This window comes from Microbacterium sp. 1.5R (assembly GCF_001889265.1).
GTDB lineage: Bacteria > Actinomycetota > Actinomycetes > Actinomycetales > Microbacteriaceae > Microbacterium.
Window position 1 is genome coordinate 3,510,456 of the sequence record NZ_CP018151.1, and the last position, 109,862, is coordinate 3,620,317.

The following is a 109,862-nucleotide window of genomic DNA, read 5'->3' on the forward strand; positions in this document are numbered from 1 at the left end:
GACTGGCTCGCCGAGAAGGAAGCCGTCACGCAGCACGACGTGAAGGCGATCGAGTACCTCGTGCGCGACCGCCTGTCGGCCCTCGGCCTCGACGCGATCGCCGAGCTCACCCACTTCGCCTGCACAAGCGAGGACATCAACTCCGCGTCCTACGCCCTGACCGTCAAGCGCGCGGTCGAGGAGGTCTGGCTGCCGGGTCTCGACGTCGTGATCGCGAAGCTCCGCGAGCTGGCCGCCGAGCACGCCGACGCCGCGATGCTCTCCCGCACCCACGGTCAGCCGGCCACTCCGTCGACCATGGGCAAGGAGCTCGCCGTCTTCGCGTGGCGTCTCGAGCGCGTGCGCGCGCAGATCGCAGCATCCGACTACCTCGCCAAGTTCTCGGGCGCGACCGGCACCTGGTCGGCGCACATCGCCGCCGACCCCGACGCCGACTGGCCCACCATCTCGCGCGAGTACATCGAGGGCCTGGGTCTGGGCTTCAACCTGCTGACCACGCAGATCGAGTCGCACGACTGGCAGGTCGAGCTCTACGATCGCGTGCGTCACGCCGGCGGGATCCTGCACAATCTCGCCACCGACATCTGGACGTACATCTCGCTCGGCTACTTCGCGCAGATCCCCGTCGCGGGCGCGACCGGATCGTCGACGATGCCGCACAAGATCAACCCGATCCGGTTCGAGAACGCCGAGGCCAACCTCGAGATCTCCGGCGCCCTGCTGGCATCCCTCGGACAGACCCTCGTCACCAGCCGACTGCAGCGCGACCTCACCGACTCGACGACGCAGCGCAACATCGGCGTCGCGTTCGGCCACTCGCTGCTCGCGATCGACAACCTGCGTCGCGGTCTGAACGCCATCTCGCTCTCGCGCGACGTGCTGCTCGCCGACCTCGACGTGAACTGGGAAGTCCTCGCCGAAGCAATCCAGACCGTCATCCGCGCGGAGGTCGTCGCCGGCCGCTCGTCGATCACCGACCCCTACGCACTGCTGAAGGAGCTCACCCGCGGTCACCGCGTGGGCGCCGCGGACCTGGCGGAGTTCGTCGAGGGACTCGAGATCGGGGATGCCGCGAAGCAGCGTCTGCTCGCCCTGACCCCCGCCTCGTACACCGGCATCGCCGAGCAGCTCGCGAAGTAGCGCGAACGCGCGGGTGCCGCTGAGGCATCCGCGCGTTCGGTGCGGGGCCAGAAACGCACCGCGCGCGCGATGCGGGGCCAGAAACGCACCGCAATCGGCCGAATCGGATGCGAAAGTGACCCCGCAGCGAAGCGACCCGCAGCCAAGCGACCCGCAGCCAAGCGACCCGCAGCGAAGCGACCCGCAGCGAAGCGACCCCGCACGAATCTGACCCGGCGCCGGGTCACCAACGCCGTGCGGGCTAGGGGCGGGGTTCTCCGGAGTGCGCGCCCGCCGGGTCCCGCGGCATGAACGCCGCGGCGATCAAGGTGAGCACGGCCACGACGGCGGCAGCGATGAACACCCAGACGGATGCCGAGATGATGGTCGCCGGGTCCTCGGGTCCCGCGCCCTGCGCGATCACCGAGTTCGAGATCGCGCCGAACACGGCCACCCCGAGCGCGCTGCCCGCCGAGCGGGCGAAGGCGTTCATGCCGGTCACGGCACCCCGCTCGCCCCAGCCGACCGAGGCCTGAGCCGCGATCAGCGTCGGGGCGGCGCTCCAGCCGAGGCCGAAGCCCAGGACGAATGCCACGGCGGCGATCGAGAACGGATTGGGCCAGGGAGAGACCACCGCCAGAGCGATCGCCGCGACCGCGGTGATCGACATGCCGGTGAGCGCTGTGCGTCGGAAACCGATCCGCATGTACAGCCGGCCCGCGTTCGCGGCGGCGAGCGGCCAGCCGAGGGTGACCGCCGCGACGGCCAACCCCGACAGCAGCGGCGCGATGCCGATGGACCCTTCCAGATATGCGGGTGCGAAGCTCGTCACGCCGGTCATCAGGGCGCCGATGCCCAGGGAGACGATCGTGGTCGTGAGGATCAGCGGCCGCGCCGCCAGGCGCAGGTCCACGATCGGCTCGGCTGCGCGACGCTCGACGAGGCCGAAGGCCACGAGCGCCGCGGCGCCGAGTCCGAAGCAGACGGCACTGGGGATCGACAGCCACGCCCAGGCGTTGCCGCCCTCCAGCATCCCGAGGATCAAGCCCGTGAGTCCGACCGTGAGCAGCACGGCACCGGCGTAGTCGATGCGATGACGCTGCGTCTGCTTCTCTTCGTGATACCGCCGCAGCAGCATCCATCCCGCGATCAGACACAGCGGGATGTTGACCCAGAAGATCCACCGCCAGGCGTCGAGCTGGGCGAAGATGCCGCCGAGCGCCGGCCCGACGACAGAGGAGATCGCCCACACCGAGGCGATGTACCCCTGCACCTTGGCGCGCTCGGCGACCGTGTAGATGTCGCCGACGATCGTCATCGACATCGGCGCGACGGCACCGGCGCCGAGGCCCTGGATGATGCGGAACACGATCAGGGCGGTCATGCTCCAGGCGAAGCCGGAGAGGACCGACCCGAGCAGGAACAGGGCGATGCCGAGCAGGATGATCGGCTTGCGGCCGACGGTATCGGCGAAGCGCGAGTAGATCGGCACGCTGACCGCCTGTGCGAGCAGATAGACCGAGAAGAGCCAGGGGAACTGCTGGTAGCTGCCCAGATCGCGCACGATGCTGGGCACCGCGGTCGCGAGGATCGTCGCGTCGATCGCGATCAGCCCCGTGGCGAGCATGAGGGCCCCGAGCACCGGGCCTCGTTCCGACCTGAGTCCGATGGAGGCGCGGTCGATCGAGGCAGTCACTACAGGGACAAGCCGTCGCAGCCCGGGACTATTCCGGTCGCGATGGCGAACCTTGCGATCCGGTCAGGAGGAGCTTGCGATCCGGTCAGGAGGAGGACGTGCGGCCCGGCTTGTCGGCGCCCGGCTCGTCGGGAGTCTCGGGGTCGAACAGCACGGGGCGGTCGACCTTCTTGGTGACCTCGGCCGGGTCGACCACGAGGATCAGCATCGCGAGGAACAGCAGCGTGACGATGAATGCACCGCCGCCGACCACCAGGCCGAGCGCGATCGGCGTGAGGCCGTCGTAGGTGCCGTTCGCGATGGCGTTGTTCACCCGGGCGGTGAAGGCGCCGGTCGACACGAGCGTCACCACCGCGGCGAAGACACCGCAGCCGAGAGCGATGCCCAGCAGGTGCAGCGGGCGCAGAATGTCGCGTCGGGTGGGCTTCTCGTCGCTCATCGCTCTCCTCCGTGCCCGGCGGGGGCGGGGTCGTTCTCGATCGTGGTCCCGGCGGCGACAGCATCCGCTCGCTTCGGGGTCAGACCGGCGATGCCGAGGAAGACCGCGACGATGGCCGCGTATCCGCCGAACATCCCGACGCCGAGGATGATGCCGGTGAGCTCGAACGCACCGGCTCCCTCGATGGCGTACGGCTGCACGAAGCCCGCCGGGATCGCGATCAGGAGCACGGCCAGCAGCAGGCCGAAGGCGCCGAGGGTGATCGAGTCCCGTGCGGTCGCATCGCCGGCTTTGCGAGCACGGAGTCCGACGACGAGCTCGAGGATGCCGGTCGAGACCGCCCAGGCGATCACGACGACGAAGAAGAGGTCTTCGGTACGCCATGCGGGCACACCGGCAGTCATCCCGGCGACGAAGCTCAGCAGGGCGAACACGACGGACGGCCAGCGCTGACCGGCCGGGTAGACGAGCCACGCGGCGACGATCATCACGAGGCCGGTGGTGAGCACGAAGCCGCTGAAGACGGAGAGACCGACGGCCGCCGAGTGATCGGGCGAGAAGGTGATCATCACTGCAGCGGCGGCGGCGAAGAGCGCGCGCAGCAGCTGAAGATGACGCACGGTGAACGCGCGGGCGGTGGCAGACATGAAGATCGAGGGTCCTCCGGGGGTGTTCCCCCCAGTCTACGCGGGGGCGCTGAGTGAGCGCCGACACCGGAGAGGTGTTCGCGGGGCCCGATGGATCTCCCCAGATCGATCATCAGGCCCCGCGACAGAACGCAGCGACGGGGGCGACACTGCGTCAGGCCGAGTGGTCGCGAGGTCGGGCACCCTGCTCACGACTGCTCAGCCGATAGACCCCAGAAATAGCACCTCGTCCCCTACGCGATGCTGGTGTGGTCGTATGCTCACTCTAGGGCTCGATTCTTCACATACCGGAGGGGGTGCTGTGATGAGCATGGAAAGTGGTCTGCGCCGATATGCCGATGTGTTCGCAGCGTCCTTCCGCGACGCGATCAATGCGCGTGGATTGACTCTGGCGCGGCTGCACGAGCAGCTGCGCGCCCGCGGCAACAGCGTGTCCATGGCGACGCTCAGCTACTGGCGGTCCGGAGCTCGGCGCCCCGAGGGCGCCCAGTCGATGGCCGCGCTCGGCGACATCGAGCAGCTGCTGCACCTCGAGCCCGGCTCTCTCACCGCCCTGCTCGGCACCACGAACCGCACCGGTCCGCTCGGACCCAACCTCTTCCCGCTCGACGAGCAGGAGCTCGAGGATGCCGTCAAAGAGGCGTTCGCCGCTCTCGGCGCGGAGTACCCCGACACGTCGCGCGAACTCACGACCCACTCGGTGACGGACGTGGATGCCGCGGGCAACGTCTCGTACTCGATCACGCGCAGCATCGTGCAGTCGACCGTCGGCACCGTCGCGTCGATCCCGTTCCTCGAGATGACACCGGGCATCAGCACTCCCGCGCCGTTCATCGAGGCGGTGGCGGGAGGACGCATCGCTGCCCGGTACTCGCACCCGAACGGCGAGGTGCACGGCGTCCTGTTCGAACTCGACGTTCCTCTGACCGCTCCGAGCACCGCGATGGTCGAGTGGTCGGTCGCCTACCCCCCGGACTATCCGCCCCAGCGCGAGACGGGTCATGCCGTCGCCCGGCAGACCAGGGAGCTGCTGGTGTGGACGCGATTCCACCCCGACGCGCTGCCCGACCGGATCGAAGAGCGCGTCGAGACGCCGGACGGCTCGAAGATCACCGAGCTGTCGCTCGAGGGCCGCAATTCGGTGCACCAGGTGCGACGCGCATTCGGACCCGGACTGCTCGGCGTCGCCTGGAGCTACGCCGACGGGCGCTGACCGCGCCCGTTCGCGGGCTCGGAGCCGACCGACTCACCCGGGCTGATCGCCGACCGCGACCGGACGCCCCGGAGTGTTCGACCACTGGCTCCACGAGCCGGGGAAGACCTTCGCCTCGATGCCGATCTCATCCAGCACCAGCGCGGTGTGCGCCGCCGTGATGCCCGAGCCGCAGTAGGCCGCGACGGGCGTCCCCTCGGTCACCCCGAGGGCGGCGAAGGTCGCCTGAAGGGTATGAGTGTCGAGGATCCGGCCCTCGGCATCCAGATGGGCGGCCATCGGGACGTTGAGCGCGCCCGGAATGTGCCCGGCGATCGGATCGAAAGGCTCGTGCTCTCCCCGATAGCGATCCGGCGCGCGCGCGTCGAGCAGCACACCGGTGTCGACGAACGAGGCGGCCTCGTCGATCGAGATCGCATCGCCGCCGATCTCGTCGAGGACGACGTCGCCGGGCTCGGCCTGCACGTCATCGTCGGCGACCGGAAGGCCGGCGGCCGTCCACGCGCGGATGCCGCCGTCGAGGACGCGCACGTCGACACCGCCCTGACGCAGCAGCCACCATGCTCGTGACGCGCTGACTCCCTTGGCGTCGTCATAGGCGACGACGACGTCACCCCGGTTCACACCCCACCGCCGGGCGGCATCCTGGAGCGTCGCCGTGGAGGGCAGGGGGTGCCGGCCGTCCGAGGGTTCGCCGTGGGTGGCGAGCTCGGTCGCGAGCGGCACGAAGACCGCCCCCGGGATGTGGCCCGCGAGGTAGTCCTCTCGGCCGTCGGGCCGGTCGAGTCGCCAGCGCACGTCGATCACACGCACGGGGGTCTCGGACGTCAGCAGATCGTGCAGTTCGGTGGCGCTCACGAAGTTGCTCATGATCCGAGGCTAGCGAGACGCCGTCCGGATCGCGCACCCGGCCGTATTCCGTCGACATATCGGGCCGATCGGCGATTCGAGACGGCGGTCGGCGCGGCGCTAGGCTCGTCCCGGCCGCGTCGAGAAAGGACAGCATGTCCACTCGATTCCGCTTCATGAGCCTGCGCCGACAGGAGGTCGCCCTCATCGCCGTGACGGCGGTCTGGGGCAGCACATTCCTCCTGGTGCACTGGGCGATGCAGCACTCGGGGCCGTGGTTCTTCGTCGGCATCCGGTTCCTGGTCGCCGGCGCGATCAGCATCGTCATCTTCCGCCGGGCGCTGCGCGGCATCCGCTGGCGCGACATCGGCGCCGGGGTCGCGATCGGCGTGATGATCTATCTCGGATACGGATTGCAGACCGTCGGGCTGCAGACCATCGATTCGAGCACCTCGGCGTTCATCACCGCGATGTACATCCCTCTCGTGCCGCTCGCGCAGTGGGCCGTCTTCCGCAAGCGCCCACCGGCCATGGCGTTCGTGGGCGCCGCGCTCGCGTTCCTCGGACTGCTGCTCATCGCGGGACCCGATGCGTTCGCCCTGACCCTCGGGGCGGGCGAGATCCTGACGCTCATCAGCACCCTGCCCATCGCGGCCGAGATCATCCTGATCAGCGTGTTCGCCGGCCGGATCGACCTCGGCAGGATCACGATCATCCAGCTCCTCACCGCCGGAGTGCTCGGCATCCTCACCATGCCGATCGTCGGCGAGGGCCTGCCCGAGTTCTCGTGGATCTGGGTCGGCTGCGCAGTCGGACTCGGAGTGGCGAGCTGCGTCATCCAGCTCACGATGAACTGGGCCCAGAAGTCCGTGTCCCCGACCCGCGCGACGATCATCTATGCGGGCGAACCGGTCTGGGCGGCCGTGATCGGGCGCATCGCCGGTGAACGCCTGCCCGTCGCCGCGCTGATCGGCGGAGCGCTCGTGGTGCTCGGCATCCTCGCCAGCGAGCTCAAGCCCGTGCGTCGTCGTTCCGCGGAGTAGTGCGCCAGCGGGAATATCGGGGGCGTCGGCGCGTTGCACCCGACATGATTGAAACTTCAACCGTCGTTCCGGTCGCCACAGAGCGGACGCGGGTGCGCGTGCCGATGCGCTTCGCCGACGGGTTCTCGACCACGGCGGATGTCGTCACATTCGACGGACTGATCGACGGCCGCGAGCACCTGCTGCTCGGGCTCGGCGACTGGAGGACCGCCATGGAGCGCGCGGCCGACGGCGGCGACGCACCCCTCGTGCGTCCGCACAGCGAATGCCTGACCGGTGACGTGTTCGGTTCTGAGCGCTGCGACTGCGGCCCGCAGCTGCGTGAAGCCGTCGAGCGCATCGCCGAAGACGGCGGGTTCCTGCTCTACCTGCGCCAGGAGGGTCGGGGCATCGGCCTCTACGCCAAGCTCGACGCGTACGCGCTGCAGGATGCCGGCCTCGACACGTACGAGGCGAACGTCGCACTCGGCCGCGGAGAAGACGAACGCGACTACACGATCGCCGCGCAGATGCTGCAGGCGGTGGGCGTCGACAGCATCCGTCTGCTGAGCAACAATCCCGACAAGGCGGCACAGCTCGACGCCCTCGGCATCCGCGTCACCGAGCAGGTGGCCACCGGCGTGCACCTGTCGGACGCGAACCACCGCTACCTCGAGGCCAAGCGCGACCACACCTCGCACACGCTCGACCTGTCAGCCGCCTGATGAACGCGCAGCTGGCGAGCGAGCGGAGGCTCGACGATGCGGAGATGCAGACGTGGCTGCCGACCATCCGGTTCGTGCAGCTGCTGCCGCAGGTGCTCGATCGCACGCTCAAGGCCGAGACCGGGCTCAAGCACTCGCACTACGCGATCCTGGTGACCCTCGCAGGTCAGGGTGATCGTGCGATCCCGATGACCGAGCTCGCGCAGATCGCCGGGCTCAGCCGCTCACGACTCAGCCACGCGATCGACTCGCTCGAAGACCGCGGCTGGGTGACGCGCACCTCGTGCAGCAGCGACAAGCGCACGCTGACCGCTGCGCTGACGGATGCCGGTCGTGACCTGTTGCGGGCGGCGGCGCCCGTTCATGTGGCACAGATCCGCGAACTGATCCTCGACCCTCTGACCGCAGAGGAGAGGGAGCAGCTCGGCACGATCTCGGCCAAGCTGCTCCCCGGCGTCGCCGCCGCTCTCTAGGTCACGCCTCGGGGATCTCGCGGCCGAAGGTCTCGAGCGTGACGTCCTCGGGCTCGGGGCCACGGCGCACACCGGTGTCGAGCGCATCGATCGCGTCGAGCTGGTCGGCGGTGAGCTCGAAGTCGAAGACGTCGAAGTTCTCGGCGATGCGGGCGGGACGCACCGACTTCGGCAGCGCGGAGCGACCCTGCTGCAGGTGCCAGCGCAGCATCACCTGTGCCGGCGACTTGCCGTGCTCTGCGGCGATGGCCGTGAGCGTCTCGTCGTCGAAGACGGATGCGCCGTTGGGGCGGTAGGCCGTGATGCCGCCGATGGGCGACCACGCCTGGGTGACGATGCCGGCCGCGGCATCCGCCTGCTGCACCTCGCGCTGCTGGAAGTAGGGGTGCACCTCGATCTGGTTGAGCGCGGGGACGATGCTCGTCTCCGCCGCCAGCTTGTCGAGGTGCTCCACCATGAAGTTGCTGACGCCGATGGCGCGCACCCGACCGTCGGCGAGCAGGGTCTCGAGCGCCTTATAGGCACCCAGGGTGAGGTCGAAGCGGGTCGGCAGAGCCTGGTGCAGGATCAGCAGGTCGAGCTGATCGACCCCGAGCTTGCCCGTCGACTTCTCGAACGCGTGCAGGGTCTCGTCGTAGCCGAAATCGCTGATCCAGACCTTGGTCTCGATGAAGACCTCGTCGCGCGCGATGCCGGTGCGGCGGATCGCCTCGCCCACCTCGCGCTCGTTGCCGTACGCAGCGGCGGTGTCGATCAGGCGGTAGCCGGTCTCGAGAGCGGTGCTGACGGCATCGACCGTCTCGTCCGGAGCGGCCTGGAACACTCCGAAGCCGAGGGCAGGCATCTCGATGCCGGTGTTGAGCGTGATGTTCATCGTCATACCTCCAGTGTGCGCGTCCGCTCACACGCGAGGGAGAGTCCACCAGTACCTCCCTTCGTCGCGACAGGGGGCGTACCGTCGCATACATGGACACCCGCAGCGAGGTGCGCGAATTCCTCTCGTCGAGGCGCGACCGCATCACCCCCGACCAGGCCGGCCTCCCCGCATTCGGCGGCAACCGGCGTGTGCCGGGGCTGCGCCGTGAAGAGGTGTCGCTGCTCGCCGGCGTCAGCGTCGACTATTACACCCGACTCGAACGGGGCGATCTGTCCGGCGTCTCCGACAGCGTGCTCGATGCGCTCGCCCGTGCTCTTCAGCTCGACGAGGCCGAGACCGCGCATCTGTTCGATCTCGCCCGCACCGCGAACGCCTCACCCGTCGCCCGCAAGCCGCGCAAGAAGGTCGAGACGCTGCGCCCCAGCATCCTGCGCCTGCTCGACGCGATGACCGAGGCGCCGGCGATCGTGCGCAACAACTACTTCGACTACCTCGCGGCGAACGCGCTCGGCCGCGCGCTCTATGCGCCGCTCTTCACGACCCCGGTGCCGAACAGCGCCCGCTTCGCCTTCCTCGACCCGGCCGCACAGACGTTCTACCCCGAATGGGAGCGAAACACCCAGGAGCTCGTGGCCGCGATGCGCGGCGAAGCGGGGCGCAACCCGTTCGACCGCAAGCTCACCGATCTCGTCGGCGAGCTGTCGACGCGCAGTGAGCGGTTCCGCACCCTGTGGGCGGCGCACAACGTGCGCTTTCACCGCAGCGGTGTCAAGCGCATCAACCACCCGGTCGTCGGCGAGATGGAACTCACCTACGAGGCGTTCGAGCTGCCGGCTGACCCGGGCCTGCAGATGTCGACGTACACGGCGGAGCCGGGAACGGCATCCGCCGACAAACTGCGGATGCTCGCGAGCTGGGCGGCGACCGACGCTGCCGATGGGACCATCGATGCGCCTTCAGAGCGCACCGAGGCCTGATTTCTGCTCTGAGCAGAACCGCTCGAATCGTGCGCTGACGGCGGATTATCGTGAGGCATGGCCGACCTCGTCCCGTTCCCTCGCGCACCTCGCTCTGCCCGCCCTCGTCCCAGTGAGCCCGAGCCCCTATGGCGCCAGATGGTCGGCGATCAGCTGCGCCGTCGACGACACGACCGGGACGAGACCCTGACCGAGACGGCAGGGAACGCCGGAGTCTCGCCGCAATACCTCTCCGAGGTCGAACGGGGACTCAAGGAGCCGTCGAGCGAGATGATCGCGGCGATCGCCGGGGCCCTCGACACCTCGCTGATCGAACTGACGAGCGCCGTGGCCGACGAGCTGCGCCAGGCGACGATGGCGCCGGCATCCGCTGCGGTGTCCGCCACCCGCGGGGCCTTCGCCCTCGCCGCCTGACGGCTCGTCTCGTCTGCCCGCCCGTCTGAAGGTCCGTCTGCAGGTCCGTCCGTCTGCAGGTCCGCCCGTCTGACGGTCCGTCCGTCTGCAGGTCCGTCCGTCTGCAGGTCCGTCCGTCTGCAGGACTTCGGCACGGATGCAGGACCAGAACGGCAGAATCATCCTGCATCCGTGCCCCGATCCTGCAGACGAACGCCGTGGCCCCTCAGTCCGCCCGCTCCCCCAGCACGGTGTCGACCAGACCGTAGTCCCGGGCGGCGGATGCCGTGAAGACGCGATCCCGGTCGGTGTCGGCGCGCAGCTCGCTCAGCGAGCGTCCGCTGTGCCTGGCGAGGATCGACTCCATGTCGGAACGCACCCGCACGACCTCGTCCGCCGCGAGGATGAGGTCGGGGATCGCTCCCCGCGACTGGCCCGCCGGCTGATGCAGCACGATGCGGGCGTGCGCGAGAGCTGCCCGCTGTCCCGGAGCCCCTGCCGCGACCAGCAGCGCCGCCGGCCCGATCGCCTGACCCACACACGTCGTCGCGATCGCCGGACGCACGTGCTGCATGGTGTCGTAGATCGCGAGCGCCGCCCCCGGGTCGCCACCTTCGCTGTTGATGTAGAACTGGATGCCGGAATCCTGGCTGTCGGCATCGAGGTGCAGCAGCTGCGCGATCAACGCGTTGGCGACTCCGGCGTCGATGCCGGTGCCGAGATAGATGACCCGCTCGGCGAGCAGGTGCGAGTAGACGTCCATGACGCGTTCACCGCGCGGATGCTGCGCGATGACGTTGGGGATCGTGTAACCGCTCATGCGCCCGCACCCAGCCCGACCCGGGCCCGACGACGCGGCATGAGATCCGCGAGCGAGGCGACGATCTCGTCGATGAACCCATAGTCCTTCGCCTGCTCCGCCGTGTACCAGCGGTCGTGCAGCGAGTCCTCGAAGATGCGCTCCACGGGCTGTCCGGTGTCGGCCGCGATCAGCCCGAGCACGGTGTCGCGCATGTGCCTCAGGTCGTCGGCCTGCGTCTCGAGCTCGCCCGCCGAGCCGCCGATCCCCGCCGAGCCCTGATGCATGAGGATGCGCGCGTGCGGGAGCGCCCTGCGCTTGCCCCTCGCCCCGGCTGAGAGGAGGAACTGCCCGGCGCTGCACGCGAGCCCGAGTGCGAGGGTCGACACGTCGTTCGGCACGAGGGTCATGAGGTCGCGGATCGCGAGCATCGCCGGCACGGAACCACCGGGCGAATGGATCCACAGGGCGATGTCGGTCGTCGGATCCTCCGCCGAGAGGGTGAGCAGCTGCGTCATGAGCAGCGTGCCGTTGTCGTCGTCGAGGGCGCCGTCGAGCACGAGCACTCGTTCGTGGAACAGTGCCCGGCGGGCCTCGGGGCCGAACTGCGGGATGGGGTTGTCTTCGCTCATGGCCCCAGCATCCGCCGCCGTGTCGGAGTGCGGGCGAGTATCCGCTCGCGGCAGATCGGCCCAGAGCAGATAGGCCCAGAAAAGATCGGCCCCAGCAGATCCACCCGTGCAGATCGGTTCGGCATCCTCGCGTAACACCCCCGACTCACGCGACTCCTACCCTCGAAGCATGGCGAAGCAGAAGACACCCGAGTGGCAGTGGTCCGAAGACGGCATCAACTTCCGCACCCGCAAATGGGTGAAGCCGGAAGACCTCAACGCGAACGGATCGCTGTTCGGCGGCAGCCTGCTGAAGTGGATCGACGAAGAGGCCGCGATCTACGCGATCGTGCAGCTGGGCAATTATCGGGCCGTGACGAAGCACATCTCCGAGATCAACTTCGAGGCCTCAGCCGTGCAGGGCGACCTGATCGAGATCGGCCTGCAGGCCACGCACTTCGGCACCACGTCTCTGACCATGCGCGCCGTCGCCCGCAACATGATCACGCGCAAGCGCATCCTCACGATCGAGAAGATCGTTTTCGTGAGCCTGGACGACGACGGGATGCCGACGCCGCACGGATACGACGAGATCACGTACAACCGCGATCGGATGCCGACCGAGCGCATCGCCACGGGGACGATCCGTCTGCCCTAGCCGCGGCTCCCGCCCGCTCGTCCGCCCGTGTTCGGGCCTCCGTTCAGGAGGAGATCCCTCGCACCGAAGGACCAGGCAGTGGATTCGGTCCTTCTGAGCGAGGGATCTCCTTCCGCACGTGCGGGGGTCAGAGGCCGGCGTCTGCGCTCGGTGCGAGGATGGAACACGTCTGCCGAGCAAAGGAGCCCAGAATGAGCCGCAGCGCCACCGCAGCCACGACCGCGATCAGAGAGATGCGCGACTTCCTGTTCGCGAACGCGACGGACTACGCCGCGGCACGCGAGGGGTTCGCCTGGCCTGCGCCCGCTGAGTTCAACTTCGCGCTCGAATGGTTCGATGTGATCGCCGGCGAGTCGCCCGACCGCCCGGCGGTGCAGATCGTGTCAGCCGACCTCAGCCTCGAGTCGTGGACCTACGGCGAGCTGTCGAACCGCTCCGACCAGGTCGCCGCCTGGCTCACAGGACTCGGCATCGGGCGCGGCGACCACGTCATCGTGATGCTCGGCAACGCCATCGAACTCTGGGAGGTGATGCTCGCCATCACCAAGGTCGGCGCGGTGTCGATCCCCACCTCGACGCTGCTCTCGGCATCCGACCTGGCCTACCGCGTCGACCACGGACACGCCCGCGCCATCGTGACGCTCGGCGGCCTGGCCGAGCGCATCGCCGACATCGACGGCGACGTCCTGCGCATCGGGGTGGGCGAGGGCATTCCGGCCGGGTGGACGCGCTTCGACGATTCCGCCGACGCTCCGACGACCTTCGAGCCCGACGCCGCGACCCCCGCCGATGACACGGCTCTGCTCTACTTCACGAGCGGCACGACCAACCGTCCGAAGCTCGTGCAGCACACCCACGTGTCGTACCCGATCGGGCATCTGTCGACCATGTGGTGGCTCGGTGTGCGCCCCGACGACGTGCACCTGAACATCTCGTCGCCGGGTTGGGCGAAGCATGCGTGGTCGAGCTTCTACTCGCCCTTCCTCGCCGAGGCGACCGTGTTCGTCTACAACTACGACCGCTTCGACGCGAACACCCTCATGCAGGTCATGGACACGCATCATGTCTCGACGTTCTGCGCGCCGCCCACCGTGTGGCGGATGCTGATCCAGGCCGACCTCGGGCGCTTGACCCACCCGCCGCGCGAGCTCGTCGGAGCCGGCGAACCGCTGAACCCCGAGGTCATCGACCGGGTGCAGGAGGCGTGGAGAGGCACGATCCGCGACGGCTTCGGCCAGACCGAGATGACGGCCTGCGTAGGCAACTCCCCTGGTCAGGTCGTCAAGATCGGATCGATGGGACGACCCCTGCCCGGATACCCCGTCGTGCTGCTCGACCCCGCGACCGGTGAGCTCGCCGAGCACGAGGGCGAGATCGCGCTCGACCTGGCGCATCCTCCGGTGGGGCTCATGGCCGGGTACTACGACGACCCCGAGAAGACGGCCGAGTCGCGCGTCGGCGGATACCACCACACGGGCGACATCGCCCAGCGGGATGCCGACGGCTATCTGACCTACATCGGCCGGGCGGACGACGTATTCAAGGCGTCCGACTACAAGATCTCGCCGTTCGAGCTCGAGTCGGTGCTGCTGGAGCACGACCTCGTGATCGAGGCGGCGGTGATCCCGAGCCCCGATCCGACGCGGCTCGCAGTCCCGAAGGCTTACGTGTGCCTGCGCCCCGACGCGGTCGGATCCGACGCCGAGGCCGCGCGATCGATCTTCGCGTACGCCCACGACCGGCTGTCCTCGCACCTCTGGGTGCGGATCATCGAGTTCGTGCCCGAGCTGCCCAAGACGATCTCCGGCAAGATCCGCCGGGTCGAACTGCGCGCGCGAGAGGCCCAGCGCGTGGCCTCAGGAGACGAGGCCGCGCAGCACCGGGATCGCGACTACCGCTGAGTGCGGCTCAGCCTGCGAGCGCAGGCTGACTGCCGGTGCTCGGCGCTTTCGTGGAGCGCGGCGGGACCGTCGGCTCGGGCGCGTCGACCACAGCCTGGATCCGCGCGGCGCGGGCGACCTCACGGGCAGGCTCGCCCGCGTTGACGATCCCGCGTGCGACGGCTCCGATCACCAGCATCGCGACGAGCACGATGCCGGACACGAGCAGCGGCGTCCACTGATTCGCGAACGATGCCGTGGTGCTGAGCATCGCGCTCGGGATCCACAGTCCTACCGCTCCGCCGGCGAGACCCGCCGCTCCGCGCATGATCGCGACTCCCGCCACGATCGCGCACAGCGCCGCGAGCACGGCCCCCACCACTCCGATCGGCACCAGTATCGATGCCAGTTCGCTTGCCACCCTTGACGATGTCATCACGACCCCCCGGTCCGCGGACCCTCCGCATCACCAACATTACGAAGTGTCGGCATTCTGGGCATCCATCTGAAGGATGATGTTCCTCAACCGTGACGCGTTGTTCAGCGGCGCTTCAACCGTGCGAACCGGGACCTCTTGACCACTCGCACCGGCTGGGTGACGACCGCGTCGACGACCATCGAGCCGTCGGTCGGACCGATGATCGCCATCGCCGACGTCTCGGTGGACTCGATCGGGTCGACCGGCATGCGGGCGAGCGACCGGTGAGCGCGCACGTACGCGGGCACCAGCAGCACGATCGCGCCGAGCCAGGCGAGAGGGTTGCTGAGCGCGACGCCCTCGAATCCGATGAGCGCGCCGAGCACGACGGCCGCTCCCACGCGCATCACCAGCTCGATCACGCCCGTGACGGTGGGGATGAGGGTGTGGCCGAGGCCCTGCAGCGCCCCGCGGAGCACGAACAGCACACCGAGGGCCCAGTACCCGCATCCGTTGATGATCAGCATGAGGTGCGCGAGTCGCACGACCTCGTCGGACCCCTCACCGACGAACAGGCGCACCATCGGCGTGCCGAACGCGATGATGATGACGCCGAGTGCGATGCCGGCGGCGATCGCCATCCAGGTGCCCTCGACGACCCCTCGACGGATGCGGTCGGGGCGGCGCCCGCCCAGGTTCTGCGCCGTGTACATCGACGACGCGAGGCCCAGCGACGAGAGGAAGGCGACCGCGAGGCCGTCGACGCGGGATGCCGTCGTGTAGGCCGCGACGGCATCCGAGCCGAGCGTGTTCAGCGCCACCTGCACGGTGAGCGTGCCGATCGCGATGATCGATGCCTGGAATCCCATCGGCAGACCGAGGCGCAGGTGCTCCCTGAAGTCGTCGCGGGTGACTCGCCAGTCGGCGCGACGCAGGTGCAGCATCGGCAGGCGACGGCGCACGAACTCGAGGCACAGTGCGACGGAGACGGCCTGGGCCACGACGGTCGCGAGGGCTGCGCCGCCGACTCCCCACTCGAGCGGACCGACCATCAGGATCACGAGGCCGACGTTGAGCGCGCACGAGACGGTCAGGAAGATGAGCGGCGTGCGCGAGTCGCCGATCGCCCGGATGATCGCCGAGAGGTAGTTGAAGAACATCGTCGCGCTCGCGCCGATGAAGCTGATCTGGGTGAAGACCGTCGCCTCGGGCATGAGCTCGGCCGGCGTCTGCAGCAGCTCGAGCACGGGTCGGGCGATCAGGGGCGCGACGATCGTGAGCACCACGCTCGTGATTCCGGTCAGGATCACGCCGGTCGCGACCGAGCGGCGCACGGCGGCACCGTCACCCGCTCCGAACGCCTGCGCGATGGGGATCGCGAAACCGCTGGTCAGACCCCAGGCGAAGCCGATGAGCAGGAACAGCAGGCTGCCGGTGGCGCCGACGGCTGCGAGGGACTCGACGCCGAGGTGCCGGCCGACGACGACGGCGTCGGCGAACTGGTACATCTGCTGCACGACGTTTCCGAGCAGCAGGGGAATGGAGAACGACAGGATGACACGCCACGGACGGCCCGTGGTCAGAGAGGTGGCCATGAGAGAAGAGGCTCGCAGAACTGGGGGATGATCGGGGGTCGTACCAGGATATCGAATCGATTCGGTTGGATGCCATCCCCGATCGCCAAGTACGGTCGGAAGGATGCCGCAGCGGGACGCGGCACGGAACACCGGAGGTTCGAGCGATGACGACAGAGAAGACAGGCGGATCCGGCGGGGTGGACGGGTCGGCCGACGGCGACGAGCAGCACCTGAAGCGGGCACTGAGCAACCGGCACATCCAGCTGCTCGCGATCGGCGGCGCGATCGGCACCGGCCTGTTCATGGGCAGCGGCAAGACCATCTCGGTCGCGGGCCCCTCGGTCATCTTCGTCTACATGATCATCGGCTTCATGCTGTTCTTCGTCATGCGGGCGATGGGCGAGCTGCTGCTCTCGAACCTCAAGTACAAGTCGTTCAGCGACTTCGCCAGCGACCTGCTCGGCCCGTGGGCGGGGTTCTTCACCGGATGGACGTACTGGTTCTGCTGGGTCGTCACCGGAGTCGCCGACGTGATCGCGATCGCCGGCTACACGGATGCGCTGTTCCCCGGCATCCCGTTGTGGATCCCCGGCGTGCTGGTGATCGTCATCCTGCTCGCGCTGAACCTGCCCACCGTCGCCGCCTTCGGCGAGATGGAGTTCTGGTTCGCGCTCATCAAGATCGTGGCGATCGTGGCGCTCATCATCACAGGTCTCGTGATGATCTTCACCGGCTTCCAGCACGATGCGGGCACGGCGAGCTTCGCGAACCTGTGGGATCACGGCGGCATGTTCCCGCACGGGTTCATGGGCTTCGTCGCCGGGTTCCAGATCGCTGTCTTCGCGTTCGTCGGCGTCGAGCTCGTCGGCACCGCCGCGGCCGAGACGAAGGACCCCGAGAAGAATCTGCCGAAGGCGATCAACGCGATCCCGATCCGCATCCTGCTCTTCTACGTCGGCGCCCTCGTCATCCTGATGGCCGTCACGCCCTGGACCGAGTACGTCGCGGGCGAGAGCCCCTTCATCGCGATGTTCGCTCTCGCGGGCCTCGGCATCGCCGCCACCGTCGTGAACCTCGTCGTGCTGACCTCGGCCATGTCGAGCGCCAACTCTGGCATCTACTCGACCTCGCGCATGGTGTTCGGGCTCGCACAGGACGGCGATGCGCCCCGGCTGTTCGGGCGCCTGTCGAAGCGCCGCGTGCCGCAGAACGCGCTGTTCCTGTCGTGCATCCTGCTGCTGTCCGGTGTCGTGCTGCTCTACGCCGGCAAGGACATCGGCACCGCGTTCGACATGGTCACCACGGTCTCGGCGGTGTGCTTCATGTTCGTCTGGACGATCTTCCTGTGCAGCTACCTGGTCTACCGGCGCCGGCGGCCCGAGAAGGTCGCCGCATCGAGGTTCCGGATGCCGGGCGGCATCTTCATGGTCTACGTCGTGCTCGCGTTCTTCGTGTTCATCCTGTGGGCGTTGACGACACAGCCCGATACGCTGACCGCGCTGCTCGTGACCCCGATCTGGTTCGTGCTGCTGCTCGTCGCGTGGCTGTTCGTGCGGAAGTCGCAGAACCACCTGACCCGGCACGCCGCGCACATCGCCTACCTGCGCGACGACTCGGCGGAGTAGTCGCGACGGCTCGGCGTTCACAATTCAGCATGAGCCGGCCGATTCCTGACGAAACGGCCGGTTCTGCGGTGTCCGGGACTGCTCGTGCTGAATCGTGAACGGCGGCTGCCTGTGGGAGGTTCCGACAGGCCCTCCCTCGGGGCCGTCAGCGCGCGTAGCGTCGGGCCTGACGAAAGGACACGGCATGCACACTCGCACACTCGGACAGGGCCTCGAGGTCTCGGCAGTCGGACTCGGCTGCATGGGGATGTCGCAGAGCTACGGACCCAATCCCGGCAGCCGCGACGAGATGATCGGCGTGCTGCGGTCGGCTCTCGACCTCGGCGTCACGTTCTTCGACACCGCGGAGGTGTACGGGCCCTATGTCAACGAAGAGCTCGTCGGCGAGGCGCTCGAGCCGATCCGCGACCAGGTCGTCATCGCGACGAAGTTCGGGTGGCGCATCGAAGACGGCAAGAGCGTCGGGCTCGACAGCCGCCCCGAGCAGATCCGCCGCGTCGCGGAGGCATCGCTGCGGCGCCTGCGCACCGATGTGATCGACCTCTTCTACCAGCACCGCGTCGACCCGGACGTGCCGATCGAAGACGTCGCGGGCACGGTGTCGGAGCTGATCGCCGAAGGCAAGGTGCGTCATTTCGGGCTCTCCGAGGCCTCGGCATCCACCATCCGACGCGCGCATGCCGTGCAGCCGGTCACCGCGCTGCAGAGCGAGTACTCGCTGTGGACCCGCGATCCCGAAGCGACGGAGACATCCGCGGCACGATCCCCCGCTTCAGCGAGGAGAACCGGGCGGCGAACCAGGCCCTCGTGAGTCACGTCACGGCACTCGCCGAGGCGAAGGACGCATCGTCCGGCCAGATCGCGCTGGCCTGGCTGCTCGCCCGCGAACCGTGGATCGTGCCGATCCCCGGCACCCGCCGCACCTCGCGCATCGCCGAGAACGCGGGAGCGGCGGCCGTGGCGCTCTCGGCAGACGAGATGGCGGATCTCGACCAGCTCGCCGCTCGCGTCGGGGTGCAGGGCGACCGCTACAACCCGCAGCAGATGTCGTTCGTCGACCGGTGAGCCCGCGCCGGCGCTGGGTAGTCTGAGGCGGATGACTCCGCCCCGCAGCTACCCGGCGACGATCGCCGCGCCTGTGGAGCATGAGCTCGTCATCAAGAAGTCGCGATTCATCGCGACTGTCGAGCCGGTCGCCTCAGTCGACGAGGCGGATGCCGTGATCGCACGGCTGCGGAAGCGGTGGTGGGATGCCCGGCACAACTGCAGCGCGATGGTCACCGGACTCCTCGGAGACCAGGCACGTTCGTCGGACGACGGCGAGCCGTCGGGCACCGCGGGCGTGCCGATGCTCGAGGTGCTTCGCAGGCGAGAGCTGACCGATGTGGTGGCCGTGGTGACGCGGTACTTCGGCGGGGTCAAGCTCGGCGCCGGCGGCCTCGTGCGGGCATACTCCTCAGCGGTCTCGGAGGCCCTCGACCTCGCGTGGCCGGTGCACCGGCAGTCGCTCACGCAGGTGATGTTCGACGTCTCGCACGCGGATGCCGGGCGCTACGACAACCTCCTGCGCGACTGGGTGCTGCACCACGGAGCGACGCTCGGCGACGCCCGCTATGCAGCGCTGGCGACGTTCGAGGTGTGGGCGCCGGCGGACGAGGTCGACCGTCTCGTCGAGGACATCGCGGCGGCGTCCGCCGGTTCCGTCGTGCCGGTGACCGGCGTGGAGCGCATCGTCGACGTCCCCGGCTGATCCACAACAGCGCCCGGATATTCTGGATGACGCGATCTCGGAAGGAGAGCGATGTTCGACAGCCCGCTCTCGGCTTCCGCCTACGAGATCCTCGGGGTGGACCCCACCGTCGACGACGGCGAGCTGCGGCGCGCCTATCGTCTGCGACTGCGCCAGACCCACCCCGACACCGGAGGGGACGCGGCCGTGTTCATCCAGGTGCAGCGCGCGTGGGAACTCGTCGGCACGCCCGAGGGCCGCGCCGCCTATGACCGTCGCTCCGGCGCCCACCCCGGCATCCCCGCCGAACCGGAGTGGAACGGCTGGCGGCCGCAGTCGGCGACCCGCACCGACACGCGTCCCCGGGCGCGGTCGTACGGCCACCCCGGCGGATGGCGTCGAGAGCGCTACCTCTCACTCATCCGCGAGTGGGCCGGCCGTGGCGTCGAGGTGCCCGATCCCTACGACCCGGCGCTCGTGCGATCAGCACCGCGAGACCTGCGACGGCTGCTCGCCGATGCCCTCGCGGAAGAGGCGACGGCCCGCACCGTCAGCGCCCTCGGAATGGGATTCACGGTCTGGCACGACGTCGCGACCGGCGCCGACCCCGACGACAAGCTCGACCACGTCGTGCTCAGTCCGTCGGGTCTCTACGGCGTGATGTCGGAGGACTTCGGCGGCGTCGTCGGATTCCGCCGCGGCGAGATCACCGGCCCGAGCCTCGGCACACGCGCGCCCGTCACCGCGGCGCTCGGCCGCATGCGCACCGTCGCGAAGGCCGCCAAGGTGAAGTTCGGCGGTCTGATCATGGTGCTCCCCGACGACGACCTGGCACAGGCCGTCACGCCTCTGGGCAGCAGTCGCGGGGTGCCCGTCGTGGTCGTGCGGCGCAGCGCCCTGGCGATGGTGCTGCGCCAGGGAGTGCCCGGCGCACGAGCGATCGGCGGCAACGAACTGTTCGACGTCCGCACCCGACTGCAGCAGACCGTCACCTTCGTCTGACCCTGGTCGCGCCCTGTCGGCATCCGTCCGGCCCTCTTGACGGGCGTCGTCAAACCGGTTTACACTCGCTGCACCCGCACTGTCAAACCGGTTAAACCGACGCCTGGCGAAGATGCGGACGATCAGCCCGATGTTCCACGAGGAGGTGGCATGAGCCGCACGACGATCGCCGACGTCGCCCGCGAGGCGGGAGTCACCAAGGCCACCGTCTCTCACGCGATGAGCGGCAAGCGCCCCATCTCCGACGACACCAGGGCGAAAGTGCTCGCCGCCGCGGAGAAGCTGAACTGGGTGCCGAGCCAGAGCGCCCGCGCGCTGGCCACCCAGAAGGCCAACGCCCTCGCCGTCGTGCTGGCCCGCGACCCCGAGGTCATCGCGAACGACTCGTTCTTCCCCGCGTTCATCGCCGGCGTCGAGTCCGTGCTGGCCGAGACCGAGACCGCCCTGATCCTGCAGGTGGTTCCCGATCGGGCGGCAGAGGAACGCGCCTATCGCTCGCTCAGCCACGGGCGGGCCGACGGCGCCCTGCTCCTCGATCTTCGGAACGACGACTGGCGCGTGCCGCTGCTCGAAGAACTCGGCCTGCCGGCCGTGCTGGTCGGCGCCTACGAGCAGCCGACCCGCTTCTCGTGCGTACGCACCGATGACGACGCCCCGGTGCGCGAGATCATCGCCCACCTGCGCGCCGAGGGGCATGAGCGCATCGCGCACGTGGCCGGCCCTCTCGACTACGTGCACTCGCGGGTGCGGGCGGATGCCTACATCGACGCCGTGGGCGGAGACGCACTGCTGCGCGAGGGCGACTTCACGGCATCCAGCGGTCGTGAGCGCACCACCGAGCTGCTCGCGCTTCCCGAGCGACCGACCGCGATCCTCTACTCCAACGACACGATGGCGATCGCCGGGTTGTCGTACGCCCGCTCGAGCGGACTCAGCATCCCCCGCGATCTCGCGATCGCCGGCTTCGATGACGACCACCTCTCGGCCCACCTCTCCCCTGCGCTCACGAGCGTCTCGTCGGGTCCTGCCGCACGTGGCCGCGCGGCAGCCCGCCTGCTGCAGGCCGACATCCTCGGCGCCGAACCGCGCACCGAGGTCGTCGACTGCAACGTCGTGCACTTCCGGGAGAGCACCACCCGCTAGACGATCACCCGAACCATCGCGTCAAGGAGGACAACATGAAGAAGAAGATCCGCGCAGCAGCGCTCTTGGGAGCCGTCGCACTGGTCGCCACCGGATGCTCGTCAGGAGGCGGGGGCGGCGACGCCTCGGCCGACGGCACCGGCTCCATCGACATCTGGCTGTCGAACAACGAGCAGGAGGTCGCCTGGGGCACCGCCGTCGTCGACGCCTGGAACGCCGAGCACCCCGACGAGAAGGTCAACGCCCAGGAGATCCCCGCGGGCTCGTCGTCGGAAGAGGCCATCACCGCCGCGATCACCGCCGGCACCGCACCCTGCCTCGTCTACAACGTGGCCCCGGCCGCCGTCTCGGGCTGGGTCAAGCAGGGCGGACTCGTCGACCTCAGCACCATGGAGGGCGGCAGCGACTACATCACCGAGCGCGGAGGAGAGGTCGACTCGTATGCGACCGACGGCAGCTTCTACCAGCTGCCCTGGAAGTCGAACCCCGTCATGGTCATGTACAACAAGGCGCTGTTCCAGGCCGCGGGCATCGATCCCGAGGACCCGCAGATGAACACGTACGACGCGTTCCTCGAGGGGTCCAAGGCGATCGTCGCCTCCGGTGTGCAGAGCGCCATCTGGCCGGCTCCGACGAGCGAGTTCTACCAGCCCTGGTTCGACTTCTACCCGCTCTACCTCGCCGAGACCGACGGCACCATGCTCGTCGAAGACGGCAAGGCGACGGTCGACTCGGATGCCGGCCGCGAGGTCGCCGAATTCTGGAAGACGTTCTATGACGAGAAGCTCTCGCCGAACGAGGCGTCGACCGACGATGCGATGTCCGCCGGCACCACCGCCATGCAGCTCGCCGGTCCGTGGGCGATCCCCTCGTACGCCGAGACCGTCGACGTCGGGTTCATGCCGGTCCCGACCAGCGACGGCCGCGAGAACCCGACGACCTTCGCCGACTCGAAGAGCGTCTCCATGTTCACCGCGTGCGAGAACCAGGGCACCGCGTGGGAGTTCCTGAAGTTCTCGACGAGCGTCGACAGCGACGGACAGCTGCTCGAGGCCACCGGTCAGATGCCGATGCGCACCGACCTCACGGAGACCTACGCCGACTACTTCGATGCGAACCCGAACTACGTCGCGTTCGCCGAGCAGGCCGAGGCGACGGCCGATGTGCCCAGCATCCCGAACTCCGTGGAGGCCTGGCAGGCGTTCCGCGACGAGTACTCCGCCGCCGTGATCTTCGGCAAGGAGTCGATCGACGACTTCCTGAAGAACGCCACGACGAAGATCGACGACCTCGTCGCCGAGTGATGAGTCTGCGATGACGCTCCGAGACGACGCCGTCGCGGACGTGGCCGGGGGCACTGCAGCCCCGGCCCAGTCCGCGGGCCGGCCACCGAGGGCACGGTTGCGCACCCGACTGCTGGGTGCGCAGCCGATCGGCGGCCTGTTCGCGCTGCCGTATCTGGTCTTCGTGCTGGCGATCTTCGCGTTCCCGCTGGGATTCGCGGTCTACATCGCCTTCCACGACTACTTCTTCACCGCCCCCAACGTCGAGGTCGAGCGACCGTTCGTGGGCTTCGACAACTTCGTGACCGTGCTCACCGACCCGAGAGTGCTCGGTTCGTTCCGCAACACCCTGATCTTCCTCGTCATCAACGTGCCGCTCACCGCCGTGCTCTCGCTCGTGCTGGCCGCGGCGCTGAACACCGGCATCCGCTGGGTCGCCGCCTACCGCGTGGCGTTCTACGTGCCGTATCTGACGGCCAGTGTCTCGCTCGTCGGCGTGTGGATGCTGCTCTTCTCGGGCAACGGTCTGATCAACACGATCCTCGGCCCGCTCGCCCCCGATCCGTCGTGGCTCGTGAACAGCGGGCTGGCGATGCCGATGATCGCGCTCTACGTCACGTGGAAGCAGCTGGGCTTCTACATCCTGCTGTATCTCGCGGCGCTGCAGAACGTGCCGAAGGAGCTCTACGAATCGGCCGAGACCGACGGCGCGGGAGCATTCTCCCGATTCTGGAACGTCACGGTTCCCGGCGTCCGTAGCGCCACCACGCTCGTGCTGATCCTGTCGATCATCACCGGAGCCAACCTCTTCACCGAGCCCTACCTGTTGACCAACGGCGGTGGCCCCGACGGCGCCTCGTCGACCCCCGTGCTGCTGATCTACCAGCTGGGCATCCAGCAGCAGAACCCCGACACCGCGGCAGCGATCGGCATGATCCTCGTGATCCTGGTCGGGATGCTGTCACTCGCCGCCAACCGCGCGACCAGGGAGCGATGACCATGAGACGCACGCGTTCGCTGCCCCGCATCCTGAGCCTGATCCTGCTCACGGTCGCGGCCATCGGCTTCGCCTTCCCGTTCTACTTCATGCTGGTCGGGGCCTTCCAGGAGAATCCGACGAACTCGCCCAGCGAGCTCTTCCCGACGAGCGGGTGGACGGTCGACAACTTCCTCGCGATCGACTCCCGCATCGACCTCGCGGGCTCCCTGCTCAACTCGCTGATCTTCACGGCGGGTGTGCTGCTGGGCACCGTGGTGTTCGGGCTGCTCGCCGGATATGCGATCGCGAGGCTCGACTTCCGCGGCCGTGGCGTCATCTGGGTGCTCATGCTGCTCGTGCAGATGGTGCCGTTCCAGCTGCTGATGATCCCGCTCTACGTGCAGATCACCCGCAATTACGGGCTCGGCGATTCATACATGGGCATGATCCTGCCGTTCCTCATCAACACGACCGCGGTGTTCATCTTCGTGCAGTTCTTCAAGGCGCTGCCCGTCGAGATCTTCGAGGCGGCGCGCATCGACGGAGCCGGCGAGATCCGGCTGCTGACGTCCGTCGCGATCCCGCTGATCAAGCCGGTACTCGTCACGGTGGTGCTGGTCACGTTCATCGGCCCCTGGAACGAGTTCCTCTGGCCGTTCCTCATCACGAAGGACGCGTCGCTGCAGCCGCTCGCCGTATCGCTCGCCAACTACATTTCCAACGTCGCGCAGTCGACGGCGAATCCCAACGGGGCCATCCTCGCCGGCGCCACGGCGCTCGCGTTCCCCGTCGTCATCCTGTTCATCGTCTTCCAGCGGTTCTTCCGAGCCACCGACCTCGGCGCCGCCGTCAAAGGCTAGCCAGAAAGGCACCCCATGTTCACCGGAGCAACCTTCCCCCTGGGCCCCTTCGTCCCCTACGAGGCCAATCCCATCCTTCGACCGAAAGGCGACAGCTGGGAGTCGGCCAATCTCTACAACCCGGCCGCGATCGTCGACGGCGACGAGGTCGTGCTGCTCTATCGGGCGCACGCCGACGACATCGTCTCGCACATCGGCATCGCGCGATCGAGCGACGGCGTGAACTTCACCCGCGAGGACGCGCCGATCCTCTCCCCCTCAGAGGACTACGAGCGCTTCGGATGCGAGGACCCGCGCATCGCGCTGATCGACGGCACCTACTATCTGACCTACACGGGATGGGACCGACGCAGCGCCCAGCTCTGCCTCGCCACCTCGACCGACCTGCGCACCTGGACCAAGCACGGCCCGCTGTTCGACGACTTCGACACGTTCAAGACCATGGATCCGCGTGGGTTCAACTGGTCGAAGGCCGGCGTGATCGTGCCGCAGAAGATGCACGGCAAATGGTGGATGTACTTCGGCGAGGGGGCGATCTACTGGGCGACCAGCGACGACCTCATCCACTGGACGCCGGGCACGGCCGACACCGACCCGATGTACTCGCCGACCCCGGGCACCTGGGACGAAGCGCTCGTCGAGATCGGCACCTCGCCCGTGCTCGCCGACAACGGACTGCTGGTGTTCCTCACGAACGGCGCGACGAGGGTCGTGCATGACGACGGATCGGTCGACGTCGACTACCGGTGCGGGCAGATCGCGATCGACCCCGACGAGCCGACGAAGGTGATCGCCCGCCTGCAGGAGCCATGGCTGAGGCCGCAGACATTCGAGGACATGAACGGCCTGGTGTCGAACGTCACGTTCGTCGAAGGACTCGTGAAGTTCCGAGGCAAGTGGTTCGCCTACTACGGGCAGTCCGACACGACGCTGGCCGTCGCCATCCACGATCCCGCGCAGCCGTGGGGCCGGGCACTGAGAGACGCGAACGAGGAATGAGAGCATGTCCATCTCCCGACGCACGTTCCTGACCGCCGCAGCCGCGACCTCTGCACTCGCGCTGCTTCCGCTCGACCCTGCCGGAGCGCACGCCTCGGCGCCCGCCGCACTGCCGCTCGGATATCGACCGATCGGCGCGGGTGGAGGCGCGCGGCTCACGAACCTCGCACACCTGCGCTTCCTGCTCGCCGAGGTTCCCGTGGTGGCGAGTACCACGCACACCACGTTCGGCATCGACGCCTCACCCCGCGTGCTCGCACCGTGGACCTATGCCGACACCGACGGTGCGGGCGGATTCCGTCCGGTGGGTGGCGGCACTCGCGACGCCGTGACCGGGTACTGGACGCAGGGCGCCTACAACGCGGATGACATCGCGCGAGCGGCGATCGTGTTCCTGCGCGCGTGGAAGGCGACCGGCGACGCGCAGGCCCGCGACGAGGCACGCGATGTGCTGAGGTCGCTGGCGTTCCTGCAGACGACGAGCGGGCCGAATGCCGGCCGGGTGGTGCTGTGGCAGCAGGAGGACGGCACCCTGAACCCCAGTGCGATCCCCGTCGAACTGCCCGACCCGTCGGACTCCGCCGAGTCCTACTGGCTCGCTCGTTCGGTCTGGGCATTCGGCGAGGGCTATGCGGCGTTCCGGCGGGAGGATTCCGAGTTCGCGGCGTTCCTGCTCGCACGGCTGCATCTCGCTCTCGACGCGCTCGGTCGCGAGTCTCTGTCGCGTGCCGGTCACTGGGTGCGCAGCGACGGACGGGATCTGCCCGCCTGGCTGATCGCCGGCGGCGCGGATGCGACGGCCGAGGCCATGCTCGGGCTCGCTGCGGCGACCGAGGCCGGAGATCCGCGCAGCCGTCAGGCTCTGCAGACCTACGGAGAAGGGGTGGCCGCGATGGCCACCGACCCGGCGAAGGGATGGCCGTTCGGCGCCGTTCTGCCGTGGACCGGATCTCTCGGTTTCTGGCATGCCTGGGGCGCTGCCGCACCGGAGGCACTGGCTCGCGCGGGTGCGCTGCTGCGCCGCCGAGAGTGGACCGCCACGGCTGTGGCGGACGCGGGGACGTTCACCCCGCAGGTGCTCGCCTCGGGCGGACCGCACAACGCCTGGGCGCCACTGCCCGCGGAGGCGCAGATCGCGTACGGCGCACACGGCCGCGTCGCGGGCGCAGTGCAGGCGGCGTCCGTCGGTGGTGAGGGGCTGCGGGTGCTCGCAGGGCTCGCCGCCGGGTGGTTCTTCGGGGCGAACACCGCAGGCGTCCCGGTGTACGACCCGGCCACCGGCGTGACGTTCGACGGCGTGGAGACCGACGGGCGCGTGAATCGCAACTCGGGGGCTGAGTCCACGATCCACGGGCTGCTCACGATGCTGCTGCTCGACGCGAACCGCGACATCGCACGCATCGCGACATCGATCACCGGCCTGTCCTCGTTCTCGGGACTTCGGGTGATCGATGCCGAGGGTGCTCGGCTCTCGGCGGGCTGCGAGGTCGTGCGGCCAGAGGGCGGCGCGTGGATCGGCGAGGGCAACCTCTCGGGAGCCGCGTATGTGCGGGTTCCCGCGGGCGAGTCGGTCGAGTTCGATGTGACAGAGGCCGGCGGCATCCTGCACGGTCTCGTCTGGAGACAGAAGGCGGATGCCGGAGAGGCGGTGTGGGAGGTGTTCCGCGGTGGCAGGCGGCTCTGGAGCACGCGAACCCCTGCCGGAGGAACGGGCGATCGCGGCCTCACGGAGGCCGACGGGATGCTCGTTCCTCAGCTGCTCGGTGGCGATCTTCCCGCCGATGCGGTGACCGTCCGGTGCACGAGCACCGACGATCTGCGGCTCGACGCTCTCGTCATCCAGCCGGCGGTGTCCACGGCCGTGTATGCCATGGCATCCGGTTCCGCGGTGCTGTACGCGAACGGCGCTCGGCGCGATCAGCGGGTCTCGCCCCTCGCTGCGGGATCGGGCCGAGCCTACGAGGCCGACGGGTCGCAGCGTGGCCAGGCTGTGCAGGGCGGCAGGGTTCGCGTGCGCGGCGGAGGTTTCACCATCACGCGGTGAGGGTGCGGGGCTGTGCCGTCGGCACGCGTGCGGACTACGGTTGCGGTGTGCCTGCGCTTCCCGAGTACGACCCGCTGCCCGATCGCCCCGCCCCCGACAATCCCTCGGGAAAGCTCGTCCTCCTGCGCCACGGCGAGACGGAGTGGTCGAAGGCCGGCCGCCACACCGGCCTCACCGACATCCCGCTCACGGCGCGGGGTGAAGACCTCGCTCGCGCTGCCGGGAGGCTGGTCGCCGACTACGACTTCTCGCTCGTCCTGTCGTCACCCCTCGAGCGCTCTCGGCGCACGGCCGAGCTCGCGGGGCTTCACGCCGAGGTCGATCCGCTGCTCGTCGAGTGGGACTACGGCGGATACGAGGGTCGCACGACGAAGGACATCCGCGAGGAGCTCGGCTACGACTGGAGCGCCTTCACCCACGGTGTGATCCGGGGCGCGACGCCGGGCGAGACCGTGGAGGAGGTCGCCGCCCGCGCGTCCCGCGTGCTCACACGGGTGCTGCCGGCGCTGACCGAGGGCGATGTGGCACTCGTCGCGCACGGCCACTTCCTCCGCATCCTCACCGCCGTCTACCTGCGCCTCGCTCCGCGCTTCGGCGCGCAGATCACGCTGGATGCCGGATCGGTGTCGGTGCTGAGCTTCTATCGCGAGCAGCCGGCGATCCTGACGTGGAACTACGGCCTCGAGTTGCCCCTCGCCCCGTCGGAGTCCTGACCCCGGCAGCGGAACGAGAGCGCTGGAAACTCACGGCACGGTGACGAGCGAGATCGCATTGATCGTGGGAGCGCCGTCGAGAGCGAGCTCGAACCTCACCCCGGTCCGGGCATTCGTGACGTCGAACGCGATCGTCTCGTTCGTGCACGCGATCGGCTCCGACGGCGATCCCTCATCGAGTTCACTGACGGTGAGCACGATCGTCCCCTCGCCTCGGCATGCGAACTGCGCCTGATAGGTCCCCGGTTCGAGCGATGTGAAGCTGGTGACGTCGTTGGCCGAGCTGTTCTCGCTCATCCATCCGGAGAAGCCGAAGACGTATCCGGGCGAGTCCGACCCCGGTACCGCCGTCTGCGCCCACTCGGCGATCTCGTCCACGGGCAGCGGAAGCTGCGCCTCGTCGGAGTCGGCATCCGGAGTCGCCGTCGACGCGGAGCCGCTCGGAGATGGCGAGGGAGACGTCGATCCGGTCGCCGACCCCGACGGCTCTCCCGTGCATCCGGCGAGCGCGATGCCCGCCATCAGGACCAGTCCGATCGTCGCCGCTCGTTTCCTGAACATGCCTCCACGCTACGGATGAGCCAGGATGATGCAACCGCCGCGCCCGACACGCCATTCTTTTGAGTTACTCAAAATAAACGGTAGAGTCGGGGCCATGGAGACAGAACTCGACTCGGCACTTCGCGGTGCCGGGCTGCGTGCGACCGCGGGCCGCGTCGCCGTGCTCGAGGCACTGGAATCCATGGCCCACACGGATGCGGAGCGGATCTTCCGCACCGTGTCCGACGTGCTTCCGACGACGTCGATCCAGTCGGTGCACAACATCCTCGCGGACCTGACGACGGCGGGCCTCATCCGCCGGATCGAACCGGCAGGCTCCGCGGCGCTCTACGAGCGGCGCATCGACGACAACCATCACCACATCGTGTGCACCCAGTGCGGTGCGATCGGCGATGTGGACTGCGTCGTCGGCGAAGCGCCGTGCCTCACCCCGTCTTCGGCGGGGGGATTCACCGTCCAGACAGCCGAAGTGACCTTCTGGGGCCTGTGCCCCAGTTGCCAGAACGCCGCGCAGTAGCATCCGACGCCGATCCCGGGCACCCGGGATGATCGTCGTGTCTGCGTGCAGAAGGAGAAGAACATGACCGATCCATCGACCACCACCCAGACGGGCACACCCGTCGCGAGCGACGCGCACTCGCTCACCGTCGGAGCTGACGGCCCCACCGTTCTGCACGATCGCTACCTCGTCGAGAAGCTCGCGTCGTTCAACCGCGAGCGCGTGCCGGAGCGCAACCCCCACGCCAAGGGCGGCGGAGCCTTCGGAACGTTCACCGTCACCGAGGACGTGTCGGCCTACACCCGTGCCGCGGCCTTCCAGCCGGGTGCTCAGAGCGAGACGCTGCTGCGTTTCTCGTCGGTCGCCGGCGAGCAGGGTTCGCCCGACACCTGGCGCGACGTGCGCGGTTTCGCGCTGCGTTTCTACACGCCCGAGGGCAACCTCGACATCGTCGGCAACAACACTCCGACCTTCTTCCTGCGCGACGCCATGAAGTTCCCCGACTTCATCCACTCGCAGAAGCGTCTCGGCGACTCGGGTCTGCGCGACGCCGACATGCAGTGGGACTTCTGGACCCTCTCCCCCGAGTCCGCCCACCAGGTCACCTACCTCATGGGCGACCGCGGCCTGCCGCGCAGCTGGCGCCACATGAACGGCTACGGATCGCACACCTACCAGTGGGTCAACGCCGCCGGCGAGCGCTTCTGGGTGCAGTACCACTTCCTGTCGAAGCAGGGCGTCGAGGCGATGAGCGCCGAAGAGGCCGAGAAGCTCGCCGGATCGGATGCCGACTACTACCGTCGCGACCTGTTCGACGCGATCGCTCGCGGCGACGCCCCCTCGTGGGACGTCTACGTGCAGGTCATGCCCTACGAAGAGGGCAAGACCTATCGCTTCAACCCGTTCGACCTGACGAAGACCTGGTCGAAGAAGGACTACCCGCGCATCAAGGTCGGCACGTTCACGCTCGACCGCAACCCGCAGAACTTCTTCGCCGAGATCGAGCAGGCCGCCTTCTCGCCCGGCAACCAGGTTCCCGGCACGGGCATTTCGCCCGACAAGATGCTCATGGCTCGCGTGTTCGCATACTCGGATGCTCAGCGCTACCGCATCGGTGCGAACTACAACCAGCTGCCGGTCAACCAGCCGCACGCGGCCGAGGTGCGCAACTACATGCACGAAGGCCAGATGCAGTACAAGTTCAACCCGGCCGAGCACCGCGTCTACACGCCGAACTCCTACGGCCCCGCCGGCGGACCCACGGCTGACCCCGCTGCCGGTGTCGAGGCGAGCTGGGAGTCGGACGGCGAGCTGATCCGCGCCGCCGCGACCCTGCACCTCGACGACGACGACTTCGGTCAGGCGGGCACGCTCTACCGCACGGTCTTCGACGACGAGCAGCGCGCGCGCTTCCTCGACACGCTGACCGGCCAGGGACAGGGCATCACGATCGACGCGATCCGCGAGCGGTTCTTCCAGTACTGGACGAACGTCGACGCCTCGCTGGGCGACGCTCTGCGCGCTCGCTTCTGAGCCGCCTCCGCTGAGGACCGAGACCCACCGTCCGTTCGGGGCCGGTGGGTCTCGGCGTCTCCGGGCATCGCAGGGGAGCACAATGGATGCCGTGGCTGTTCCTCTCTCCGACCTGACCCAGATGCCCGAACCCCAGCAGGTGCACGCCGCCGATGGCACTCGCCTCGCGACCTACACCTGGGGTGATGTGGATGCTCCCGTGGCGGTGATCGTGCACGGGTTCGCGTCGAGCGCCCGCGACACCTGGGTGCTCACGGGGTGGGTGCGCGAGCTCACGAAGGCGGGGTATCGGGTGCTCGCGCTCGATCAGCGGGGCCATGGGCTCAGCGAGAAGCCGCACCAGGCCGACGCCTACGGCATCCGCACTCTCGCGACCGACGTCGAGACGGTCATGGACATGTATCTCGTCGACGAGGCCGTCTACGTCGGATACTCGCTCGGGGCCCGGGTCGGCTGGGAGGTCGTGCGCGATCTGCCCCACCGGATCGGCCGCGCCGTGCTCGGAGGGGTGCCGGACGGCATCCCTCTCGCGCGGCTCGATCTCGACCAGGTGCGCGCGTATCTCGCCGACGGGACGCCCGTCGCGGATCCGACGACGCAGAACTACATCGCGCTGACCGAGCGCGTGCCCGGCAACGACCTCGGCGCACTCGTGGCGCTGGCCGAGGGGATGCGGTCGTCTCGGACGATCGATCCCGACCCGTCGAACGCGCCGGCGAGCCCGATCCTGTTCGCGACGGGGTCGAAGGATGCCATCATCGAGGGCTCTCGCGCCCTGGCGTCAGCTGCCCCGCAGGGACAGTTCTTCGAGATCCCCGATCGCAACCACTTCAACGCACCGGGATCGCGCGCTTTCAAGGAAGCCGCGCTCGCTTTCCTGTCGGAGAGCTGACCGCGGGGCGCCACGCCTGCCCACTCGTAGCGGAGGAGATCTCAGGCAACGAAGGATGCTTCTCCGCATCCGCTCCATCGATCCGCGAGATCTCCTTCATTGCCGGAGCGGCAGCCGTCTGCCCGAGCACTGACCGCGGGCACGAGAAGAGCCCTCCGTCTCGGGGAGACGAAGGGCTCTCGGGGTGACGGTCAGACCGTCGCGTTCTCTTCGCGCTTCGGCAGCACCCATCCCGCACGCGGGAAGTGGCAGGTGTAGCCGTTGGGGTACTTGATCAGGTAGTCCTGGTGCTCCTCTTCGGCCTGCCAGAACGGGCCGACGGGCTCGATCGTGGTCACGGCCTTGCCCGGCCACAGACCCGAGGCGTCGACGTCGGCGATGGTGTCGCGCGCGACGGCCTCCTGCTCGGGGCTGAGCGGGAAGATCGCCGAGCGGTAGCTCGAGCCGATGTCGTTGCCCTGGCGATCCTTGGTCGACGGGTCGTGGATCTGGAAGAAGAAAGCGAGGATGTCGCGGTACGTCGTCTTCGTGGGATCGAAGACGATCTCCACAGCCTCGGCATGACCCGGGTGGTTGCGGTAGGTCGCGTGGTCGTTGCTGCCGCCGGTGTAGCCGACACGGGTGTCGAGCACGCCGGGCTGGCGGCGGATGAGGTCTTCCATGCCCCAGAAGCAGCCACCGGCGAGCACGGCGGTCTCGGTCCCGGGGGTGCGGGTGATTGTTCCGGTGTCGGTCATGAGTTCTCCTCGGAGTTGGGGGTGGGGAAGAGGTGACGGTAGCGACCGTACCCCTCATCTTCCAGGCTGTCAGCCGGGATGAAGCGCAGGGCGGCGGAGTTCATGCAGTACCGGAGTCCTCCTGCGTCTCGGGGTCCATCGTCGAAGACGTGCCCGAGATGGCTGTCCGCGCCGCTGGAACGCGCCTCGGTGCGCTTCATCCACAGCGTGCGGTCGGTGCGCGTGGTCACGGCGTCGGCCTCGATGGGCTTGGTGAAGCTCGGCCATCCGGTGCCGCTGTCGAACTTGTCGGTCGACGCGAAGAGCGGCTGACCCGAGACGACGTCGACGTAGATGCCGTCGTCGTGAGTGTTCCAGTACGCGTTGCGGAAGGGCGGCTCGGTCGCATCCTCCTGCGTGACCTCATACTGCAGGTGCGTGAGGTCGCTGACGGCCTCGGGGGTCTTGCTGTACTCGTTCGACATGGTCTGTCTCCTTGTCCGACGCGGCTGGCTGCAGCGTCATAGAAGAGAACCAGGAGGATGCCGGTTTTGGTCCCGCGGGACTGTGAGCGCGCTGTGAGTTTGTGCGCAGTCGATAGAGTTGCTCCGCTACATACACACCAGGGAGACACACATGTCGGTAGGACTGCTCGCCGTCGTCGATGACATTCTCAGCGCGGCGATGAAGGCTTCGGCCAAGGCCGCCGGCGTCGTGATCGATGACGCCGCCGTGACCCCGCAGTACGTGCAGGGCATCACGCCCGCGCGCGAGCTGCCGGTCGTGGCGAAGATCGCCCTCGGATCTCTCGCGAACAAGTTCGTCATCATCATCCCCATCGCACTGCTGCTCACTGCCTTCGCGCCGTGGGTGCTGCCGTATCTGCTGATCCTCGGTGGCGCCTACCTCTGCTTCGAGGGGGCCGAGAAGGTGCTCGAATGGTTCGGCGTGCAGCACGGCCATGCCGATGAGAGCGCCCGCAACGAGAACAAGCTCGTGTGGGGCGCGGTGCGCACCGACCTGATCCTGTCGACGGAGATCATGCTGATCTCGCTCGCCAACCTCGAGGCCGGCCTCGACATCTGGACGACCCTCGCGATCCTCGCCGTGATCGCGCTGCTCATGACCGGCGTCGTCTACGGTGCAGTCGCCCTGCTCGTGAAGATCGACGACATCGGTCTGAAGATGGCGAAGAACCCGTCCCAGCGAGTTCGCCACACGGGCACGCGCATCGTGCGCTCGATGCCGGCGGTCTTCCGCTTCATCAGCATCCTCGGCACCGTCGCGATGCTGTGGGTCGGCGGGCACCTGCTGCTCGTGAACCTCGGCGAGGTCGGCGTGCACTTCGGCGCCGACATCCTGCACGGCATCGAGCACTTCCTCGAGCCGGCCGGCGGTGTCATCGTCTGGATCGGCGACACGCTGTTCTCGGCCATCGCGGGTCTGATCGCGGGTCTGATCATCGTGGGGATCATCCTCGGGATCGGTCGCCTGATCGGCAAGAAGCCGAGCTTCCACGAGGGTGAGGAATCGCCCGCCGACGTGCACGTCTGACACCGACGCCGCTGTTCGAATCTCGGTCGGTAACTTCACACCTGAACCGACGTGGCGAGCCCTCCGAGACTCCGTGGACCCGGACCGTCTGCAGGGCCGCCGCATGGATGCAGGAGGATCTGAGGGATCTCGCCCTGCAGACGTGCCCCGGTCCTGCACGCGGCACAGGAGGGAAGCCGCGGCGAGCCCTCGGAGACCGACCCCACCCCGGCATCCTGCTACCGTCGTCCCGTGCGCACCCGAGCGCAGATGCAGGAGACCCGATGAGCGACCACCAGATCCGGGATGCCGAGACCGCCGACGTCGAGGCGATCACCGCCATCTACAACGACGCGGTGCTGACCACGACCGCCATCTGGAACGAAGAGGCCGTCACGGTCGATGACCGCACCGCCTGGCTCGCCGATCGCACCGAGCGCGGCTACCCCGTGATCGTCGCCGTAGACGACACCGGCGTCCTCGGCTACGCGACATTCGGCGACTGGCGCCCGCACAGCGGCTACCGCCATACGGTCGAGCACTCCGTCTATGTGCGCGAGGGGCAGCGCGGGCGCGGCATCGGCAAGGCGCTCATGATCGAGCTCATCGACCGCGCGCGACGCCTCGGCAAGCACGTCATGGTCGCGGCGATCGAGAGCAGCAACACGGGGTCGATCATCATGCACAAGCGCCTCGACTTCATGCAGGTCGGACGGATGCCGCAGGTCGGCGCCAAGTTCGATCGCTGGCTCGATCTCACCTTCCTGCAGCTGGTGCTCGATGAGCGCCCGTTCCCGGACGAGCGCCCGTGAACCCGCTGCTCTGGCTCGCTGACGCCTTCAACTCGCAGTGGGTGCTCCCCGGCGGTCAGGTGCTGCTGATCCGCGAAGTGGTCGGCAACGCGTTCGGCCTGGCGAGCGCCCTCGGCGGCATGCAGCGCAAGATCTGGGCGTGGCCGGTCGGCATCGTCGGCAATCTGCTGCTGCTCACGGTCTTCCTCGGGTCGATCCTGAATCCCGACCACGAGCTGCCGCATCTGCTCGGCCAGGCCGGGCGTCAGATCATGTTCATCATCGTCGCGATCTACGGCTGGGTGCGCTGGCGCCAGGCCGCCTCGAACGGTGGGCGCGTGACCCCGCGATGGGCGCCCAACAGCGCCCGCATCGGCCTGGTGCTCGTGATGGTGATCGGCACGATCGCCCTCACTCCCCTGTTCCGCGCGCTCGGCTCGTGGGAGCCCGTGTGGGCGGATGCCTGGACGTTCGTCGGCTCGCTGCTCGCCACCTATGGCATGGCCAAGGGCTGGACCGAGTTCTGGCTCATCTGGATAGCCGTCGACATCGTGGGCGTGCCGCTGCTGTTCAGCTCCGGCTTCTACGCCACGGGCCTGATGTACGTGTTCTACGGCGTCTTCACCGCGGTCGGATTCGTCGTGTGGTGCCGCGCACAGGCGAATGCCAAACCGCAGGTCGACACGATCATGCCGGATCCCCGACCCATCACCTCCACCATGAAGACCGTCGACCGCGACCGCGACTGACCCGCCCCGACCACTCGGCGAATGTGTCGGCGCATGTCACCGGGGTGGCCGGGAGGTCGATCGACGGGTTTGCTGGTCCCCATGACCCGTCAGATCCGTTTCAACGCCTTCGACATGAACTGCGTCGCCCACCAGTCGTCCGGCCTGTGGCGGCATCCTGACGATCGATCGCGCCAGTACAACACCATCTCGTACTGGACCGACCTCGCGAAGCTGCTCGAGAGCGCGACCTTCGACGGCATCTTCATCGCCGACGTCCTCGGCACCTACGACGTCTACGGCGGGACGAACGAGGCGGCGATCCGCAACGGCGCCCAGGTTCCGGTCAACGATCCGATCCTGCTCGTCAGCGCGATGGCCGCCGTCACCGAGCACCTCGGATTCGGCATCACCGCCGGCACCGCCTTCGAGCACCCGTACCCGTTCGCACGACGTCTGAGCACGCTCGACCACCTGACCAACGGACGCGTCGGCTGGAACGTCGTCACCGGTTACCTGCCCAGCGCCGCGCGCAACATGGGCCAGGAGGACCAGCTCGCGCACGACGACCGCTACGACCATGCCGATGAATACGTCGAGGTGCTCTACAAGCTCTGGGAGGGGTCGTGGGAAGACGACGCGGTCGTCGAGGACCGTGAGCGCGGCATCTTCACCGACCCGTCGAAGGTGCACCCCATCGGCCACGAGGGCAAGCACTTCAGCGTTCCCGGCATCCATATCTCCGAGCCGTCACCGCAGCGCACGCCGGTCATCTACCAGGCCGGAGCGAGCCCCCGCGGCGTGCGCTTCGCGTCGGAGAACGCCGAGGCGATCTTCGTCGCCGCCCCGTCGAAGGAGGTGCTCGCCGGCACCGTGAAGCGCATCCGCGACGCACTCGAAGAGGCGGGCCGCGACCGATACGACGCGAAGATCTACACGCTGCTCACGGTCATCACCGGGGCGACGAGCGAGGATGCCGCGGCGAAGCACGCCGAGTACCTCTCGTATGCGAGCCCCGAGGGCGCGCTGACGTTCATGTCGGGCTGGATGGGCGTCGACCTCTCGCAGTACGCCGAGGACGAGCCCGTCGGCAACGTCGAGTCGAACGCCATCCAGTCGGTGCTGCAGCACCTGAAGGAGGAGGCCGACCTCGGACGCGAGTGGACCGTCGGCGACTTCGGACGCCACAACGCGATCGGCGGCCTCGGCCCGACCATCGTCGGCTCGGGCGTCGAGATCGCCGACGAGCTGCAGTCGTGGGTGGAGGAGACCGACATCGATGGCTTCAACCTCGCCTACGCGGTCACTCCCGGCACCTGGCAGGACGTCATCGAGCACGTCATCCCGGTGTTGCGCGAACGCGGCGTCTACCCCGAGGAGTACACGCCGGGCACCCTCCGCAACAAGCTGCAGGGCAAGGGCGACCGCGTGCAGGACACGCACCGCGCCGCGAGGTATCGGATCGGGGCGAACGTCCCGGTCGCCTGACCCTCAGCGACCTTCGGTCGGGCGCGGTCAGTCGGCCTTCGAGGTGAAGAGCCCGCGCAGCACGAGGAACACCACGACCGCGACGACGAGCACGATCGCCAGCTTGGCGATGAACCACAGGATCGAGAACAGCGCGCTGACGATCCACCAGGCGATCACCACGGCGAGGACGACGCCGACGATGGTCCAGAGCGAGTTCTTGTTCATGGTTCCAGCCTAGGCGGCGCGGCGACGTCACAGATCCGAACGCTGCGGCATCCGCCCTTCCGCATCCGATGCGTCGCCGTCAATCCCCTTCCCGTGCGCTGATCACCGGGGTGAGACTGCAAGCATCCGACTCTTGGGAGCATCTCCATGTCTGCGCCAGCACTCACTTCGTCCGCCGTTCACGGCATCACCGCGAGAGGTCCCCTCAGCGACGCCGTCATCCGCCGACTGACCGGCGAAGACGCCGACGATCTCGGTGCCAGGGCCGAGGCTGCGCTCGCTTCGACCGATGACGTCGTGCGCGACGACGACATCCAGCTCGCGCTCTTCGTGCTCTACGCCTCGTCGTACGGGTCTCTTCCCGAGCTCGACCCCGCCCTCGAGTGGGATCCGGCGTTGATCGCGACACGGGGAATCCTCGAGCACGCGTTCGAGCGGGCACTGCGGGCGACTGTCCCGATGCCCGAACTCCCCGAGCCGACCGTCGATGCCGTCGGGCGGGCCCTCTTCGCCCTCGCCGAGGCCGACACGGGTCCCAGCCTGTCGCGCTACGTCGCGAAGAAGGCGACGGAAGAGCAGATGCACGAGTTCTTCATGCAGCGCTCGATCTACACGCTGCGCGAGGCCGACCCGCACTCGTGGGCGATCCCGCGCCTGCACGGGCGTGCGAAGGCGGCGCTCGTCGAGATCCAGTCCGACGAGTACGGCGGCGGGCGGCCCGACCGCGTGCACGCGACGATCTTCGCTCGCGCCATGCGCGGCGCCGGACTCGACGACACCTACGGCGGATACGTCGACGACGTGCCGGCCATCACGCTCGCCTCGCTGAACTCGATGTCGATGTTCGGCGTCAACCGGCGCCTCCTCGGCGCCATCGTCGGACACCTCGCCGCGTTCGAGATGACCTCGTCGATCCCGAACCGCCTGTACGCCGACGGCCTGCGGCGCCTCGGGTTCGGTGAGGACGTGACCGACTACTTCGATGAGCACGTCGAAGCGGATGCCGTGCATGAGCAGATCGCGGCGCGTGACCTCGCCGGCGGGTTGGCGGAGGATCACCCCGAGCTGCTGCCCGACATCATGTTCGGCGCGGCCGCCTGCCTGACCGTGGACGGCTGGGCAGCGGGTCACATGCTCGACTCGTGGACGCGTGGAGAATCCTCGCTGCGGCCGAGGGACGCACGATGAGCGCGCGCGAGGATGCCGTCACCATCACCGCCTACCCCGACGGACCGCTGCTCGTGCGGGGCGCGGCGGTGCTGGAGTCATCCGACGGCGAGCCGATCGAGGTCACGCGCCGCACCGTGGCGCTGTGCCGCTGCGGCCTCTCGACGATCAAGCCGTTCTGCGACGGCACCCACAAGGCCGCAGGGTTCCGCACCGACGCCTGATCTCAACCCGTCGGTCAGTGCCCGACTGCCGGCAGGCATCCGCCGTCCATGATGACGCCGCCGATCTCGACCGTGAGCACGTCGGCCGAGACCTCGCCGAAGATGCATCCCCCTTCGGGAGCAGCTGCACCGAAGGCCACGGCCCGCTCGTCGCCCAGCGTCTGGACGTAGGCGAGGCCGGCGTCGGCGAAGACCTCCTCCACAGCCGCGACCGACAGGCCGCCGGAAGTGCGGAGCGACTCGAGGCCGGCGCGGATGTCGTTCGCCGGTTTCTCGGCGGCGGCTCGGCTCTCCTCCGAGAGGTCGACGCGATCGCGGTAGCGCTCGTTCTGCGCCATCGCGTCGTCGGGGTCGTAGGGCGCGCAGTCCGGAGGCAGATCGACGCCTTCGATCTGCGGGCACGCTGCCGTGGGAGTGGGACTCGGAGATGCAGATGGCGATGCGCCAGGCGGGCCGGCGGTGGCCGTCGCGCACCCTGCGAGCATCATGGTCGTCGCAACGACGAGAAGCAGCCGTGCACCTCTCGACCTGTCCCCCCGGAGTCCGGTCATTCCCTCATGCAACCACACGGGAGCTCAGTGGCCAATGGTCATTCCGTGTGCGCCTCCGCTCACCGCGACAACGCCCCCGGGTGCAGGCCGGATGCGGCGATGAGGCGCGACGACCCCGCTTCAGCCCGGATTCAGCGTGCGCCCGCCACACTGGAGGAATGCGGATCCTGGTGGTTGACGACGAGGTGCGGTTGGCCGACGCCGTCCGCCGGGGACTCGAGGCCGAGGGCTTCGCGGTCGACGTGGCGAACAACGGCGTCGACGGGCTCTGGCGTGCGCGCGAGACCCGATACGACGCGATCGTGCTCGACCTCATGATGCCCGGCATGAGCGGCTGGAAGGTGTGCGAGGCCCTGCGCGCCGAGGAGAACTGGACGCCCGTGCTGATGCTCACCGCCAAGGACGGCGAGTGGGATCAGGTGGAGGCCCTCGAGACCGGCGCCGACGACTATGTGACGAAGCCGTTCTCCTTCGCGATCCTCGTCGCCCGCATCCGCGCCCTCGTGCGCCGGGGAGCCGTGGCCCGCCCGGCCGTCCTCGAAGCCGGAGACCTGAAGCTCGACCCCTCGTCGCACCATGTCTGGCGGGGCGAGACTCCGGTCACGCTGACCGCCCGCGAATTCGCCGTGCTCGAGCACCTGATGCGTCATCGAGGTCAGGTGCTCTCGAAGCGCGAGCTGATCGACGGTGTATGGGACGACGACTTCGACGGCGACCCCAACATCGTCGAGGTCTACGTCGGACACCTGCGCCGCAAGCTCGACAAGCCCTTCGGACGCGAGGCGATCGAGACGATCCGCGGTGCCGGCTACCGATTGGCGGCCGACGGTGGCTAGGCGCTCATTCCGATCGGTGCGCGCCCGGACGACCCTCGGCGCGACGCTCGTCGTGGCCGTCGCCCTGCTCATCGGGGCGTTCTCGTTCTACGGCATCCTGAGCTCCAGCATCCACGCGAGCGCGGAGCGTGCCGCCGAGCAGCGCCTCGACGAACTCGCCGATCGCTTCGACGGCCCCGGCGGCGGACCGGGCGGCGAACGCGGCATCGACACCCTCGACGACGAGATCGTGCAGATCATCGGCGGCGACGGATCGGTGCGCGCCGCCAGTGAGGATGCGCGCGACGAACTGGGGTCGACCGCTCTGCCGATCTCCGACGGCGCGCAGACCCTGACGATCGCCGGCGAGCCCATGCTCGTGGTCTCCGACGGCATCGAGGACGACGACACCCTCGTGCTGGCGGTGTCGATCGAAGACGGGGTCGAGACGCTGTCGACGGTCGCGCTGCTGCTCGCGGTGGCCGTGCCGCTGCTGCTGCTGCTCGTCGCCGTGACCACGTGGCTGGTCGTCGGACGGGCCCTCCGACCGGTCACGCGCATCCGCGAAGAGGTCGACGGGATCACCGCCGAGCACCTGCATCGGCGCGTCGAGGTGCCGCCGTCATCGGACGAGATCGCGGCGCTCGCGACCACCATGAACCGGATGCTGGATCGCCTCGACGCCTCGGCGACGGCGCAGCGCCGTTTCGTCTCCGATGCGTCGCACGAGCTGCGCTCCCCGCTCGCGACGATCCGACAGCACGCCGAGCTCGCGCAGGCCCACCCGGCCACCACGAGCATCGGCGAGCTCGCGGAGGTCGTGTCCGATGAAGGACTCCGGCTCCAGGGCATCGTCGAATCGCTGCTGCTGCTCGCCCGGCTCGACGAGGGCGGCGGCACGCACGACGAGGCGATCGATCTCGACGACCTCGCGCTCGCTGAGGTGAGGCGGCTGAGGTCTCGCGGCGTCGAGGTCGACGGCTCCGGCATCCGTGCGGCCCGTGTCACCGGAGACCCCCGCCTGCTCGGTCAGCTGCTGCGCAACCTCGCCGACAACGCCGTCCGGCACAGCGCGGCTCGCGTGGCCATCAGCGTGATCCCGCAGGATTCGTGGGTGTTCGTGACCGTCGAGGACGACGGCTCCGGCGTGCCGCCCGACGAGCGCGAGCGCATCTTCGAACGGTTCGTGCGGCTCGACGAGGCGCGCAGCCGGGATGCCGGAGGCAGCGGTCTCGGCCTCGCGATCGTGCAGGGCATCGCCGTGGCCGGCGGCGGCACCGTCTCGGTCGACGCCTCCCGTTGGGGCGGCGCGCGCTTCGTCGTGGCCCTGCCCCTCTCGGACTGACACTCTCTCGGCGTCCGGGCCGTCCGCAGGACCTGACGCCTCAGTATCCGGGCCGTCTGCAGGACCTGGCACCTCAGTATCCGGGCCGTCTGCAGCACCTGGCACCTCAGTATCCGGGCCGTCTGCAGGACCCGCCACCTCAGCATCCGGGCCGTCTGCAGGACCTGCCACCTCAGCATCCGGGCCGTCTGCAGGACCCGCCACCTCAGCATCCGGGCCGTCTGCAGGACCTGCCACCTCAGCATCCGGGCCGTCTGCAGGACCTGGCACCTCAGTATCCGGGCCGTCTGCAGGACCCGAGCACGGATGCGGGAACAGGATCCATGTCTCGTCCTGCATCCGTGCCCTGATCCTGCAGGTGGTGCGTGTCACTGCGGCCGAGACGCCCCTGCTTCCTGAAGACGCCTTCAGGACGCTTCAGGGTGGCTTCAGCACTGCCGCGAGAGCATCGAGACATGAACGACAAGAACCCGACCCCCGACCAGACGCCCGAGAACCTCCCGACGAACGCGACTCCCCCAGCACCGCCCGCACCCCCCGCGCCCACCGCGACGCCGTCCCACGATGGTGAGACCGTTCCCGTCGCGCCGCTCGCGGCTGATAACGCCGCCCCGGCATCCGCGTCCGCAGCTCCCGCGAAGCGCGGTCGCAAGCGCGCTCTGCTGATCGGCGGCGGAGTCGCCGCTGCCCTGATCCTCGCCGGTGGAGGCGTGGCCGTCGGAGCAGCCATCGGGGACGACATCGGCGACGACGATGACCGCCCCTCGGTCTCGGACGGACCCCACGACGACGACGGAGACCGCGGTGGACAGCCCGGCGACGACCGTGACGACAGCGACAGCGACGATCAGGGCGCTCCGCAGGGCGGCGGCCCCGTGACCGGGATCGGCACGGACTCGGCCGACGAGCTCGTGGACATCGCGGATGCCGCCCGCGGAGCCGCCGAGGGCGACGTCACCTCGATCGACGCGAAGCGCGACGGCACCTGGGAGGTCCAGCTGACCGCCGCGAACGGCAGCGAGACCGAGGTGCGAGTGGATGCCGACCGCGCCGCCACCGTGATCTCGACCGAGCAGGAGGACGACGACACGGCTCCCACCCACACCCTCGACGAGGCCGCGATCCGTGCCCTCGTGGATGCCGCATTGGCCGAGGCCGACGGGATGATCACCGACCTCGACGCCGACAACGACGAGGTCAGCCCCTACGACGCGTCGGTGCTCACCAGCGACCGCCGCTCGATCGACATCGACTTCAGCGCCGACTACGCGGTCGTCGGCACCGACATCGACGACTGATCACCCTCGTCGTTCTTCGAGCCGCCGGCCCCATGGGGTCGGCGGCTCGACGCGGTTTCGGCCAGACGTGCCGGCAGCGGAACCCGGTTCCCGCAGGCGATTCCCGCGCGTAGCGTCATGATCCGTCGCTCGTCGGGTCTCTCTCAGTGAGTTCGGTCGCCGTCGCGCGCCGACGATGCGGACACCGGGGGGATCCATGCCAGTCACGGCGCACACCTACTTCTACACACCCGCTCGAGCGGACTCCGTCGTGCAGGCACTGCAGCACCTCGTGACCGACCTGAAGCACGTCGAGCGGCGATACTTCGACAGCCGTTCGGTCGCGTTCAGCACCCGCGGGTCGCTGTTCGAGGCACCGGCCGACGTGACGATCGTGACGACTCCCCTTACGACCGGCGGATCGGATGTGAGGATCGCGCTGCAGACGACGGCCCGGCGGACGGCGAGCCGCCGGTCGCTGACCACCAGGGCCGCCGACCGCCTCAGCGTGCGGATTCAGAAGGCGCTGGGCTGACCGCGAGCCAGACGTATCCGAAGGGTGGGATGCGAAGCCCCTCGTGACGCGTGCCGGTGAGCAGATCCGTGCCGCTCACCGACGGCAGATCGACCATCGCGTCGCTGACGTTCACGACCGCCGTCACCTCATCCGGGGTGCCGGCCGCCCGACGGATCACGAGCACGCGGTCGTCGAGCGACTCGATGTGCTGCGACGCGAACGGAGAGAACGCGGCGATCTCGCGTCGTACCGCCAGCATCGCCCGCACGCCGTCGAGCATGCCCGCTCGACGGTCCGAGACCTGCAGCTCCTCGCGCAGACGGTCGGCGTCGAGCACCTCGCGGTTGATGCGACGCGCGATGTCGCTCTCCTGCACTCCCGCGTGGTCCTGCTCGGACCCGAAGAGCGAGTGATGGTAGATCGCGGGCACTCCGACCAGCGACAGCAGGATCGCGTGCGCCGCGAGGCCGCGGGTCACAGCCGATGCGTCGGGGTCGGGGTCCTGCGGATCGACGAGTGCCTCGAGGTAGTTCGTGTTCAGCTCGTAGACCCCCTCGCTCCCGTCGGGGCGACGTGCCATCGAGACCCGGCCACCGCGGGCCAGGGTGCGCTCCACGAGCAGGGCGCGATCGTCGTCGGTCAGCAGTCCTTCTGTGGGGCGCAGCCCGATGCCGTCGTGACTGGCCAGGAAGTTGAACCAGGTCGCGGTGTCGCTCACCGGTCCCACCCTGCTCGCCCAGGCGGCGAGCGCCGTCGCCCGTCCGGTCACGAACGCGTGCAGCACCAGAGGCGGCAGAGCGAACTGGTAGACCATGTTCGCCTCGTCACCACCGTCGCCGAAGTAGGTGATGTTGTCGGCGTGGGGGACGTTGGTCTCGGTGAGCAGCATCGTGCCCGGTGCGAGCTCGTCGACCAGTGCGCGCCAGATGCGGATGATCGCGTGAGTCTGCGGCAGGTGGATGCAGGTGGTGCCCGACTCCTTCCAGAGGTAGCCGATCGCGTCGAGGCGCACGGTCGTCGCCCCATGAGCGAGGTAGCCGAGCAGGATGTCGGTGAGGTCGAGCAGCACCGCGGGCGTGCTCGGGTCGACGTCGATCTGGTCGTCCCCGAAGGTCGTCCAGGCACGGGCCGTCGAGCCGTCGGGCCGCGTGTACTCGTGGACGAGCGGGGTGGTGCGCGGACGCACGACGTGCGAGACGTCGAAGTCGGGAGAGGGATCGAGGAAGTACCCGGCGAACCGCTCGTCCCGCTCGAGCCAGCGGCGGAACCAGTGCGACGAGCTCGAGATGTGGTTGGCGACGAAGTCGAGGGCGAGGGCGTACTCCTCACGCAGGTCGGCGACGTCATCCCACGTGCCCAGCGCCGGGTTCACCTCACGGTGATCCAGCACGCCGAAGCCGTCGTCCGAGGTCCAGGGGTAGATGGGCAGCAGGTGGACATCGCTGATGACGTCGCCGATGTGCTCCCGCAGCACTCCCGCGAGGGTGTGCAGCGGCGCCTCGCCGGCCCGCCGGAACGAGTCGCCGTAGGTGATCAGGTAGGCGGTGCTCTGATCCGGACGCGCCTTCGCGGCCGGCGACAGGCGGTCACGCCAGGTCTCAGCGAGCTCGAGCAGCGCCGCGAGCACCTCGGGCGCGGCATCCGGATAGAGCTGCGCGATCAGGGGGGCCAGGCGCTGCTCGAGCTGGATCTTGGTCTTCATGCCACCGACTCCTTCAGAAGCTCGCGGACGAGGTGCATGCCGCGTGCATCGAGACCGTCGATGCGATCGGAGAACCCTCGGATCCCGGGCGCCGCGAGAACCACCTCAGCCCACTCGTCTCGGAGGGCGAATTCCGGTCGCGCGACGAGGCAGTCGGGGTCGTTGACCCAGAACCGGCCGTGCTGCCACGACCTGGCCTCGAGCGACATCCGCCCGCGGAGTCCCTGCGAGCCGTCCTCGCCACCCTCGTGGAAGGTGTCTCCCGAGACCCGCATCGCGTCGACGAGTCCGACGCTCGGGAGGATCGGAGCACCGCACCCGAGCATGAAGGCGTCGTCGCCGAGCACCTCGCGGATGAGCTCGAGCCCTGAGCGGTAGGCCGAGATCGGCGTGGCGTCGGCATCCCACCGTGCCCCCGGGATCGCCCCGGAGTAGAGGAAGTCGAGCTTGACGTAGTCGATCCCGAGATCGCGGATGTCGCCGAACACGGTGGCCAGGTATTCGCGCACTCCCGGATGCGTCAGGTCGAGCCCACGGAGGTCGTCGCCCCAGTTGCGCCCCGCGTCGCCGACGAGCCACTCGGGGTGCTCCCGGGCGACGGTCGAGCCGGCGCCGACCGAGAAAGGCGCGGCCCAGATCCCCGCGCGGCGCCCGGTCTCGCGGATCGCATCGACCGCGGAGGCGAGTGACCCGAATCGGGGGTGCGGCGCGGTCCACTCGCCGGTGCCGAGGCTCCAGCCGTCATCGATCTGCACCACGTCGACGTCGAGCCCTCGATCGTCGATCGCCCGAAGGTTCTCGATCACGTCAGCAGCCCGCACGTCTTCGAAGTACTGGTACCAGGTGCACCACACGCGAGGTGACCGAGCGGCGGTCCGGGCACCGGCGGCTGCGCCGAAGCGGTCACCGAACGCGGCGAGCGCAGAGGGGCCCGTGTCGTCGCCACCGGCATCCGGAGTCCACGACGAGACGTCGGCGACATCGCCGATCGCGTCCACGATCACCCGGTCGCCGTGCCAGCGGGCGCGCAGTGTGGGCACCTCGCGGCGGGCGTCGAGCGTGCCGAAGACCCGAGCGGGAGCACCGTCGCCCGGATCGACGACGAGCAGCCCTTCGCCCTGAACCGCATCCGTCGCCACCTCGGTTCCCGGCCGGAAGCGCATGGCGTGCTGCCACGGCTCGGCCGGCCGGAGGATCGGGTCGCCCTGGCCGTGCCACGTGGTCGGGCTCCAGCTCTGCCAGCCCTCCGCGTACACCCGGGCGTCGGGCCCGACGGGGATCTCATCGAGGACGGTCACGCTGCTCCACTCCGCCCGGCGAGGGCTGTCGTCAGTTCGAGGTCGTGGGGGCGCACGGGTGCGCCGTCGAGTTCAGCGGATTCGACGGCGGCGAACGTCGCGCGCACCGTGGCGAGGACGTGCTCGGCCGAGTTCTCGGGTTCGCGCTCCTCGTCGATCGCGCACTGCAGCTCGCCCATCGCGCCGGCGAATCCGTCGGAGAACCACTGGCCGTCGAGGTCGAACTCGGTGCTCTCTCCGTCGCGCTCGAGCACCAGCCGGTCGGAGCCGAGCAGGATGCTGCCGCGGAGGGTCCCTTCGGTCCCGTGGATCCAGAACGGGCACCCGCCGGCGTCTGTCCGCGCGTTGCCCACGATGCGGATCGATGCGCTCGCCCCCGTCGACGTCTGCATCCGCAGGTCTGCCCCCCACGGGTTCCGGGCGGCGGCGGGCTGGCCGGGAACGCGGTGGTCGCGGGCCGCGATCTCGACCACCCGGGATCCTTCGAGCCAGCAGCGGGTGATGTCGACCCAGTGCACGAGGTAGTCGTTCAGGAGCATGTGCGGCACGTCGTCGAACGGCGTGCCCACGAGTGGCGGCAGCGGCTTGTCGTGCAGATGCGTGACCCCCACCACTTCTCCGATCCGGGCGTCACGGATCAGCAGAGACGCGAGGCGCCAGGCCGGAGCCCACCGCGCATTCTGATTCACCGCCACGCGGATCCCCCGTTCACGCGCATCAGCGAGCACCTCGCGCAGACGCGGCAGATCAGCGGGGTCGCTGATGAGAGGCTTCTGGGCGAGGACGTGCTTGCCCGCTGCCACTGCCGCGGCGATCAGCTCGACGCGACCGGTCGGCCCGGTCGCCAGATCGACGATGTCGACACGGGGATCCGCGAGCAGCGCCTCGACGGACTCGTGGACGGTCTCGATGCCGAAGTCCGCGGCGAGCGCTTCGGCGTCACCGCGAGTCCGCGACGTCACGGCCACGACAGGGAGGCCCCACGCGCCGTATGCCGGAAGGTGGGCGCTGCGGGCGATCGCCCCCGCGCCGACGATGCCGATCGCGCGACGCCGGTCCGGGACGAGCGGGCGATGGTCGGGGATGCCGCTCACCGGAGACGCTCGGGGGCGGCGTCGAAGCGGAGCAGGGCTTGCATGATGTCGGGGTCGCCTGCGTCGAGCCTGTCGAAGACCGCGGCGACATCGGCCGACGGCACGATGTCGGACACGAGCGCCCCGGCATCCACCGATCCGTCGAAGATGAGCGCCATGACGGTGCGCACGAGACGAGCCTGGTCCCATCGGCCGCCGAGCGCGACAGGCACTCCAGAGATCTGGCTGGCGACGATCCGCACGCGGTTGTGGTGGAACTCCTCCCCCAGGCGCAGGTGGGCAGCTCCACCCTGATAGAAGCCGGAAGCGGCGACGAGCCCCTCGGGCCTCACCGCTCGGATCGCCTCGTGCAGGGCGCGATCCGTGCCGGACAGCTCGATCGCACTGTCGGCCCCGCCGCCCGTGATCTCGCGGATCGACTCTCCGGCGCCACCCTCCCGCAACGCGTCGACCGTGTGGCGTGCGCCGAAGACCTCGGCCATCGCCAGCCGGGTCGCGAGGGTGTCGACAGCCGTGACCCGACCGCCGGCGAGGGTGGCGAGGCGAGTCGCGAGCAGGCCGATCACGCCCTGTCCGAACACCGCGACCTGCTCGCCGAGCCGCACGTCGGCGGCGAGCACGGCATTCAGAGCGATCGCTCCCACCCGCGCGAAAGTCCCCAGCACGGGATCGGCGCCGTCGGGCACGAGCCGCCCCACGACCGCGGATGCCGGCACGACGGCGTCACTGCGGTGTCCCCAGATGCCGTGCACCACGTCTCCGACCCGCACTCCGCTCACGTCGTCCGCGACCTCGGTCACCTCGCCGACCTCGGAGTAGCCCCAGCCCGAGACCGGGTAGCCGAAGCTGGGCTCACCCGGCACGAAGAGCCGTCGGTCGGCGTCCCACGTGGAGGTGAGATACGGGTTGGTGCCGCGGTAGGCGGTGAGCTCGGTGCCGGCTGAGATGCCCGAGTACCAGGTGGAGATCCGCACGCTTCCGGATGTCAGCGGCTGCGGCGCGATCTCGACAAGCTCGACCTCTCGGACGGCGGAGAACTGCACGACGTGGGGCACGGGGGGCCTTCTTTCCAGCGGGGACTCAGCCCTTCTCCGCACCGGCGGTGAGGCCTCCGACGAGGAGCCGCTCGGAGGCGAAGAAGAGGATGATGATGGGCAGGGTCAGGATCACGGAACCGGCCATGAGGACCGTGGTGGGAACCTCGATGCTGCCGGAGAGCTGGGAGAGGCCCAGCGAGACGGTCCATGAATCGCGCTTCTCGACGAGGAACAGCAGAGCGAAGAGGAACTCGTTCCAGGCGATCATGAAGATGAACAGTCCGTTCGACACGATCGCGGGCATGGCGAGCGGGATGCTGACCCGGCGCATGATCTGGAACCGGGTGCACCCGTCGAGTGCCGCAGCCTCCTCGAGCGAGACCGGGATCGTGGCGAAGTAGTTGCGCAGCGTGTAGATCGACACCGCCGCGACCTGTGACACGTAGACGATGAGCAGTCCGACGAGCGAGCCGCGCAGCCCGATCTGCGTGAAGAACACGAACAGCGGCACCGCCAGCAGGATCGCAGGGAAGAAGTACACCGCGAGGAACAGGCCGGACACCTGACGGCGACCGAAGAAGGCCAGTCGGCTGACGGCATACGAACCGGGAATCGACACCAGGAGCGTGAGCACGACCGTCGCGAGAGCGACCAGCAGTGAGTTGCGCATGAAGACGATGAAGCCCTGCCCGCCGGCGTCCACGGGCGCCAGCACGTCGAGGTAGGTCGAGAAGTCGAGCTCCTCGATCGTGATCCACAGCGCGCCCGGGTTCTGCAGCAGCGAGTCGAGCGAGCGGAAGCTGAGCAGCACCATGTAGTAGAACGGCACGACGGCGGCGAGCACCAGCAGCAGGATGACGATCGGGCGGAGGATGCGGAAGAGGGCGTTCTCGAAGCCGTCGCGGTCGAATCCGCGTCTGGCGGGCCGGGCCTCGGTGACGGCGTCGGTCGTCGCACTCATGCCTGCTCCTCCTGTCGGCCGAAGATCTTCAGATAGACGCCGACGAGCACGGCGAGAATGGCCGCGAGCACCAGGGCCTGAGCGGCGGCGGCGCCGATGTCACCGCGAGCGGTGAGCAGGTCGAACACCCGCACCGAGACGACCTCGGTGCCGGCTCCGCCACCCGTCAGCAGGTAGATGTCGTCGAAGTTGTTGAACGTCCAGATGAAGCGCAGCACGCAGAGCACTGCGATCGTCGGCAGCAGCTGCGGAAGAAGAATGTGCCGGAAGCGCTGCGTGGGGGTCGCGCCGTCGACCCTGGCCGCCTCGTCGAGCACGGCCGGGACCGCCTCGAGTCGGGCCGTGAGGAAGAGGAAGGCGAACGGGAAGGATCGCCAGGCTTCGAACAGGATGACGGTGATCAGCGCCATCGGCAGCTCGACCTCCCACCCGAAGATGCTCACGGGCAGGGCGCGGTCCGAGAGGAACGCGATCGGCTCCTCCCATCCGAGCACGGTGGTGCCGAACCAGTTCACGATGCCGAACTGCGGGTTGAGCATCGTCGACCACACGAACGTCGCGGCCACGACCGGGGCGACGTACGGCAACAGCAGCGAGGCGCGCACGAGGCCGCGCCCGCGGAACGGCTTGCGCAGGGCGAGGGCGGCGGCGAGGCCGATGCCGATCGCGAGCGCCGTGCCGCACACGGCGTAGACGACCGTGGTCCACAGCGCGCTGAAGAAGCCGGGCGACGTCAGCACGTCGATGAAGTTGTCGAGGGTGTAGTCGCCGATGATCCCGGTGCCGCGGATGTTGATCAGGCGGACGTCCTGGAACGCGAGGGAGATCGCCCAGATGATCGGCAGGACGACGGCGACCAGGATGATGATGAAGGTCGGCGAGATGAGCAGCAGCCCCGCCCGGTTCTCCTCCCGACTGTGCCTCGACCCGCGCCGCGGCTTCATCGCGCCGGTCGGTCTCGGCGGCGTGGTGCCGGGCTCGGGGCGCTGTGCCCCGAGCCCGGACCCCTCGACGACTCTGCTCACTTCAGCGACTCTGCGATCGAGCGCACGGTCTCGGCGGCGGTCGACGCGGCGTCAGCCGGGTCACCGCCCTGGGCGACATCACTCACCGCCGTCGCGACCGGAAGCTCGCCCTGCAGCGCGCCGAGCAGCGAGCCCTGGCCCTGGGTGATGCCCCAGCGGGCGAGATCCTCCGGCCCTGCGGCCACAGCATCGAGGACCTCGGGTGCGTAGAAGTCGGACAGAGGAGCCTTGGTGTCGACTCCGGCGGGAAGCGTCGCCCACATGTCGGAGAACATCGTCGGATCCTCGGGGGTGCCGGTGCGGACGGGAACCTTGCCCTCGGGCGCGATCGCGATCCAGGGCTCGTAGCCATCGCTCATCATGTACTCGACGAACGACTGCGACGCGTCGGTGTTCGCTCCCTCGGTGATGGTCCACGAGGTGATCTCGCCGAACTGCGCCGCGGCATCGGAGTCGGGTCCGGCGATCGACGTGACCACGCCGGTGTTCGCCGCGAGGAAGGCCGGGTCGGCGAGGCACTCGGGGCACGAGGGCTTCGCATCCTCACGCAGGCCTGCCAGCTCGTCGAGCACGAAGCTCGACCAGATGAACATGGCCGCGTCGCCCGCGAAGTACGTGGCGCGGGTCGTGTCGACGTCCTGCGCACCCGGCACCGAGTAGTCGCCGGTCAGCTCGCCATAGAACTCGAACGCGCTGACACAGGCATCCGAGTCGAGCTCGACGTCACCGTCTTCGTTGACGAGCTCGCATCCGTTACCTAGCGCGATCTGCTCGAAGGTCTGCTCGGTGAAGGCGTCGCCCGGGGCGGTGGCGCCGACGAAACCGGCGACCTCGGGCGAGTCGAGGGTCTTCGCGGCCTCGAGGATCGATTCGTACGAGTCGGGGACGTCCAGGCCCGCGGCCTCGAAGAGGTCGGTGCGGTAGAAGAGCATCTGGGTCCACGACTCACTCGGGATCGCCAGGCTGGTGTCGCCGTCGGAGGTCAGGGCGAGCGCGTTCTCGGAGAACGTCGACGCGTCGAGCGCGTCGATCGTCGCCGCGACGGCATCCGTGTCGACGAACTCGTTGGCCGAGAGCGTGCGCACCTGAGGCAGCGAGATCCCGCCGATCACGTCGGGCAGGTCGCCGGCCGCGGCAGACGAGGTGATGAGCTGGGCGAACTGGTCTTCCGCGACCGAGACGACCTCGACCTCGATGCCGGTCTCGTCGGTGAACGCGTCGACGATCTCCTGTGTGGCGGCCACCCGATCGGGAAGGTCCTCCTGCAGCCAGAAGGTGATGCCGGTATCGCCGCCGTCGTCGTCGCCGGAGCTCGTGCATCCGGTGAGGGCGAGCGCCGTCACGCACACCGCGGCCATTGCTGCTGCTGTCGCACGGGTATTCACTATGCGCCTCCTTGCGCTGGAAATGCAGGACTGAGCCGTCGGGTCGACTCCCATTAAGACTAAAAGCTAGACATAAGTCGCCTAGCTGTCAAGCATTAAGCTGATCTCGTCGTCAGGAGGTTCGATGTCCGGTCCCGGGGAAGTCCTCGATCTCATCAGAGAGCGCCGCGCCTTCACGCGCGGCGATGTGCTCGACGTCACCGGGATGTCGCGGATGACCGTCGCCACGCGCATCGACGCGCTTCTCGAGGCGGGACTCATCATCGAGTCGGGAACCGAGAAGGTCACCTCGGGTCGACCGTCACGGCGCCTCGAGTTCAACACCGCTCACGCGCACGTCATCGCCGCCAACGTCGACACCACGCACACCACCGTCGCCCTGACCGATCTCGCCGGACGCGTGACCGCCGAGGAGCGCATCGAGGTCGCCGTCGCCGACGGACCCGACGCGACCCTCAACGCGATCGCCGAGCACGCCGAGCGCCTGCTGTCGCAGGCCGGCATCCGCCGCGAGGATGTGGCTGCGATCGCGCTCAGCATCCCCGGTCCTGTCGACCCCGACACCGAGCGCCCCTCGCAGCCGCCGATCATGCCCGGCTGGGACGCCTACCCGATCCCCGATCACCTGCACGACGCCCTCGGCGTCCCCGTGCTGGTCTCGAACGACGCCGACGCCGCCGCACTGGGTGAGCAGCGCGCAGCGCATCCCGATTCACGCTCCCTGTGCTTCATCAAGGTCTCGTCGGGCATCGGCACCGGCATCGTGCTGGGTGGCCGGGCATACCGCGGCACCGACGGAGGGGCGGGTGACATCGGCCATGTGAAGATCGCCGGGCACGACGACCTGCTGTGCCAGTGCGGAGCGCACGGATGTCTGGCGGCCGCGGCATCAGGCCGAGCAGTGGCCAGGGCGCTCACCCAGCTCGGCAAGCCCGCCTCGTCAGCCTCGGATGTCGGCACCTACCTCGCTGACGGCGACCCCGATGCCGCGCGACTCACTCAAGAGGCGGGTCGGGTGATCGGCGAGGTCGTCGCGACGGTCGTCTCGCTCCTCAACCCCTCGGAGGTGGTGCTCGGCGGGATGCTGGCATCGCCGCCGCTGCTGGCCGGAGTCCGCGAGACCCTCTATCCCCGATCCCTGCCCCGCGCGACCCGGCACCTGAGCATCAGCCAATCGACACTGGGCGAGAAGGCGACAGCCGTGGGGCTCGCGGCGATGGTGGTGGAGCGCGAGTACTCGGCATCCGCGGTGAACGCGGCGCTCGCTCGCAGCTGAGCACCGCCGGATACCATCGGAGTCATGACGAATTCCGGTCCGATCGACGATGTCTCCATCGGCGGAGAGATGATCCGCCTCGGCCAGTTCCTGAAGTACTCGGGACTGCTCGACTCGGGCGGTGACGCCAAGGAGGTCGTGATCGACGGATTCGTGAAGGTCAACGGCGAGGTCGATCGACGGCGCGGACGCCAGCTGCATGACGGCGATCTGGTCACCTTCGAGGGCCGTACCGTTCGCGTACGCCCCTGATCACGCGGGCCGCTTCCGGTCACACCCGCGTCGTGTAGCGGAGGAACATCACGCCGCTGTCGAAGCGCCGATCCTCGGCGAGCTCCAGGTCGACGTGCACCCCGTCGGGGAAGAACAGCTTGCCACCACCGACGATCGCCGGTCCGATGAAGAGACCGAACTCGTCGACCAGTCCCGCGCGGATCGCCTCGGCGGCGAGAGTGGGGCCGTCGACGGAGAAGTCGCTGTCGGACTCAGCCTTCCACCGCGCGATCACCTCCGGATCGAACGTGCGCTCGAGCCGGGTGCGCTCGCTCGACACCTCGGCGAGGGTCTTCGAGAAGACGACCTTCTGCGCGGCCTGCCACACCCGCGCGTAGTCGATGCCGACCTGCGGCTGATCGGGTTCGAGATGAGCGGTCTCCCAATAAACCATGGTCTCGTACATGCGCCGCCCGTAGAGGTAGGTGCCGACGTCTGCGAACTGCTTGTTGATGAAGTCGTGCAGGTCGTCGTCGAGCGCCCAGTCGAACCCGCCGTCCGGCCCGCTGACGTATCCGTCGAGCGACGTGATCATGGAGTAGATGAGTCGGGCCATGCGGCGAGGCTACTCCCGGCGTCCGCACGGGTCGACCCCTTCTCGGCGTCCTCTCTAGCGACCCTCGGCGTGAGACGCAAGGTGCTGGCCGACATTCCGACGTCGGCGCACGCTGGAGACATACCCCCAGACCAGCGATCGAGAGGAACCCCCATGTCTCGCGACCAGTACACCTTCACCAACCCGGCCGAGCTCTACTCCGACATCGAACCCGAGAAGCAGCACATGCCGGAGCCCGGCCTCGATGCCGACCTCGGTCCGAAGGCCGACCTCGGTGAGGAGAGCTACCGCGGCACCGGCCGACTGACCGGGCGCAAGGCGCTCATCACCGGCGGCGACTCCGGCATCGGCGCGGCGACTGCGATCGCCTTCGCACGCGAGGGCGCGGACGTCGCGCTCTCGTACCTGCCCGAAGAGGAAGAGGATGCGGCGCGCATCGCCGGCATCCTCCGCGACGCCGGCGCGACCGTGGCGCAGATCCCCGGTGATCTCCGTGACCCCGAGTACTGCCGCACGCTCGTCTCGGAGGCGGTCGGTGCGCTCGGCGGCCTCGACATCCTCGTCAACAACGGCGGCAAGCAGATCTACAAGGAGTCGCTGACCGACATCACCGACGAGCAGTTCGACGACACCTTCAAGACCAACGTCTACGCGATGTTCTGGATCACGAAGGCCGCGCTGCCGCACCTCCCGGCAGGCTCGACCATCATCAACACCACGTCGATCCAGGCCTACTCGCCGTCGGGAATCCTCGTCGACTACGCATCGACCAAGGCCACGATCAACGCGTTCACGAAGGGCCTCGCCGAGCAGCTCGCGCCGAAGGGCATCCGTGTGAACGCCGTGGCACCGGGACCGATCTGGACGCCGCTGCAGCCGAGCGACGGACAGCCGCAGGAGAAGCTCCCGGAGTTCGGGGAGGACACCCCGCTCGGCCGCATGGGCCAGCCCGCAGAACTCGCCCCCGCCTACGTCTTCCTCGCCTCCGCGGAGTCGAGCTACGTCGCCGGCGAGACGCTCAACGTCAACGGCGGCATGCCCACGCCGTGAGTCGCTGACCGCGGACGCCCCCTCCCGAGCTCGCTTCGGAGGGGGCGTTCGCGTGTGCGGCGGGGCCGGGGCGATGTCGGTGGAACCAGGCAGTATGTCGGTATGGCAGACGGATACGACCTCGACTTCCTTCCGACGCGAGTGCCCCTGCCCGGGCCGGCCCGCGATGCGACGGAGCTGACCTACCCCCACTTCAGCGTGCTGCTCGACCGCGAGCGCCGCCTGGCCGCCGTGACGGGCGTGAACATCGACGGGGCGCTGCTGCGCGAGCTGCCCCGCACCGGGGACTGGCAGCTCGACCCCCGAGTCGATGCAGCACTGCAGACCGGACCCGAGGTGTATGCGCGCAACGACCTCGATCGCGGCCACCTCGTGCGCCGACGCGACCCCGGCTGGGGTGATGTCGACGACGCTCGGGCGGCGACCGAGGCGACGTTCTTCTATCCGAACGCCGCCCCGCAGGCCGCCGGTTTCAATCAGTCCGCAGAGCTCTGGCTCGGTCTGGAAGACCACGTGCTCGAGTATGCCGAGACGACGGATCAGCGGATCTCGGTGTTCACGGCCCCTGTGCTGGGAGACGACGATCCGCCGTACCGCGGCATCCGCATCCCTCTTCTGTTCTGGAAGATCGCGGCGTGGCAGGGCCCCGACGGTCTGTCAGCGGCCGGGTTCGTGCTCGATCAGTCAGAGCTCGTCGAGTCACCGGACGGTCTCTTCGCGGTTCCGCCGCTCGGCGCATTCCGCACCTTCCAGGTTCCGATCACCGAGATCATCCGGGTGACGGGGCTGGATGTCGGCCCGCTGCTCGATGCCGATGTGCTCGACCGGCGCAGCGCCCGATCGACCGAGTGGCGGGCGCTCGCCTCGGCATCCGACATCACGCTCTAGCCGTCGCGGCGTCGGTTCCAGTGGGTGAGCTTGTCGGGGTTGCAGACGACCCAGATGCGCGAGAGCAGCCCTGATCTGCTCTCGACCGACACCGCCGCGACGACTGCGCCGTCTCGTTCCAGCACGAGTCCAGCGGAGCCGTTGATCGACGCGATCGAGACCGTGGGGCCGGTCGCCACCAGTGCCGCCAGCTCCGCGGATGCCGTGTGGGTCCCGTCGACGGCGGTCGACGACTGCGGCATGCGACCTCCGCTGTCGATGATCATCACCACGTCAGGGTGCAGCATCGAGCGGATGCCGGCGCGGTCGCCCGCGGCGAGCGCCAGCCGGAGTTCTTCCACAGCGATCGGTTCGGAGGCATCCCGAGGTCGCCGGCCCAGACGAGCCGGATGCCGCCCGCGAGTCATGTCGCGACCGCGGTGATGTGTCCGAGCTTCTGGGGACTCATCACCCAGAGCAACTGCTCGATCCCTTCGTCGGACGCCGTGACGGTGACCATCGTGGTGACTTCACCGTTCTCGACGAGCGTCGCGGCGGGCTGACCGTTGACCTCCACCCACCCGATCGACTTGCCCGTCCAGAAGTGGTGCGCGAAGGCAGCCACGAACTGCGCCACGCGGCCACGACCGATCACCGGGATCCGCGCCGCCAGCTTCACCCCGTTGCCGTCGGTGTAGCTGACCACGTCGGCGGCGAAGAGCTTCTCGAGCTCCCGGGCATCGCCCTTCCGCGCGGCGGCGAGGAAGGCCTCGAGCAGGTGACGTTGATGCGAGGGCTCGACGGTGATCTGCTTCGCCGAGGCCAGGTGCGCGCGAGCCCTGCTCACCAGCTGTCGAGCGCTCACCGCACTCGACGAGATGATCTCGGCGATGCGGGGATACGGATAGTCGAACGCCTCGCGGAGGATGTACGCCGCACGCTCGGTCGGGGTGAGCTTCTCGAGCGTCAGCAGGATCGCGAACTGCAGCGCCTCGGCGCGCTCGGCGCCGAGCGAGGGATCGTCGTCGGTGTTGACCGGTTCAGGCAGCCACGGCCCGATGTAGGTCTCCCGCTTCACGCGAGCCGACTGGAGAACGTTGATCGACAGACGCGTCGTGATGGTCGTGAGGAAAGCGGCGGGTTCCTGCACCTGGGTCCGGTCGGTGTTCTGCCAGCGGATCCAAGTCTCCTGCACGATGTCCTCGGCGTCGGCCACGGTGCCCAGCATCCGGTAGGCGATGCCGAACAGTCGGCGGCGCTGGGCGGCGAACACCGAGACTGCGGTGCCGAGGTCTCGGATCGACCCGCTGTGCTCGTCACGTGTCGCGGTCACGTCTTCACTCTGCACCAGAGGTCGCCGCATGCGCACTCCCCTTTCCGCGCCGTCGGCGCTCCCACTCACAGCTCTGACCGGAGAGCGACGCGATCTGTGACGAATCCTGGCGATTCCGTCACAGCCGGGTCCGCCGGCCGGTCAACCAGGTACATGCGGGCTCGTCCGCATCACTCGATCGGAGGAGCGACATGAGGATCACAGTCATCGGCGGCACGGGGTTGATCGGCACCCGCGTCACGCGCGTCCTGAAGGGCGCGGGACACGACGTCGTCGTCGCGTCTCGCGCCACGGGGGTGAACTCATTCACCGGCGAGGGGCTCGACGAGGCTCTCGCCGGCGCATCCGCGGTGATCGATGTGTCGAACTCGTCGTACACCGACGAGGCCGGTGCGCAGGAGTTCTTCTCCACCTCGACGATGAACCTGCTCGCCTACGGCGAAGCCGCGGGCGTCTCCCATCACGTCGCCCTGTCGGTCGTGGGCACCGACCGCCTCGCACGCGCGCAGGGCGGATACTTCATCGCCAAGCATCAGCAGGAACGCCTCATCGCGGCATCCGGTCGCCCGTACACCCTCGTGCATGCGACGCAGTTCTTCGAGTTCATCCGCAGCATCACCGACCACGCCCTGCGCGAGGGAGCCGCGCACATCGCCGATGTGCTCGTGCAGCCGATGGCGGCCGACGACGTCGCGAACGCGGTCGCAACGGCAGCGCTCGGAGAACCCCGTGTCGGGATGATCGAGTTCGGCGGCCCCGAGGTGTTCAGCCTGACGGAACTCGCGGCACTCGACCTGCGGGCGAGACAGGACGATCGGGAGGTCGTCCCGGATCCGCTCGGAACGTACTTCGGCGCGCATCTCGCCGCCCGCGACCTGCTGCCGGAGATGACCGCGACGATCGCTCCGACGAGGTATCACGACTGGAGGGTGAAGACGCCCGCCAGCATCTGAGAACCCGAGGCGTCACATCTTCGGGCACTCAGCGGTCATACCTGGCAGACGCCACCCGGGCGTCGTCACCGAAGAAAGGTTTGAACATGGCAGAGATCGTCGTCATCGGAGGCACCGGCCTCATCGGCTCGAAGGTCGTCGCGAAGCTGACGGAGCACGGCCACGACGCCGTCGCCGCATCGCCGAACACCGGCGTGAACTCGCTCACCGGCGAGGGCCTCGCGGAGGTTCTCGTCGGAGCCCACACCGTGGTCGACGTGTCGAACTCCCCCTCGTTCGCCCCCGACGATGTGCTGGAGTTCTTCACCACGTCGACTCGCAACCTGCTCGCCGCTGAGGCCGCGGCCGGTGTCACCCACCACGTCGCTCTCACGATCGTCGGCACGAACCGCCCGCAGAACATCCCCTACTTCGCGGCGAAGGTCGCACAGGAGACGCTGATCCGTGACTCCGGGATCCGATACTCCCTCGTGCACGCCACGCAGTTCTTCGAGTTCGTGGGAAGCATCGCCGACATCTCGACCGACGGCGACACAGTGACGCTGCCCGGGGCGCTGATCCAGCCGATCGCCGCCGAGGATGTCGCCACGGCAGTGGCCCGTGCTGCGGCCGGTGAGCCGACCGGCGACATCGAGATCGCAGGCCCGGAGGCCTTCGGCATGGACGAGTTCGCGCGCCGCGCGCTGGCCTTCCGTGGCGATCCTCGCACGGTCGTGCGTGATGACGCTGCGCCGTACTACGGTGCGCAGATCGAGGAGCGCACCCTCATCCCGGTCGACGGGGCGCACATCTTCGAGACGACTCTCGAAGAGTGGCTGCCGCTGAACCCGCCTCGCGAGTAGCGGCGGCATACCGGTCGACAATAGGTCTTGCGCGGCGCGTCGGCCGGTGTCACGCTTGCGTCACAGCTCTGTCGCGCTGTAACGCGACAGCTGGGGTGCCGCTCATCGGCGGCATCGGATGGGGCGCCCTTTCTGCTACCTCCCCCGTGGTGGGGGCGTCCCGTCCTCCCCCGACCTGGCGAGCGAGCGCGACTCAGTTGAAGTCGCCGCCCGGTGCCATGTCGTGGAAGCGCGAATAGTGGCCCTGGAAGGCCACGGTGATCGTCGCGGTCGGGCCGTTACGGTGCTTGGCGACGATCAGGTCGGCCTCGCCCGGACGAACGTCCTTGTCGTAGACCGAGTCGCGGTGCAGCAGGATCACCATGTCGGCGTCCTGCTCGATCGAGCCGGACTCACGCAGGTCGCTGATCGCGGGCTTCTTGTCGGTGCGCTGCTCGGGACCACGGTTCAGTTGCGACAGAGCGATGACCGGAACCTGCAGCTCCTTGGCGATGAGCTTGAGGCTTCGCGAGAACTCCGAGACCTCCTGCTGACGCGACTCGACGCGCTTGCCTGACGTCATCAGCTGCAGGTAGTCGATGATGACCATCCGCAGACCCTCACGCTGCTTGAGTCGACGGCACTTCGCCCGGATCTCGACCAGCGTCATGTTCGGGCTGTCGTCGATGTAGAGCGGAGCGTCGTTGATGCGTCCGCGGGTCGCGGCGACCGTGGTCCAGTCCCGCGGGTCGAGGTTTCCCTTTCGCATGTTCTGCAGAGGGATCTGCCCCTCGGCACTGAGCAGACGCATCGCGATCTCGCTCTTGCCCATCTCGAGTGAGAAGAAGACCGAGGGGAGGTTGTGGCCGATGGAGGCAGCGCGGGCGAAGTCGAGCGCGAGCGTCGACTTACCCATGGCGGGACGAGCGGCGACGACGATCATCTGCCCGCCGTGCAGGCCGTTGGTGAGCTCGTCGAGCTCCTTGAAGCCGGTCGGGACACCCGTCATCGACCCGTCGCGACCGCTGGCGGCCTCGATCTCCTCGAGCGCGGCGTCGACCGCGATCTGCAGCGGCACGTAGTCCTCTGCGGTCTCGGAGCCGGTGATCGAGTAGATCTCAGCCTGGGCGTTGTTGACGAGGTCGGTCGCGTCGCCCTGTCCGTCGTAGCCGAGCTGCACGATACGCGTTCCCGCATCGACCAGACGACGCAGGATCGCCCGCTCCGACACGATGCCCGCGTAGTAGCCGGCGTTGGCGGCGGTGGGGACGATCGAGGTGAGCGTGTGCAGATAGTCGGCACCGCCGGCCCGGCTCAGCTCTCCCGTCTTGATGAGCTCGTCCGTGACGGCGACGACGTCGGTCGGCTCGCCGTGCGAGTAGAGCGACAGGATCGCCTCGAAGATCAGCTCGTGCTTGGGGATGTAGAAGTCGGCACCCTTGAGCGTCTCGATGACGTCGGCGACAGCATCCTTCGAGAGGAGCATTCCCCCCAGGGCGCTCTGTTCGGCGAGCGTGTCGTGGGGAGGCGTTCGCTCCTGCGGACGCTTGCCTCCGAGGCGCTCCTCTGAGATGTCGGCGATCGACACGCTGCTCCCTTCGATGCGACGGTTCTTCCGGTGTGCTCGGTGCCGACTGCGTCGGTCACGCGATGCGAATCAGCTCGAGAAGGGCCGTCCGCACAGCAAACCAGGCACTTCCGACATCGGGTCGCTGGACCACGCTACGAGCGGGGGTTTTCGGTCGCAACACGGCCTGTGGATAACTATGTGGAAAGCGTGCGAACAAGTCCGGAGAGTCTGTGCAGAACGCATGTGGATAAGTCGGTGGAGTACCTCGAAACAGAAGTTTCTTTTTGCATCTGATCGGGTGTTTGTAGTTTCCCCACCCTGTGGATGAGATCGTGGTTCAACCGGGCATTGAAGGTTCATCGAATCCGGGATGGGATGTGTAGAACCTGGGGAAAGTCAAGCCGAGATTCCACCGGGCGCGTCACAGTGCGCAACCCTCCGAAATGTGCGCGATATGTCATCGTTTCCGAGCGGAACCCTCTAGACACGGCGATATACCGGGAGTATCGTCACCCGCTATCGACGTACTGTGCGTCGAGGACGAACGATCGCTCTCGGGGGAGGGAAGTCGACGTGAACGCTCAGGCAACCCGCCGCGGCCTACCTGCCGTCGCTCTCTGGGGTGGCGTGGGCGCGATCGCGTGGGCCACGATCACGATCCTCACGGGCGGTTCGTCCGCGAGCGCGGACGACGGATCGAACGACTCGCTGCTCGACGGCGTCTCCTCGATCGTGAGCGAGACCGTCTCATCGGTCGAAGACACCGTGACGTCGGTGACCTCCCCGATCGTCGCGCCGGTCGAGCCCGTCGTGACCGAGGTCGTCCAGCCTGTGGTCACCCAGGTCGTCGAGCCGGTCGTGACCGAGGTCGTCGAGCCCGTCGTCACTCACGTCGTCGAACCCGTGCAGCAGGTGGCACCTCCGGTCGTCGAGCACGTCGCCGAGACGATCGCTCAGGTGCCCGTCGTCGGCCCTGCGGCGTCGCCGATCATCGACGCCGCCACCGACACCACCGGGACCGTCATCACTCCCGTGACCGATCTGCTCGACGGATCCCCGGTCGCCGAGATCGTGGCACCGGTGCAGGATCTGATCACCGAGCTGCCGATCGTCGGAGAACTGGTCGACGATCTCGGAGTGCCGCCGGTGATCGACGATGTCGTCGGCGTCATCGACGCGACCACCCCGACTGTCGGCACGGTGGTTGAGAACACTCTCCCGCCGGTACTCGAGGCCATCACCCCCGCACGCCCCGGATCCTCCGGATCGGACCCCGACCCCGGTCCGCTCGAGACAGCGCCGCTCGGAACGGTTTCCCCCCTGGCCGACGAGCCGACACGCGGTCACTTCTCCACGTCCGCGTCGCGCCAGCCCGTGATTCCGTCGGCCGGGTCCGACCTCCCGCCTACGGTGTCCGTCGCGGCATCCGAGGTGAACGAGCCGGCAGCCGACGTCGAGGAGTCCCCCTCTGCACCGCCCGCCGGAGCCCCCTCCGCGCCTACTTCCTCCGCCGGTTCGAGCGGAGCATCCTCATTCACCCCCGCGCGCCTCAGCGATGCGGGAGTTTCTGCGTTCCGCACTGTGGAGCGCACTTCCGGTGCATCCGACGACGTCCTTCCGACGTCTCTGGTCGCCGACACCGACGTCTCTCCTGACTGACGGGTTGTCCGGTCGTTCCTCGTGAACGACAGATGCCGTGCTGCGCGCGCACATGCTCTTCGCGTGCACCCATCCAGACACACCCACTTCCAGTCAGGAGAAGGTCATCATGCGTACATACATCAAGCGGGCCCTGTGGGGCACGCTTCTCGCCGGCGGGATCACCCTGCTCGGCGCAACAGCCGCACACGCGGCAGACACCTCAGGAGAAGACGGGCTGCTCTCGGGCACCCAAGCGGATGCGCCGATCTCGGTGCCCGTGACGGTCGTCGGCAACGCGGTCTCACTGCTCGGAGACACCTCCGCCCAGCAGACCTCGGCGCCCGCTTCGTCTCCCGCTCCCGCTCCCGCACCGGCCGCCACCACGAGTGGCGATTCCGGCACCGCATCGGGCACTCAGGCCGTCGTGGACGTCGTCGTGCCTGTCACGGTGACCGACAACGCGATCACCGTGCTCGGAGACTCGTCGAGCGACACGGCGGCTGCTCCGGCTGAGGCTCCCCAGGCCCCAGCTCCGGCTCCCGCTCCCGCTCCCGCTCCCGCGATCACGACGAACGGCGCCGACGGCGTCCTCTCGGGTACCCAGGCCCTGCTGGACGTCGACGTTCCGGTCACCGTCTCAGGCAACGCGATCACCCTGCTCGGCGACAGCGAGGCAACGGGCCAGAATGCTGCAGCACCGGCATCCTCGGACGGCGGCGGCGCGGGATCGACTGAGCCGACCACTTCGGGCGACGACGGGGTCGCAAGCGGCACCCAGGTCGTCGCGCCCGTCACCGCACCGATCGACGTCACCGGTAACGCCATCTCCATCCTCGGAGACAGCGAATCCACCGGCGGCACCAGCACCGGCACCCCGTCCGGAGGCAGCAGCACCGGAGCGGAGACGTCCGGAGACGACGAAATCCTCAGCGGAACGCAGGTCACCGCACCCGTCACCGCACCGATCGACGTCACCGGCAACGCCATCTCCATCCTCGGAGACAGCGAATCCACCGGCGGCACCAGCACCGGCACCGCGTCCGGAGGCAGCAGCACCGGAGCGGAGACGTCCGGAGACGACGGAATCGCGAGCGGCACCCAGGTCGTCGCACCCGTCACCGCACCGATCGACGTCACCGGCAACGCCATCTCCATCCTCGGAGACAGCGAATCCACCGGCGGCACCAGCACCGGCACCGCAGGAAGCCCAACCACCGGCAGCACCACCACCGGAGACGACGGAATCCTCGGCGGCACCCAGGTCACCGCACCCACCACCGCACCGATCACGATCGGCGGCAACGCCATCTCCGTGGTCGGCGAGAGCACGGTGACGCCGCCGACGACGGACCCGGGCACTGATCCCGGAACGGACCCGGGCACCGACCCCGGAACGAACCCGGGCACCGACCCCGGCACCGACCCGGGCACCGACCCCGGAACGAACCCCGGCACCGACCCCGGAACGAACCCCGGCACCGACCCCGGAACGAACCCCGGCACGAACCCCGGAACCGACCCCGGAACGAACCCCGGAGTCGACCCCGGAACCACCCCCGGAATCGGCATGAATCCTGGAACGGTGACCGCCGTCGGCACGGGCGCCACCGCAGCCGCTGCCGCGAGCGGCACAGCTGCGACGGCATCCGAGCCCATCGAGGGACTGGCCGCCACAGGTGGTTCGTCCTCGATCGGCTTCGTGTCGCTCGCCGCTCTCCTGCTCCTCCTCGGAGCGGGGATGCTGCGCCGCCGCCGTGTGACGGCGTAGCCGCAGACCCCGGCGGTGTCGACGTCCTCGGGGGAGGAGATGCGACACCGTCGGTGTGCGGGTCCCGCGACGCCCCGCGCAGGTTCCCCAGACCTGCCCGCGTCGGCGATGCCGCACAGTTCACGGATGCCCCGCGTCCCCAGCGCGGGGCATCCGTCGTGCCCCGCCACTCCCCCGAGCGAGTGCGCCCCGACAGCCCCGCACACGCAGAACGCCCCCTGTCCCGAAGGACAGGGGGCGTTCGAGAGCGTCGCGCCTTACTTGGCGGCGACGACCTGCAGCGTGATGACTGCGGTCACGTCGTCGTGCAGACGAACCGTGGCCTCGTGCTCACCGGTCGTCTTGATCGCCGACGGGATGTGCACCTTGCGCTTGTCGATCGAGCCGAGACCCGCGGCTGCGACAGCATCCGCGATGTGATCGGTCTTGACCGAACCGAAGAGACGACCCTCGTTGCCGGCCTTGACGGCCAGGCGCACCTTGGTGTTCTCGAGGGAGTTCTTCAGTGCCACGGCCTCGTCGCGGTCGTGGATCGCGCGAGCCTGACGAGCAGCCTGGATCGAAGCGACCTGCTTTTCGCCACCGCGGGTCCACGCCGTAGCGAAGCCCTGGGGGATGAGGTAGTTGCGGGCGAACCCGTTCTTGACCTCGACCACGTCACCGGCGCTACCAAGCCCGGCGACCTCGTTCGTGAGAATCAGCTTTGCCATCTCGTTACCCCTTACCGGCCGGCGCCAGCGTAGGGCAGGAGTGCCATTTCGCGCGCGTTCTTGATCGCGGTGGCGATCAGACGCTGCTCCTGCACCGAAACACCGGTGATACGACGGGCACGGATCTTGCCGCGCTCCGAGACGAACTTACGGAGGGTGGAGACATCCTTGTAATCGATGACTCCGACCCGGATCGACTTCGCGGGAGCGGTGGGCTTGCCACCCTTCCGCGGCTTGCGGCGGTCGCCGCTCGACTTTCCAGCCATTGTTTTTCCTTAATTATGAGTCGGATGCCGAAGCATCCGGAGATCCTGTTTCAGAAGGGGGTGTCGTCACCGAAGCTGCCCGGAGTGCTCCAGGCATCTGCGCTGGTCGACGAGCCGGGCGTAGACCACGGCTCTTCCGACACCTGCTGCTGCTGTGCGGGACGGGACTGTCCGCCGCCGCCGCCGCCGCCGGTCGACGCCGCACGGGTGACCTGCGCGGTCGCGTACCGAAGCGAGGGGCCGATCTCGTCGACCTCCAGCTCGATCGCGGTGCGCTGGTTGCCCTCGCGGTCCTGGTAGGAGCGCTGACGCAGACGGCCCTGCGCCATGACGCGCATGCCCTTGGTCAGCGAACCCGCCACGTGCTCGGCGAACTCGCGCCAGACCGACGCGCGGAGGAACAGCGCTTCGCCGTCCTTCCACTCGTTGGCGGCGCGGTCGAAGTTCCGAGGCGTCGAAGCGATGGTGAAGTTCGCCACCGGCAGTCCGTTCTGCGTGTAGCGCAGCTCGGGGTCGGCCGTGAGGTTGCCCACCACGGTGATGACTGTTTCGCCGGCCATCGGACTCAGGCCTTCGCAGCCTTGGCGGCCTTGCGGGCAGCCTTCTCTTCAGAGCGCTTGGCCTCCGAAGCGACCATCGCCTGAGCTTCCTCAGAGCGAAGGACCTTCGTGCGCATGATCTGCTCGTTCAGCTTCAGCTGACGGTCGAGCTCCTGCGTGGCCTCGCTGGTGGCGGTGAAGTTGACGACGGCGTAGATGCCCTCGTTCTTCTTCTGGATCTCGTAAGCCAGACGGCGCTTGCCCCAGATGTCGACCTTGTCAATCGAGCCACCATCGTTGGTGATGACCTTCAGGAACTTGTCGAGCGTAGGGGCGACCTGGCGCTCGTCGATCTCGGGGGTCAGAATGACCATGAGTTCGTACTGGTGCGTCACTTACCCACCTCCTTCGGACTAGAACGGCTTCCGGGACTTTCCCGGAAGCAGGAGGGTGTGTGCACGTCATCCGCCGAGCCACCCGAGTGGGTGCCTGATGGCAGACAACCTTGACAGTGTAGCGGAGAAACCTTCGGAGTGCCCCCACGCGCATCACCTCGCACTTGGCATGCTGGAATGCGTGCGTGCTGACTCTCGGTGCGCACACGACCGAAGGGGGAACGCCATGCGCGTCAACAAGTGGGGGGTCGGCATCGTCCTGACCGCCACCGTACTGCTCACCGGGTGCACCGCGGGTGCCGAAGAGCCCGCCGATTCGGAGCCGACGTCGGCTGCCGAGGAGACGCCTGCGACCGACGGTGCCGCATCCGATTCCGACTGCCCCGAGCTGTCGGAGGGTGCGACGGTCGACGGCGCCGAGCTCGGCGCCTGCATCACCGAGGCGATGACCGACACCGCCGGCTATGCCGCCAAGACGTCGATCCTGGGCATGGACACCACCGCCCGGTTCAACCCCGAGACGGATGCCGTCGAGACGATCACGCCCATGGGCTCGCTCATCCTGATCGGCGACGACGCATGGGTGAAGACGCCGACGACCGAGTGGCAGGTCGCCGACCCGAACTCGAGCGACCCGATCGTCGCTGCTCTCAGCAGCGGCGCCGCCACGGCCGCGGGCACCGACCCGGCCACCGCCGCCGGCGCCCTCACCGGCGAGTTCACAGTCACCGGGACCGGCACGCGCCTGGGTCAGGACGTGTATCTCGTGAGCGGCACGTCCGAGGCGCAGGGCGTCGCCGTCGACGTCGTCTTCGAGGTCACCGAGGACTACGTCGTGCTGGCCACGAGCGGCAGCACCGAGGCCGCGGGCCAGATGATCGAGACCTCTCTCGAGGTCACCGAGTGGGACGTCGAGCAGGACATCGTCGCCCCGCTCTGAACCACGAGCGGATGTTGCGGGCCGGGGCTGACGCCTCGGCCCGCAGTGCGTTCCGGGTCGACTCCGGGCCGGCGATGGGGTCGGCGATTCGGAGGAGATCTGCGATCGGGAGGAGCATCCGGCTCGGAGCATCCTCCCGTCCGCGGATCTCCTCCCGAACGACCGAGCCGACAGCGCGGCTCAGTCGAGGACGGGGGCGATCTCCGACCAGACGGTCCGCTCGTTCGTCGAGGGGGCGACCGGGATGCGGCCCGCACCGTCGGGCTCGGGGATCGCAGCGAGCAGGGCCTGCGTGTACGGATGCTGCGGTGCAGACCACACACGGTCGGTGGCCCCGGCTTCGAGCACCCGCCCGGCGAACATCACGAAGGTGCGGTCCGCGATGCGGCGGACCACGGCCAGGTCGTGCGAGATGAACAGCATCCCCGCGCCGGATTCCGCGACGAGGTCTCGCATGAGCCCCGCGACGCTGGTCTGGGTCGATGCGTCCAGGGCCGAGATCGGCTCGTCGGCGACGAGCAGCGACGGCCGCGCGGCGAGCGCTCGCGCGATCGCGAGTCGCTGCTTCTGCCCGCCCGAGAACTGGTGCGGGAATCGCGTCGCCACTTCGGTCGGCAGGCCGACGCGGTCGAGCCACTCGGCGACCGTCGACCCTTCGGCACCCCGCGCCCGAGCCGTGGCGATGCCGTCGGCGATCTGATCGCCCACGCGGCGACGAGGGTTCAGCGAGGTCGACGGATCCTGGAACACCATCTGGATGCCGGTGAGCGCCAGGTCGCGTCGACGGATGCCGAGCGGCTTCACAGGAGCGTCACGGAAGCGCACCTCTCCCCCGGCGAGCTTCTCGATGCCGACGACCGCGCGGGCGAGGCTCGACTTGCCGCTGCCGGATTCGCCCACGAGCGCGACGGTCTCTCCGGGGGCGACGGTCAGCGAGACGCCGTCGACGGCGACCACCGGAGGACTCCCGGGGTAGCGCACGACGACGCCCTGCGCGTCGAGGACGGCGACTTCACTCATCTCGGGCCTCCTCTTCGGCATCCTGCACGGCGGACTCCGGCAGCACCGGATCGAGCAGCGCGGGATCCGCGTCGGCGGTCGCGATCTTCGACCCCGGCAGCGCCGCGAGCAGCGTGCGAGTGTATTCGTGCTGCGGGTCGCGGAACAGCGTCTCGCGGTCGGCCCGCTCGACGATCTGCCCGTTCTTCATCACGGCGACCTCGTCGGCGATCGCGCTCATGACGCCCAGGTCGTGGGTGACGAGCAGCACAGCGAGGTTGCGCTCGGTCGCGAGGTCGCGCAGCAGCCGCAGGATGCCGGCCTGCACCGTGACGTCGAGTGCCGTGGTCGGCTCATCGGCCAGCAGCACCTCGGGGTCGCACGCGAGGGCGCACGCGATCGCGATGCGCTGGCGCTGTCCGCCGGAGAACTGGTGCGGATAGCGCTTCAGCGCAGCATCCGGGTTCGGCACCTGCACGGTCTCGAGCAGTTCGATGGCCCGAGCCTTCGCCGCCTCGCCTCGCAGTCCGAGGTGCACGCGCATGTGATCCGTGAGCTGGCGGCCGATCGGCAGCTGCGGGTGCAGCGACGCCGAGGGGTCCTGGAAGATCATCGCGATGCGCCTGCCGCGGATGCGGTTGAGCGCCCGCCGGCGCATGCCCACCAGCTCCTCCCCCGCGAGCGTGATCGATCCGCCCGTGCGTGCCTGCCGGGGCAGGAGTCCGAGGACGGCCAACGAGGTGAGCGTCTTGCCGGATCCTGACTCGCCGGCGAGACCGTGGATGCGTCCGGCCTCGAGGTCGAGAGAGATGCCGTGCACGAGAGGACGACCGATGTCGATCGTCAGGTCGCGGATGCTCAGAGCACTCGTGGGGGCCGAAGCGCTCATGCTGCCGCTCCCTTCGCGGAGGCCACATGCTCGGCCTGCTTCTCGTGGGTGACCTCGGCCGTCGGGTCGAGGATGTCGCGCATCGCATCACCCAGGAAGTTGAATGCCAGCACCACCGTGAGGATCGCGAGTCCCGGGAAGACTCCGAGCCACCACGCGTCGAAGTTCTGCATGGCCGCCGAGATCATGGAGCCCCATTCGGCGGTCGGCGGCTGCGCGCCGAGACCGAGGAACGAGAGTCCGGACAGCAGCAGGATCGCGGCGCCGATGTCGAGCGTCGCGAGCACCAGCACGGGGCCGGCGATGTTCGGGAGGATGTCGATGAACAGCGTCCGCAGCGGCGAGTGGCCGAGCAGGCGGCCTGCGATCACGTAGTTCTGGCCGCGGAGGCCCAGCACGATGCTGCGGGTGACTCGCGAGTACTGCGGCCACGAGACGACGATCGCCGCGATCACCGCGTTGAACAGCGACGGGCCGAGGGATGCCGCCACCACCATCGCGAGGATGACGGTCGGGAACGCCATGAACAGGTCGGTGATGCGCATCAGCGTCTCGTCGACCCAGCCGCCGAAGTACCCGGCGACGGCGCCGACCACGGTGCCGATGATCATCGCGGCGATCACGAGCATGAGCGCGAGCGGCAGGCTCACCGTCGCACCCGTCATCAGACGCGAGAAGATGTCGCGGCCGTTGCCGTCGGTGCCGAGCAGAGTGTCGATGCCCGGCGCCTGCAGTCGTGGCAGCACCTGAGCGTTGGGGCCGTACGGCACCCACCACTGCGCGGTGAAGGCGACGATGATCCAGGCGCCCGCGATCACGGTGCCGATCACGCCGAGGGGCGTGCGCCAGGCGCGCGGCCAGCGGAAGCGGAACCGCCAGGGGCCGGATGCCGAGTCGATGCGGCTCATGCGATCCTCACTCTCGGGTCGAGGACGCCGTAGAGCAGGTCGACGACGAAGTTGATGAGGAGGTAGATGAACCCGACGACCAGGCCGACGCCCATGATGCCGGGCAGGTCGAGGTTGGCCGCCGAGTTGTAGGCGTAGGTGCCCAGGCCCGGCCAGGCGAACACCGACTCGACGAGCACGGTGCCCGAGAGCAGGGATCCGAAGGCGACGCCGACGACCGTGAGGATCGGGAGGGATGCCCCGCGCAGGACGTAGTCGAGGATCACACGCATCGCCGGAAGGCCCTTGGCCCGGGCAGCACGCACGTAGTCGCTGCCCAGCACCTCGAGCACGGAGGTGCGGATGAAGCGGGTGAGCAGGCCGATCGTCACGAGCGACAGCACCATCACCGGCAGCGCCAGGTGGGCGAGCGCGTCGGCGAATCCGACGCCGTCTCCGTTGAGGAGGTAGTCGACCGTGTAGAGCCCGGTGATGCGGGGCGGCGGCGTGATCGACGGCGAGATGCGACCCGAGCCGGGGGCGATGCGCAGCTCGAGGAAGAACACGTAGAAGCTGACCAGCGCGAGCCAGAACGTCGGCACGCTCAGACCGATCAGCGTCACGATGCGGATCACCTGATCGGTGACGAGTCCGCGCCGGTAGGCGGCGAGGGTGCCGAGCACGACGCTGACCGCGAGGCTGAGGATGATGGCGCCGATCGCGATCTCGATGGTCGCCGGCACCGCGGTGGCCAGGTCGCTGGTGACCGGTCGCCCGGTCACCAGCGATGTGCCGAGGTCTCCGCGAAGGAGATTCCCCATGTAGATGAAGTACTGCACGAACAGCGGCTGATCGAGGCCCTGGGCCTTGATGAACGCCTCGCGCGTCTCGGGATTCTGCGATGCTCCCTCACCCAGTGCCGCCGACACGGGGTCGCCGGGCACGAGGTTCGTCAGTGCGAAGGTCACGATCGTGACCCCCACGAGAAGGAGCAGCGAAGTGCCGATTCGGCGAAGCAGGTATCCGACGAGCGGCGACCTGCGACGCTGTGCTTGCCGTCGCACGGCCACCGTCGTCATGAGTCAGCTCCGATCAGCCGGCAGGCGTGATCTCGGCGATGTCCATCTCCCACACCGAGTTGTACACGGCGCCGGTGACGGCATCCGCCGTGGCGATGTTGCGACCGGGGACGATCAGCGGAACGAAGGGACCCTCGGTCTGCATCGCCTCGGCGAACGAGGTGAAGGCCTCGCTGCGCTGGGCCTCATCGGTAGCGGCGGCAGCACCGGCTGCGATGCCTGCGATCTCGGGGTTCGCCTCAGCCGCCCAGCCGGCACGCAGGCCGACCTTCAGACCGGGAGCGAACGGAAGGAAGTTCGCCGAGTCGGCGTAGTCGGGGCCCCAGAACCACAGGCCGAAGCCCTCGGTGCCGTTGACGTACGCGTCGAGCTCGGTGGCGAACGGGGCAGGCGCGAGTTCGACGGCGATGCCGGCATCCTCGAGCTGAGCCTGGACGCGCTCGGCGAGCGGGGTGAACTCCACACCGCCGACCGGGTAGTCGTTCGGGAACTGCAGCTTCAGGGTCTGACCCGTGTAGCCGGCCTCGGCCAGAGCAGCCTTCGACTTGTCGAGGTCCTGCTCCACACCGCTGTCGAGGGCGCCCTCGAATCCGGGCGGGATCACTCCGGTCGCCTGCACGGCGCCGGTACCCGCGAGCTCGAGCAGCGCGTCGTAGTCGAGCGCGTAGCGGATCGCCTCGGCGATCTTGACGTTCGCGAGCTCGCCCGCGACGGCCTCGGACTGGTTGAGCAGCAGGAAGATCGTCTGGCCCGACGGCACCGACTCGACGTTCAGTCCGTCGCCGAGGCCCGAGACCTGGTCGCCGTTGAGGTCCATCGCGACCATCGAGTCGCCGCCCTTGAGGTTCGCGAGCTGCGTCGCACTCTCCGAGACGTTGCGCACGACGACACGGCCGTATTCGGACTCTTCGTCGCCGTTGTACTCGTCGCTCTTGGTCAGCACGACCTGCGACGAGAGATCGAGGGTGTCGAGCACGAACGGTCCAGAGCCGGCCGAGGTTCCGTCGAGGAACTCCTGTGCGCTGTCGGTGCCGTCGGTGGTTCCGCCGTTCTCGATCACGACGTCGGAGTTGACGATGCCGAGCGCCGGGTTCGCGAGGATCGCGGGCAGCTGCAGCAGCGGTGTCTCGGAGGTGATCGAGATCGTCTTCTCGTCGACCTCGGTGATGGTCAGACCGCCCAGGAGGAAGTTCGGCTTGGCATCGGTCATGCCCTGGATGCGCTGCAGGGTGAAGACGACGTCCTTCGCCTCGATCGGCGAGCCGTCGGAGAAGACGCGGTCCCCCTCGAGCGTGAACGTGAACTCGGTCGCCTCGTCGTTCTGCTCCCACGATGCGAGGCCGGGAACGGGAGTCGACACGTCCGAGCCCTCGAAGTCGACGAGCGTCTCGTAGAGCGCCTTGGCGATCATGTTGCCGGTCGGGTCGTAGGTGTGACCCGGGTCGGCGGTCTCGATCGAGAACGCGGTGTCGATGACGAGCGAGTCGGAACCGGAGGATTCTCCGCCGTTGTTCGCCGAGTTGCCACCGGAGCAACCAGCGAGGGCGAAGAGAGCGACGGCTCCGATCGCGATGACGGACGTGCTGCGACGTGACGACATATGGGCCTCCAGGGGCGAGGAGTTTCATCGGGTTCGGTCGACGCCGGGTGGACGACCGGTGATCAGATTCGCATTGTATGGGACTATGTGTCCAGCAAGAATGCAGACGTCATCACAGTCTGTCCAAGACCCCGCCCGTGAGGAGCATTGTGTCCACTAAGAGCGACGAAGCCACGAGGCAATCTGGACGAAGTGCCGCCCCACTGGACGACATCGGATACAGAATCCTCGAGACGCTGCGTGATAACGGTCGTATCTCGATCGCCGCACTGGCCGAGACCGTCGGGATCTCGCGGGCCAACGCCTACACCCGCGTCGAGACGCTGATGCAGGACGGAGTGATCACGGGATTCAGCGCCCGCGTCGACCAGTCGAAGGCCGGGCTGTCGATCGGTGCGCTGGTCTTCGTCACCGTGCACCCGCAGGCCTGGGCGTCGTTCCGCGAGAGCGTGCTCGAGATGCCCGATGTCGAGTGGTGCGCCATCACCACCGGCGAGCACGACGCCATGCTGCTGATCCGTGCGGTCGACGTGAGCGGCGTGCACGAGTTCACGACGGGTGTCATCGCGCAGCTGCCCGAGGTGCGCACGGTCGTCAGCGTGGTCGTGCTCGACGAGGTCATCCGCCGGTCGTTCCTGCTGCCGAGCGACCTGCCCGAGCGCGACCTGGCCACGCCGCTGGGCATGACGCGGTGGACGCCGGCGACGCCGGGCCGCGACATGCTCCCGCCACGCTGACCCGCGGCGGAACGAGCCGTCAGGCGGCTGCGGGCTCTTCGCAGACGCTGAGCTGCGGCAGTCCGTGCATCTCGTAGTGCTCGACGAGGCGGATGCGACCGTCATCCGTGAGCTCGAGCCGGCTCTCCCCGTCTCCGGTCACGACGGTGCCGTCGGAGACGAGCACGTGCACGAACGAGACCCAGATGGTGTCGCCGGTGCGGGTGCCGACGAAGCGCCCGAAGGTGACGGTGTCACCGGAGTAGTCGCCCCAGATCGCCCCGTCCTTCTCCCAGTACACGAACTCGCTGGGCGATTCGGGATCCACGGCCGAGGTGGTCGACGAGACCATCAGGAACCGGCGGCCGTCGAGGGAGGGGATGGTTGCAGTCGTGCTCACCCTCCGATTATGGAGGGGGTGGCGGCGACTCTCATCTCGCCTCGTGAACCGTCTGTGTCGGCCGCCGGACGGGCGCGCGGAGCGAGACGAATTCCGCAGAGAGGCTCCCCGGCGCGCCCTTTCGTCTGACCACACGATCGGGGTCGAGGTGCCGCATCGCCGTCGAGACCTCGGGAGTCGGGAAGGCCCCCGGGTACCGTGGGTCGCATGCACTGGATGCCTGACACCTCTGCCGGAGACTGGCTGCGCGAGCGTCTCGACGACCCCTGGAACTCGACGATGCACGCCGTGGTGCCGCACGGCTTCCCCGCGTATGCGCGCATCCTGCACCCTGCGATCGTGCGATCGCTCCCCGACCGACCGGTGCCGACCTACGACGACTACGACCGGATGCCGGAGGCCGAGCGACAGTCGCTCCTCGATCGGTTCATCGATGAACCGGCGACATGGGCGCAGACGGCCGCCGCCTTCGGCACGACGCTGCATCCTCTCGCTCAATGGCAGCGGATCGTGCGCACTCCGCCGGAGACCGACTGGAACGCGCGGATCTCCCCCGACGGGCGCGAGTTCACCGCGCCGATGGACGGCTTCGTCTCACCCGAGATGCTCGCGACCGTCGTGGGTCATCTCGTCGCGCATACCGCGACGCCGGATGCCGGATTCGCGGCGCTCTGGGAGGGCACGGGCGGGTTGCTGGGTCACCTCGGACACGGCCCCTCGCGCACCTTCCTCACGTTCGACGACGACCCGAACCACCGGGCGATGCTCGACCGCAGCATCCGCGATCCGCTCAACAACGCGTTCCGCAAGCCGGCGTGGCAGGAGGGCATCCTGTCGCGCGAGGTCTCGGAGGGTCCGCGGCTGCAGCTGCGGGACCGCGATCACGTGCTGTTCCGTGGTGCGCCGAGCACGTTCGCGCGTCGGGACTGGGTGCTCGACGTGCCATGGCGGGATCGCGAGTCCGAGGAGCACGGGTTCGCGCCGGCCGCGCAGAGCCCCAGCATCCTGTGGCCCGACGACCACGCCTGGGTGCTCGTCACCGAGGTCGACTACGACTCGACGATCATCGCGGGGTCCGCCGAGCTGATCGCCGAGCTCATCGCCGACGACCTCCTCGAGGTCTTCGCCATCCCCGAGAACGCCGAGCTCACGTGGGACTCCGACGAGGTGAACCGATGACGGCACCGCAGCCGGCCGCATCGTTCGACGCCCGCCCGCTCACCGATCCCGTCGACGCCCGGGCCGTCAGCACCTTCAACGCCGAGCTGCGCTCGCGGGGCAAGATGGGCGGCTCGGCCACGACGATCGTCGCCTTCGTGATCTTCGGCATCGCGTTCCTCGCGGCCATGACGGTCGTCGGCGCGACGATGGTCTCGCTGCTCACCGATGCAGGGTCGTCGTCGTTCGCCGGCATCGGGATCCTCGTCGCCGCAGTCGTCGGGATCACGATCGCCACCGTCGGCTGGCGCCGATCCCGCATCGCGCGGTACCGCCTCAACGCATTCGCCCGGGCGAACGGGATGACGTACGAGGCCAGGGTCGCCGATCCTGCCCTTCCGGGCATGCTGTTCGGCCTCGGACGCTCCCGAGAAGCCACCGATCTCGTGCGAGGCGCGAAGCCTCGCTTCGTCGAGTTCGGCAACTACCGATACACGACCGGGTCGGGGAAGAACTCGACCACCCACCGCTGGGGCTACGTCGCCGTCAAGCTCGATGTGCCCCTGCCGAACATCGTGCTCGACGCCAAGGGCAACAACGGCTTCGGGTCGAATCTGCCCGCGTCGTTCCAGCGCGAGCAGCGCCTCTCGCTGGAGGGCGACTTCGATCAGTACTTCACGCTGTACTGCCCCGAGGGGTACGAGCGTGACGCGCTGTATCTGTTCACGCCCGACATCATGGCCAGGTTCATCGACAATGCCGCCGAGCTCGATGTCGAGATCGTCGACGACTGGATGTTCCTCTATACACAGCGCAAGGCGTCGACCCTCGACCCTGCGACCTGGGCGTGGCTGTTCGGAGCCGTCGGCGCCTTGATGACGAAGCTCGATCAGTGGGAGCGCTGGCGCGATGAGCGTCTGCGGCTCGAGAGTGCGGCTCCGGCGTCTCCGTCGCCCGCCCTCGCACCGGTGGGCGCATCCGCGAGTCTGCCCTTCGCTCCGCCGGCCGGTCTTCTCGCTCCCCCGCCAGGAGTCGCGCGTGAGGGACGCCGGCTGAAGCGCAGCTTCCAGTGGGTGCCGATCGTGTTCCTCGTCGGCTTCGCACTGATCTGGTTCTGGTTCAGGTCGTTCTGAGGGAACCCCCGAGGGTGGGTTGTGGGGGTGGGTGCTGACTGGGGATCAGCGCTCCCACCCCATCCCCCCTCGGGATCAGAAGAAGATCTGACTCTCCCTCCGCAGGACGGTCGAACCGTCCACGCGCGGGTCAGCTGGGGACTGACGACTCTGCGCGTATATGAGTAATGGTATACCGGTATACGTTGCATTCCATTGCGTCCGAGAGACTCGACCGAACACGTTGCATCCGGTCCAGAAACGTGCGAAATGAGGGTCTGGGGCGCCTTTCCGACACCGCATTCGTGCATACCCTCCTCGCACCGTGATCTCCGTTACCCAGAGTGACGCGTCCGGCCCCACCCCCGTCTGCATGCAAGAGAATGGAAGGTGATGTCTGAACTCGAAGATCACACCCAGTGGCAGGCCGATCGCCGCGCCTCCGTCACCTCTGCGACCGGCAACCTCGCGCTGATCGATACCCGCTGGACGGGCGAGGCTCCCGATCTGGATGCCGAGCGGCAGGCCTCATCCGACACGGTGACCGTGACGCCGATCCAGCGCACGAACATCGAGACCGGGGAGGCCGAGCACGGGCTGCGCGTGTGGGATGCCGAGTCCCCCGCCATCCGCGCCTTCGACCGCATCGACACATACGAGTACGACCCGGCATGGGTTCTCGAGGGACACTTCACGCCGGTCTCCGGCGATCGTCGGGTGTCGTTCGAGCACATCCGCGACAACGGCGGCACGCGTGAGCTCGTCGTCCCCGGCGACATCCACTTCGTGCTCGACGGCCGCGCGTACGACCTTGCGGCCTTCGACGACGGCGGCACGCTGCTGCTCGTCTTCGGCGACGAGACGAACGGTTCCGAGACCTACGGATCCGGCCGCTTCCTCTTCGTAGAGCTCCGTGACGACGAGGGCACCGTGGTGCTCGACTTCAACCGCGCCTTCGTGCCGCCGTGCGGATTCAGCGCCCAGTACAACTGCCCGCTGCCGCCGGCATCCAACCGCTTCCCCCTGCCTATCCGAGCAGGCGAGAAGAACGTCGTCTTCCGCGACGGCTTCGACATCTACGCGGCGTGACGCCGCGCACCCTCACCCTGGAGCACTCATGAGAAGAACCCGCATCCTCGGCGCGCTCGGCGCCGTCGCCACGCTCGCCCTCGTGGCCGGCTGCGCGTCGGGCGCCACCGACGACGCCGCGAGCGAAGACGCCACCATCGTCATCGGGTCGCTGTACGAGCCCACCAACCTGAGCAACACGCAGGGCGGCGGACAGGGTGTGACCGAGGCACTGACCGGCAACGTCTACGAGGGCCTCTACCGCCTGACCGACGACGGAGAGGTCGAGCCGCTTCTCGCCGAAGACGCCCAGGTGTCGGATGACGGCCTGACCTACACGATCACTCTGCGCGACGATGTGACGTTCCACTCGGGTGACCCGCTCACCTCCGCCGACGTGAAGTCGAGCATCGAGGCCGTCACCGCCGAGGACTCGGTGTCGGCGCGCAAGTCGAGCTTCACGACCATCGCCGACATCGCGACGCCCGATGACCAGACCGTCGTCTTCACGCTGTCGCAGCGGTCGATCTCGTTCCTCTACAACCTCAGCTACGTCTGGATCGTCAACGACGAGGCCGGTGACATCACCGGCACGGAAGACGGCACCGGCCCCTACACGCTCGACGAGTGGAAGAAGGGCTCGACCCTGACCCTCGAGCGCTGGGACGACTACTGGGGCGAGCCCGCCAAGAACGGCGAGGTCGTCTACACGTACTTCACCGACGCGACCGCTGAGAACAACGCTCTGGCCACCGGCGAGATCGACGTGATCACCAGCGTGCAGAGCCCGGACTCGCTCGCGCAGTTCGACAGCGACGACTACGTCATCAGCGAGGGCACCTCGACGACCAAGGAGCTGCTCGCCTTCAACGACCGGGTCGCCCCGTTCGACAACGCCCTCGTGCGCAAGGCGATCTACTCGGCCATCGACACCCAGAAGCTGCTCGAGTCGATCTGGGGCGACTACGGCACGCTCATCGGATCGATGGTGCCGCCCACCGACCCCTGGTACGAGGACCTCACCCAGGTGAACCCGTACGACGTCGACCTCTCGAAGGATCTGCTCGCGCAGGCCGACTACGCCGACGGCTTCACCTTCACGCTCGATACCCCGAGCTACGACCCGCACCCTGCCGTCGCGGAGTTCCTGCAGTCGCAGCTCGCCGAGGTCGGCATCACGGTCGAGATCAACACGATCAGCGCCGACGAGTGGTACACCAAGGTCTTCAAGGAGCAGGACTTCGAGGCCACCCTGCAGGAGCACGTGAACGACCGCGACGTGGTCTGGTACGGCAACCCCGACTTCTACTGGGGCTACGACGACGCCCAGGTGCAGCAGTGGGTCGCCGAGGCCGAGCAGGCCGCCTCGACCGACGAGCAGACAGCTCTGCTGAAGCAGGTCAACGAGAAGATCGCCGAGGATGCCGCGAGCGTATGGTTGTACCTGTACCCGCAGATCGTGGTCGCCTCGAGCGACCTCAGCGGTTACCCGGTCAACGGCCTGAACTCGCAGTTCTTCGCCTACGACATCGTCAAGTCCTGACGCGCGAGGGGGATGCCGCGTGTCGGCATCCCCCTCTTTCATCCTGAGAAGCCATGCTCGCCTACCTGCTGCGCCGCCTCGCGTTCCTCGTGGTCTCGCTCGTCGTCGCGATGATCGCGATCTTCGTGCTGCTGCGGCTGCTCCCCGGCGACCCGGCGAACGCCCTGCTCTCGGTGAATGCGACACCCGAGCAGATCACCGCCGCCCGCGCACAGGTCGGCTCGGATCAGCCCCTCCTGCAGCAGTTCACGACCTGGGCCGGTCAGCTCCTGCGCTTCGACCTCGGTAAGTCGTTCCTGAGCTCGCGTCCGGTCGGCCCCGACATCGCCGATCGCCTCGCCGTGACCCTCCCACTCACACTCATCGCGTTCACCGCCGCCCTTCTCGTCTCCCTGGTGATCGGCATCACCGCCGCCGTGAAGTCCGACCGCTGGTACGGCATCGCGCTCTCGGGATTCGCGCAGCTGGGTGTTGCCGTGCCGGTGTTCTGGGTGGGCGTCGTGCTCGTCTGGATCTTCGCACTCGGCCTCGGCCTGCTGCCGTCCGGCGGATTCCCGCGCGACGGCTGGGAGGATCCGGCCGACGCGCTGCGGTCTCTCGCGCTGCCGGTGACGACGATCGTGATCGTGATGAGTGCATCCCTCAGCCGTTACGTGCGCTCCGCCTCCCTCGACGTGATCGGCAGCGATTACCTCCGCACCGCGCGCGCCGGCGGGTCGGGCATGTCCGAGGCGCTGCTGCGTCACGGAGTGCGCAACGGCTCGGTGCCGGTCGTCGCGGTCCTCGGCATCGAGCTGTCCACCACGCTGCTCGGCGCGGTCGTCGTCGAGAGCGTCTTCACTCTTCCCGGTCTCGGCAGTCTGCTGCTGTCGGCCATCGAACAGCATGATTTCCAGGTCATCCAGGGCGTCCTCGTCGTCAGCACCCTCTTCGTGCTGCTCGTCGGGTTCGCCGCCGACATCGTGCAGCGCCTGATCGATCCGCGACTGCGCACGAGCGTCTCGGGCAACCGATGAGCCGCGTCGCCGAGCAGCTGATCACCGGATCCGTCCCCGTGCGGAGGCGGCCGAAGGCGACCCTGCTGATCGGGCTCGTGCTCACCGGCATCATCGTGCTCATCGCGCTGGTGTCGCTGTTCTGGCTCCCCTATCCGCTCGCCGACACGAGTGGTAGTCGTCTCGAGGGGCCGAGCGCCATGCACCTGCTCGGCACCGATCGGCTCGGCCGCGACCTGCTCTCGCAGCTCATGTGGGGTGCGAGGATCGCCTTGATCGTGGGCATCTGCTCGGTCGCGATCGCCGCCGTTCTCGGCGTGATCGTCGGACTGATCGCCGCCTTCTCACGGCCATGGGTCGACGACACGCTCTCCGCCGGACTGGACGTCGTGATCGCCTTCCCGGTGCTGCTGCTCGCGATGCTCGTCGTCGCGGTGCAGGGAGCGTCGCTGTGGTCGGCGGTGCTCGCGATCGGACTGGCGATGTCGGCGGTCGTCGCGCGTCTCACCCGCATCCTCTCGCGCCGCGTGCTGCAGGAGCAGTACATCACCGCCGCACGCACCAGCGGCACGGGTGTGCTCGGCATCGTGTTCCAGCACGTGCTCCCCAACATCGCACCGACCCTCGCGGTCAGCCTGGCGCTGCAGTTCGGTGCCGCGGTGCTCGCGGAGGCGAGCCTGTCGTACCTCGGGCTCGGTGCCCCGCCGCCCAACGCCTCGTGGGGTCGGATGCTGCAGGAGGCGCAGGGCACCGTGCTCACCGCTCCCGTCGGCGCTATCGCCCCCGGCATCGCGATCATCGCCCTCGTGCTCGGGGTCAACTTCCTCGCCGACGGCCTGCGCGATCTCGCCGACCCGACCCGCAGGAGGAGCCGATGAGCATTCTCGAGGTCGCAGGGCTCACCGTCCGCTCCAGATCCGGGGCTCTCGTGCGCGATGTCTCGTTCTCGCTGCAGCCCGGCGAACGCCTGGGGCTGATCGGCGAGTCCGGGTCGGGCAAGTCGCTCACCTCGCTCGCGGTCACCGGCCTGCTGCCGGATTCTCTCGTCTCGTCCGGGTCGGTGCTGCTCGACGGGCACCAGGTCGTCGGTGCGCGGGATGCCGACCTGAGGCCGTTGCGCGGACCGGTCGCCCAGATCGTGTTCCAGGAGCCGCTCACGGCGCTCGACCCTCTGATGAGGGTCGGTCGCCAGATCGCCGAGCCGCTGCGTCGTCATCTCGGCCTGCGCGGCGCGGAACTGCGGTCGGCCGTCACGGCGGCGCTCGATGAGGTGTCGCTGTCGGAGCCGCGATTCGCGCGCGCCTACCCGCACGAGCTGTCCGGCGGTCAGCGCCAGCGTGTGGCGATCGCCATCGCCTTGGCCGCCCGGCCACAGCTGCTCATCGCAGACGAACCCACCACCGCGCTCGACGTGACCGTGCAGGATGCCGTGCTCACGCTGCTCGAGCGGCTCGTCGCCGAACGCGGCATGGCATTGCTGTTCATCAGCCACGACCTCGCCGTCGTGTCGCGCATGGTCGACCGCATCGTCGTGCTGCGCGACGGTCTGGTGGTCGAGGAGGGGGCGGTCGCCGACGTGCTGCGGCGCCCCGCGGAGCCGTACACGCGGATGCTGGTCGACAGCGCTCGCGCGCTCGATGCGTTCCTCGATGCGAAGGAGGCTGACGCATGAGCCTCCTCGAGCTGCGCGGTGCCGGCTTCGCCTACGGATCGCGCCGGGTGCTCGACGACATCTCGCTGAGCCTCGACGAGGGAGACTCGCTCGGCCTCGTGGGCGAGTCGGGTGCGGGCAAGTCCACGATCCTGCGGCTGATGCTCGGGCTCTCGGTACCACGCGATGGACAGGTGCTCTTCGACGGTGCTCCCCTGTCGCTGCGCGACCGTGCGCAGATGCGCCGCTTCCGCGCGAGCGTGCAGCCGGTGTTCCAGGATCCGTACTCGTCGCTCGACCCCCGTCAGCGCATCGACCGCATCATCGGCGAGCCCCTGCGTTCACTCGGCCTCGCCTCCGGCGCCGACGCGCAGCGCCGCATCGCCGAGGCCCTCGAGTCGGTCGGGCTTCCCGCCGACACCGCCCGCCGATACCCGCACGAGTTCTCGGGCGGCCAGCGTCAGCGCATCGCGATCGCCCGAGCCGTGGTCTCGCGCCCGCGCGTGCTGCTCGCCGATGAGCCGGTGAGCGCCCTCGACGTGACGACGCGCGTGCAGGTGCTCGAGCTGCTCGACCGCCTGCGTCGAGAGAACGGCCTGTCGCTCGTGATGGTGTCGCACGATCTCACCGCGATCGCGTCAGCCTGCGACCGCACCGTGGTGCTGCAGAACGGCCGCGTCGTCGAACAGGGCGCCACCGCATCCGTGCTGCACGCACCGCAGGACCCGTACACCCGGGCGCTGGTCGACGCGGTTCCGCGACTCCCCCGCTGAGTCGCGGCAGTCGCTCGTCATGGATCGCTGGCCGTTTCACGGATGGCTGGCCGACAGTCGGGGTGTCTTCAGCCAGCCGACAGCGTCCAGCAGGGTGGCCGCAGACGACTCCGTGGTGTCAGGCTGACGCGTGCCAGGCCTCTCGGAGTGCGATCACAGAATGGGTCATGTCCGAGTCAGGGAGATGCACAGGGCCATCGGAGATGTCCACGTTCTGAAGCGGGTCATCCGCCAGATGCTGCGGGAACACATGGCAGTGGAGATGCGGGGCCCGATGCCCCATCACCAGGTAGTTGATCTTCCGCGGGTCGAATGCCTTATCGACGGCCCGGCCTGCGCGCTGGACATCGCGCCAGAACGCGCTGAGCTGACCGGCATCCAGCTGACCGAGGTCAGTGAGATGCTCGCGGAGGATCACGACGGTGTAGCCGGGATGCGCCTGGTTGCGCACCAGTCGGACGTGAGTCATCTCGGTCGAGGCCACCAGGATGCTGTGCTCGTTCTCCGGCAGATGTGCGTCGGCACACATACCGCAGACCTCCGGGTCCACGAGTTCGGCCCACTCCTCATCCGTCCACCACATCGGCCCATGGTAACCAGGCGCGAGGGCGGCCACGGTAGAACTCACGGCATCCCGGCCATGCTTTGGCTGGTTGCTCCGGCAGCCTGTCGCGGTTTCGCCCGGATGGATCCGCGAAATCGACTCCACTCACCGGGGCTGAAATCCGTATCGCTTCATTGTCTCCTCAGTCGTGCGCAACTCACCGGCCGCTGACTGCCTTCGTGCGTCTTCAATATCCTGACCGATGCCTGGCTGCGACAACCAAAAGTCGACGAGAGGCGATACGCAGTCCTTCAACTCACTCCTGTATACGCGCTGCATCTCGCCTTTCTAGTCCGATGCGCTGCCAACAGAGGCATACTTCTGGCCACATTTCCCTCAGCTCCCCGAAGGCGCGAGGCCGAAGTACTGCAGCTCCGCGTCGTTCAGCATCCGCGAGCGGATCAGGAACCGCATGCCTGTGGGACCCTCGACCGAGAAGCCGGCACCGCGGCCCGGCACGACGTCGATCGTGAGGTGGGTGTACTTCCAGTACTCGAACTGCGATTCCGACATGAAGACCTCGACCGGGGAGTCGAGCCCCACATCGAGGGCGCCGAGCAGCACATCGCTCGGCCCGGTGATGAACATGCCGACCGGGTAGCACATGGGTGACGAGCCGTCGCAGCATCCTCCCGACTGATGGAACATCAGGGTTCCGTGCTGCACGGTGAGATCGCGGATGAGGGATGCCGCGGCATCCGTCACGTCGACTCGCTGATAGGTGCCGATGCTGACCATGGTCCGAGCCTTCCTGCAGATGGTTCCGGGCGGGCGCTGCCGGTGCAGCGCCCGCCCGGAGGTCGAGCTCAGAAGAAGCCCATCGGGCCTTCTGCGTACGAGACCAGGAGGTTCTTGGTCTGCTGGTAGTGGTCGAGCATCATCTTGTGGTTCTCGCGACCGACGCCCGACTGCTTGTACCCGCCGAACGCCGCATGCGCCGGGTACTGGTGGTAGGTGTTCGTCCAGACACGACCGGCCTCGATCGCCCGTCCCGCGCGATAGGCCGTGTCGCCGCTGCGGCTCCACACTCCCGCACCCAGTCCGTAGAGGGTGTCGTTCGCGATCGAGATCGCATCGTCGAAGTCATCGAACGAGGTGACCGAGAGCACCGGGCCGAAGATCTCCTCCTGGAAGATGCGCATGTCGTTCGTGCCCTCGAACACGGTCGGCGCAACGTAGAAGCCTTCGCTGAGGTCGCCGCCGAGATCGACGCGGTCGCCACCCGTGAGCAGTCGCGCGCCTCCCTGCTTGCCGATGTCGATGTAGCTGAGGATCTTCTCCAACTGATCGTTCGATGCCTGCGCGCCGATCATCGTGGCCGGATCCAGCGGGTTGCCCTGCACGACCCTGCCGACGCGTTCGAGGCCGTCAGCGAGGAAGCCGTCGTAGATCGAGCGCTGGATGAGCGCCCGCGACGGGCAGGTGCAGACCTCTCCCTGGTTGAGAGCGAACATCGTGAAGCCCTCGAGCGCCTTGTCGTAGAACGGGTCGGCAGTGTCGCGGGCGACGTCCTCGAAGAACACGTTCGGGCTCTTGCCTCCCAGCTCCAGCGTGACCGGAATGAGGTTCTGCGACGCGTACTGCATGATCAGACGCCCCGTCGTGGTCTCACCCGTGAACGCGACCTTGCGGATGCGCTTGTGCTGCGCGAGCGGTGCACCCGCCTCGATGCCGAAGCCGTTCACGATGTTCACGACGCCGGCGGGCAGCAGATCGCCGATGATGTCGAAGAGGAACAGCAGGGATGCCGGCGTCTGCTCGGCCGGCTTGATGACGACGCAGTTGCCTGCGGCGAGCGCCGGCGCGAGTTTCCACACGGCCATGAGGATCGGGAAGTTCCACGGGATGATCTGTCCGACCACGCCGAGCGGCTCGTGGAAGTGATACGCGACGGTGTTCTCGTCGAGCTGGCTGATGCCGCCCTCCTGCGCCCGGAGCACTCCGGCGAAATAACGGAAGTGATCGACAGCGAGTGGGATGTCGGCGGCGAGCGTCTCGCGCACGGGCTTCCCGTTCTCCCAGGTCTCGGCGACGGCGATCTCCTCGAGATGCTGTTCGATGCGGTCGGCGATCCTGTTGAGGATCACGGAGCGCTCCGCGGGGCTGGTCTTGCCCCAGCTGGCAAAGGCCTTCCAGGCGACGTCGACCGCGCGGTCGATGTCCTCGACGGTGCCGCGGCCCACCTCGGTGAAGGGCTTGCCGTTGACGGGGCTCACGTTGTCGAAGAACTGGCCCTTGACGGGATCCACGAACTCTCCGCCGATGTAATGGCCGTACCGCGGACGGTAGGTAGCGAGGGCGCCCGGCTGACCGGGAGCGGCGTAGGCGGTGGACACGTCTTCTTCGACGATGGTCATCGGGACTCCTTCGACGGGCCGCGGCGTCGGTGCTGCGGGCTGTGTCTCGAAGGTAGGTCGGCAGAGGTTGCGCCCCGATGCGCAACGTTGCGGATGGTTGCACGCCGTCGGCAGATGTCCGAGACAGACCGGACGGTTCAGCTCTCCTCTATCCGTTCGATGCGGGCGACGAGCCCGGCGCGCTTCGGCGAGCGCGCCGGAAGCATCTCCAGAGCGAGTCGCAGGGCCGCGGCATCGCCCTGTCCCTCCGGGATCTCGGCGTACTCCAGGAGGACGTCGAGGCTCGCCTCCGACAGCATCGTCTCGCGCAGCGCCGCTCTGACGGACTCGCGGAACTCCTCGACTCCCGGCGATGTGGATTCGGGGAGGACCGGACCTCGGTAGGCGGTGAGGGCGACCCGATGGGCACCTCGGTCGAGCAGCGAGAGGACGTCGTGCGCGTCCGTCTCGAGCACCACCGGCAGTCGATACGGCCGCGACTCGGGGACGAGGCTGGGGGCGTGCTTCTCGAGCACCTTGCGCAGACGCACCATCTCCGGCCGCAGCGTGTCGGCCGACGCGTCCGGTCCGTAGACGAGTTCGCTGAGTCTCTCGGCCGACAGCCCCTGGCGATGCACGGCGAGCATCAGGAGGATCGCGGCATGACGAGCGCTGAGCTCGATCACGGACTCCTCGAGTTCTGTCTCGGTCTCGAGACGTGCCCGATCGCGTCCCAGGACGTGCAGCGTCGCCCGGGTCGTGGGCTTCGCCCGCGAGGAGATGGTGATCGGACGATGCGACTCGCTGCGGGCCCGCAGTCTCGACACGAGCAATTCCGACTCGACCGCGCGCGCTGTCGCATCGACCAGCAGCCTGGCCTGCATCGAGACGACCTCGTCTCCTCCGGTGATGTCGATGACCCCGAGGACACGCCGCGTCTCGGGGTCTCGCACCGGAGCCGCCGTGCACGACCACGGATGCACCAGCCTGTTGTAGTGCTCAGCACCGCGGATCTGCACCGACTGTCCGAGCGCCAGCGCTGTGCCGGGAGCTGTCGTGCCGACGGCGTCCTCGGCCCAGTTCGCGCCGGCCACGAAGCCCATGCCCTCGGTGAGCGATTGCAGCTTGCGATCGCCTTCGATCCACAGCAGCCGTCCGGCCTGATCTCCGACGGCGACGACGACACCGGAGTCCCCCTCGGTTCCCGGCAGCAGCAGGGCTCGGATCATGTCCATCGCGGACGCGAGCGGATGCGCGAGTCGATAGGCCTCGAGCTCTTCGCTCACGAGTTCGATCTGCGGGGCCCCTTCGGGGCCGACGCGCCCTCGCCAGGATCGCACCCACGATTCGCGGACGAGAGGTCGCACCTCCTGCAGGCGCTTGTCATCGAGATTGCCGGCGATGAGCTCTTCGTGTGCACGCTCGATCAGAAGACGAGAGGCCTCAGGCGGCCCTTCACGTGACACCTGCCACGACGCGACCACGGGCGTCTCCGATCGTCGATGGTGGAGCGTTACCTCAGTGTAGGAGCCGGATGCCGTCGGCGGTACCCGCGATATTCCGGTCACGCGTTCCGGGTGCAGGCTTTCGCACAGGCAGCCGAGGTCGACGAACCGGAGGAGTGACGAGTCGTCTGGGGGACCCCTCATGGGGACGCCCGCGCCCGACCGCCGCATCGCTGTCGATGCGGCTCGATCGGCTCAGACCCGGGCTGCCCACCATTCACGGAGCCGCTGCTCGGCGGCATCCGCTCCGATGACGCCTTCGTCGAGGCGCAGCTCGAGCAGGAACTTGTAGGCCTCGCCGACCTCACGACCGGGCGTGATGCCGAGGATCTTCTGGATCTGGTTGCCGTCGAGCTCGGGCCGGATGGAGTCGAGCTCCTCCTGCTCGCGCAACGCCGCGATGCGCGATTCGATGTCGTCGTAGGCAGACGCCAGTCGTCCGGCCTTGCGCTTGTTGCGCGTCGTGACGTCGGCGCGGGTGAGAATGTGCAGCCGCTCGAGCAGGTCGCCGGCGTCGCGCACGTAGCGCCGCACCGCGGCATCCGTCCACGCGCCCTCGGCGTATCCGAAGAACCGCAGATGCAGCTCGATCAGCGTCGATACCGACTCGGTCGTGTCGGTGTCGAAGCGCAACGACTGCAGGCGCTTGCGTGCCATGCGCGCCCCGACGACGTCGTGATGGTGGAAGGTGACGACTCCGCCGTCCTCCAGCTTGCGGGTGCGGGGCTTGCCGATGTCGTGCAGCAGCGCCGCGATCCGCAGGGCCACATCGGGCTCGGCACCGGGGTGACGCGAATGCTCGAGCGAGATCGCCTGGCGGAGGACCGTGAGGGAGTGCTCGTAGACGTCCTTGTGATGATGATGCTCGTCGACTTCGAGTCGCAGCGCACTCACCTCTGGCAGGAACTCCTCCATCAGACCGGTGTCGACCAGCACGCGGATGCCGCGCACCGGGTCATCCGTCTGCATCAGCCGCACGAGCTCCGATTGGATGCGCTCGGGACTCACGATCTCGAGGGTGGCGCGCAGCTGCGTGATCGCGTCGGCGGTGTCATCGTCGATCCGGAAGCCGAGCTGGGCGCTGAAGCGCGCGGCGCGGAGCATGCGCAGCGGGTCATCGCCGAACGAGACCTGAGGGTCGGCCGGAGTGCGCAGTACCCCGGCGACGAGGTCTTCGACTCCCCCGGTCGGGTCGACGAGCGTGATGGCCGGCACCAGCAGAGCCATGGCGTTGACGGTGAAGTCGCGTCGGTGCAGATCCGCGTCGATCGTGTCGCCGAACTCGACGGTGGGCTTGCGGGTCACACCGTCGTAGCTGTCTGCGCGATAGGTCGTGACCTCGACCTGCTCACCCTGCACACGCGCGCCGATCGTGCCGAACGCCCGACCTATGTCCCACTGGGCCGTCGAGATCGGCTTGACGATGCGCAGGATGTCGTCCGGCATCGCATTCGTCGTGAAGTCGAGGTCGTGGGTCGGCCTGCCGAGCAGCGCATCGCGCACGGGCCCCCCGACGACAGCGAGGTCGAAGCCCGCCTTCTCGAAAGCCTCCGCGAGGGTGCGGACGACCGGATTCTCGGCGAGCGCGCCGAGACGGGCGAGGCCGTCAGCCATGTTGAGCATGGGTTCCAGCGTACCGGGGTACGGGTGGCACCCGCGGGCCGCAGTCCCCGTCGAGCGGACGTCAGAACAGCGGGTTCTCACCCTTGGCCTGCGCGACGGCGCGAACTCGCGCCTGCACGAGCCGCACGAGGAGCGTGCTCAGCAGGAACCCGCCGACGACGGCGACAGCGACGATGAACCAGATCCCGATCTCGGGATCGATCAGCTCGAAGCCGTAGATCGCGACAACGAGCAGAAGCAGCACCGGCCCCTCGATCAGCGCGAATGTCACGAACAGCCGCGTCTGACGGCGGCCGAAATCGGCGTTCACGGCACGGACGCGCGCCTCGATCGACGACTCACCTGCGTAGCTCATGCCCCCACGCTACCGGCGTCGCATTTCGCCTCACAGTCCCGCTCTCGTGCTCGGCATCGCCCGAGTCCTAGGATCGGCACGTGGCCGCAGAAGCGAACGAGTCCCCGTCAGCGCCTGACACGTCCCGGCGCGGGTTCCTCAAGATGGGCGGCGCCGCACTGGCCGGCGTCGTGGTCGGCGGCGCGGCGGGCGCTGCGATCGGCGCGAACGCCGCGAACCAGCGGAAGGGTTTCGCCACTGAACCTGATCCGTTCGCCGCACTGACTCCCCGCAGCGAACCCGGATTCGATCATCTGGTCGTGGTGATGGGTGAGAACCGCTCGTTCGACAACCTGCTCGGGTACCTCTACTCGAAGGAGTCGCTTCCGACAGGCGAGAAGTTCGAGGGTCTCGCGTTCGGGACGCACAGCAACACGGCATTCGACGGCACGGTCGTCGAGGCGCACATCTACACCGGCGACACCGACCGGATCATGAGCCTGCCCGATCCCGATCCGGGCGAGGAATACCCCCACGTCAACACGCAGATCTTCGGCACCGTCGACCCGAAGGACAACGCCGACCTGTTCGTCGACCAGATGACGGCCCCCTTCAACGCACCCACCCACGGCGAGAAGGCGACGATGTCGGGGTTCCTCGAGGACTACATCATCAACTTCCGCCGTCTGCGCAAGGGCGTCGAGCCGGCCCCCGACGAGGCCGCGCATATCATGGGGTCCTTCTCGCCCGAGATGCTCCCTGTGCTCTCGACCCTCGCAGCGGAGTTCGCGGTGTTCGACCACTGGTACGCCGGGGTGCCGTCGCAGACGTTCTGCAACCGGTCGTTCTTCCACGCGTCGACGTCGCACGGCTTCGTCACGAACCAGGCCGGCGGCGGGTACCGCAAGTGGCTCGATGCGCCCGCGGCCCCGACGGTGTTCAACCGTCTGGAAGACGAGAAGGTCAGCTGGAAGATCTACATCGACAAGCTCCAGCTGGTGTCGTTCACCGGGATGCTGCACGCTGCCGTGCTGGAGAAGTACTGGCGCACCGAGCACTTCGGCACGATGGAGGACTTCTACGCCGACGCGAAGAACGGCACCCTTCCGGCGTATGCGTTCATCGAGCCGCGCATGGTCTACGACCACAACGACTTCCACCCGCCGTTCGGGTCGCCCCGTGAGAGCGAGGTCGACGGCGAAGCGGTCTACGACAGCGCCATCTCGGACGTCCGGGCCGGCGATCGGCTGATCCACGACATCTACGAGGCGGTGCGCACGAGTGCGTCGCCGCAGGGGTCGAACGCCGTCAACACCCTGCTGCTCATCACGTTCGACGAGCACGGCGGATGCTACGACCACGTGCCTCCGCCCGCGGCGACGAAGCCCACGAAAGACACCGGGGCGGGTGAGATGGGCTTCACGTTCGATCGACTCGGATGCCGAGTGCCCGCGATCGCCGTGTCGGCCTATACGAAGCGCGGCACGATCGTCAACGACGAGATGCACCACGGATCCGTCACGGCCACCCTCTCGCGGCTGCACGGATTGAAGCCGCTCAACGACCGCGACCAGTCGGCGAACACACTGTTCACCGCTGTGAACCTCGACGCACCCCGGCATCCGGCCGACTGGCCCGTGACCACGCCCGCCTACACGCCGCCGAATCCCGAGCAGCGCGAGCCGAAGCCCGGTGAGGCCGACCAGATGAAGCCGCTCACCCCACCCGCCCGCGGCCTGCTCGGGCTGCTCCTCGCCAAGTACGGCAAGCCGGGTGAGCCGGAGCCCGAGACGTTCGCCGACGCCTATCGCCTGCTGCACGAGCACGGCGACGAGCTGTTCGGGCCCGCGAAGGGTTCCTGATCTCGGGGGGTGGATGCGGCCGCCGGCATCGCGCCGACAAGCACTGCGACGAGGACGATGGCTCCGGCCAGGAATCCGCTCTTGGGCGCTCGCATGCGGCCAGGCTATCGATATATCGGCTCGCCGATCGAGGAAGAAGAAGGGCGGATGCAGTTCGCATCCGCCCCTTCAACCGCAGTTGCGGTCGATCGTCAGACCGGATCTCCCTGCACGGGACCCTCGGTGTTCGGCTTCCAGCCGAGCGCCGGGGCGACATGGGTCGCGAACGCCTCGAGCACGTGGAGGTTGTATGCCGGCCCCAGCTGGTTCGGGATCGTCAGCAACAGAGTGTCTGCCGACATGACGGCCTCGTCAGCCAAGAGCTGCTGGATCAGCACGTCGGGCTCGGCCGCATACGTCTTGCCGAACGTCGAGCGGAAGCCGTCGATGATGCCGATCTGGTCGGCGTTCTCCTCGCTGCGCAGACCGAAGTACGCCCTGTCCATGTCCGAGACGAGCGGGAACACGCTGCGGCTCACCGAGACGCGCGGTGCTCCGGTGTGTCCTGCCTCCTTGTAGGCGGAACGGAACAGGTCGATCTGCTCGCGCTGCAGCTGATGGAACGGCACGCCGGTCGCCTCGGTGAGAAGGGTCGAACTCATCATGTTGAGACCCTTGCGGCCGGTCTCCTCCGCGGTGGCGCGGGAACCCGAGCCCCACCAGATGTGGTCGCGCAGAGTCGGTGACTGGGGCTCGATCGCGAGGTACCGACCGGCTCCCACCATGCGGGGGTCGCCGGGGGCGAGACCCTCGCCGTCGATCGCACGGAGAAAGAGGTCGAACTTCTCGCGAGCGATGACACTGCCCCGCTCGGGGTCCTCCTCGTCGTGGAACCCGAAGGTCTCGTAGCCGCGCAGCGCCGTCTCGGGTGACCCGCGACTCACGCCCAGCGCGATGCGTCCGTCGGCGATCAGGTCGAGGGCGGCCGCCTCTTCTGCGAACTGGAACGGGTTCTCGTACCGCATGTCGATCACGCCGGTGCCGACCTCGATGCGCTTCGTGCGTGCGGCCATGGCCGACAGCAGCGGCATGGGCGACGCGGCCTGGCGCGCCCAGTGATGCACGCGCACAGAGGCGCCGTTCACGCCGATCTCGTCGGCACCCTCCGCGATCTCGATGGTCTGCTTCAGCATGTCCCCCGCGGTGCGGGTCGCCGAACCGGGCACGTCTGCATAGTGCCCGAAGGAGAGGAATCCGAAAGCCTTCATGGTGTATTCGAACGCATATATGCGAGCGGGTATTCCTGCATCACTCCCCCGGGATCAGCAGACCGTCGAGCACGAGCTGGCGGATGCGGGGCTCGAGGTCGGCCCACAGGTCGACGAGCGGCACCTCGAACAGGTCGGCCAGAGCTGCGACGATCTGCATCACCGTGAGCTCGCCGTCGCAGGCCCCGACGAGAGCGGCGAGCGCCGGGTCGACCGCGATGGTCCGTGCGAAGCCACCGCCCTGACGCAGTTCGATGATGCTCGGATCGTCGTTGCCCGGAAGCAGATGTCGTGCCTCGGTGACATCCGGAGCGACGATCAGCGTCGTAGGCAGTCCTTCTGCGAGCACGTCGTGCGCCGCGAGACCCGAACGCAGCGCCCCGCCTACGTTCGAGACGGGCTGTGCGACGCGCTCGAGACGACGCAGGGGCGCTCCGTCGCCTGCCGGCCGCCGCACCAGGATGTAGCCGAATCCGACGGCGGTGACGCCACGCGCGGCGAAGTCATCGAGCCATGCGGTGAGCAGCGGGGTGAACGCGGCATCGCGGGGCGTCGTGCCTCCGTCGCGGATCCATAGCTCTGCGTAGCCCAGCGGCGACAGCTCTTCGCGCTGGATGACCCACAGATCGAGGTCGCCAGGAACCCACGACGAGAGGCGATCGAGACCCGCGCGTCCACTCAGCGATACCTGGCCACCGCGCGACTCCCAGTTGCCGAGCAGCTGTGCCACGCCTCCCGGGGTCAGGAAAGACGGAACCGCACGGAGGAACTGCTCGACGAGCGCGTCACCGACGAGTCCCCCGTCGCGATACTCGTACTCGGGGACCCCTTCCGCGCGCGGGGTGATCACGAAGGGCGGGTTCGACACGATCAGGTCGAACGCCTCTCCCCCGACCGGCTCGAACATGCTGCCCGATCGGAACTCGATGTTCGAGACGCCGTTCAGCTGGGCGTTCAACTCGGCATAGGCGAGCGCTCGCGCCGAGATGTCCGTGGCGACGACGGATCCTGCGTGACGAGCGACGAGCAGTGCCTGGATGCCGCATCCGGTGCCGAGATCGAGGGCACGGTCGACCTCGATCGGCATGATGACCTCGGCCAGCGTGCGGGAGGCGCCGCCGACTCCGAGCACGTGATCCGCGGGCAGCGCGCCGTCGAGCGCCACCTCGTCGAGATCGCTGGCGATCCACCATTCGCCGATCCCCTCGGCGTCGACGAACGACTGGGGACGCAGCAGCGCAGTGGGGATCACCTCGTCGCCCTCGATCCTCGCGAGGCCGAGGGCCACGAGGCCGTCCGCTCCGAGTCTCGGGAGAGCCGTCGTCACCGCGGCGATCGGCTGCGGCATCCCGAGCACCAACAGCCTGCCGAGAGTCGCGAGCACACCGTCGTCACCGGCGATCGCGCGCAGGATCGGCTCGCGCATGCCTCTGGCCAGCGCGTCGTCCTCCTCCTCGCCCCACAGGCGACGGAGCGGCTCCGAGCGGAGATCCGCGGCGTCGAGATCTGCGGCGAGCGCGGTGCTGCGGAGCGGATCGGGCGTGGGGGCGAGGGTGTCGGACACGGCCGTCACTCTACGCGTCTTCAGGGTTCTCATTCAGCCAGCGGCCTAGAATCACAGGGTCACCACTCACGAGCAGCCTGGGATCCCGGCGTTCGAGGAAGACCTTCATGACCGCGACCATCTTCGAGAACGGCCTCCGCACGCGCCTGCAGCGCCTGGCGCGCGGGTCCGTCATCTCGGCGATCGTACTCGGCCTGGTCAGCACGGGCGCAGGCAGCGCGGTCGCAGCCGCCGATGACGAGTCAGAGGCGTCCTCCGTCGAGCTCCTGTTGTCGGCGGGGGTGCGCGGAACGGTCGCCCCTGGCACAGCGACGACGGCCTCGATCACCGTGCAGAACGACGCGAAGTCCGAACTCTCCGCCGGACGAGTCACTCTGGAGATCAACCGCACTCCGCTCGCGGACGAAGCCTCGGTCACGACGTGGCTGAATGACTCCGACGCCACAGGGGGTTTCGACCAGCTCGGAACCGACACCGTCGCACCGGTCGACGCCGAGACCTCCGCGACCACGAGCCTCTTCCTGCCTCCCGAAGTTCTCGGCGACCTCGCACCGGGTGTGTACCCGCTGCGCGCGACGCTCAGCGGAGCGCAGAACGAGGGTCAGGATGCCGCGCGAACGGTGACGTCGACATCCGTGCTCGTGGTGACCGCTGCCGCGAATCCGCCCGTCGCCGTGATGGTGCCGATCACGGCGACGCCCTCCGACGGCGCCCTTCTCACCGCGGACGAGCTCAGCGCTCTCACCGCGCCCGACGGCGCACTCACCGCGACGATCGAGGGTGTCCGAGGCACGTCCGCGATCCTGGCGATCGACCCGGCGATCCCCGCCGCCATCCGCGTGCTCGGCTCTTCGGCGCCGCAGAGCGCGCGCGAGTGGCTGCGACTTCTCGACGCTCTGCCCAACGAGCGGTTCTCTCTGCAGTTCGGCGATGCCGACGCCACCACACAGGCGCAGGCGGGTCTTCCGGGACTGCTGCAGCCCACGACGCTCGCGCCGTTCCTCACCCTCAGCAGCTTCACCGAGCCTCCGGACGAGACCCCCACCGCGACTCCTGCGCCGACTCCCGCCTCGCTGCCGACGGATGGCAGCGCACCGACTCCCGTGCCGACACCGAGTGATGAGCCGAGCCCTCAGCCCACCGACGGTCCGGTGCTGCCCGACGACGCACAGCTCATGGCCGTCGAGGGGTCGACCCCCGGCATTCTGTGGCCCCGCAGCGATGTCTCCGCCGCCGATCTCGACACGTTCTCGACGTACCTGAGCGGCGGCGCGGTCACTGTCCTCTCCTCTGCAGCGGTCGGCGGTGTGGTCGGCGCGCACGCCGCGATCGATTCGCACAGCGTGCTGGTCGCCGTGGATGCCGCATCGGATGCTCTGTCGCAGGCGGCGAGCGAAGACGACGACGCCGCCCGTCAGCAGTCGCTGGCCGAGGCGAGCGCTTATCTCGCCCTGTCAGCTCAGGCGAGTCCGACGACGCCGCTTCTGATCGGACTCGACCGCGACGAGACCCGCACCGCTGATGCGCTCAGAGAGGCCGTCTCATCGGTCGACTCCCTCGGGTTCGGTCTCTCCGAGGTCCTCGCGATCCCGGCGACGCCCTCGACCCTTTCGACCGAGCCCGACCCGGCACGAGCCACGGCCCTGCAGGGGATGCTCGACAGCGAGATCGTGCTCGGCGAGTTCTCCACGATCCTCGACGACAGCCAGCTTCTGCTGAGCCCCAAGCGCATCCAGATCATGCGGGCGACCGCGGTCGGCCTGACGGACAAGGGCTTCTCAGAGGCCGTCGCCGACGTGAACGAGCAGACGACCGAGACGCTGAACGCGGTCGACATCCCTCCGGCGAGCACCATCCAGCTGCTCTCCGCCAACGCCGACCTCCCGTTCTCGGTGCGCAACGACCTGCCATGGCCGGTGAACATCGAGCTCACGGTGAAGCCGAGCGACCCGCGCCTCGAGGTGCAGTCCGTCACGCCGTGGACGATCCAGCCCGGCACGACGACGAGGGTGAAGGTCCCCGTGTCGGCCCGAGTGGGCAGTGGCGAGGTCACCCTGACGCTGTCGCTCTCGAGCCCCACCGGTGTGCCGATCAGTCAGCCCGAGCGCGTGCGCGTCTCGGTGCGGGCCGAATGGGAGACCATCGGGCTCGCCGCATTCGGCGGTCTGATCGTGCTGCTGCTCGGTCTCGGCATCATCCGCACCGTCCGACGCCGGCGGCGTGAAGCCCTCGCCGGCGACGAAGAACAGGCGACCTCCTCACCGGATGCCGTCGAGGAGCTGAATGAGTAGTCTCGGCCGCGCCAGCGCACTGATCGGCGCCGGAACGCTCATCTCGCGCGTCACCGGGCTTCTGCGAACCATCGTCCTCGTCGGCGTGATCGGCTCGGTCGGTGCGGGCGCCGCAGACGCCTTCGCGATCGCGAATCAGCTGCCGAACAACGTCTTCTCTCTCATCTCGGTGGGCGTGCTGACCGCGGTGATCATCCCGCAGATCGTCAAGGCGACAGCGGACGCCGACGGTGGCAACGCCTTCATCTCGAAGCTCTTCACGCTCGGCACCGTCGTGCTGGTCGTCATCACGGGTATCGCCACGATCGCCGCGCCCTGGCTCGTGTGGCTCTACGCCGGCAAGGAGGGTTCAGCGGAGTTCCTCGCGCTCGCGACGGCGTTCGCGTACTGGTGCATGCCGCAGATCCTCTTCTACGGGCTCTACGCGCTGCTGGGCGAGGCGCTCAACGCACGGCGGATCTTCGGGCCTTTCACCTGGGCGCCGGTCGTCAACAACATCGTGTCGATCGCAGGCTTCCTCGTCGTGGGCGCGCTGTTCGGCGGCCCGCTCACCCGCGTCTCCGACTGGACTCCCGAGATGATCGCCGCCCTCGGTGGAACGGCCACGCTCGGCATCGTGATCCAGGCCGCGATCCTGCTGATCTTCTGGCGCCGCACGGGTCTCGCGCTCCGCCCCGACTTCCGTTGGCGCGGCGTCGGACTCGGCAACGTCGGACGGCTCGCCGGATGGACGTTCCTCATGGCGCTGACGAGCCTCGGCGCCGGACTCGTGCAGACCCAGATCCTCACCGAAGCCTCCGGACGAGGCGCGTCCGTCGCCACCTTCCAGTACGCCTGGCTGATCTTCATGCTCCCGTACTCGATCATCGTGCTGTCGATCGGCACGCCCTACTTCACGCAGATCAGCGAGCACGCGGCGGCCGGCAGACATGCCGAGGTCCGCGCAGACATCGCCCAGAGCATCCGCACCCTGCTCTTCTTCATCGCCGTCGCCGTCGCCGCGGTCGCCGCGGCAGCGATTCCGGCGTCGCGAGTCTTCACCAATCAGGCGTCGCACGCCGAAGAAGCGGCGCTGGTGCTGCTCGCCTTCCTCGTGTGCCTGGTTCCGCTGACGATCCTCTTCATCGTGCAACGCACTTTCTACGCCTACGGCGACACCCGCACGCCCTTCTGGTTCACGCTGTTCCAGTGCGCTCTCGTGGTCGTCACCGCTCTGGTCGCGCAGTGGCTGCTCGCCGCCGAGATCATCGAGGTGACCATGCTGGCCGCAGCCATCGCGCTGGGCCAGTCGATCGCGAGCACCCTGCAGATGATCGTGGCCAGCTGGCTGCTGCACCGCAAGATCGGCGGACTCCAGATCCGCACCTGGATGACCGCTGTCGTCCGCTACGCCGTCGCTGCCGTTCCTGCCGGGTTCGCCGGGTGGGGCGTCTTCCTCCTGCTCGGCGGCCCGACCGGGTGGACCACGTCCGACAAGATCCAGGGAGCCATCGGCACCTGCATCATCGGCCTCGCCGTCGTGGTCGTCTACATCGGCATCCTGGCTGTCCTGCGCGCTCCGGAGCTCAAGGTCGCGAGCGGCATGCTGCGGCGTTTCCTGCCGCGCCGCTGAGCCCCCTCGCGCGGGAATGTCGCGCGGTTACCATTGGTTGAAGCAGTCGAACGTCTTTCGGCGTCTCAGCATCTACGACGGAGAGCACATGCGTCAGGTCATCATCATCGGTTCCGGTCCCGCCGGATTCACCGCCGCCATCTATGCGGCGCGCGCGAACCTCAAGCCGCTGCTCATCGCGAGCACGGTCGAGGTCGGCGGAGAGCTGATGAACACCACCGAGGTCGAGAACTACCCCGGCTTCCCCGAGGGGATCCAGGGCCCCGAGCTCATGGCGAAGTTCCAGGAGCAGGCTGAGAAGTTCGGCACCGAGGTCGTCTATGACGACGTCACCGAGCTCGACCTCGCCGGCCCCGTCAAGAAGGTCACCCTCGGCAGCGGAACGGTGCACGAGACCCAGTCGCTGATCTACGCGACCGGCTCCGCCTATCGCAAGCTCGGCATCGAGGGCGAAGAGCGCCTGTCGGGCTACGGCGTCTCGTGGTGCGCCACCTGCGACGGCTTCTTCTTCCGCGAGAAGACGATCGCCGTCGTCGGCGGCGGCGACTCGGCGATGGAAGAGGCCACGTTCCTCACCCGCTTCGCCGAGAAGGTCTACGTCATCCACCGCAAGGACACCCTGCGCGCCTCGAAGATCATGCAGGAGCGGGCCTTCGCGAATGAGAAGATCGAGTTCGTCTGGAACAGCGAGGTCGCCGAGATCCTCGGTGGCGATTCCGTCACGGGCGTGCAGCTGCGCAACACGGTCGACGGCACGCTGAGCGAGCTCGCGCTCGACGGCCTGTTCATCGCGATCGGCAACGACCCGCGCACGCACCTCGTGCACGACAAGCTCGAGCTGACCGCTGAGGGCACCATCTGGGTCGACGGCCGTTCGTCCGTCACCTCGGTCCCCGGTGTGTTCGCCGCCGGCGACGTGATCGACCCCACCTACCGTCAGGCCATCACGGCTGCTGGCTCGGGCACGGTCGCCGCTCTCGACGCCGAGCACTTCCTGGCGGACCTCGAAGACGCCTCGGTCGAGTTCCCGGCCGCCGAAGCCGCTGAGATCATCACCGCCTGAGCGGACGGGAACACTTTCACCTCGCCCGCTGTTGTAGCAGGCGAACCTCGAATCAAGGAGAACTCTGATGAGTGCAAAGGCTACGAGCCAGGCGACCTGGGAGCAGGACGTTCTGCAGGCCGAAGGTCCCGTCCTCGTGGACTTCTGGGCCGAGTGGTGCGGACCGTGTCGTATGGTCGCCCCCGTTCTGGACCAGATCCAGGCGGACAACCCCGACAAGATCACCATCCTCAAGCTGAACGTGGACGAGAACCCGCAGCTGGCGATGAAGTACCAGATCACCTCGATCCCCGCGATGAAGGTGTTCCAGGGCGGTGAGGTCAAGACGACCATCATCGGCGCCAAGCCGAAGCCGGCCCTCGAGCAGGACCTCGCGGCTTTCATCGGCTGATCCTGCAGTCTTCAGGGCCGTCACCCCTCCGGGTGGCGGCCCTTTCTCGTACCCAGCCGCTTCCGTCCCCATTCCTGAGACGAGAGCCGACTACTTGTCGGAGATCCGCACCGGAGGAAGTCCTCGAGACGCTCGAGCGCGGTCGACGAGCTCCTGGATGATGGGGGACTTCGCGGCGTTGTAGGTCGTCCTCCCCCTCGCCTGGGCGGCGACGGCGTCGCACTTCGCATGCGAGTAGCGATCGGCATCCTCCGGATGCTCCAGAAGCCAGTCCCGCAGGATGCGCTGGTGCACCGCATCCCACTCCTCCTCGACGAAGAAGTGCACGATCGCGATCCGCACGCCGTCAGATTCGCGGATCATGACCGGGTGCGTGCGCACAGCGCTTCCCAGGCGCCATCCTGCGGCTTCCAGAGCGGCCCTGCGCGCGTCGAAGTCGCTGCGATCGACGATGCGGACGGCCAGGTCGATGATCGGCTTGGCGCGCATGCCGGGGATCGCCGTCGATCCGATGTGTTCGATCAGCCAATCCGCGTCCGCGACCGCGTGAATCTCAGCGGCGAACGCCTCGAACTGCTTCGGCCACTCCGGGTCGTAGGAGACGAGCATTCGCGGCACGATAGGTGCCTAGGAGGCGTCGGCGACGGACGGGTCCCAGCGTCGGTGCCGCTGCTTCTCGTCGAGAAGGCCCCAGACCGCCGGCGTGAGCTCGGGGTACTCCAGCGCGATCTGACGCAGCACCCGGTAGTGCCGAGCCGCGTTCGGTCGCACACCGTCGTTCGCGGTGATGTTGTCGGCTCGCAGCAGGTAGACGACGAGCTCATCGACGCTCGGCAGCTCCTCCATGAACTCCCATGGGTCTTCCCCGCCGAGGAGTCTCTCCTGGATCAGCACGGCGAGTTCGTCCGACGCTTCTGCTCTCAGCACTTCGAGGCTGGCGCGGCGCGGAACTGACTCGGTCATGCTTCCAGCCTACGTCGCCCTGCGGGTGCCCCGGCGCTCCACCTTCAGCTCGTCCGTCATCTCCTCGAGCTCGCGACCCTTGGTCTCGGGCACCTTGAAGTACACGAAGAAGAACGACAGCAGCGCGAAGAACGCGTAGAAGCCGTAGGCGAATGTGAGGCCGATCTCGGCGAACACAGGGAAGGTGGTCGAGATGAAGAAGTTCGCTGCCCACTGGGCTGCTGCCGCGACCGCGAGTGCGCCGGCGCGGATCGAGTTCGGGAAGATCTCTCCCAGAAGGACCCAGACGAGCGGACCCCAGGTGGCACCGAAGAAGACCACGAAGCCGTTCGCGCAGATGAGGGCGACGGTCGCCCACGGGTCAGGCAGGGTCGCTGTGCCCTCGGCGTTCAGCTCACCGAACGAGAAGGCGAGCGCCATGAGGCCCAGCGTCACCGTCATACCCACAGAGCCGACGAGAAGCATGATGCGTCGGCCGACCTTGTCGACCAGCAGGATCGCGATGATGGTGACCACGATGTTCGTCACCGACGTGATGACGGAGGTCAGCAGGGCGCTCGACTCATCGAAGCCGACGGACTGCCACAGTGTCGTCGAGTAGTAGAAGATGACGTTGATGCCGACGAACTGCTGGAACACGGAGAGCAGGATGCCGACCCACACGATCGGCTTGAGCCCCAGACGACTGCCCCGCAGGTCGCTCAGCGACTCCTTGCGCTCGGTGTCGATGGTGCTGGTGATCTCCTGGATCTTCGCGTCGACGTCAACGGCCCCCGTGACCGTCTCGAGCACCTGGGACGCGCCTTTCAGATCGCCCTTGCGCACGAGATATCGCGGCGATTCGGGCAGACGGAACGACATGATCCCGTAGACGAGTGCGGGCACCGCCTCGATGATGAACATCCATCTCCAGGCGGTGAGTCCCCACAGAGGCTGGTCTGCGGCACCCGCGAGGCCCGCCAGCCACGCGTCGGAGAGCAGAGCGGCGAAGATTCCGGTGACGATGGCGAGCTGCTGCAGAGAGCCCAGTCGACCTCGCACCCGGGCAGGCGAGACCTCGGCGATGTATGCGGGAGCGATGACGGATGCCGCACCGACACCGAGACCACCCACCACTCGCCAGATGATGAGGTCGACGACACTGAACGCGAGTCCCGAGCCGATGGCGGAGACGAAGAACATCGCCGCCGCGAAGACCATCACGGGGATTCGCCCGCGTTTGTTCGCAATCGGTCCTGCGAACCACGCACCGACGGCACACCCGATCAGGGCCGACGACACCGCGAAGCCCTTGAGCCCGACCCCGAGGTCGAAGCCCGAGACGTTCCCCGCGAGAGCATCGACAGCGCCGTTGATCACGGCGGTATCGAATCCGAAGAGGAAGCCACCGAGTGCTGCGGCGATACTCACCGCGATGACGCGGCGTTGGAACTTCACTGGACTCGCTGCTCCGGACATGACTCCCCCTCATCGACGAGATGTCGAGAGTCTACGACCGCTCAGGGGTCGAGCGGCGGTATCACGCCGGACCGTACCCCGATTCGCCCAGTTCACCGAGGATGCGGTTCAGATCCTGAATCGATGCGAAATCGATGATGACCTGGCCTTTTCGAGCGCCCAGCGACACCTTGACGCGAGTGTTGAGGCGATCCCCGAGGTTGCCGGCCACCTCGTCGAGGTACGCCCGTCGAGCGCCCGGAGTCGGCTTCGCCGTCCGGCCGGGTGCTGCGGGCTCCGTCTTCGCAGCGACCTCGGTCGCGCGCACCGACAGGTCCTCGTTCACGACCTTGTCGGCGAGACGCTGCATGGCCTCGGGTGACTCCAGGCTGAGGATCGCGCGAGCGTGTCCAGCCGTCAGCACCCCCGCCGCCACACGCTGCTGCACGGGAACGGGGAGCTTGAGCAGACGGATCGTATTGCTGATCTGAGGGCGCGACCGACCGATCCGCGTGGCGAGCTCTTCCTGGGTGATCCCGAAGTCCTCGAGCAGCTGCTGGTATGCCGAGGCCTCTTCGAGCGGATTCAGCTCGGAGCGGTGCAGGTTCTCGAGCAGAGCATCGCGCAGGAGATCTTCGTCGGCAGTCTCGCGGACGATCGCCGGGATCTTCTCGAGGCCCGCCTCCCGCGCGGCGCGGGTGCGCCGCTCCCCCATGATCAGCTCATACTCGCCGTCGCTGTTCTTGCGAACGACCACCGGCTGCAGAACGCCGAACTCACGCACGCTGTGCACGAGCTCTGCGAGGTCCTCGGGATTGAAGTGCGTGCGCGGCTGACGCGGGTTCGGCACGATCTTCTGCGGATCGACCTCGACGAGGTGGATGCCGGGAACGACCTCGAGGTCGGCTTCTGCTGCGGGCTGGTCACTGGTCTGCTCCGTCGCCGGACGCAGATTGGCTCCGGGGAAGAACACATCCACGGGACGCTCGGACTGATCAGCCGTCGGGATGAGGGCTCCGATGCCCCGACCCAGTCCAGTGCGCTTCGCCATCATTTCTCCTTGCTCTGCGTCGCCGTCCGCGACGCGATCTCGACAGCGGCCTCGCGATACGCGACGGCGCCGGCGGATTGCCCATCGTAGGCGATCACGGTCTGACCGAAACTCGGTGCTTCCGACACCCGCACGGAACGCGGGATGACGGTGTCGAGCACCTGTTCGGGGAAGTGTGTGCGGACCTCGTCCGCCACCTGCTGCGCGAGTCGCGTGCGTCCGTCGAACATCGTCAGCAGGATCGTGGAGAGGTGCAGTCCGGGATTCAGGTGCTTCTGGATCATCTGGATGCTGCCGAGCAGTTGACTCAGACCCTCGAGCGCGTAGTACTCGCACTGGATGGGGATGAAGACCTCGTTCGCCGCGGTGAAGGCGTTGATCGTGAGCAGCCCGAGCGACGGAGGGCAGTCGATGATGACGAAGTCCATACGGTTGTCGACGAGATACTCCTCGAGCGCACGTCGCAGTCGATGCTCCCGTGCGACCTGCGCGACGAGTTCGATCTCTGCGCCGGCGAGATGGATGGTGCTCGGTGCACAGAAGAGGTTCTCGTCCTCGGGACTCTGCTGCACGATGTCGGCGAGCGGGGTGTCTTCGATCAGGACGTCATAGACGCTCGGAGTCTCGGCGTTGTGCGGCACTCCGAGCGCGGTCGAGGCGTTGCCCTGAGGGTCCAGATCGACCACAAGGACCCGTGCGCCAAGACCCGCGAGTGCAGAGGCGACATTGACGGCGCTCGTCGTCTTACCGACGCCGCCCTTCTGGTTGGAGACCGTCAGGATGCGGGTGTCGCCGGCGAAGTCGATGGACACGGTCTCGAGTGCTCTGCGTCGTGCGGAGAGATCGGCGAGTTCCCGCGCGAGGGGCGTATCCATCCCGAAAGAGTCCTTCGGTGATGCCTTTTCGGGCTGTTTCACGTGAAACATCCACTCCTTTCGGGGCCGTGTTCCACTCTAATCGCTGCGGCAGACGTTGCCTTCTCGAATCCTTCCTGAGTCGTGCAGGCCGGTGATAACTCGTCCGGACGTGCCGTTGCGGAGAGAATGGCACTTTCGCCTTCTGGCCTGGGTGTTCATTGTGCCGTTGAACGTCCTGACGCACCGGAGATAGGGCTACACGCATGGAGGGACGACGTCCACGCACTGCACCATCTGTCGCGCCGGCGACCAGTTCGTGTCGGTGGTTGCACGGGCGTGAGGAGAGCAGGTGTCTCTGTCCTCGGCCCACACGGATGTCGCGCCCTCTGTGAAAGAGGCTGCCCGCTAGCGGCTTACGGGACTCAACGAGCCTCCGTCGCTGACGCCCCTCGTTTCGGGGAGACCGACCGGTCACAAAGGACTCGTCAGCATCCTTCACACCACTATCGCGTGGAACCGGATCCTCCCGTGTGCGCCGAGGTCCGTGGTGACGGTCGACAGCCGCATAGTTTCACGTGAAACATCTGACGCATATCGGCCTCGATCAAGATCGTAGGAGCTGCTCGATCCGGTCGACGACGGCGGTCAGCGGTTGAGTTGCGTCGATCTCGGACGTGCATGTCGCCCGCAGTAGCGGCTCCACGGTCTCGAGGTTCGTGCGAATCTCGTCTTGCTGCACCGTCGTCGAGCCGTAGGGATTCGAAGAGCGCCGACGAACACGATCGAGCATCACCGAAATAGGCGCTGACAGGAGCACCACATGGTCGAATCGGTCGTAGAAGGCACCCTGATTCGACACCGTGCCAGACACGATGACTTCGGTGCTCTCCCCGAGTAGCGCACCCATCAAGACCTCGTCCCACAGTCCCGACTCGGCTGTCCATGGTCCATAATCGGTGTCGACGACGGAGTATCCCCGCTCCCCCAGTACCTGCAGCGCGCTGGACTTGCCGACGCCAGACATCCCAGTGATGAGCATGCGCACCATGCATTCACCATATCGATGTTTCACGTGGAACATCGCCGACGTGAGTGACAGGAGCGTTCTACCCGGACCGCGTGCAGGCGGACGAAATTGCCTCCGCGTCCAGAGCTGCTCCGGCTAGCCGAGCGGTAGCAGGCCCCCACTCTTGCTTCGGGTTCTACGCTGGCTCGAGCCGGTGCATCACCGTGAGCGGCGAGGGGCTTCACTCCGCTGCGTAATCGCCTGCGCTCATTGCCTCAGGGTCGTCTCACCAGTGAACCTCACCCCCGAGGTCACCCACGCGCGAATCACCTAGTCGTCACAGACGCATCGTGCACGCCACGCACGGCTTCAGACAGCCCAGCCACGTCGATTGACGAAGGGTAGCGCCGTAGTCACGTGGGACCGACCTTTCGGGTGGAGCCCCACCCATCTCATCGCGAGTCCTACGGTGTTTCACGTGAAACATCTGCTCAGACGGACCCGACAGAATTACGTCGTGCGCATGCTGCACAGCTATCAAGGATTGGGCCAAGGCGCGTCGACGGCCTCGGCTCCTCGCTGCAAGCATCGCTCTAGAGTCAGCTCGCCCGCCTTGGGTCCGGTGAGGATCTAGTGCGTGGCGTCGATCCGCAAAGGAACCGCAGGCGCGAAACACCACTCACGGTGTTTCACGTGAAACGTTCGTCTACTGCGTCCCGTCTGCTCTTCCCTTGCGCCATACTGACGGCAAGTCAGCACGAGCCACGCCCACCGGCTGGCCACGGTTGCCGAGCTCGGGTGGTGCACGGATCCGCCCCTGAACTGGGGTTTATCCGAGAACCCCGCCCGCGACCGCCGCAGCAGACCTCGGGGTGCACCTCGCTGGCATCCGCAGCAGGGGCATCAGCAACGACCGCGTGCGTCCCATTGCGGGTAGCCCTCCAGAGCGCTGCTGCTCGGGCTCTCGGTGCGACACCGAGCCTCGCGCCTGCTCACGATTTCTATCGTTCAAACCGGGGACCGCCGCTTCTCGGGCCAAGAATCCCCGCGCCTTCGAGACGCCCGATGACTCGTCACATCAATGAGCTAGCGACTGTCTCGCGAGCGGGGCTTCGCAAACTACTCACTGGGATCGTGACGCGATCACTAGTCTTTGAAACCGTCCACCCGACGGTGTACGGGCACCCAGCAACGACGCGCCACTAGCGCGCCCTCAATCGCCCACGTCGCGGCCGGCCCCGAGACCCTCCCCCTGTTCCTGCTATCGCGCGGTCGCGATCATCCGAAGCCATCACGACCCGCCGCTCGATGTTTCACGTGAAACACTTGTGCCTGCCGCATAGCGCGACGCGGTCGGCCCGAGGAAAGACGTCCATTCGCGCCAGGAAGGCTTGTCACTCACTCAAGCCATGCTGCGAAGAACCCCGGTAAGACTGAGCAGGGTGGTGCCAGGTCACCATGTCGTCCGGATGTTTTCAGCGGTAGCAGGGCAGGGCTGCTGCCTGACCGGTTCCGCCGCGATGCCCCGAGTGAAAGTTCCAGTTATGTTCGGCCGCCCCACCACGCCTGGAGCAGACGGTCCCGCTCCTCGGCGCCATGATCTGGTTGTCAGCTCGCAACGCTCCCCCGGCGGATGGTGTGGACCGGGATGACACCCGTAGCCACGCCAAGGGCACCGCGATCCGTTCCGTGGCAGCGACACAACGATTGTTTCACGTGAAACATACGACTCCCGGCGGACCCGCGCCCCGGTCCACGAGCTCTGAGCGCCACACGTGCGCTCCACCACGCGCGGACCCCACTCAGTGGTCAGAACGCCCAACAGACGGCACACGGCACACGGCACACGGCACACGTCCGAGTAGCGCAGGTCAGATCACGAGAGCGCAGATCAGAACAGGAGAGATCACTGCAGACCGCACGGTGTAGTGCGGTCTAGGGCAGTTCAGTGAGGTGAAGTCCGCTGCTGTGAAGTGACGTGGGTCGAAAAGCAAAGATCCAGGCCCGGCGCTAAGAAGAAGGGATGCTCGCAGCACTGCTCCCCAGCGCAGCGACGAGCATCGCAGCGCACAGTAGCCGTCCGCAGTGCCTCGAAGTGCGGCTGAGTGGCACAGATCAGACCAGCGAGCGCAACGCCCTCGTGACCCGGACCACCGCAAGTTGTCGGCGGAATCCCTTCACCCCACCTCGGCCCACCTCGGGCCGCCTCGGCTTGCCCCCGCATGGCAGTCGACCATCCATGTTTCACGTGAAACATCGTCAGGACCCCCGGTCGTTCCCAGAGGGGCGAACACTCTCGCTTACGAGCACACGGGGACAGACCCATTCCGGATTCCGACACCGGACACGTCTGCTGTGAAGCCTGATCTGTCGTGCCACACGCCCACGTTCCGTTACCACCGACCGTGATCCCGGGACAGTCTTTGACGGCGAGGGCAGAGTGCCGGCGGCTATCCGGCACTGCTGACCGTATCCAGCAGCGCTTGAGTGCCTCGTCACGTCGCAACGGAGCTCCCACACAAGTGCACGACCAGGGTCGGAAGAAAACCCTTCTCATCAGCCATAAACTCGAATCGTGGCACGATCGTCGAGGGACTCTACCGGCCTCGCGCGGTGACCAGGTCCGGCTCAACCGGACGAGCCCCCGACAAAAGACTCATATGCTGCAGAGGCAGATCACAACAGTGCCTGGCCCATGACCACCGTGCGTGGCCAAGTCACCCACCACCTGCGCTCTAGCGCGCGGGTACATCTCGAACGCGGAATGTAGGTCCATCCCCCGACGGAGGTCAGCTTCCTAAGCCGCGGCATCGACCTGTCAGCGGACGACTGCCCTCACCACGCGGGTCGTCTCGGGCAGTACGTTCTCGCCGAGAGTCTCGACGCGGACGTCCGACAGGCGGAACTTCTTGATCTGCTTCTGCGCTGCTTCGATCTCGTTGGCGGCATTCATTCCCTTGAGAAGGGTGAGTTCGCCTCCATCACGCACGAGCGGAGCGGTGAGCGGGATCAGCGTCTTCAGAGCACTGACCGCACGAGCTGTCACGACGTCGAAGCTCGCAGGAGTCACCTCCTCGGCACGCGCGCGCAGAACTTCGACATTGGTGAGCTTCAGCTCGGCGACCTGCTCGTTCAGCCAGATCACCCGGCGCTCCATCGGCTCGACGAGCGTCCAGTGCACATCAGGTCGCGCGATCGCGAGGACGATACCGGGCAGCCCCGCACCCGAACCGATGTCCGCGACTGAACCGTGGAACAACGGGGCGGCGATGACACTGTTCAAGATGTGCCGGGACCACAAACGCGGGAGCTCGAGAGGACCGATGAGTCCTCGCTCCTCGCCATGCTGAGCGAGAGCCCCCGTGAACTGCCGGGCCAGCTCGATCCGATCGCCGAAAAGATCGACCGCCACCGACGGTTCGATCTCCAGGTCACTCACGACAGCATCCTGCTGGCCTGACGTCGCATGTGAGACGTCAACGACGACGCAGAACAGTGTGGCGGTCGGCACCCTCGCCGTAGGACTCGGACACGAGACCCTGATCAGCCGCGATGTCGTGCACCAGCTTGCGCTCATAGCTGGACATGGCGGGCAGCGACGCCTGGGTCGCTCCATCGTCGAGCTTGGCTGCGGCGGCGTTCACGAGCGTCTCAAGCTGACGGCGGCGCGCATCGCGCGATCCGCCCACATCGAGGATCAATCGCGAGAACGAACCCGTCTTGCTCTGGACCGCAAGACGCGTGAGCTCCTGAAGCGCCTGCACCGTGTCGGGTGCAGACAGAAGCGCCAGTCCGTCTCCCTCAGCCTCGACCGAGACATATGCGCGGCCCTGCCGCACGTCGAGGTTGAGGTCCCCATCGATGTCGGCGATGTCGAGCAGCTCTTCGAGGTAGTCAGCGGCGACGTCGCCCTCGTTCTCGAGTTCTGCGACCGTGGGCTCCACGGTCTCGGTCACGTTGTCGGTCGTCACGAACCGCTCCCCTTCTTCTTCGAACGCTTCTTGCCCACCGGCTGCTGACGCTTGGGGGCCTGCGCCTTCGCGCGCTCCGCCTCTTCGAGCAGACGCTGCTGCTCTGCTTCGTATGCCGCCATCGGGACGACCTTGCCCGAGGCGTCGATCGCCTTGCCCTTGCGAGCAAGACGCTCTTCACGAGCCTTCGCAGCCTCAGATCCGGGAGTCGGCATCTCACGGATGACGAGGAACTGCTGTCCCATGGTCCAGAGGTTCGAGATGAACCAGTAGACGACCACGCCGAGCGGGAAGAAGATGCCCGAGAAGATGAAGCCGAGAGGCAGCACGTAGAGCATGATCTTCTGCATCTGGTACGCCTGGCCGGTCTTGGCTTCGGGCGACAGGTTCTTCGAGATGATCTGCAGCTGCGTGAAGAACTGCGACGCGATCATGAGCACGACGAGCGTGACCAGGATGATGATCGCTGTGGTGTTCCCTGCGTCGACCGCGTTCCCCAGCGTCTCGTGCAGCGATGCGACACCGAAGAGCTCGGCGTTGTAGAACTGCTCGGTGAGCTCGGCGTTCAGCAGACCGACGCCTCCGACACCCAGGTTGTGGTGCTTCGAGACGTCGCTCAGAACGCTGAACAGCGAGAAGAAGATGGGCATCTGCACAAGAAGCGGAAGACAGCTCGACATCGGCGTCGTGCCGTGCTTCTTGTAGAGCGCCATCGTCTCGCGGCTCATGGCCTCGCGAGAGAGCTGATCCTTCTTACCCCGGTACTTCTCTTGAACTTTTCGCAGCTCAGGAGCAATTTCCATCATCTTTCGCTGGCTCTTGATCTGCTTCACGAAGAGCGGGATCAGGGCAGCACGGACCACGATCACGAGACCGACGATCGACAGCACCCAGGTCAGACCGGATGCGGCAGGAAGACCGACGGCCGTGAACAGCCAGTGCCAGGCGACGAGCACGAGCTCGACGACCCACTTGAGGGGCCAGAGGATGGTTCCGATCAGATCGAAGCCGCCGGAGGCAGGCTCCGGCGAGGGTGTTGCGCTGGCGAGCAGAAGGTCAAGACCCACCGATCAATCCTTTCGGGCAGGGACGACGAAACCGTGAGCGGTCAGGTCATAACGGAAGTGTTCGTGCGGACGGACGTCATCGACGCCGCCGTGGCTCCAGGGATTGCAACGAACGATGCGCCACGCCGAGAGCGCCGCTCCCCGCACTGCGCCGTGCTGTTGCACCGCACCTACAGCGTAAGCGGAACAAGATGGGTAATAGGCGCAGACATCTCCATACATCGGGGAGATCACCTTGCGGTACCCGGCGAGGAGCCCCAGGACGAGATTCCGGGGGATCAGCGGGATGCTGCGGATCGCGTCACCGGCATGAAGCTGAGCGGAGCCGATCGAGGATGCCGGAAGAGCGGTCATGGCCGCTGCCCGAGACGATCCAGACACCGGTTCACGTCCGCACTCAGCTCGGCGTAGGTCGCGGTCGCGGATGCAGGAAGGGCACGGATGACGACATCCGTGCCCTCGGGGACCCGCGTCAGCGCGTCCGCACACACGGCTTTGAGTCGCCGGCGCACGGTGTTGCGCACCACAGCGGTGCCCACCTGCTTGCTGATGATGAATCCGAACCTCGCGGCTCTGCTCTCGCCCGTCGTCAGCATCGAGGTGACGACCTTGGCTCCGCCACAACGGGATCCGCGTCGAACGACCAGTCGATAGTCGCTCCCGCGGGTCACACGATACGGGCGGGCGAGCACAGCGATCTACGCGGAGAGCTCGGTGCGGCCCTTCGCGCGACGAGCCGAAAGGATCGCGCGGCCGGCGCGGGTACGCATACGAAGACGGAAGCCGTGCTTCTTGGCGCGACGACGGTTGTTGGGCTGGAAGGTGCGCTTGCTCATGGAATCACTCCGGGAATGCTGCCACCGGGATCATTTTGACCGGAGACATAGGGATCTGCCGTTCAGGCATAAGTCAACCGATTAAGGGTACGTCTTGACGGCGCGCAGAGCAAATCTGCGCGCTTCGACCACCAGCTCAGGCACGATCCGCACAGCTATTATCCACAACCCTGCGGCATGCACGTATGAGCAACACGCGCGCGGATTCCCGTAGGCAGGTTGCCGTTCCCAGCCGTGGTGACTACCGTGGCATCCGAAGTTATCCACAGGCGGGCCGCGTCATCCAGACAGCCCGTCGTCCCCTCAGCACGGAGCGTC

110 protein-coding genes and 1 pseudogene (1 of these 111 only partly in view) are annotated in these 109,862 nt (G+C 67.9%); 56 read left to right on the forward strand and 55 right to left on the reverse strand.

All coding sequences use genetic code 11. The features are described from left to right. On the forward strand, nt 1-1,140 hold the 3' portion of the coding sequence (gene purB / locus BMW26_RS16820) for an adenylosuccinate lyase (RefSeq protein WP_072592107.1). The gene continues 243 nt to the left of window position 1, outside the view; 1,140 of the gene's 1,383 nt are visible here — the last part of the coding sequence; its start codon lies off the left edge, out of view; the stop codon is at nt 1,138-1,140. 241 nt (nt 1,141-1,381) lie between these two features. Here purB and BMW26_RS16830 read toward each other — a convergent pair whose 3' ends face one another. The 3 genes from BMW26_RS16830 to BMW26_RS16840 form a co-directional block, all read right to left on the reverse strand. Then, entirely contained in the window at nt 1,382-2,815 is a 1,434-nt protein-coding gene (locus tag BMW26_RS16830) for an MFS transporter (RefSeq protein WP_072592108.1), read from the reverse strand. An 85-nt stretch (nt 2,816-2,900) separates the two neighbouring features. After that, nucleotides 2,901-3,254 (reverse strand): hypothetical protein, encoded by a 354-nt coding sequence (locus tag BMW26_RS16835; protein WP_053098147.1) that lies wholly within the window; start codon nt 3,252-3,254, stop codon nt 2,901-2,903. Continuing rightward, nucleotides 3,251-3,901 carry a hypothetical protein gene (locus BMW26_RS16840; RefSeq protein ID WP_053098148.1) on the reverse strand — a complete coding sequence of 217 codons (651 nt, stop codon included), beginning with the start codon at nt 3,899-3,901 and terminating at the stop codon, nt 3,251-3,253. The genes BMW26_RS16835 and BMW26_RS16840 overlap by 4 nt, the downstream gene beginning before the upstream one ends. 304 nt (nt 3,902-4,205) lie before the next feature. Between BMW26_RS16840 and BMW26_RS16845 the strand changes: the two genes are divergently transcribed. Further along, entirely contained in the window at nt 4,206-5,114 is a 909-nt protein-coding gene (locus tag BMW26_RS16845) for a hypothetical protein (RefSeq protein WP_056275446.1), read from the forward strand. A 33-nt stretch (nt 5,115-5,147) separates the two neighbouring features. Here BMW26_RS16845 and BMW26_RS16850 read toward each other — a convergent pair whose 3' ends face one another. Next, nucleotides 5,148-5,984 (reverse strand): sulfurtransferase, encoded by an 837-nt coding sequence (locus BMW26_RS16850; RefSeq protein WP_072592109.1) that lies wholly within the window; start codon nt 5,982-5,984, stop codon nt 5,148-5,150. Between the two features lie 134 nt (nt 5,985-6,118). Here BMW26_RS16850 and BMW26_RS16855 point away from each other — a divergent pair, with 134 nt between their 5' ends. From BMW26_RS16855 to BMW26_RS16865, 3 genes are read left to right on the forward strand one after another with little or no spacing between them, the layout of a single operon-like run. Beyond that, nucleotides 6,119-7,006, forward strand: coding sequence for a DMT family transporter (locus BMW26_RS16855; protein ID WP_053098151.1), 888 nt, complete (start codon nt 6,119-6,121; stop codon nt 7,004-7,006). Nucleotides 7,007-7,050: 44 nt separating this feature from the next. Beyond that, nucleotides 7,051-7,710 (forward strand): GTP cyclohydrolase II, encoded by a 660-nt coding sequence (locus BMW26_RS16860; protein WP_072592110.1) that lies wholly within the window; start codon nt 7,051-7,053, stop codon nt 7,708-7,710. After that, the gene (locus tag BMW26_RS16865; protein WP_053098153.1) at nt 7,710-8,183 is read left to right on the forward strand and encodes a MarR family winged helix-turn-helix transcriptional regulator; all 474 of its coding nucleotides are present in this window, start codon (nt 7,710-7,712) and stop codon (nt 8,181-8,183) included. Before BMW26_RS16860 ends, BMW26_RS16865 begins: the two co-directional genes overlap by 1 nt. 1 nt (nt 8,184) lies before the next feature. On the opposite strand, the gene BMW26_RS16870 is transcribed toward BMW26_RS16865, so the two are convergent. Then, nucleotides 8,185-9,057 carry an aldo/keto reductase gene (locus BMW26_RS16870; protein WP_198032420.1) on the reverse strand — a complete coding sequence of 291 codons (873 nt, stop codon included), beginning with the start codon at nt 9,055-9,057 and terminating at the stop codon, nt 8,185-8,187. Nucleotides 9,058-9,149: 92 nt separating this feature from the next. On the opposite strand from BMW26_RS16870, the gene BMW26_RS16875 reads away from it, so the two are divergent. After that, entirely contained in the window at nt 9,150-10,037 is an 888-nt protein-coding gene (locus tag BMW26_RS16875) for a helix-turn-helix transcriptional regulator (protein WP_053098155.1), read from the forward strand. A 57-nt stretch (nt 10,038-10,094) separates the two neighbouring features. Next, a complete protein-coding gene (locus BMW26_RS16880; protein ID WP_053098156.1) occupies nt 10,095-10,451 on the forward strand; it encodes a helix-turn-helix domain-containing protein in 357 nt (118 codons plus the stop codon). Nucleotides 10,452-10,656: 205 nt separating this feature from the next. On the opposite strand, the gene BMW26_RS16885 is transcribed toward BMW26_RS16880, so the two are convergent. Both BMW26_RS16885 and BMW26_RS16890 read right to left on the reverse strand, forming a co-directional pair. After that, complete coding sequence (locus tag BMW26_RS16885) at nt 10,657-11,250, reverse strand: ClpP family protease (protein ID WP_053098157.1); 594 nt, start codon at nt 11,248-11,250, stop codon at nt 10,657-10,659. After that, a complete protein-coding gene (locus BMW26_RS16890) occupies nt 11,247-11,861 on the reverse strand; it encodes a ClpP family protease (RefSeq protein ID WP_053098158.1) in 615 nt (204 codons plus the stop codon). The genes BMW26_RS16885 and BMW26_RS16890 overlap by 4 nt, the downstream gene beginning before the upstream one ends. A gap of 169 nt (nt 11,862-12,030) precedes the next feature. On the opposite strand from BMW26_RS16890, the gene BMW26_RS16895 reads away from it, so the two are divergent. Continuing rightward, on the forward strand, nt 12,031-12,498 hold the full coding sequence (locus BMW26_RS16895) for an acyl-CoA thioesterase (protein ID WP_072592111.1): 468 nt from the start codon (nt 12,031-12,033) through the stop codon (nt 12,496-12,498). A 191-nt stretch (nt 12,499-12,689) separates the two neighbouring features. After that, nucleotides 12,690-14,399 (forward strand): AMP-binding protein, encoded by a 1,710-nt coding sequence (locus tag BMW26_RS16900; protein ID WP_072592112.1) that lies wholly within the window; start codon nt 12,690-12,692, stop codon nt 14,397-14,399. A gap of 7 nt (nt 14,400-14,406) precedes the next feature. On the opposite strand, the gene BMW26_RS16905 is transcribed toward BMW26_RS16900, so the two are convergent. Continuing rightward, nucleotides 14,407-14,799, reverse strand: a complete 393-nt coding sequence (locus tag BMW26_RS16905; RefSeq protein WP_157557456.1) for a hypothetical protein — start codon at nt 14,797-14,799, stop codon at nt 14,407-14,409. Nucleotides 14,800-14,918: 119 nt separating this feature from the next. Then, entirely contained in the window at nt 14,919-16,391 is a 1,473-nt protein-coding gene (locus BMW26_RS16910; RefSeq protein WP_072592114.1) for an MATE family efflux transporter, read from the reverse strand. 146 nt (nt 16,392-16,537) lie between these two features. On the opposite strand from BMW26_RS16910, the gene cycA reads away from it, so the two are divergent. The 11 genes and pseudogenes from cycA (at nt 16,538) to BMW26_RS16965 (ending at nt 28,750) form a co-directional block, all read left to right on the forward strand. Further along, on the forward strand, nt 16,538-17,998 hold the full coding sequence (cycA, locus tag BMW26_RS16915) for a D-serine/D-alanine/glycine transporter (RefSeq protein ID WP_072592115.1): 1,461 nt from the start codon (nt 16,538-16,540) through the stop codon (nt 17,996-17,998). A gap of 184 nt (nt 17,999-18,182) precedes the next feature. Next, a pseudogene (locus BMW26_RS16920) lies at nt 18,183-19,063 on the forward strand (aldo/keto reductase). A 31-nt stretch (nt 19,064-19,094) separates the two neighbouring features. Then, the gene (locus tag BMW26_RS16925; protein WP_072592116.1) at nt 19,095-19,748 is read left to right on the forward strand and encodes an IMPACT family protein; all 654 of its coding nucleotides are present in this window, start codon (nt 19,095-19,097) and stop codon (nt 19,746-19,748) included. A 51-nt stretch (nt 19,749-19,799) separates the two neighbouring features. Continuing rightward, nucleotides 19,800-20,729 carry a J domain-containing protein gene (locus tag BMW26_RS16930; protein ID WP_053098165.1) on the forward strand — a complete coding sequence of 310 codons (930 nt, stop codon included), beginning with the start codon at nt 19,800-19,802 and terminating at the stop codon, nt 20,727-20,729. A 150-nt stretch (nt 20,730-20,879) separates the two neighbouring features. Beyond that, nucleotides 20,880-21,872: a LacI family DNA-binding transcriptional regulator gene (locus BMW26_RS16935; RefSeq protein ID WP_053098166.1), complete on the forward strand. Its 993-nt coding sequence runs from the start codon at nt 20,880-20,882 to the stop codon at nt 21,870-21,872. A gap of 35 nt (nt 21,873-21,907) precedes the next feature. Beyond that, a complete protein-coding gene (locus BMW26_RS16940; RefSeq protein WP_072592117.1) occupies nt 21,908-23,176 on the forward strand; it encodes an extracellular solute-binding protein in 1,269 nt (422 codons plus the stop codon). Nucleotides 23,177-23,186: 10 nt separating this feature from the next. Further along, complete coding sequence (locus tag BMW26_RS16945; RefSeq protein ID WP_072592118.1) at nt 23,187-24,152, forward strand: carbohydrate ABC transporter permease; 966 nt, start codon at nt 23,187-23,189, stop codon at nt 24,150-24,152. Between the two features lie 2 nt (nt 24,153-24,154). Next, complete coding sequence (locus BMW26_RS16950; RefSeq protein ID WP_053098169.1) at nt 24,155-24,994, forward strand: carbohydrate ABC transporter permease; 840 nt, start codon at nt 24,155-24,157, stop codon at nt 24,992-24,994. Nucleotides 24,995-25,009: 15 nt separating this feature from the next. Beyond that, the gene (locus tag BMW26_RS16955) at nt 25,010-25,993 is read left to right on the forward strand and encodes a glycoside hydrolase family 130 protein (RefSeq protein WP_072592119.1); all 984 of its coding nucleotides are present in this window, start codon (nt 25,010-25,012) and stop codon (nt 25,991-25,993) included. A gap of 4 nt (nt 25,994-25,997) precedes the next feature. Further along, complete coding sequence (locus tag BMW26_RS16960) at nt 25,998-28,037, forward strand: hypothetical protein (protein ID WP_072592120.1); 2,040 nt, start codon at nt 25,998-26,000, stop codon at nt 28,035-28,037. A 47-nt stretch (nt 28,038-28,084) separates the two neighbouring features. Next, entirely contained in the window at nt 28,085-28,750 is a 666-nt protein-coding gene (locus BMW26_RS16965; RefSeq protein WP_083569474.1) for a histidine phosphatase family protein, read from the forward strand. A gap of 30 nt (nt 28,751-28,780) precedes the next feature. Here the strand turns inward: BMW26_RS16965 and BMW26_RS16970 are convergent, their stop codons facing one another. Continuing rightward, the gene (locus BMW26_RS16970; RefSeq protein ID WP_072592121.1) at nt 28,781-29,311 is read right to left on the reverse strand and encodes a hypothetical protein; all 531 of its coding nucleotides are present in this window, start codon (nt 29,309-29,311) and stop codon (nt 28,781-28,783) included. Nucleotides 29,312-29,405: 94 nt separating this feature from the next. On the opposite strand from BMW26_RS16970, the gene BMW26_RS16975 reads away from it, so the two are divergent. The 3 genes from BMW26_RS16975 (at nt 29,406) to BMW26_RS16985 (ending at nt 32,235) form a co-directional block, all read left to right on the forward strand. After that, nucleotides 29,406-29,828: a Fur family transcriptional regulator gene (locus BMW26_RS16975; protein WP_053098173.1), complete on the forward strand. Its 423-nt coding sequence runs from the start codon at nt 29,406-29,408 to the stop codon at nt 29,826-29,828. A gap of 63 nt (nt 29,829-29,891) precedes the next feature. After that, entirely contained in the window at nt 29,892-31,343 is a 1,452-nt protein-coding gene (locus BMW26_RS16980; RefSeq protein ID WP_053098174.1) for a catalase, read from the forward strand. Between the two features lie 82 nt (nt 31,344-31,425). After that, a complete protein-coding gene (locus BMW26_RS16985) occupies nt 31,426-32,235 on the forward strand; it encodes an alpha/beta fold hydrolase (protein WP_072592122.1) in 810 nt (269 codons plus the stop codon). A gap of 191 nt (nt 32,236-32,426) precedes the next feature. Here BMW26_RS16985 and msrA read toward each other — a convergent pair whose 3' ends face one another. Continuing rightward, entirely contained in the window at nt 32,427-32,972 is a 546-nt protein-coding gene (gene msrA / locus BMW26_RS16990) for a peptide-methionine (S)-S-oxide reductase MsrA (protein ID WP_053098176.1), read from the reverse strand. Continuing rightward, nucleotides 32,969-33,436, reverse strand: coding sequence for a peptide-methionine (R)-S-oxide reductase MsrB (gene msrB / locus BMW26_RS16995; RefSeq protein WP_053098177.1), 468 nt, complete (start codon nt 33,434-33,436; stop codon nt 32,969-32,971). The genes msrA and msrB overlap by 4 nt, the downstream gene beginning before the upstream one ends. Nucleotides 33,437-33,587: 151 nt before the next feature. On the opposite strand from msrB, the gene BMW26_RS17000 reads away from it, so the two are divergent. From BMW26_RS17000 to BMW26_RS17015, 4 genes are all read left to right on the forward strand, one after another. Beyond that, nucleotides 33,588-34,505 (forward strand): DUF808 domain-containing protein, encoded by a 918-nt coding sequence (locus BMW26_RS17000; RefSeq protein WP_053098178.1) that lies wholly within the window; start codon nt 33,588-33,590, stop codon nt 34,503-34,505. Nucleotides 34,506-34,768: 263 nt separating this feature from the next. Beyond that, nucleotides 34,769-35,296, forward strand: coding sequence for a GNAT family N-acetyltransferase (locus BMW26_RS17005; RefSeq protein WP_072592123.1), 528 nt, complete (start codon nt 34,769-34,771; stop codon nt 35,294-35,296). Further along, nucleotides 35,293-36,024 carry a nicotinamide riboside transporter PnuC gene (gene pnuC, locus BMW26_RS17010; RefSeq protein ID WP_187249190.1) on the forward strand — a complete coding sequence of 244 codons (732 nt, stop codon included), beginning with the start codon at nt 35,293-35,295 and terminating at the stop codon, nt 36,022-36,024. The genes BMW26_RS17005 and pnuC overlap by 4 nt, the downstream gene beginning before the upstream one ends. 81 nt (nt 36,025-36,105) lie before the next feature. After that, entirely contained in the window at nt 36,106-37,491 is a 1,386-nt protein-coding gene (locus BMW26_RS17015; protein ID WP_053098181.1) for an LLM class flavin-dependent oxidoreductase, read from the forward strand. A gap of 27 nt (nt 37,492-37,518) precedes the next feature. Here the strand turns inward: BMW26_RS17015 and BMW26_RS17020 are convergent, their stop codons facing one another. Continuing rightward, complete coding sequence (locus tag BMW26_RS17020) at nt 37,519-37,698, reverse strand: hypothetical protein (RefSeq protein WP_053098182.1); 180 nt, start codon at nt 37,696-37,698, stop codon at nt 37,519-37,521. 147 nt (nt 37,699-37,845) lie between these two features. On the opposite strand from BMW26_RS17020, the gene BMW26_RS17025 reads away from it, so the two are divergent. Then, nucleotides 37,846-38,886: an iron-containing redox enzyme family protein gene (locus BMW26_RS17025; protein WP_072592124.1), complete on the forward strand. Its 1,041-nt coding sequence runs from the start codon at nt 37,846-37,848 to the stop codon at nt 38,884-38,886. Beyond that, nucleotides 38,883-39,089 (forward strand): CDGSH iron-sulfur domain-containing protein, encoded by a 207-nt coding sequence (locus tag BMW26_RS17030; protein ID WP_053098184.1) that lies wholly within the window; start codon nt 38,883-38,885, stop codon nt 39,087-39,089. The genes BMW26_RS17025 and BMW26_RS17030 overlap by 4 nt, the downstream gene beginning before the upstream one ends. 14 nt (nt 39,090-39,103) lie before the next feature. On the opposite strand, the gene BMW26_RS17035 is transcribed toward BMW26_RS17030, so the two are convergent. Continuing rightward, on the reverse strand, nt 39,104-39,640 hold the full coding sequence (locus BMW26_RS17035; protein WP_056275524.1) for a hypothetical protein: 537 nt from the start codon (nt 39,638-39,640) through the stop codon (nt 39,104-39,106). Nucleotides 39,641-39,798: 158 nt separating this feature from the next. Here BMW26_RS17035 and BMW26_RS17040 point away from each other — a divergent pair, with 158 nt between their 5' ends. The 4 genes from BMW26_RS17040 (at nt 39,799) to BMW26_RS17055 (ending at nt 43,612) form a co-directional block, all read left to right on the forward strand. Beyond that, a complete protein-coding gene (locus tag BMW26_RS17040; protein WP_072592125.1) occupies nt 39,799-40,476 on the forward strand; it encodes a response regulator transcription factor in 678 nt (225 codons plus the stop codon). Continuing rightward, on the forward strand, nt 40,469-41,800 hold the full coding sequence (locus BMW26_RS17045; protein ID WP_072592126.1) for a sensor histidine kinase: 1,332 nt from the start codon (nt 40,469-40,471) through the stop codon (nt 41,798-41,800). The genes BMW26_RS17040 and BMW26_RS17045 overlap by 8 nt, the downstream gene beginning before the upstream one ends. A gap of 455 nt (nt 41,801-42,255) precedes the next feature. Beyond that, nucleotides 42,256-43,098, forward strand: a complete 843-nt coding sequence (locus BMW26_RS17050; RefSeq protein ID WP_232224498.1) for a PepSY domain-containing protein — start codon at nt 42,256-42,258, stop codon at nt 43,096-43,098. A gap of 196 nt (nt 43,099-43,294) precedes the next feature. After that, nucleotides 43,295-43,612: a hypothetical protein gene (locus BMW26_RS17055; RefSeq protein WP_072592127.1), complete on the forward strand. Its 318-nt coding sequence runs from the start codon at nt 43,295-43,297 to the stop codon at nt 43,610-43,612. Here the strand turns inward: BMW26_RS17055 and BMW26_RS17060 are convergent. From BMW26_RS17060 to BMW26_RS17090, 7 genes are read right to left on the reverse strand one after another with little or no spacing between them, the layout of a single operon-like run. Continuing rightward, the gene (locus tag BMW26_RS17060) at nt 43,581-45,296 is read right to left on the reverse strand and encodes a sugar phosphorylase (RefSeq protein WP_072592128.1); all 1,716 of its coding nucleotides are present in this window, start codon (nt 45,294-45,296) and stop codon (nt 43,581-43,583) included. The two genes, BMW26_RS17055 and BMW26_RS17060, sit on opposite strands and share 32 nt — an antisense overlap. After that, complete coding sequence (locus BMW26_RS17065) at nt 45,293-46,594, reverse strand: glycoside hydrolase family 36 protein (RefSeq protein WP_072592129.1); 1,302 nt, start codon at nt 46,592-46,594, stop codon at nt 45,293-45,295. The genes BMW26_RS17060 and BMW26_RS17065 overlap by 4 nt, the downstream gene beginning before the upstream one ends. Next, entirely contained in the window at nt 46,591-47,688 is a 1,098-nt protein-coding gene (locus tag BMW26_RS17070) for a Gfo/Idh/MocA family protein (RefSeq protein WP_072592130.1), read from the reverse strand. The genes BMW26_RS17065 and BMW26_RS17070 overlap by 4 nt, the downstream gene beginning before the upstream one ends. Continuing rightward, complete coding sequence (locus BMW26_RS17075) at nt 47,685-48,743, reverse strand: zinc-dependent alcohol dehydrogenase (RefSeq protein ID WP_072592131.1); 1,059 nt, start codon at nt 48,741-48,743, stop codon at nt 47,685-47,687. The genes BMW26_RS17070 and BMW26_RS17075 overlap by 4 nt, the downstream gene beginning before the upstream one ends. Nucleotides 48,744-48,768: 25 nt before the next feature. Then, the gene (locus tag BMW26_RS17080; RefSeq protein WP_083569409.1) at nt 48,769-49,686 is read right to left on the reverse strand and encodes a carbohydrate ABC transporter permease; all 918 of its coding nucleotides are present in this window, start codon (nt 49,684-49,686) and stop codon (nt 48,769-48,771) included. Further along, nucleotides 49,683-50,711, reverse strand: coding sequence for a carbohydrate ABC transporter permease (locus BMW26_RS17085; RefSeq protein WP_072592132.1), 1,029 nt, complete (start codon nt 50,709-50,711; stop codon nt 49,683-49,685). The genes BMW26_RS17080 and BMW26_RS17085 overlap by 4 nt, the downstream gene beginning before the upstream one ends. Next, a complete protein-coding gene (locus BMW26_RS17090) occupies nt 50,708-52,096 on the reverse strand; it encodes an ABC transporter substrate-binding protein (RefSeq protein WP_157557457.1) in 1,389 nt (462 codons plus the stop codon). The genes BMW26_RS17085 and BMW26_RS17090 overlap by 4 nt, the downstream gene beginning before the upstream one ends. Before the next feature lie 124 nt (nt 52,097-52,220). Here BMW26_RS17090 and BMW26_RS17095 point away from each other — a divergent pair, with 124 nt between their 5' ends. Both BMW26_RS17095 and BMW26_RS17100 read left to right on the forward strand, forming a co-directional pair. Continuing rightward, on the forward strand, nt 52,221-53,372 hold the full coding sequence (locus BMW26_RS17095; protein WP_053098194.1) for an ROK family protein: 1,152 nt from the start codon (nt 52,221-52,223) through the stop codon (nt 53,370-53,372). A 24-nt stretch (nt 53,373-53,396) separates the two neighbouring features. Beyond that, complete coding sequence (locus BMW26_RS17100; RefSeq protein WP_053098195.1) at nt 53,397-53,624, forward strand: RNA-binding S4 domain-containing protein; 228 nt, start codon at nt 53,397-53,399, stop codon at nt 53,622-53,624. 19 nt (nt 53,625-53,643) lie between these two features. Here BMW26_RS17100 and BMW26_RS17105 read toward each other — a convergent pair whose 3' ends face one another. Then, nucleotides 53,644-54,201: a dihydrofolate reductase family protein gene (locus tag BMW26_RS17105; protein WP_072592134.1), complete on the reverse strand. Its 558-nt coding sequence runs from the start codon at nt 54,199-54,201 to the stop codon at nt 53,644-53,646. A 153-nt stretch (nt 54,202-54,354) separates the two neighbouring features. Here BMW26_RS17105 and BMW26_RS17110 point away from each other — a divergent pair, with 153 nt between their 5' ends. Together BMW26_RS17110 and BMW26_RS17115 are read left to right on the forward strand one after the other, a co-directional pair. Beyond that, on the forward strand, nt 54,355-55,251 hold the full coding sequence (locus BMW26_RS17110) for an SDR family oxidoreductase (RefSeq protein ID WP_053098197.1): 897 nt from the start codon (nt 54,355-54,357) through the stop codon (nt 55,249-55,251). Between the two features lie 102 nt (nt 55,252-55,353). Continuing rightward, on the forward strand, nt 55,354-56,139 hold the full coding sequence (locus tag BMW26_RS17115) for a DNA/RNA non-specific endonuclease (RefSeq protein ID WP_056275536.1): 786 nt from the start codon (nt 55,354-55,356) through the stop codon (nt 56,137-56,139). Here the strand turns inward: BMW26_RS17115 and BMW26_RS17120 are convergent. Both BMW26_RS17120 and BMW26_RS17125 read right to left on the reverse strand, forming a co-directional pair. Beyond that, nucleotides 56,136-56,480 (reverse strand): hypothetical protein, encoded by a 345-nt coding sequence (locus BMW26_RS17120; RefSeq protein ID WP_056275539.1) that lies wholly within the window; start codon nt 56,478-56,480, stop codon nt 56,136-56,138. The genes BMW26_RS17115 and BMW26_RS17120 overlap by 4 nt on opposite strands. A 62-nt stretch (nt 56,481-56,542) precedes the next feature. Next, nucleotides 56,543-57,451, reverse strand: coding sequence for an RNA polymerase sigma-70 factor (locus tag BMW26_RS17125; protein WP_232224499.1), 909 nt, complete (start codon nt 57,449-57,451; stop codon nt 56,543-56,545). 191 nt (nt 57,452-57,642) lie between these two features. Here BMW26_RS17125 and BMW26_RS17130 point away from each other — a divergent pair, with 191 nt between their 5' ends. Next, entirely contained in the window at nt 57,643-58,404 is a 762-nt protein-coding gene (locus BMW26_RS17130; protein ID WP_072592135.1) for an SDR family oxidoreductase, read from the forward strand. An 86-nt stretch (nt 58,405-58,490) separates the two neighbouring features. Next, nucleotides 58,491-59,246, forward strand: a complete 756-nt coding sequence (locus BMW26_RS17135; RefSeq protein WP_053098200.1) for an SDR family oxidoreductase — start codon at nt 58,491-58,493, stop codon at nt 59,244-59,246. Nucleotides 59,247-59,439: 193 nt separating this feature from the next. Here BMW26_RS17135 and dnaB read toward each other — a convergent pair whose 3' ends face one another. Next, on the reverse strand, nt 59,440-60,813 hold the full coding sequence (gene dnaB / locus BMW26_RS17140; RefSeq protein ID WP_053098201.1) for a replicative DNA helicase: 1,374 nt from the start codon (nt 60,811-60,813) through the stop codon (nt 59,440-59,442). Nucleotides 60,814-61,368: 555 nt separating this feature from the next. On the opposite strand from dnaB, the gene BMW26_RS17145 reads away from it, so the two are divergent. Beyond that, nucleotides 61,369-62,454, forward strand: coding sequence for a hypothetical protein (locus BMW26_RS17145; RefSeq protein WP_072592136.1), 1,086 nt, complete (start codon nt 61,369-61,371; stop codon nt 62,452-62,454). 109 nt (nt 62,455-62,563) lie between these two features. After that, nucleotides 62,564-64,204, forward strand: a complete 1,641-nt coding sequence (locus BMW26_RS17150) for a beta strand repeat-containing protein (RefSeq protein WP_072592408.1) — start codon at nt 62,564-62,566, stop codon at nt 64,202-64,204. A 257-nt stretch (nt 64,205-64,461) separates the two neighbouring features. Here BMW26_RS17150 and rplI read toward each other — a convergent pair whose 3' ends face one another. From rplI to rpsF, 4 genes are read right to left on the reverse strand one after another with little or no spacing between them, the layout of a single operon-like run. Continuing rightward, the gene (gene rplI, locus BMW26_RS17155; RefSeq protein ID WP_053098203.1) at nt 64,462-64,914 is read right to left on the reverse strand and encodes a 50S ribosomal protein L9; all 453 of its coding nucleotides are present in this window, start codon (nt 64,912-64,914) and stop codon (nt 64,462-64,464) included. An 11-nt stretch (nt 64,915-64,925) separates the two neighbouring features. Continuing rightward, a complete protein-coding gene (gene rpsR, locus BMW26_RS17160; RefSeq protein ID WP_042541518.1) occupies nt 64,926-65,180 on the reverse strand; it encodes a 30S ribosomal protein S18 in 255 nt (84 codons plus the stop codon). A 50-nt stretch (nt 65,181-65,230) separates the two neighbouring features. Then, nucleotides 65,231-65,740 carry a single-stranded DNA-binding protein gene (locus BMW26_RS17165; RefSeq protein WP_053098204.1) on the reverse strand — a complete coding sequence of 170 codons (510 nt, stop codon included), beginning with the start codon at nt 65,738-65,740 and terminating at the stop codon, nt 65,231-65,233. A 5-nt stretch (nt 65,741-65,745) separates the two neighbouring features. Further along, complete coding sequence (gene rpsF, locus BMW26_RS17170) at nt 65,746-66,114, reverse strand: 30S ribosomal protein S6 (RefSeq protein WP_029264265.1); 369 nt, start codon at nt 66,112-66,114, stop codon at nt 65,746-65,748. Between the two features lie 226 nt (nt 66,115-66,340). Between rpsF and BMW26_RS17175 the strand changes: the two genes are divergently transcribed. Then, nucleotides 66,341-67,054 (forward strand): hypothetical protein, encoded by a 714-nt coding sequence (locus BMW26_RS17175; protein ID WP_232224500.1) that lies wholly within the window; start codon nt 66,341-66,343, stop codon nt 67,052-67,054. A 180-nt stretch (nt 67,055-67,234) separates the two neighbouring features. On the opposite strand, the gene BMW26_RS17180 is transcribed toward BMW26_RS17175, so the two are convergent. The 5 genes from BMW26_RS17180 to BMW26_RS17200 are packed head-to-tail and all read right to left on the reverse strand — an operon-like array spanning nt 67,235 to nt 72,508. Further along, nucleotides 67,235-68,074, reverse strand: coding sequence for an ABC transporter ATP-binding protein (locus BMW26_RS17180; RefSeq protein ID WP_053098206.1), 840 nt, complete (start codon nt 68,072-68,074; stop codon nt 67,235-67,237). Next, a complete protein-coding gene (locus BMW26_RS17185; protein WP_083569412.1) occupies nt 68,067-68,942 on the reverse strand; it encodes an ABC transporter ATP-binding protein in 876 nt (291 codons plus the stop codon). The genes BMW26_RS17180 and BMW26_RS17185 overlap by 8 nt, the downstream gene beginning before the upstream one ends. After that, nucleotides 68,939-69,850 carry an ABC transporter permease gene (locus BMW26_RS17190; RefSeq protein WP_053098207.1) on the reverse strand — a complete coding sequence of 304 codons (912 nt, stop codon included), beginning with the start codon at nt 69,848-69,850 and terminating at the stop codon, nt 68,939-68,941. The genes BMW26_RS17185 and BMW26_RS17190 overlap by 4 nt, the downstream gene beginning before the upstream one ends. Continuing rightward, the gene (locus tag BMW26_RS17195) at nt 69,847-70,908 is read right to left on the reverse strand and encodes an ABC transporter permease (protein WP_053098208.1); all 1,062 of its coding nucleotides are present in this window, start codon (nt 70,906-70,908) and stop codon (nt 69,847-69,849) included. Before BMW26_RS17195 ends, BMW26_RS17190 begins: the two co-directional genes overlap by 4 nt. 13 nt (nt 70,909-70,921) lie before the next feature. Further along, entirely contained in the window at nt 70,922-72,508 is a 1,587-nt protein-coding gene (locus BMW26_RS17200) for an ABC transporter substrate-binding protein (protein ID WP_072592138.1), read from the reverse strand. A gap of 149 nt (nt 72,509-72,657) precedes the next feature. On the opposite strand from BMW26_RS17200, the gene BMW26_RS17205 reads away from it, so the two are divergent. Then, entirely contained in the window at nt 72,658-73,245 is a 588-nt protein-coding gene (locus BMW26_RS17205) for an Lrp/AsnC family transcriptional regulator (RefSeq protein ID WP_230101269.1), read from the forward strand. A 19-nt stretch (nt 73,246-73,264) separates the two neighbouring features. Here the strand turns inward: BMW26_RS17205 and BMW26_RS17210 are convergent, their stop codons facing one another. Further along, nucleotides 73,265-73,624 (reverse strand): hypothetical protein, encoded by a 360-nt coding sequence (locus BMW26_RS17210; protein ID WP_230101268.1) that lies wholly within the window; start codon nt 73,622-73,624, stop codon nt 73,265-73,267. Nucleotides 73,625-73,840: 216 nt separating this feature from the next. Here BMW26_RS17210 and BMW26_RS17215 point away from each other — a divergent pair, with 216 nt between their 5' ends. The 8 genes from BMW26_RS17215 to BMW26_RS17250 all read left to right on the forward strand — a co-directional run bounded on the left by BMW26_RS17215 (nt 73,841) and on the right by BMW26_RS17250 (nt 81,924). Next, nucleotides 73,841-74,803 (forward strand): hypothetical protein, encoded by a 963-nt coding sequence (locus BMW26_RS17215; protein ID WP_232224501.1) that lies wholly within the window; start codon nt 73,841-73,843, stop codon nt 74,801-74,803. Then, nucleotides 74,800-75,915: a hypothetical protein gene (locus BMW26_RS17220; protein ID WP_072592140.1), complete on the forward strand. Its 1,116-nt coding sequence runs from the start codon at nt 74,800-74,802 to the stop codon at nt 75,913-75,915. The genes BMW26_RS17215 and BMW26_RS17220 overlap by 4 nt, the downstream gene beginning before the upstream one ends. A 372-nt stretch (nt 75,916-76,287) precedes the next feature. Next, entirely contained in the window at nt 76,288-76,983 is a 696-nt protein-coding gene (locus tag BMW26_RS17225; protein ID WP_072592141.1) for a DUF1684 domain-containing protein, read from the forward strand. A 28-nt stretch (nt 76,984-77,011) separates the two neighbouring features. Next, a complete protein-coding gene (locus BMW26_RS17230; protein WP_072592142.1) occupies nt 77,012-78,505 on the forward strand; it encodes an ABC transporter substrate-binding protein in 1,494 nt (497 codons plus the stop codon). A 53-nt stretch (nt 78,506-78,558) separates the two neighbouring features. Beyond that, a complete protein-coding gene (locus tag BMW26_RS17235; protein WP_072592143.1) occupies nt 78,559-79,521 on the forward strand; it encodes an ABC transporter permease in 963 nt (320 codons plus the stop codon). Continuing rightward, nucleotides 79,518-80,378: an ABC transporter permease gene (locus BMW26_RS17240; RefSeq protein WP_056275574.1), complete on the forward strand. Its 861-nt coding sequence runs from the start codon at nt 79,518-79,520 to the stop codon at nt 80,376-80,378. The genes BMW26_RS17235 and BMW26_RS17240 overlap by 4 nt, the downstream gene beginning before the upstream one ends. Further along, nucleotides 80,375-81,172: an ABC transporter ATP-binding protein gene (locus BMW26_RS17245; RefSeq protein WP_072592144.1), complete on the forward strand. Its 798-nt coding sequence runs from the start codon at nt 80,375-80,377 to the stop codon at nt 81,170-81,172. Before BMW26_RS17240 ends, BMW26_RS17245 begins: the two co-directional genes overlap by 4 nt. Next, nucleotides 81,169-81,924, forward strand: a complete 756-nt coding sequence (locus BMW26_RS17250) for an ABC transporter ATP-binding protein (protein WP_072592145.1) — start codon at nt 81,169-81,171, stop codon at nt 81,922-81,924. Before BMW26_RS17245 ends, BMW26_RS17250 begins: the two co-directional genes overlap by 4 nt. Before the next feature lie 118 nt (nt 81,925-82,042). On the opposite strand, the gene BMW26_RS17255 is transcribed toward BMW26_RS17250, so the two are convergent. The 6 genes from BMW26_RS17255 to BMW26_RS17280 all read right to left on the reverse strand — a co-directional run bounded on the left by BMW26_RS17255 (nt 82,043) and on the right by BMW26_RS17280 (nt 88,347). Further along, nucleotides 82,043-82,633 carry an HIT family protein gene (locus tag BMW26_RS17255; RefSeq protein ID WP_157557458.1) on the reverse strand — a complete coding sequence of 197 codons (591 nt, stop codon included), beginning with the start codon at nt 82,631-82,633 and terminating at the stop codon, nt 82,043-82,045. A gap of 231 nt (nt 82,634-82,864) precedes the next feature. After that, entirely contained in the window at nt 82,865-83,266 is a 402-nt protein-coding gene (locus BMW26_RS17260; RefSeq protein WP_072592147.1) for a DUF779 domain-containing protein, read from the reverse strand. 68 nt (nt 83,267-83,334) lie between these two features. Next, nucleotides 83,335-84,885: an acetaldehyde dehydrogenase ExaC gene (gene exaC / locus BMW26_RS17265; protein ID WP_053098219.1), complete on the reverse strand. Its 1,551-nt coding sequence runs from the start codon at nt 84,883-84,885 to the stop codon at nt 83,335-83,337. Nucleotides 84,886-85,022: 137 nt separating this feature from the next. Further along, nucleotides 85,023-86,348, reverse strand: a complete 1,326-nt coding sequence (locus tag BMW26_RS17270; RefSeq protein ID WP_053098220.1) for a transcriptional regulator — start codon at nt 86,346-86,348, stop codon at nt 85,023-85,025. A 216-nt stretch (nt 86,349-86,564) separates the two neighbouring features. After that, the gene (locus BMW26_RS17275) at nt 86,565-87,992 is read right to left on the reverse strand and encodes a CCA tRNA nucleotidyltransferase (protein ID WP_072592148.1); all 1,428 of its coding nucleotides are present in this window, start codon (nt 87,990-87,992) and stop codon (nt 86,565-86,567) included. 61 nt (nt 87,993-88,053) lie between these two features. Then, nucleotides 88,054-88,347 (reverse strand): hypothetical protein, encoded by a 294-nt coding sequence (locus BMW26_RS17280; RefSeq protein WP_053098222.1) that lies wholly within the window; start codon nt 88,345-88,347, stop codon nt 88,054-88,056. Between the two features lie 80 nt (nt 88,348-88,427). On the opposite strand from BMW26_RS17280, the gene BMW26_RS17285 reads away from it, so the two are divergent. Next, nucleotides 88,428-90,188 (forward strand): alkaline phosphatase family protein, encoded by a 1,761-nt coding sequence (locus tag BMW26_RS17285; protein ID WP_072592149.1) that lies wholly within the window; start codon nt 88,428-88,430, stop codon nt 90,186-90,188. A 191-nt stretch (nt 90,189-90,379) separates the two neighbouring features. Here BMW26_RS17285 and BMW26_RS17290 read toward each other — a convergent pair whose 3' ends face one another. Both BMW26_RS17290 and BMW26_RS17295 read right to left on the reverse strand, forming a co-directional pair. After that, nucleotides 90,380-91,435, reverse strand: a complete 1,056-nt coding sequence (locus tag BMW26_RS17290; RefSeq protein WP_053098225.1) for an LLM class flavin-dependent oxidoreductase — start codon at nt 91,433-91,435, stop codon at nt 90,380-90,382. Nucleotides 91,436-91,475: 40 nt separating this feature from the next. Then, nucleotides 91,476-93,032 (reverse strand): DUF7059 domain-containing protein, encoded by a 1,557-nt coding sequence (locus BMW26_RS17295; protein ID WP_083569414.1) that lies wholly within the window; start codon nt 93,030-93,032, stop codon nt 91,476-91,478. A gap of 74 nt (nt 93,033-93,106) precedes the next feature. On the opposite strand from BMW26_RS17295, the gene BMW26_RS17300 reads away from it, so the two are divergent. The 4 genes from BMW26_RS17300 (at nt 93,107) to trxA (ending at nt 98,356) form a co-directional block, all read left to right on the forward strand. Continuing rightward, complete coding sequence (locus BMW26_RS17300; RefSeq protein WP_072592150.1) at nt 93,107-95,290, forward strand: DUF6049 family protein; 2,184 nt, start codon at nt 93,107-93,109, stop codon at nt 95,288-95,290. Continuing rightward, nucleotides 95,283-96,902, forward strand: coding sequence for a murein biosynthesis integral membrane protein MurJ (gene murJ / locus BMW26_RS17305; RefSeq protein ID WP_072592151.1), 1,620 nt, complete (start codon nt 95,283-95,285; stop codon nt 96,900-96,902). The genes BMW26_RS17300 and murJ overlap by 8 nt, the downstream gene beginning before the upstream one ends. An 88-nt stretch (nt 96,903-96,990) precedes the next feature. Beyond that, nucleotides 96,991-97,965, forward strand: coding sequence for a thioredoxin-disulfide reductase (trxB, locus tag BMW26_RS17310; protein WP_072592410.1), 975 nt, complete (start codon nt 96,991-96,993; stop codon nt 97,963-97,965). 67 nt (nt 97,966-98,032) lie between these two features. Then, nucleotides 98,033-98,356 carry a thioredoxin gene (gene trxA / locus BMW26_RS17315; protein WP_042541543.1) on the forward strand — a complete coding sequence of 108 codons (324 nt, stop codon included), beginning with the start codon at nt 98,033-98,035 and terminating at the stop codon, nt 98,354-98,356. Nucleotides 98,357-98,446: 90 nt separating this feature from the next. Here the strand turns inward: trxA and BMW26_RS17320 are convergent, their stop codons facing one another. The 12 genes from BMW26_RS17320 to rpmH form a co-directional block, all read right to left on the reverse strand. Further along, nucleotides 98,447-98,965 (reverse strand): GrpB family protein, encoded by a 519-nt coding sequence (locus BMW26_RS17320; RefSeq protein ID WP_072592152.1) that lies wholly within the window; start codon nt 98,963-98,965, stop codon nt 98,447-98,449. Nucleotides 98,966-98,983: 18 nt separating this feature from the next. Then, nucleotides 98,984-99,319, reverse strand: a complete 336-nt coding sequence (locus BMW26_RS17325) for a hypothetical protein (protein ID WP_053098229.1) — start codon at nt 99,317-99,319, stop codon at nt 98,984-98,986. A gap of 9 nt (nt 99,320-99,328) precedes the next feature. Next, a complete protein-coding gene (locus BMW26_RS17330) occupies nt 99,329-100,777 on the reverse strand; it encodes a sugar porter family MFS transporter (protein WP_053098230.1) in 1,449 nt (482 codons plus the stop codon). Between the two features lie 61 nt (nt 100,778-100,838). Then, on the reverse strand, nt 100,839-101,807 hold the full coding sequence (locus BMW26_RS17335; RefSeq protein WP_083569415.1) for a ParB/RepB/Spo0J family partition protein: 969 nt from the start codon (nt 101,805-101,807) through the stop codon (nt 100,839-100,841). Beyond that, nucleotides 101,807-102,682: a ParA family protein gene (locus tag BMW26_RS17340; RefSeq protein ID WP_198032355.1), complete on the reverse strand. Its 876-nt coding sequence runs from the start codon at nt 102,680-102,682 to the stop codon at nt 101,807-101,809. The genes BMW26_RS17335 and BMW26_RS17340 overlap by 1 nt, the downstream gene beginning before the upstream one ends. Nucleotides 102,683-103,268: 586 nt before the next feature. Continuing rightward, the gene (locus BMW26_RS17345; RefSeq protein WP_072592155.1) at nt 103,269-103,712 is read right to left on the reverse strand and encodes an AAA family ATPase; all 444 of its coding nucleotides are present in this window, start codon (nt 103,710-103,712) and stop codon (nt 103,269-103,271) included. A gap of 2,776 nt (nt 103,713-106,488) precedes the next feature. Further along, on the reverse strand, nt 106,489-107,109 hold the full coding sequence (gene rsmG / locus BMW26_RS17350; protein WP_072592156.1) for a 16S rRNA (guanine(527)-N(7))-methyltransferase RsmG: 621 nt from the start codon (nt 107,107-107,109) through the stop codon (nt 106,489-106,491). A 37-nt stretch (nt 107,110-107,146) separates the two neighbouring features. After that, nucleotides 107,147-107,641: a Jag family protein gene (locus BMW26_RS17355; protein WP_056275682.1), complete on the reverse strand. Its 495-nt coding sequence runs from the start codon at nt 107,639-107,641 to the stop codon at nt 107,147-107,149. Continuing rightward, entirely contained in the window at nt 107,638-108,708 is a 1,071-nt protein-coding gene (gene yidC, locus BMW26_RS17360) for a membrane protein insertase YidC (RefSeq protein ID WP_056275685.1), read from the reverse strand. Before yidC ends, BMW26_RS17355 begins: the two co-directional genes overlap by 4 nt. Nucleotides 108,709-108,711: 3 nt before the next feature. Further along, a complete protein-coding gene (yidD, locus tag BMW26_RS17365) occupies nt 108,712-109,062 on the reverse strand; it encodes a membrane protein insertion efficiency factor YidD (protein WP_072592157.1) in 351 nt (116 codons plus the stop codon). After that, nucleotides 109,059-109,400, reverse strand: a complete 342-nt coding sequence (gene rnpA / locus BMW26_RS17370; protein ID WP_072592158.1) for a ribonuclease P protein component — start codon at nt 109,398-109,400, stop codon at nt 109,059-109,061. Before rnpA ends, yidD begins: the two co-directional genes overlap by 4 nt. A gap of 6 nt (nt 109,401-109,406) precedes the next feature. Further along, nucleotides 109,407-109,544, reverse strand: coding sequence for a 50S ribosomal protein L34 (gene rpmH / locus BMW26_RS17375; RefSeq protein ID WP_022889115.1), 138 nt, complete (start codon nt 109,542-109,544; stop codon nt 109,407-109,409). Nucleotides 109,545-109,862: the final 318 nt, after the last annotated feature.

Coding starts and splice junctions, on each gene's coding strand:
- BMW26_RS16835 (WP_053098147.1), bottom strand. CDS start 3,254: ATGAGCGACGAGAAGCCCACCCGACGCGACATTCTGCGCCCGCTGCAC.
- BMW26_RS16840 (WP_053098148.1), bottom strand. CDS start 3,901: ATGTCTGCCACCGCCCGCGCGTTCACCGTGCGTCATCTTCAGCTGCTG.
- BMW26_RS16845 (WP_056275446.1), top strand. CDS start 4,206: ATGAGCATGGAAAGTGGTCTGCGCCGATATGCCGATGTGTTCGCAGCG.
- BMW26_RS16850 (WP_072592109.1), bottom strand. CDS start 5,984: ATGAGCAACTTCGTGAGCGCCACCGAACTGCACGATCTGCTGACGTCC.
- BMW26_RS16855 (WP_053098151.1), top strand. CDS start 6,119: ATGTCCACTCGATTCCGCTTCATGAGCCTGCGCCGACAGGAGGTCGCC.
- BMW26_RS16860 (WP_072592110.1), top strand. CDS start 7,051: ATGATTGAAACTTCAACCGTCGTTCCGGTCGCCACAGAGCGGACGCGG.
- BMW26_RS16865 (WP_053098153.1), top strand. CDS start 7,710: ATGAACGCGCAGCTGGCGAGCGAGCGGAGGCTCGACGATGCGGAGATG.
- BMW26_RS16870 (WP_198032420.1), bottom strand. CDS start 9,057: ATGAACATCACGCTCAACACCGGCATCGAGATGCCTGCCCTCGGCTTC.
- BMW26_RS16875 (WP_053098155.1), top strand. CDS start 9,150: ATGGACACCCGCAGCGAGGTGCGCGAATTCCTCTCGTCGAGGCGCGAC.
- BMW26_RS16880 (WP_053098156.1), top strand. CDS start 10,095: ATGGCCGACCTCGTCCCGTTCCCTCGCGCACCTCGCTCTGCCCGCCCT.
- BMW26_RS16885 (WP_053098157.1), bottom strand. CDS start 11,250: ATGAGCGGTTACACGATCCCCAACGTCATCGCGCAGCATCCGCGCGGT.
- BMW26_RS16890 (WP_053098158.1), bottom strand. CDS start 11,861: ATGAGCGAAGACAACCCCATCCCGCAGTTCGGCCCCGAGGCCCGCCGG.
- BMW26_RS16895 (WP_072592111.1), top strand. CDS start 12,031: ATGGCGAAGCAGAAGACACCCGAGTGGCAGTGGTCCGAAGACGGCATC.
- BMW26_RS16900 (WP_072592112.1), top strand. CDS start 12,690: ATGAGCCGCAGCGCCACCGCAGCCACGACCGCGATCAGAGAGATGCGC.
- BMW26_RS16910 (WP_072592114.1), bottom strand. CDS start 16,391: ATGGCCACCTCTCTGACCACGGGCCGTCCGTGGCGTGTCATCCTGTCG.
- cycA (WP_072592115.1), top strand. CDS start 16,538: ATGACGACAGAGAAGACAGGCGGATCCGGCGGGGTGGACGGGTCGGCC.
- BMW26_RS16925 (WP_072592116.1), top strand. CDS start 19,095: ATGACTCCGCCCCGCAGCTACCCGGCGACGATCGCCGCGCCTGTGGAG.
- BMW26_RS16930 (WP_053098165.1), top strand. CDS start 19,800: ATGTTCGACAGCCCGCTCTCGGCTTCCGCCTACGAGATCCTCGGGGTG.
- BMW26_RS16935 (WP_053098166.1), top strand. CDS start 20,880: ATGAGCCGCACGACGATCGCCGACGTCGCCCGCGAGGCGGGAGTCACC.
- BMW26_RS16940 (WP_072592117.1), top strand. CDS start 21,908: ATGAAGAAGAAGATCCGCGCAGCAGCGCTCTTGGGAGCCGTCGCACTG.
- BMW26_RS16945 (WP_072592118.1), top strand. CDS start 23,187: ATGACGCTCCGAGACGACGCCGTCGCGGACGTGGCCGGGGGCACTGCA.
- BMW26_RS16950 (WP_053098169.1), top strand. CDS start 24,155: ATGAGACGCACGCGTTCGCTGCCCCGCATCCTGAGCCTGATCCTGCTC.
- BMW26_RS16955 (WP_072592119.1), top strand. CDS start 25,010: ATGTTCACCGGAGCAACCTTCCCCCTGGGCCCCTTCGTCCCCTACGAG.
- BMW26_RS16960 (WP_072592120.1), top strand. CDS start 25,998: ATGTCCATCTCCCGACGCACGTTCCTGACCGCCGCAGCCGCGACCTCT.
- BMW26_RS16970 (WP_072592121.1), bottom strand. CDS start 29,311: ATGTTCAGGAAACGAGCGGCGACGATCGGACTGGTCCTGATGGCGGGC.
- BMW26_RS16975 (WP_053098173.1), top strand. CDS start 29,406: ATGGAGACAGAACTCGACTCGGCACTTCGCGGTGCCGGGCTGCGTGCG.
- BMW26_RS16980 (WP_053098174.1), top strand. CDS start 29,892: ATGACCGATCCATCGACCACCACCCAGACGGGCACACCCGTCGCGAGC.
- BMW26_RS16985 (WP_072592122.1), top strand. CDS start 31,426: ATGGATGCCGTGGCTGTTCCTCTCTCCGACCTGACCCAGATGCCCGAA.
- msrA (WP_053098176.1), bottom strand. CDS start 32,972: ATGACCGACACCGGAACAATCACCCGCACCCCCGGGACCGAGACCGCC.
- msrB (WP_053098177.1), bottom strand. CDS start 33,436: ATGTCGAACGAGTACAGCAAGACCCCCGAGGCCGTCAGCGACCTCACG.
- BMW26_RS17000 (WP_053098178.1), top strand. CDS start 33,588: ATGTCGGTAGGACTGCTCGCCGTCGTCGATGACATTCTCAGCGCGGCG.
- BMW26_RS17005 (WP_072592123.1), top strand. CDS start 34,769: ATGAGCGACCACCAGATCCGGGATGCCGAGACCGCCGACGTCGAGGCG.
- BMW26_RS17015 (WP_053098181.1), top strand. CDS start 36,106: ATGACCCGTCAGATCCGTTTCAACGCCTTCGACATGAACTGCGTCGCC.
- BMW26_RS17020 (WP_053098182.1), bottom strand. CDS start 37,698: ATGAACAAGAACTCGCTCTGGACCATCGTCGGCGTCGTCCTCGCCGTG.
- BMW26_RS17025 (WP_072592124.1), top strand. CDS start 37,846: ATGTCTGCGCCAGCACTCACTTCGTCCGCCGTTCACGGCATCACCGCG.
- BMW26_RS17030 (WP_053098184.1), top strand. CDS start 38,883: ATGAGCGCGCGCGAGGATGCCGTCACCATCACCGCCTACCCCGACGGA.
- BMW26_RS17035 (WP_056275524.1), bottom strand. CDS start 39,640: ATGACCGGACTCCGGGGGGACAGGTCGAGAGGTGCACGGCTGCTTCTC.
- BMW26_RS17040 (WP_072592125.1), top strand. CDS start 39,799: ATGCGGATCCTGGTGGTTGACGACGAGGTGCGGTTGGCCGACGCCGTC.
- BMW26_RS17050 (WP_232224498.1), top strand. CDS start 42,256: ATGAACGACAAGAACCCGACCCCCGACCAGACGCCCGAGAACCTCCCG.
- BMW26_RS17055 (WP_072592127.1), top strand. CDS start 43,295: ATGCCAGTCACGGCGCACACCTACTTCTACACACCCGCTCGAGCGGAC.
- BMW26_RS17060 (WP_072592128.1), bottom strand. CDS start 45,296: ATGAAGACCAAGATCCAGCTCGAGCAGCGCCTGGCCCCCCTGATCGCG.
- BMW26_RS17080 (WP_083569409.1), bottom strand. CDS start 49,686: ATGAGTGCGACGACCGACGCCGTCACCGAGGCCCGGCCCGCCAGACGC.
- BMW26_RS17095 (WP_053098194.1), top strand. CDS start 52,221: ATGTCCGGTCCCGGGGAAGTCCTCGATCTCATCAGAGAGCGCCGCGCC.
- BMW26_RS17100 (WP_053098195.1), top strand. CDS start 53,397: ATGACGAATTCCGGTCCGATCGACGATGTCTCCATCGGCGGAGAGATG.
- BMW26_RS17105 (WP_072592134.1), bottom strand. CDS start 54,201: ATGGCCCGACTCATCTACTCCATGATCACGTCGCTCGACGGATACGTC.
- BMW26_RS17110 (WP_053098197.1), top strand. CDS start 54,355: ATGTCTCGCGACCAGTACACCTTCACCAACCCGGCCGAGCTCTACTCC.
- BMW26_RS17115 (WP_056275536.1), top strand. CDS start 55,354: ATGGCAGACGGATACGACCTCGACTTCCTTCCGACGCGAGTGCCCCTG.
- BMW26_RS17130 (WP_072592135.1), top strand. CDS start 57,643: ATGAGGATCACAGTCATCGGCGGCACGGGGTTGATCGGCACCCGCGTC.
- BMW26_RS17135 (WP_053098200.1), top strand. CDS start 58,491: ATGGCAGAGATCGTCGTCATCGGAGGCACCGGCCTCATCGGCTCGAAG.
- BMW26_RS17150 (WP_072592408.1), top strand. CDS start 62,564: ATGCGTACATACATCAAGCGGGCCCTGTGGGGCACGCTTCTCGCCGGC.
- rplI (WP_053098203.1), bottom strand. CDS start 64,914: ATGGCAAAGCTGATTCTCACGAACGAGGTCGCCGGGCTTGGTAGCGCC.
- rpsR (WP_042541518.1), bottom strand. CDS start 65,180: ATGGCTGGAAAGTCGAGCGGCGACCGCCGCAAGCCGCGGAAGGGTGGC.
- BMW26_RS17165 (WP_053098204.1), bottom strand. CDS start 65,740: ATGGCCGGCGAAACAGTCATCACCGTGGTGGGCAACCTCACGGCCGAC.
- BMW26_RS17175 (WP_232224500.1), top strand. CDS start 66,341: ATGCGCGTCAACAAGTGGGGGGTCGGCATCGTCCTGACCGCCACCGTA.
- BMW26_RS17180 (WP_053098206.1), bottom strand. CDS start 68,074: ATGAGTGAAGTCGCCGTCCTCGACGCGCAGGGCGTCGTCGTGCGCTAC.
- BMW26_RS17185 (WP_083569412.1), bottom strand. CDS start 68,942: ATGAGCGCTTCGGCCCCCACGAGTGCTCTGAGCATCCGCGACCTGACG.
- BMW26_RS17190 (WP_053098207.1), bottom strand. CDS start 69,850: ATGAGCCGCATCGACTCGGCATCCGGCCCCTGGCGGTTCCGCTTCCGC.
- BMW26_RS17195 (WP_053098208.1), bottom strand. CDS start 70,908: ATGACGACGGTGGCCGTGCGACGGCAAGCACAGCGTCGCAGGTCGCCG.
- BMW26_RS17200 (WP_072592138.1), bottom strand. CDS start 72,508: ATGTCGTCACGTCGCAGCACGTCCGTCATCGCGATCGGAGCCGTCGCT.
- BMW26_RS17215 (WP_232224501.1), top strand. CDS start 73,841: ATGCCTGACACCTCTGCCGGAGACTGGCTGCGCGAGCGTCTCGACGAC.
- BMW26_RS17220 (WP_072592140.1), top strand. CDS start 74,800: ATGACGGCACCGCAGCCGGCCGCATCGTTCGACGCCCGCCCGCTCACC.
- BMW26_RS17225 (WP_072592141.1), top strand. CDS start 76,288: ATGTCTGAACTCGAAGATCACACCCAGTGGCAGGCCGATCGCCGCGCC.
- BMW26_RS17230 (WP_072592142.1), top strand. CDS start 77,012: ATGAGAAGAACCCGCATCCTCGGCGCGCTCGGCGCCGTCGCCACGCTC.
- BMW26_RS17235 (WP_072592143.1), top strand. CDS start 78,559: ATGCTCGCCTACCTGCTGCGCCGCCTCGCGTTCCTCGTGGTCTCGCTC.
- BMW26_RS17240 (WP_056275574.1), top strand. CDS start 79,518: ATGAGCCGCGTCGCCGAGCAGCTGATCACCGGATCCGTCCCCGTGCGG.
- BMW26_RS17245 (WP_072592144.1), top strand. CDS start 80,375: ATGAGCATTCTCGAGGTCGCAGGGCTCACCGTCCGCTCCAGATCCGGG.
- BMW26_RS17250 (WP_072592145.1), top strand. CDS start 81,169: ATGAGCCTCCTCGAGCTGCGCGGTGCCGGCTTCGCCTACGGATCGCGC.
- BMW26_RS17260 (WP_072592147.1), bottom strand. CDS start 83,266: ATGGTCAGCATCGGCACCTATCAGCGAGTCGACGTGACGGATGCCGCG.
- exaC (WP_053098219.1), bottom strand. CDS start 84,885: ATGACCATCGTCGAAGAAGACGTGTCCACCGCCTACGCCGCTCCCGGT.
- BMW26_RS17275 (WP_072592148.1), bottom strand. CDS start 87,992: ATGCTCAACATGGCTGACGGCCTCGCCCGTCTCGGCGCGCTCGCCGAG.
- BMW26_RS17280 (WP_053098222.1), bottom strand. CDS start 88,347: ATGAGCTACGCAGGTGAGTCGTCGATCGAGGCGCGCGTCCGTGCCGTG.
- BMW26_RS17290 (WP_053098225.1), bottom strand. CDS start 91,435: ATGAAGGCTTTCGGATTCCTCTCCTTCGGGCACTATGCAGACGTGCCC.
- BMW26_RS17295 (WP_083569414.1), bottom strand. CDS start 93,032: ATGAGAACCCTGAAGACGCGTAGAGTGACGGCCGTGTCCGACACCCTC.
- BMW26_RS17300 (WP_072592150.1), top strand. CDS start 93,107: ATGACCGCGACCATCTTCGAGAACGGCCTCCGCACGCGCCTGCAGCGC.
- murJ (WP_072592151.1), top strand. CDS start 95,283: ATGAGTAGTCTCGGCCGCGCCAGCGCACTGATCGGCGCCGGAACGCTC.
- trxB (WP_072592410.1), top strand. CDS start 96,991: ATGCGTCAGGTCATCATCATCGGTTCCGGTCCCGCCGGATTCACCGCC.
- trxA (WP_042541543.1), top strand. CDS start 98,033: ATGAGTGCAAAGGCTACGAGCCAGGCGACCTGGGAGCAGGACGTTCTG.
- BMW26_RS17320 (WP_072592152.1), bottom strand. CDS start 98,965: ATGCTCGTCTCCTACGACCCGGAGTGGCCGAAGCAGTTCGAGGCGTTC.
- BMW26_RS17325 (WP_053098229.1), bottom strand. CDS start 99,319: ATGACCGAGTCAGTTCCGCGCCGCGCCAGCCTCGAAGTGCTGAGAGCA.
- BMW26_RS17330 (WP_053098230.1), bottom strand. CDS start 100,777: ATGTCCGGAGCAGCGAGTCCAGTGAAGTTCCAACGCCGCGTCATCGCG.
- BMW26_RS17335 (WP_083569415.1), bottom strand. CDS start 101,807: ATGGCGAAGCGCACTGGACTGGGTCGGGGCATCGGAGCCCTCATCCCG.
- BMW26_RS17340 (WP_198032355.1), bottom strand. CDS start 102,682: ATGGATACGCCCCTCGCGCGGGAACTCGCCGATCTCTCCGCACGACGC.
- BMW26_RS17345 (WP_072592155.1), bottom strand. CDS start 103,712: ATGGTGCGCATGCTCATCACTGGGATGTCTGGCGTCGGCAAGTCCAGC.
- yidD (WP_072592157.1), bottom strand. CDS start 109,062: ATGACCGCTCTTCCGGCATCCTCGATCGGCTCCGCTCAGCTTCATGCC.
- rpmH (WP_022889115.1), bottom strand. CDS start 109,544: ATGAGCAAGCGCACCTTCCAGCCCAACAACCGTCGTCGCGCCAAGAAG.